Source organism: Mycobacterium paraintracellulare (assembly GCF_000276825.1).
Classification (GTDB): Bacteria; Actinomycetota; Actinomycetes; order Mycobacteriales; family Mycobacteriaceae; genus Mycobacterium; species Mycobacterium intracellulare.
In genome coordinates this window covers 2,569,466-2,681,674 of sequence record NC_016948.1, presented here as the reverse complement: position 1 = coordinate 2,681,674, position 112,209 = coordinate 2,569,466, and the positions used below count along the sequence as shown (strand labels likewise).

At 68.1% G+C, this 112,209-nt stretch carries 116 protein-coding genes and 1 pseudogene (2 of these 117 only partly in view); 51 read left to right on the top strand and 66 right to left on the bottom strand.

From position 1 onward, the window contains the following. Positions 1-600 carry the 3' portion of a zinc-binding alcohol dehydrogenase family protein gene (locus OCQ_RS12475; protein ID WP_014384746.1) on the top strand. Its footprint begins 429 nt before the window's first position, so 600 of the gene's 1,029 nt are visible here — the last part of the coding sequence; its start codon lies off the left edge, out of view; its stop codon occupies positions 598-600. 6 nt (positions 601-606) lie between these two features. On the opposite strand, the gene OCQ_RS12470 is transcribed toward OCQ_RS12475, so the two are convergent. The 4 genes from OCQ_RS12470 to OCQ_RS12455 all read right to left on the bottom strand — a co-directional run bounded on the left by OCQ_RS12470 (position 607) and on the right by OCQ_RS12455 (position 5,694). After that, positions 607-1,365, bottom strand: a complete 759-nt coding sequence (locus tag OCQ_RS12470) for a CPBP family intramembrane glutamic endopeptidase (RefSeq protein ID WP_036459070.1) — start codon at positions 1,363-1,365, stop codon at positions 607-609. Positions 1,366-1,426: 61 nt separating this feature from the next. Further along, a complete protein-coding gene (locus tag OCQ_RS12465; protein WP_036459069.1) occupies positions 1,427-3,790 on the bottom strand; it encodes a phosphoketolase family protein in 2,364 nt (787 codons plus the stop codon). 30 nt (positions 3,791-3,820) lie between these two features. Then, on the bottom strand, positions 3,821-4,669 hold the full coding sequence (locus OCQ_RS12460) for an SDR family oxidoreductase (protein ID WP_014382609.1): 849 nt from the start codon (positions 4,667-4,669) through the stop codon (positions 3,821-3,823). Between the two features lie 101 nt (positions 4,670-4,770). Next, positions 4,771-5,694, bottom strand: coding sequence for an undecaprenyl-diphosphate phosphatase (locus tag OCQ_RS12455; protein ID WP_014382608.1), 924 nt, complete (start codon positions 5,692-5,694; stop codon positions 4,771-4,773). A 206-nt stretch (positions 5,695-5,900) separates the two neighbouring features. On the opposite strand from OCQ_RS12455, the gene OCQ_RS12450 reads away from it, so the two are divergent. From OCQ_RS12450 to OCQ_RS12440, 3 genes are all read left to right on the top strand, one after another. Further along, positions 5,901-8,309 carry a CaiB/BaiF CoA-transferase family protein gene (locus OCQ_RS12450; RefSeq protein ID WP_014384743.1) on the top strand — a complete coding sequence of 803 codons (2,409 nt, stop codon included), beginning with the start codon at positions 5,901-5,903 and terminating at the stop codon, positions 8,307-8,309. Positions 8,310-8,402: 93 nt separating this feature from the next. Then, positions 8,403-9,887, top strand: coding sequence for an acetyl-CoA acetyltransferase (locus OCQ_RS12445; protein ID WP_014384742.1), 1,485 nt, complete (start codon positions 8,403-8,405; stop codon positions 9,885-9,887). Between the two features lie 112 nt (positions 9,888-9,999). Then, positions 10,000-12,159, top strand: a complete 2,160-nt coding sequence (locus OCQ_RS12440; protein ID WP_014384741.1) for an NAD-dependent epimerase/dehydratase family protein — start codon at positions 10,000-10,002, stop codon at positions 12,157-12,159. Here OCQ_RS12440 and OCQ_RS12435 read toward each other — a convergent pair. The 7 genes from OCQ_RS12435 to OCQ_RS12405 form a co-directional block, all read right to left on the bottom strand. Continuing rightward, positions 12,133-13,365, bottom strand: coding sequence for an NAD(P)/FAD-dependent oxidoreductase (locus OCQ_RS12435; protein WP_014384740.1), 1,233 nt, complete (start codon positions 13,363-13,365; stop codon positions 12,133-12,135). The two genes, OCQ_RS12440 and OCQ_RS12435, sit on opposite strands and share 27 nt — an antisense overlap. Before the next feature lie 45 nt (positions 13,366-13,410). Beyond that, positions 13,411-14,136 carry a DUF72 domain-containing protein gene (locus OCQ_RS12430; protein WP_014384739.1) on the bottom strand — a complete coding sequence of 242 codons (726 nt, stop codon included), beginning with the start codon at positions 14,134-14,136 and terminating at the stop codon, positions 13,411-13,413. A gap of 6 nt (positions 14,137-14,142) precedes the next feature. Next, positions 14,143-14,769: a hypothetical protein gene (locus OCQ_RS12425; RefSeq protein WP_014384738.1), complete on the bottom strand. Its 627-nt coding sequence runs from the start codon at positions 14,767-14,769 to the stop codon at positions 14,143-14,145. 43 nt (positions 14,770-14,812) lie between these two features. Beyond that, positions 14,813-15,145, bottom strand: a complete 333-nt coding sequence (locus tag OCQ_RS12420) for a TfoX/Sxy family protein (protein ID WP_014384737.1) — start codon at positions 15,143-15,145, stop codon at positions 14,813-14,815. An 8-nt stretch (positions 15,146-15,153) separates the two neighbouring features. Beyond that, positions 15,154-15,531 (bottom strand): nitroreductase family deazaflavin-dependent oxidoreductase, encoded by a 378-nt coding sequence (locus tag OCQ_RS12415; protein ID WP_041784976.1) that lies wholly within the window; start codon positions 15,529-15,531, stop codon positions 15,154-15,156. Positions 15,532-15,592: 61 nt separating this feature from the next. Then, the gene (gene lon / locus OCQ_RS12410; RefSeq protein WP_179293458.1) at positions 15,593-17,914 is read right to left on the bottom strand and encodes an endopeptidase La; all 2,322 of its coding nucleotides are present in this window, start codon (positions 17,912-17,914) and stop codon (positions 15,593-15,595) included. Between the two features lie 93 nt (positions 17,915-18,007). Further along, positions 18,008-19,267 carry an alpha-hydroxy acid oxidase gene (locus tag OCQ_RS12405; protein ID WP_014384735.1) on the bottom strand — a complete coding sequence of 420 codons (1,260 nt, stop codon included), beginning with the start codon at positions 19,265-19,267 and terminating at the stop codon, positions 18,008-18,010. 19 nt (positions 19,268-19,286) lie between these two features. Here OCQ_RS12405 and OCQ_RS12400 point away from each other — a divergent pair, with 19 nt between their 5' ends. Further along, positions 19,287-19,724: a DUF1810 domain-containing protein gene (locus tag OCQ_RS12400; RefSeq protein WP_041784974.1), complete on the top strand. Its 438-nt coding sequence runs from the start codon at positions 19,287-19,289 to the stop codon at positions 19,722-19,724. Here OCQ_RS12400 and OCQ_RS12395 read toward each other — a convergent pair. From OCQ_RS12395 to OCQ_RS12385, 3 genes are read right to left on the bottom strand one after another with little or no spacing between them, the layout of a single operon-like run. Continuing rightward, complete coding sequence (locus tag OCQ_RS12395) at positions 19,710-21,038, bottom strand: alpha-amylase family glycosyl hydrolase (protein ID WP_014384733.1); 1,329 nt, start codon at positions 21,036-21,038, stop codon at positions 19,710-19,712. The genes OCQ_RS12400 and OCQ_RS12395 overlap by 15 nt on opposite strands. 10 nt (positions 21,039-21,048) lie before the next feature. Beyond that, entirely contained in the window at positions 21,049-21,585 is a 537-nt protein-coding gene (locus OCQ_RS12390; RefSeq protein WP_009953017.1) for an alkyl hydroperoxide reductase, read from the bottom strand. 38 nt (positions 21,586-21,623) lie between these two features. Continuing rightward, positions 21,624-22,211: a peroxiredoxin gene (locus OCQ_RS12385; protein ID WP_008256883.1), complete on the bottom strand. Its 588-nt coding sequence runs from the start codon at positions 22,209-22,211 to the stop codon at positions 21,624-21,626. A gap of 101 nt (positions 22,212-22,312) precedes the next feature. Here OCQ_RS12385 and OCQ_RS12380 point away from each other — a divergent pair, with 101 nt between their 5' ends. The 4 genes from OCQ_RS12380 to OCQ_RS12365 are packed head-to-tail and all read left to right on the top strand — an operon-like array spanning position 22,313 to position 25,207. Continuing rightward, entirely contained in the window at positions 22,313-23,248 is a 936-nt protein-coding gene (locus OCQ_RS12380; protein ID WP_009953016.1) for a hydrogen peroxide-inducible genes activator, read from the top strand. A 36-nt stretch (positions 23,249-23,284) separates the two neighbouring features. Continuing rightward, positions 23,285-23,986 carry an EthD domain-containing protein gene (locus tag OCQ_RS12375; RefSeq protein ID WP_014384732.1) on the top strand — a complete coding sequence of 234 codons (702 nt, stop codon included), beginning with the start codon at positions 23,285-23,287 and terminating at the stop codon, positions 23,984-23,986. 9 nt (positions 23,987-23,995) lie between these two features. Continuing rightward, positions 23,996-24,439 (top strand): TIGR03618 family F420-dependent PPOX class oxidoreductase, encoded by a 444-nt coding sequence (locus OCQ_RS12370; RefSeq protein WP_014384731.1) that lies wholly within the window; start codon positions 23,996-23,998, stop codon positions 24,437-24,439. A gap of 18 nt (positions 24,440-24,457) precedes the next feature. Further along, on the top strand, positions 24,458-25,207 hold the full coding sequence (locus OCQ_RS12365) for an enoyl-CoA hydratase/isomerase family protein (protein ID WP_014384730.1): 750 nt from the start codon (positions 24,458-24,460) through the stop codon (positions 25,205-25,207). A gap of 15 nt (positions 25,208-25,222) precedes the next feature. On the opposite strand, the gene OCQ_RS12360 is transcribed toward OCQ_RS12365, so the two are convergent. Continuing rightward, positions 25,223-25,408: a (2Fe-2S)-binding protein gene (locus OCQ_RS12360; RefSeq protein ID WP_008256874.1), complete on the bottom strand. Its 186-nt coding sequence runs from the start codon at positions 25,406-25,408 to the stop codon at positions 25,223-25,225. A 339-nt stretch (positions 25,409-25,747) separates the two neighbouring features. Here OCQ_RS12360 and bfr point away from each other — a divergent pair, with 339 nt between their 5' ends. The 6 genes from bfr (at position 25,748) to OCQ_RS12330 (ending at position 32,425) form a co-directional block, all read left to right on the top strand. Then, a complete protein-coding gene (gene bfr, locus OCQ_RS12355; protein ID WP_008256872.1) occupies positions 25,748-26,227 on the top strand; it encodes a bacterioferritin in 480 nt (159 codons plus the stop codon). Between the two features lie 37 nt (positions 26,228-26,264). Further along, entirely contained in the window at positions 26,265-28,337 is a 2,073-nt protein-coding gene (locus OCQ_RS12350; RefSeq protein ID WP_176476798.1) for an MDR family MFS transporter, read from the top strand. A 65-nt stretch (positions 28,338-28,402) separates the two neighbouring features. After that, entirely contained in the window at positions 28,403-28,897 is a 495-nt protein-coding gene (locus OCQ_RS12345) for a carboxymuconolactone decarboxylase family protein (protein ID WP_009953008.1), read from the top strand. A gap of 110 nt (positions 28,898-29,007) precedes the next feature. Further along, positions 29,008-29,889 carry a TIGR03854 family LLM class F420-dependent oxidoreductase gene (locus tag OCQ_RS12340; RefSeq protein WP_014384729.1) on the top strand — a complete coding sequence of 294 codons (882 nt, stop codon included), beginning with the start codon at positions 29,008-29,010 and terminating at the stop codon, positions 29,887-29,889. A gap of 57 nt (positions 29,890-29,946) precedes the next feature. Then, entirely contained in the window at positions 29,947-31,299 is a 1,353-nt protein-coding gene (locus OCQ_RS12335; RefSeq protein ID WP_014384728.1) for a type I glutamate--ammonia ligase, read from the top strand. A 10-nt stretch (positions 31,300-31,309) separates the two neighbouring features. Next, positions 31,310-32,425: an amidohydrolase family protein gene (locus OCQ_RS12330; RefSeq protein ID WP_014384727.1), complete on the top strand. Its 1,116-nt coding sequence runs from the start codon at positions 31,310-31,312 to the stop codon at positions 32,423-32,425. 412 nt (positions 32,426-32,837) lie between these two features. On the opposite strand, the gene OCQ_RS12325 is transcribed toward OCQ_RS12330, so the two are convergent. The 8 genes from OCQ_RS12325 to ag85B all read right to left on the bottom strand — a co-directional run bounded on the left by OCQ_RS12325 (position 32,838) and on the right by ag85B (position 38,735). Continuing rightward, on the bottom strand, positions 32,838-33,281 hold the full coding sequence (locus OCQ_RS12325; RefSeq protein ID WP_014384726.1) for a nuclear transport factor 2 family protein: 444 nt from the start codon (positions 33,279-33,281) through the stop codon (positions 32,838-32,840). Between the two features lie 85 nt (positions 33,282-33,366). Next, entirely contained in the window at positions 33,367-34,689 is a 1,323-nt protein-coding gene (locus OCQ_RS12320; protein ID WP_014384725.1) for a cytochrome P450, read from the bottom strand. Positions 34,690-34,744: 55 nt separating this feature from the next. Beyond that, positions 34,745-35,167 (bottom strand): lipoprotein LpqH, encoded by a 423-nt coding sequence (locus tag OCQ_RS12315; RefSeq protein ID WP_008256850.1) that lies wholly within the window; start codon positions 35,165-35,167, stop codon positions 34,745-34,747. A 12-nt stretch (positions 35,168-35,179) separates the two neighbouring features. After that, entirely contained in the window at positions 35,180-36,013 is an 834-nt protein-coding gene (locus OCQ_RS12310) for an SDR family oxidoreductase (RefSeq protein ID WP_014384724.1), read from the bottom strand. Next, a complete protein-coding gene (locus OCQ_RS12305) occupies positions 36,010-36,489 on the bottom strand; it encodes an SRPBCC family protein (protein WP_170320593.1) in 480 nt (159 codons plus the stop codon). Before OCQ_RS12305 ends, OCQ_RS12310 begins: the two co-directional genes overlap by 4 nt. 35 nt (positions 36,490-36,524) lie before the next feature. Then, positions 36,525-36,962 (bottom strand): resuscitation-promoting factor RpfC, encoded by a 438-nt coding sequence (gene rpfC, locus OCQ_RS12300; RefSeq protein WP_014380156.1) that lies wholly within the window; start codon positions 36,960-36,962, stop codon positions 36,525-36,527. Between the two features lie 105 nt (positions 36,963-37,067). Then, positions 37,068-37,652, bottom strand: a complete 585-nt coding sequence (locus tag OCQ_RS12295; RefSeq protein WP_232065598.1) for a chorismate mutase — start codon at positions 37,650-37,652, stop codon at positions 37,068-37,070. Positions 37,653-37,742: 90 nt separating this feature from the next. After that, positions 37,743-38,735, bottom strand: a complete 993-nt coding sequence (gene ag85B, locus OCQ_RS12290) for a diacylglycerol acyltransferase/mycolyltransferase Ag85B (RefSeq protein ID WP_009952996.1) — start codon at positions 38,733-38,735, stop codon at positions 37,743-37,745. 629 nt (positions 38,736-39,364) lie between these two features. Between ag85B and OCQ_RS12285 the strand changes: the two genes are divergently transcribed. Continuing rightward, complete coding sequence (locus tag OCQ_RS12285) at positions 39,365-40,501, top strand: DUF7159 family protein (RefSeq protein WP_026071387.1); 1,137 nt, start codon at positions 39,365-39,367, stop codon at positions 40,499-40,501. Positions 40,502-40,520: 19 nt separating this feature from the next. On the opposite strand, the gene OCQ_RS12280 is transcribed toward OCQ_RS12285, so the two are convergent. The 3 genes from OCQ_RS12280 to OCQ_RS12270 are packed head-to-tail and all read right to left on the bottom strand — an operon-like array spanning position 40,521 to position 43,403. Further along, positions 40,521-41,081: a YceI family protein gene (locus tag OCQ_RS12280; RefSeq protein WP_014384722.1), complete on the bottom strand. Its 561-nt coding sequence runs from the start codon at positions 41,079-41,081 to the stop codon at positions 40,521-40,523. 12 nt (positions 41,082-41,093) lie between these two features. Continuing rightward, the gene (locus tag OCQ_RS12275; RefSeq protein ID WP_014384721.1) at positions 41,094-42,107 is read right to left on the bottom strand and encodes an alcohol dehydrogenase; all 1,014 of its coding nucleotides are present in this window, start codon (positions 42,105-42,107) and stop codon (positions 41,094-41,096) included. Between the two features lie 9 nt (positions 42,108-42,116). After that, entirely contained in the window at positions 42,117-43,403 is a 1,287-nt protein-coding gene (locus OCQ_RS12270) for a cytochrome P450 (protein ID WP_008256837.1), read from the bottom strand. 245 nt (positions 43,404-43,648) lie between these two features. On the opposite strand from OCQ_RS12270, the gene OCQ_RS12265 reads away from it, so the two are divergent. From OCQ_RS12265 to OCQ_RS12255, 3 genes are all read left to right on the top strand, one after another. Beyond that, the gene (locus OCQ_RS12265; protein ID WP_008256836.1) at positions 43,649-44,053 is read left to right on the top strand and encodes a hypothetical protein; all 405 of its coding nucleotides are present in this window, start codon (positions 43,649-43,651) and stop codon (positions 44,051-44,053) included. 11 nt (positions 44,054-44,064) lie between these two features. Then, entirely contained in the window at positions 44,065-44,355 is a 291-nt protein-coding gene (locus OCQ_RS12260) for a hypothetical protein (protein WP_014380152.1), read from the top strand. Between the two features lie 77 nt (positions 44,356-44,432). After that, on the top strand, positions 44,433-44,654 hold the full coding sequence (locus tag OCQ_RS12255; RefSeq protein WP_008256834.1) for an Rv1893 family protein: 222 nt from the start codon (positions 44,433-44,435) through the stop codon (positions 44,652-44,654). 26 nt (positions 44,655-44,680) lie between these two features. On the opposite strand, the gene OCQ_RS12250 is transcribed toward OCQ_RS12255, so the two are convergent. Further along, positions 44,681-45,811, bottom strand: a complete 1,131-nt coding sequence (locus tag OCQ_RS12250; RefSeq protein ID WP_014384719.1) for a nitronate monooxygenase — start codon at positions 45,809-45,811, stop codon at positions 44,681-44,683. Between the two features lie 252 nt (positions 45,812-46,063). Here OCQ_RS12250 and OCQ_RS12245 point away from each other — a divergent pair, with 252 nt between their 5' ends. After that, positions 46,064-48,013 carry a flavin-containing monooxygenase gene (locus OCQ_RS12245; RefSeq protein ID WP_014384718.1) on the top strand — a complete coding sequence of 650 codons (1,950 nt, stop codon included), beginning with the start codon at positions 46,064-46,066 and terminating at the stop codon, positions 48,011-48,013. 10 nt (positions 48,014-48,023) lie between these two features. After that, positions 48,024-49,049 carry an alcohol dehydrogenase catalytic domain-containing protein gene (locus OCQ_RS12240; protein WP_014384717.1) on the top strand — a complete coding sequence of 342 codons (1,026 nt, stop codon included), beginning with the start codon at positions 48,024-48,026 and terminating at the stop codon, positions 49,047-49,049. A gap of 4 nt (positions 49,050-49,053) precedes the next feature. Here the strand turns inward: OCQ_RS12240 and OCQ_RS12235 are convergent, their stop codons facing one another. Beyond that, complete coding sequence (locus OCQ_RS12235; RefSeq protein ID WP_014384716.1) at positions 49,054-49,965, bottom strand: class I SAM-dependent methyltransferase; 912 nt, start codon at positions 49,963-49,965, stop codon at positions 49,054-49,056. A gap of 16 nt (positions 49,966-49,981) precedes the next feature. Then, positions 49,982-50,413, bottom strand: coding sequence for a D-aminoacyl-tRNA deacylase (dtd, locus tag OCQ_RS12230; RefSeq protein WP_009956813.1), 432 nt, complete (start codon positions 50,411-50,413; stop codon positions 49,982-49,984). Positions 50,414-50,465: 52 nt separating this feature from the next. Here dtd and OCQ_RS12225 point away from each other — a divergent pair, with 52 nt between their 5' ends. Then, positions 50,466-50,771 (top strand): MTH1187 family thiamine-binding protein, encoded by a 306-nt coding sequence (locus tag OCQ_RS12225; RefSeq protein WP_014382583.1) that lies wholly within the window; start codon positions 50,466-50,468, stop codon positions 50,769-50,771. On the opposite strand, the gene OCQ_RS12220 is transcribed toward OCQ_RS12225, so the two are convergent. Further along, the gene (locus OCQ_RS12220; protein ID WP_026071388.1) at positions 50,768-51,262 is read right to left on the bottom strand and encodes a macro domain-containing protein; all 495 of its coding nucleotides are present in this window, start codon (positions 51,260-51,262) and stop codon (positions 50,768-50,770) included. The two genes, OCQ_RS12225 and OCQ_RS12220, sit on opposite strands and share 4 nt — an antisense overlap. Positions 51,263-51,302: 40 nt before the next feature. Here OCQ_RS12220 and OCQ_RS12215 point away from each other — a divergent pair, with 40 nt between their 5' ends. Beyond that, positions 51,303-52,592 carry a competence/damage-inducible protein A gene (locus tag OCQ_RS12215; RefSeq protein ID WP_448440085.1) on the top strand — a complete coding sequence of 430 codons (1,290 nt, stop codon included), beginning with the start codon at positions 51,303-51,305 and terminating at the stop codon, positions 52,590-52,592. A 3-nt stretch (positions 52,593-52,595) separates the two neighbouring features. Here the strand turns inward: OCQ_RS12215 and OCQ_RS12210 are convergent, their stop codons facing one another. Beyond that, positions 52,596-53,792, bottom strand: coding sequence for an MFS transporter (locus tag OCQ_RS12210; protein ID WP_407937426.1), 1,197 nt, complete (start codon positions 53,790-53,792; stop codon positions 52,596-52,598). 154 nt (positions 53,793-53,946) lie between these two features. Between OCQ_RS12210 and OCQ_RS12205 the strand changes: the two genes are divergently transcribed. Then, positions 53,947-55,014: an amidohydrolase family protein gene (locus tag OCQ_RS12205; protein WP_009956819.1), complete on the top strand. Its 1,068-nt coding sequence runs from the start codon at positions 53,947-53,949 to the stop codon at positions 55,012-55,014. Positions 55,015-55,142: 128 nt separating this feature from the next. Here OCQ_RS12205 and OCQ_RS12200 read toward each other — a convergent pair whose 3' ends face one another. Continuing rightward, positions 55,143-56,537, bottom strand: a complete 1,395-nt coding sequence (locus tag OCQ_RS12200; RefSeq protein WP_014384714.1) for an HNH endonuclease signature motif containing protein — start codon at positions 56,535-56,537, stop codon at positions 55,143-55,145. Between the two features lie 214 nt (positions 56,538-56,751). On the opposite strand from OCQ_RS12200, the gene OCQ_RS12195 reads away from it, so the two are divergent. Beyond that, positions 56,752-57,141, top strand: a complete 390-nt coding sequence (locus tag OCQ_RS12195; protein ID WP_014384713.1) for a phage holin family protein — start codon at positions 56,752-56,754, stop codon at positions 57,139-57,141. Between the two features lie 2 nt (positions 57,142-57,143). Here the strand turns inward: OCQ_RS12195 and OCQ_RS12190 are convergent, their stop codons facing one another. From OCQ_RS12190 to OCQ_RS12160, 7 genes and pseudogenes are all read right to left on the bottom strand, one after another. After that, entirely contained in the window at positions 57,144-58,106 is a 963-nt protein-coding gene (locus tag OCQ_RS12190; protein WP_014384712.1) for an FAD-dependent oxidoreductase, read from the bottom strand. Between the two features lie 136 nt (positions 58,107-58,242). Next, positions 58,243-58,764, bottom strand: a pseudogene (locus tag OCQ_RS26895) (hypothetical protein); the annotation flags it as partial. Positions 58,765-58,862: 98 nt separating this feature from the next. Next, a complete protein-coding gene (locus OCQ_RS12180; RefSeq protein ID WP_009955988.1) occupies positions 58,863-59,357 on the bottom strand; it encodes an SRPBCC family protein in 495 nt (164 codons plus the stop codon). Continuing rightward, positions 59,357-59,986 carry a nitroreductase family protein gene (locus OCQ_RS12175; protein WP_009955986.1) on the bottom strand — a complete coding sequence of 210 codons (630 nt, stop codon included), beginning with the start codon at positions 59,984-59,986 and terminating at the stop codon, positions 59,357-59,359. Before OCQ_RS12175 ends, OCQ_RS12180 begins: the two co-directional genes overlap by 1 nt. A 104-nt stretch (positions 59,987-60,090) precedes the next feature. Beyond that, entirely contained in the window at positions 60,091-61,062 is a 972-nt protein-coding gene (locus OCQ_RS12170) for an NAD(P)H-dependent flavin oxidoreductase (RefSeq protein ID WP_197748743.1), read from the bottom strand. Positions 61,063-61,070: 8 nt separating this feature from the next. Then, on the bottom strand, positions 61,071-61,463 hold the full coding sequence (locus tag OCQ_RS12165) for a tautomerase family protein (protein ID WP_009955983.1): 393 nt from the start codon (positions 61,461-61,463) through the stop codon (positions 61,071-61,073). A gap of 190 nt (positions 61,464-61,653) precedes the next feature. Then, entirely contained in the window at positions 61,654-62,253 is a 600-nt protein-coding gene (locus OCQ_RS12160) for a TetR/AcrR family transcriptional regulator (RefSeq protein ID WP_008256801.1), read from the bottom strand. Positions 62,254-62,355: 102 nt separating this feature from the next. Between OCQ_RS12160 and OCQ_RS12155 the strand changes: the two genes are divergently transcribed. Next, positions 62,356-63,924 carry a phytoene desaturase family protein gene (locus OCQ_RS12155; RefSeq protein WP_014384709.1) on the top strand — a complete coding sequence of 523 codons (1,569 nt, stop codon included), beginning with the start codon at positions 62,356-62,358 and terminating at the stop codon, positions 63,922-63,924. A gap of 10 nt (positions 63,925-63,934) precedes the next feature. Here OCQ_RS12155 and OCQ_RS12150 read toward each other — a convergent pair whose 3' ends face one another. From OCQ_RS12150 to OCQ_RS12135, 4 genes are all read right to left on the bottom strand, one after another. Beyond that, on the bottom strand, positions 63,935-64,537 hold the full coding sequence (locus tag OCQ_RS12150) for a YbhB/YbcL family Raf kinase inhibitor-like protein (RefSeq protein ID WP_043954846.1): 603 nt from the start codon (positions 64,535-64,537) through the stop codon (positions 63,935-63,937). Positions 64,538-64,599: 62 nt separating this feature from the next. Next, positions 64,600-65,046 carry an SRPBCC family protein gene (locus tag OCQ_RS12145; RefSeq protein WP_009955978.1) on the bottom strand — a complete coding sequence of 149 codons (447 nt, stop codon included), beginning with the start codon at positions 65,044-65,046 and terminating at the stop codon, positions 64,600-64,602. Between the two features lie 36 nt (positions 65,047-65,082). Further along, on the bottom strand, positions 65,083-65,499 hold the full coding sequence (locus tag OCQ_RS12140; protein ID WP_014384707.1) for an SRPBCC family protein: 417 nt from the start codon (positions 65,497-65,499) through the stop codon (positions 65,083-65,085). Further along, positions 65,496-65,822 (bottom strand): ArsR/SmtB family transcription factor, encoded by a 327-nt coding sequence (locus OCQ_RS12135; protein WP_009955976.1) that lies wholly within the window; start codon positions 65,820-65,822, stop codon positions 65,496-65,498. Before OCQ_RS12135 ends, OCQ_RS12140 begins: the two co-directional genes overlap by 4 nt. 91 nt (positions 65,823-65,913) lie before the next feature. Between OCQ_RS12135 and OCQ_RS12130 the strand changes: the two genes are divergently transcribed. The 4 genes from OCQ_RS12130 to OCQ_RS12115 all read left to right on the top strand — a co-directional run bounded on the left by OCQ_RS12130 (position 65,914) and on the right by OCQ_RS12115 (position 71,215). Further along, positions 65,914-66,627, top strand: coding sequence for an MBL fold metallo-hydrolase (locus tag OCQ_RS12130; RefSeq protein WP_014384706.1), 714 nt, complete (start codon positions 65,914-65,916; stop codon positions 66,625-66,627). Positions 66,628-66,764: 137 nt separating this feature from the next. Further along, positions 66,765-69,053, top strand: coding sequence for an isocitrate lyase ICL2 (gene aceA, locus OCQ_RS12125; protein WP_008256786.1), 2,289 nt, complete (start codon positions 66,765-66,767; stop codon positions 69,051-69,053). A gap of 419 nt (positions 69,054-69,472) precedes the next feature. Continuing rightward, positions 69,473-69,883 carry a hypothetical protein gene (locus OCQ_RS26890; RefSeq protein ID WP_038538645.1) on the top strand — a complete coding sequence of 137 codons (411 nt, stop codon included), beginning with the start codon at positions 69,473-69,475 and terminating at the stop codon, positions 69,881-69,883. Between the two features lie 168 nt (positions 69,884-70,051). Further along, a complete protein-coding gene (locus tag OCQ_RS12115) occupies positions 70,052-71,215 on the top strand; it encodes an LLM class flavin-dependent oxidoreductase (protein ID WP_009956988.1) in 1,164 nt (387 codons plus the stop codon). Positions 71,216-71,274: 59 nt separating this feature from the next. Here OCQ_RS12115 and OCQ_RS12110 read toward each other — a convergent pair whose 3' ends face one another. After that, on the bottom strand, positions 71,275-71,742 hold the full coding sequence (locus OCQ_RS12110) for an SRPBCC family protein (RefSeq protein WP_014384705.1): 468 nt from the start codon (positions 71,740-71,742) through the stop codon (positions 71,275-71,277). Positions 71,743-71,941: 199 nt separating this feature from the next. On the opposite strand from OCQ_RS12110, the gene OCQ_RS12105 reads away from it, so the two are divergent. From OCQ_RS12105 to OCQ_RS12095, 3 genes are all read left to right on the top strand, one after another. Beyond that, positions 71,942-73,786 carry a fatty acyl-AMP ligase gene (locus OCQ_RS12105; RefSeq protein ID WP_014384704.1) on the top strand — a complete coding sequence of 615 codons (1,845 nt, stop codon included), beginning with the start codon at positions 71,942-71,944 and terminating at the stop codon, positions 73,784-73,786. A gap of 64 nt (positions 73,787-73,850) precedes the next feature. After that, a complete protein-coding gene (locus OCQ_RS12100; RefSeq protein ID WP_014384703.1) occupies positions 73,851-75,083 on the top strand; it encodes an EstA family serine hydrolase in 1,233 nt (410 codons plus the stop codon). Between the two features lie 134 nt (positions 75,084-75,217). Beyond that, complete coding sequence (locus tag OCQ_RS12095) at positions 75,218-75,895, top strand: hypothetical protein (protein ID WP_014384702.1); 678 nt, start codon at positions 75,218-75,220, stop codon at positions 75,893-75,895. A gap of 7 nt (positions 75,896-75,902) precedes the next feature. Here OCQ_RS12095 and OCQ_RS12090 read toward each other — a convergent pair whose 3' ends face one another. Further along, complete coding sequence (locus OCQ_RS12090) at positions 75,903-76,673, bottom strand: SDR family oxidoreductase (RefSeq protein ID WP_014384701.1); 771 nt, start codon at positions 76,671-76,673, stop codon at positions 75,903-75,905. Positions 76,674-76,732: 59 nt separating this feature from the next. Here OCQ_RS12090 and OCQ_RS12085 point away from each other — a divergent pair, with 59 nt between their 5' ends. Continuing rightward, on the top strand, positions 76,733-77,209 hold the full coding sequence (locus OCQ_RS12085) for a nuclear transport factor 2 family protein (RefSeq protein WP_009954865.1): 477 nt from the start codon (positions 76,733-76,735) through the stop codon (positions 77,207-77,209). Between the two features lie 155 nt (positions 77,210-77,364). Here the strand turns inward: OCQ_RS12085 and OCQ_RS12080 are convergent, their stop codons facing one another. Then, positions 77,365-77,772, bottom strand: coding sequence for a tautomerase family protein (locus OCQ_RS12080; RefSeq protein WP_009954863.1), 408 nt, complete (start codon positions 77,770-77,772; stop codon positions 77,365-77,367). A gap of 149 nt (positions 77,773-77,921) precedes the next feature. Here OCQ_RS12080 and OCQ_RS12075 point away from each other — a divergent pair, with 149 nt between their 5' ends. Next, positions 77,922-78,560, top strand: coding sequence for a winged helix-turn-helix transcriptional regulator (locus OCQ_RS12075; protein WP_014384700.1), 639 nt, complete (start codon positions 77,922-77,924; stop codon positions 78,558-78,560). Positions 78,561-78,585: 25 nt separating this feature from the next. Here OCQ_RS12075 and OCQ_RS12070 read toward each other — a convergent pair whose 3' ends face one another. Beyond that, on the bottom strand, positions 78,586-79,329 hold the full coding sequence (locus tag OCQ_RS12070; protein WP_009954861.1) for a DJ-1/PfpI family protein: 744 nt from the start codon (positions 79,327-79,329) through the stop codon (positions 78,586-78,588). An 18-nt stretch (positions 79,330-79,347) separates the two neighbouring features. Beyond that, the gene (locus OCQ_RS12065) at positions 79,348-80,298 is read right to left on the bottom strand and encodes a GlxA family transcriptional regulator (protein WP_014384699.1); all 951 of its coding nucleotides are present in this window, start codon (positions 80,296-80,298) and stop codon (positions 79,348-79,350) included. A gap of 121 nt (positions 80,299-80,419) precedes the next feature. Here OCQ_RS12065 and tpx point away from each other — a divergent pair, with 121 nt between their 5' ends. After that, positions 80,420-80,914 carry a thiol peroxidase gene (gene tpx / locus OCQ_RS12060; RefSeq protein WP_009954859.1) on the top strand — a complete coding sequence of 165 codons (495 nt, stop codon included), beginning with the start codon at positions 80,420-80,422 and terminating at the stop codon, positions 80,912-80,914. Between the two features lie 12 nt (positions 80,915-80,926). Here tpx and OCQ_RS12055 read toward each other — a convergent pair whose 3' ends face one another. Together OCQ_RS12055 and OCQ_RS12050 are read right to left on the bottom strand one after the other, a co-directional pair. Further along, positions 80,927-81,898: an NAD(P)H-dependent flavin oxidoreductase gene (locus OCQ_RS12055; RefSeq protein WP_014382568.1), complete on the bottom strand. Its 972-nt coding sequence runs from the start codon at positions 81,896-81,898 to the stop codon at positions 80,927-80,929. After that, positions 81,895-82,275, bottom strand: a complete 381-nt coding sequence (locus tag OCQ_RS12050) for an NYN domain-containing protein (RefSeq protein ID WP_014384698.1) — start codon at positions 82,273-82,275, stop codon at positions 81,895-81,897. Before OCQ_RS12050 ends, OCQ_RS12055 begins: the two co-directional genes overlap by 4 nt. 77 nt (positions 82,276-82,352) lie before the next feature. Between OCQ_RS12050 and OCQ_RS12045 the strand changes: the two genes are divergently transcribed. From OCQ_RS12045 to OCQ_RS12020, 6 genes are all read left to right on the top strand, one after another. Continuing rightward, positions 82,353-83,537: an acyl-CoA dehydrogenase family protein gene (locus OCQ_RS12045; protein ID WP_014382566.1), complete on the top strand. Its 1,185-nt coding sequence runs from the start codon at positions 82,353-82,355 to the stop codon at positions 83,535-83,537. Positions 83,538-83,599: 62 nt separating this feature from the next. Then, entirely contained in the window at positions 83,600-84,502 is a 903-nt protein-coding gene (locus OCQ_RS12040; protein ID WP_014382565.1) for an NAD-dependent epimerase/dehydratase family protein, read from the top strand. Positions 84,503-84,521: 19 nt separating this feature from the next. Continuing rightward, a complete protein-coding gene (locus OCQ_RS12035; protein WP_009954852.1) occupies positions 84,522-84,974 on the top strand; it encodes a helix-turn-helix transcriptional regulator in 453 nt (150 codons plus the stop codon). 4 nt (positions 84,975-84,978) lie between these two features. Then, positions 84,979-85,389 (top strand): VOC family protein, encoded by a 411-nt coding sequence (locus OCQ_RS12030; RefSeq protein ID WP_009954851.1) that lies wholly within the window; start codon positions 84,979-84,981, stop codon positions 85,387-85,389. A 111-nt stretch (positions 85,390-85,500) separates the two neighbouring features. After that, positions 85,501-86,955, top strand: coding sequence for an aldehyde dehydrogenase family protein (locus tag OCQ_RS12025; RefSeq protein WP_014384697.1), 1,455 nt, complete (start codon positions 85,501-85,503; stop codon positions 86,953-86,955). A 154-nt stretch (positions 86,956-87,109) separates the two neighbouring features. Continuing rightward, the gene (locus tag OCQ_RS12020) at positions 87,110-87,955 is read left to right on the top strand and encodes a class I SAM-dependent methyltransferase (RefSeq protein WP_014384696.1); all 846 of its coding nucleotides are present in this window, start codon (positions 87,110-87,112) and stop codon (positions 87,953-87,955) included. A gap of 10 nt (positions 87,956-87,965) precedes the next feature. Here the strand turns inward: OCQ_RS12020 and OCQ_RS12015 are convergent, their stop codons facing one another. Further along, the gene (locus OCQ_RS12015) at positions 87,966-88,814 is read right to left on the bottom strand and encodes a glycoside hydrolase family 16 protein (RefSeq protein ID WP_014382560.1); all 849 of its coding nucleotides are present in this window, start codon (positions 88,812-88,814) and stop codon (positions 87,966-87,968) included. A 253-nt stretch (positions 88,815-89,067) separates the two neighbouring features. Here OCQ_RS12015 and OCQ_RS26560 point away from each other — a divergent pair, with 253 nt between their 5' ends. Continuing rightward, on the top strand, positions 89,068-89,274 hold the full coding sequence (locus OCQ_RS26560) for a hypothetical protein (protein ID WP_131810880.1): 207 nt from the start codon (positions 89,068-89,070) through the stop codon (positions 89,272-89,274). 340 nt (positions 89,275-89,614) lie between these two features. Here the strand turns inward: OCQ_RS26560 and OCQ_RS12010 are convergent, their stop codons facing one another. Then, on the bottom strand, positions 89,615-89,914 hold the full coding sequence (locus tag OCQ_RS12010; RefSeq protein WP_014384695.1) for a PE family protein: 300 nt from the start codon (positions 89,912-89,914) through the stop codon (positions 89,615-89,617). 517 nt (positions 89,915-90,431) lie between these two features. Between OCQ_RS12010 and OCQ_RS12000 the strand changes: the two genes are divergently transcribed. Next, positions 90,432-91,726 (top strand): IS3 family transposase gene (locus OCQ_RS12000; protein ID WP_139826619.1). Its coding sequence is split into 2 segments (ribosomal slippage): positions 90,432-90,705 and positions 90,705-91,726, totalling 1,296 coding nucleotides; the frame shifts between segments, so codons are not numbered across the junction. Between the two features lie 230 nt (positions 91,727-91,956). Further along, positions 91,957-92,145 (top strand): hypothetical protein, encoded by a 189-nt coding sequence (locus OCQ_RS11995; RefSeq protein WP_014384694.1) that lies wholly within the window; start codon positions 91,957-91,959, stop codon positions 92,143-92,145. Positions 92,146-92,181: 36 nt separating this feature from the next. Here OCQ_RS11995 and OCQ_RS11990 read toward each other — a convergent pair whose 3' ends face one another. Both OCQ_RS11990 and OCQ_RS11985 read right to left on the bottom strand, forming a co-directional pair. Beyond that, a complete protein-coding gene (locus OCQ_RS11990) occupies positions 92,182-92,823 on the bottom strand; it encodes a carboxymuconolactone decarboxylase family protein (protein ID WP_009954843.1) in 642 nt (213 codons plus the stop codon). Positions 92,824-92,981: 158 nt separating this feature from the next. Further along, positions 92,982-93,677 (bottom strand): cutinase family protein, encoded by a 696-nt coding sequence (locus tag OCQ_RS11985; protein ID WP_201358504.1) that lies wholly within the window; start codon positions 93,675-93,677, stop codon positions 92,982-92,984. A 119-nt stretch (positions 93,678-93,796) separates the two neighbouring features. On the opposite strand from OCQ_RS11985, the gene OCQ_RS11980 reads away from it, so the two are divergent. Beyond that, complete coding sequence (locus OCQ_RS11980) at positions 93,797-94,459, top strand: class I SAM-dependent methyltransferase (RefSeq protein ID WP_008256687.1); 663 nt, start codon at positions 93,797-93,799, stop codon at positions 94,457-94,459. A gap of 14 nt (positions 94,460-94,473) precedes the next feature. On the opposite strand, the gene OCQ_RS11975 is transcribed toward OCQ_RS11980, so the two are convergent. From OCQ_RS11975 to OCQ_RS11965, 3 genes are read right to left on the bottom strand one after another with little or no spacing between them, the layout of a single operon-like run. After that, positions 94,474-95,550 carry a hypothetical protein gene (locus OCQ_RS11975; RefSeq protein WP_008256686.1) on the bottom strand — a complete coding sequence of 359 codons (1,077 nt, stop codon included), beginning with the start codon at positions 95,548-95,550 and terminating at the stop codon, positions 94,474-94,476. Next, positions 95,537-96,295 (bottom strand): class I SAM-dependent methyltransferase, encoded by a 759-nt coding sequence (locus tag OCQ_RS11970; protein ID WP_008256685.1) that lies wholly within the window; start codon positions 96,293-96,295, stop codon positions 95,537-95,539. Before OCQ_RS11970 ends, OCQ_RS11975 begins: the two co-directional genes overlap by 14 nt. Beyond that, the gene (locus OCQ_RS11965; RefSeq protein ID WP_008256684.1) at positions 96,289-97,539 is read right to left on the bottom strand and encodes a glycosyltransferase family 4 protein; all 1,251 of its coding nucleotides are present in this window, start codon (positions 97,537-97,539) and stop codon (positions 96,289-96,291) included. The genes OCQ_RS11970 and OCQ_RS11965 overlap by 7 nt, the downstream gene beginning before the upstream one ends. A gap of 290 nt (positions 97,540-97,829) precedes the next feature. Here OCQ_RS11965 and OCQ_RS11960 point away from each other — a divergent pair, with 290 nt between their 5' ends. Next, the gene (locus tag OCQ_RS11960) at positions 97,830-98,627 is read left to right on the top strand and encodes a DUF1906 domain-containing protein (RefSeq protein WP_014380139.1); all 798 of its coding nucleotides are present in this window, start codon (positions 97,830-97,832) and stop codon (positions 98,625-98,627) included. Between the two features lie 60 nt (positions 98,628-98,687). Here the strand turns inward: OCQ_RS11960 and katG are convergent, their stop codons facing one another. The 3 genes from katG to OCQ_RS11945 all read right to left on the bottom strand — a co-directional run bounded on the left by katG (position 98,688) and on the right by OCQ_RS11945 (position 102,757). Next, the gene (gene katG, locus OCQ_RS11955; protein WP_008256682.1) at positions 98,688-100,928 is read right to left on the bottom strand and encodes a catalase/peroxidase HPI; all 2,241 of its coding nucleotides are present in this window, start codon (positions 100,926-100,928) and stop codon (positions 98,688-98,690) included. 50 nt (positions 100,929-100,978) lie between these two features. Then, positions 100,979-101,419, bottom strand: a complete 441-nt coding sequence (locus OCQ_RS11950; RefSeq protein ID WP_008256681.1) for a Fur family transcriptional regulator — start codon at positions 101,417-101,419, stop codon at positions 100,979-100,981. Between the two features lie 111 nt (positions 101,420-101,530). Further along, entirely contained in the window at positions 101,531-102,757 is a 1,227-nt protein-coding gene (locus tag OCQ_RS11945; RefSeq protein WP_008256680.1) for a L,D-transpeptidase, read from the bottom strand. A gap of 158 nt (positions 102,758-102,915) precedes the next feature. Here OCQ_RS11945 and OCQ_RS11940 point away from each other — a divergent pair, with 158 nt between their 5' ends. Further along, a complete protein-coding gene (locus OCQ_RS11940; RefSeq protein WP_014384692.1) occupies positions 102,916-103,668 on the top strand; it encodes a hypothetical protein in 753 nt (250 codons plus the stop codon). A 61-nt stretch (positions 103,669-103,729) separates the two neighbouring features. Further along, positions 103,730-105,217, top strand: coding sequence for an FAD-dependent oxidoreductase (locus OCQ_RS11935; protein ID WP_008256678.1), 1,488 nt, complete (start codon positions 103,730-103,732; stop codon positions 105,215-105,217). Between the two features lie 11 nt (positions 105,218-105,228). On the opposite strand, the gene OCQ_RS11930 is transcribed toward OCQ_RS11935, so the two are convergent. Both OCQ_RS11930 and OCQ_RS11925 read right to left on the bottom strand, forming a co-directional pair. Beyond that, the gene (locus tag OCQ_RS11930) at positions 105,229-106,239 is read right to left on the bottom strand and encodes a class I SAM-dependent methyltransferase (protein WP_263651982.1); all 1,011 of its coding nucleotides are present in this window, start codon (positions 106,237-106,239) and stop codon (positions 105,229-105,231) included. Between the two features lie 91 nt (positions 106,240-106,330). Further along, positions 106,331-107,512 carry a glycosyltransferase gene (locus tag OCQ_RS11925; RefSeq protein ID WP_014384691.1) on the bottom strand — a complete coding sequence of 394 codons (1,182 nt, stop codon included), beginning with the start codon at positions 107,510-107,512 and terminating at the stop codon, positions 106,331-106,333. Between the two features lie 463 nt (positions 107,513-107,975). Here OCQ_RS11925 and OCQ_RS11920 point away from each other — a divergent pair, with 463 nt between their 5' ends. Both OCQ_RS11920 and OCQ_RS11915 read left to right on the top strand, forming a co-directional pair. Then, entirely contained in the window at positions 107,976-109,373 is a 1,398-nt protein-coding gene (locus OCQ_RS11920) for a PPE family protein, SVP subgroup (protein ID WP_014380131.1), read from the top strand. An 89-nt stretch (positions 109,374-109,462) separates the two neighbouring features. Further along, a complete protein-coding gene (locus OCQ_RS11915; RefSeq protein WP_014380130.1) occupies positions 109,463-110,308 on the top strand; it encodes an MOSC domain-containing protein in 846 nt (281 codons plus the stop codon). A gap of 8 nt (positions 110,309-110,316) precedes the next feature. Here the strand turns inward: OCQ_RS11915 and OCQ_RS11910 are convergent, their stop codons facing one another. From OCQ_RS11910 to OCQ_RS11900, 4 genes are all read right to left on the bottom strand, one after another. Beyond that, the gene (locus OCQ_RS11910; protein ID WP_008256642.1) at positions 110,317-110,568 is read right to left on the bottom strand and encodes a hypothetical protein; all 252 of its coding nucleotides are present in this window, start codon (positions 110,566-110,568) and stop codon (positions 110,317-110,319) included. Between the two features lie 96 nt (positions 110,569-110,664). Further along, positions 110,665-110,913, bottom strand: a complete 249-nt coding sequence (locus OCQ_RS27060; protein ID WP_134770564.1) for a DUF6480 family protein — start codon at positions 110,911-110,913, stop codon at positions 110,665-110,667. Beyond that, complete coding sequence (locus OCQ_RS11905; protein WP_014380129.1) at positions 110,888-112,123, bottom strand: zinc-dependent alcohol dehydrogenase; 1,236 nt, start codon at positions 112,121-112,123, stop codon at positions 110,888-110,890. The genes OCQ_RS27060 and OCQ_RS11905 overlap by 26 nt, the downstream gene beginning before the upstream one ends. Positions 112,124-112,137: 14 nt before the next feature. Then, positions 112,138-112,209, bottom strand: the 3' portion of a protein-coding gene (locus OCQ_RS11900; protein ID WP_014384690.1) for an SRPBCC family protein. It continues 417 nt past the right edge of the window; the window shows 72 of its 489 coding nt (coding positions 418-489); its start codon lies beyond the right edge, outside the window — the gene reads right to left on this strand; its stop codon occupies positions 112,138-112,140.

The following is a 112,209-nucleotide window of genomic DNA, read 5'->3' as shown; positions in this document are numbered from 1 at the left end:
GCGCACCCCCTGCCCGGCGGGTACAGCGACAGCGAACTCGCCCCGTTGTTGTGCGCGGGCATCATCGGTTACCGCTCGCTGCTTCGCGCCGACCTGCCGCCCGGCGGACGGCTGGGCCTCTACGGCTTCGGCGGCAGCGCGCACATCACCGCGCAGGTCGCCCTCGCGCAGGGCGCCGAGGTGCACGTGATGACGCGCGGAGCCCGAGCCCGCGAGCTGGCGTTGGAACTCGGTGCCGCATCCGCACAAGGCGCGGCGGATCCGCCCCCGGCGCCACTGGACGCCGCGATCCTGTTCGCTCCCGTCGGTGATCTGGTGCTGCCCGCGCTGCAGGCGCTGGATCGCGGTGGCACGCTGGCGATCGCCGGGATCCACCTCTCGGATATCCCGGCGCTGAACTACCAGCGTCACCTGTTTCAGGAACGCCAGGTCCGGTCGGTCACCTCCAACACCCGGGCCGACGCGCGGGCCTTCCTCGATTTCGCGGGCGAGCACCACATCGAGGTGACCACGCCCGAATATCCTCTCGGACAAGCCGATCGGGCGTTGACGGATCTGAGCGCCGGGCGCATCGCGGGCGCGGCGGTGCTGCTGGTGTGACCGTTCTCAGGTGGACAGGTGCCACACGAACGCGGCGGCGAGCGCACCGAGCCCATTCAGGGACCAGTGCAACGCGATCGGCGCGATCAGGCTGCCGCTGCGCCGGCGCAGCCAGCTGAAGACGAACCCCGCCGCTCCCGTCGCCACCACGGCGCCGGCCACCCCCGCCACCATTCCCACGATCCCGCCGCCGAACAGCCGGGTGAACCCCACGTTGCTGCTGGTCAGTCCGAACGACGTGGCCACGTGCCACAGCCCGAACAGCAGCGAGCCCGCCAGCGCGACCCCGCGAAAACCCCACGCCCGATTGAGCGCGCCGTGCAGGACGCCCCGAAACGCCAGCTCCTCGGGGATGACGGTCTGCAGCGGGATGATGACCATCGAGGCGACCATCGCGCCCGAGATCGTGGCGTAGCGGTTGTTCAGGAACATCGGCCGGGTCGCCGGCAGCAGCACGCCGACCGCGATCACCGAGGCCACCACCGCCACGGCCGCCAGCGCGTAGCCCAGTCCCGGCTTCCAGTGCTCGCGCCCGAGGCCGAGGTCCGCCCAGCCCAAACCGCGGCACCGCATCAAGATGACCAGCCCGACGGCGGCGGCCGGGACGGTCGCGACGCTCGCCCATGGCGTGGTGAAATGCGCGATCAAATCCGTCAGGACGAGAACCACGACGACGACGGCGATGTCCAGGTGTATCCGGAACCGGTGCAGCGCCGAAGGCTGGGACGCCACAGGGTGAACGTCGACTGTGCCGGCCTCATGCATCCGGCCAGTCTACCGGCGGCCCACGGCGCGACGGGCCAATGCGATTGCCGTCATGCGAATCTCAGTCGCCCGGGCCCCAGGTCCACCCCGAAATCTTCGGGTCGTCCTCCCCGTGCTCGCGGGTGTACATCCGCGCAGCCAGGCGGGCGTCGACCATGCGCTGCCGCAGCATGGCGGCGCGGCTGGCCAATCCGTCGACCCGGTCGATGACATCCATGACCAGATGGAAGCGGTCCAAATCGTTGAGCATCACCATGTCGAAGGGCGTCGTCGTGGTGCCGCGTTCCTTGAAGCCGCGCACGTGCATATGCGCGTGGTTGGTGCGGCTGTAGGTCAGCCGGTGGATCAGCCACGGATAGCCGTGGTAGGCGAAGATCACCGGCCTGTCCGGGGTGAATAACGCGTCGAATTCGCGGTCCGGCAGGCCATGCGGGTGCTCGGTGTCGGGCTGCAGCCGCATCAGGTCGACAACGTTGACCACGCGGACGGCCAGCTCCGGCAGCTCGGAGCGCAGGATGTCGGCGGCGGCCAGCGTCTCGAGTGTCGGGATGTCCCCGGCGCACGCCAGCACGACGTCGGGGTCGTCGGTCGCGGTGCTCGCCCACTCCCAGATGCCCAGGCCGCGGGTGCAGTGCGCGACGGCCTCATCCATGTCGAGATAGGCCAGCGCGGGCTGCTTGCCGGCGACGATGACGTTGATGTAGTCGCGGCTGCGCAGGCAGTGATCGGCCACCGACAGCAGCGTGTTGCCGTCCGGCGGCAGGTACACCCGCGTGAGCTCGGGCCGCTTGTTGGCGACGAGGTCGATGAACCCCGGGTCCTGGTGGGACGCCCCGTTGTGGTCCTGCCGCCACACGTGCGAGCTCAGCAGGTAGTTCAGCGACGCGATCGGCCGCCGCCACGGCAATTCCCGGCTGGTGGCAAGCCATTTCGCGTGCTGGTTCAGCATCGAGTCGACGATGTGCACGAACGCCTCGTAGCAGTTGAACAGGCCGTGCCGCCCGGTCAGCAGGTAGCCTTCCAGCCAGCCCTGGCACAGGTGCTCGGACAGCACCTCCATGACGCGACCATCGGGCGCCAGGTGCTCGTCGTCGGGCTCGATCTCGGACAGCCACACCTTGTCGGTCGATCCGTAGACGGCGTCGAGCCGGTTGGAGGCCGTCTCGTCGGGCCCCATGAGCCGGAATCGGTCCTTGTTGCGGGCGATCACGTCGCGCAGGAACCCGCCCAGCACCCGGGTCGCCTCGTGCGTGACGGCCGCCGGTCGCTCGACGGCGACGGCGTAGTCGCGGAAGTCGGGCAGGTCGAGGTCGTGCAGCAACAGCCCGCCGTTGGCGTGGGGGTTGGCGCTCATCCGGCGATCCCCGCTGGGCGCCAGCGCCCGCAGCTCCGGCCGCAGCCGGCCGTTTTCGTCGAAAAGCTCCCCGGGCCCATAGCTGCGCAGCCACTCTTCGAGCTGGGCACGGTGTTCGGGGTTGTCGCGCGTCGCGGCCAGCGGCACCTGGTGTGAGCGCCAGGTGCCCTCAACCTTCTTGCCGTCCACCATCTTTGGCCCGGTCCAGCCCTTGGGGGTACGCAGCACGATCATCGGCCACACGGGCCGCTCGACCCCGTTGCCGCCGCGGGCCGCACTCTGGATGGCGGCGATGTCGTCGAAGGCGTCGTCGAGGGCGGCGGCAAGTTGCCGATGCACATCGGCCGGGTCGTCACCGGCGACCGTGATCGGGCGGTACCCGTAGCCGCGCAGCAGCGATTCCAGTTCGGCGTGCGGGATGCGGGCCAGCACCGCCGGGTTGGCGATCTTGTAGCCGTTGAGCGCCAGGATCGGCAGCACGGCGCCGTCGGTAACGGGGTTGAGGAACTTGTTGGAGTGCCAGCTGGCGGCCAGCGGCCCGGTTTCGGCCTCGCCGTCACCGACGACGCAGGCCACCACCAGATACGGGTTGTCCAGCGCGGCGCCGTAGGCGTGCACCAGCGCGTAGCCGAGCTCGCCGCCCTCGTGGATGGATCCCGGCGTTTGGGCCGCGACGTGGCTGGGGATGCCGCCGGGGAAGGAGAACTGCCGGAACAGCTTGCGCAGGCCCTCGGTGTCCTCCTCGATGCCCGTGTAGACCTCGCTGTAGGTGCCTTCCAGGTAGGCGTTGGCGACCAGCCCCGGTCCGCCGTGCCCCGGCCCGGTCACGTAGATGACGTCGGCGTCGCGGTGGCGGATGACCCGGTTCAGGTGCGCGTAGACGAGGTTGAGCCCGGGGGTGGTGCCCCAGTGACCCAGCAACCGCGGTTTGACATGATCGATGGTCAGCGGCTCGGTGAGCAGCGGGTTGTCCAGTAGGTAGATCTGCCCGACCGACAGATAATTGGCGGCACGCCAGTACTTGTCGATCAGGGCGAGTTCGTCGTCGGAGAGCGCGGTTGCGTGGGTCATCTCACCGATTGTTCCCACCGATCCCTCCCGCTACTCCTCGCCGCGGGCGCGGGCTTCGTACGCCTGCCGCTTTTCGACGTCGACGTCGTCGGTGAAGACGTGGTCGCCGCCGAGCATCCGGTTGAGGCCCTCGGCGATGCGGCGCGGCCAGAATTTCTGGGACACCACCATCGCCCCCGCGGCCTTGGTGATCCGCACCCGCGGCTTGGGGTGGGCCACCAGCTTGACGATGGCGTCGGCGATCTCGGCGGGCTCGGCGTTGCGGAAGCCCTTGGCCCCGTTGGTGCCCGCGGTGAGCTCGGTGTTGACGAACGTCGGCAGCACCGCGGAGAACTTCACCCCGGCCGAGCGGTACTCCAGCCGCGCCGAGTCGGTGAACGCGACCACCGCGTGCTTGCTGGCGCAGTAGGTCGCCAGGCCGACGATGTAGAGCTCCCCGGCCAGGGAGGCGACGTTGATGACGTGGCCTGTGCCGCGGGGCACCATGCGCTGGGCCGCCAGCTTGCTGCCCAGGATCACGCCGTAGACGTTGATGTCCAGAATCCGCCGCGTGACCGCGTCCGGCTCGTCGACGATGCGGCCGACCGGCATGATGCCGGCGTTGTTGATCAGCACGTCGATCGGGCCGAGCCGGCGTTCGACCTGGTCGAGGAAATCGGCGAAGGAGTGCGGGTCGGTGACGTCGAGTTTGCCGTAGACGTCCAGTCCGAGGTCGGCGCCCGACTCCTTCACCCGCACCCCGTCGACGTCGCCGATGGCGACCTTGGCGCCCAGATTGTGCAGCGCGGTCGCGGTGGCCAGCCCGATTCCCCGCGCTCCGCCGGTGATGACGATGACCTTTCCGCGGACCTTGAGGCCGAGGGAACCCGTGTCTGCCATGTGCGGTGCCTTCCAGATTCTTGACGGGTGTCAACTAGACAATCCGGTAAGCACAGCACTCGAAGTCCGGCCGCGCAACAACCGGTCGGACCGGGCGAGGTTCAGCGCACGGCCAGCCACACCAGGCTGGCGGCGCCGGCCAGGGCACAGTAGATCGCGAACGGGGTCAGCGTCCGGGTCTGGAAATAGCGGGTGAGGAAGCGCACGGCAAGGTAGGCGCAGACGAACGAAACGACGCTGCCCGCCAGCACCTGGCCGCCGATGCCGGCGCCCAGCGGCCCGAAGAGCTCCGGGATCTTGTACACCCCGGCCGCCAGGATGATCGGCGTCGCGAGCAGGAAGGAGAAGCGCGCGGCGTCCTCGTGCGACAGGCCGCGCCACAGGCCGGCGACGATCGTGATCCCCGACCGGCTGATACCGGGGAACAGGGCCAGGATCTGCGCGGCCCCGATCACCAGGCCGCGCGGCAGCGGGAGCTGCGCCAGCCGCTGATCCGAGGCCTCGTCGCCGTGTTCGAGCTCCGCATCGGACGGCGCCGGCTGTCCCGGCGCGGGCGCGGGCGCGATGCGCCGGCGCAGCACCTCGCCCACGTACAGGGCGATGCCGTTGAGCAACAGGAACGTCGCCGCCGGGATCGGTTTGCCGAGCGTGGTCCGAAACAGCTGCTCGAGCGCCAGGCCGGCCAGGCCCACCGGGATGGTGCCCACCACGATCAGCCACGCCAGCCGCTCGTCGGGCGTCTGAATGCGGCGATACCGCAGCGACGAGAAGAACCCCGACAGGATGCGCAGCCAGTCGCGCCAGAAGAACAGCAGCAGGGCGGCGGCGGTGGCGACGTGAAGGCCGACGATGAACGCGAGGTAGGGCGAGTGGGGGGCCGAGACGCTGAGGTCCTGCGCCCACCGCCCGCCGACGAGTGCCGGCACCAACACCGCGTGCCCGAGGCTCGAGACCGGGAACAGCTCGGTGACGCCCTGGAACGCGCCGACCACCACGGCCTCGACGTAGCTCAAGTGCGCGGTCATAGTGGGTGCCTCCATCGGACGACGGGTCGCGGTCGGCCTGTGACGATAGCCCACGCCGCGCCGGCGCGGGTCCGCGACCGAGCGTTGCGGCTGACCCGGACGGACGGAGACCGAATCGGCTTGCCCACCTGGCCTTTTGGCCGCCTCGTCGCTCGGCCGGGCGGCTAAACGCCCGCCGTGCAGCGCCCTGACCAGGCAGGTACGGTGTGCAGATGGTCGACGGGTTGCTGGATGCCGTGCGCGTCCTCGACTTGTCGGGCGGGGTCGCCGACGTGGTGACCCGCCTGTTCGCCGATCTGGGCGCCGACGTGTTGAAGGTGGAACCGCCGGGCGGCTGCCTGGCGCGTGACGCGCTGCCGACGCTGCGCGGCGCCAGCATCCCGTTCGCCGTGCACAACGCCAACAAGCGCAGCGCGGTGCTCGACCCGTTCGACGACGAGGACTGCGCCCGCTTCCTCGATTTGGCCGCCGACGCCGACATCGTCGTGGACACCGGCGCCGACGAGCGCGGCGCCATGTTCGGAACCTCCGGCGAGGAGCTCGCCGCCCGCTACCCGCACCTGGTGGTGCTGTCGATCACCGACTTCGGCGCGACCGGCCCGCGCTCCTCGTGGCGCGCCACGGATCCGGTGCTGTACGCGATGTGCGGCGCGCTGTCACGGTCCGGCCCCACCATCGGCACCCCGGTGCTGCCGCCGGACGGCATCGCGTCGGCCACCGCGGCCGTCCAGGCGGCGTGGGCCGCGCTCGCGGCGTACTACAACCGATTGCGTTGCGGTACCGGCGATTACATCGACTTCTCGTGGTTCGACGCGGTCGTCATGGCCCTCGACCCGGCCTTCGGCGCGCACGGGCAGGCCGCCGCCGGCGTCCGGCGCACCGGGCGGTGGCGGGGCCGCCCGAAGAACCAGGACGCCTACCCGATCTACCCCTGCCGGGACGGCTACGTCCGGCTGTGCGTGATGGCGCCCCGGCAGTGGCGCGGCCTGCGGCGCTGGCTGGGGGAGCCGGAAGACTTCCAAGATCCCAAATACGACGTGATCGGCGCGCGATTCGCGGTGTGGCCGCAGATCAGCGAGCTGCTGGAGAAGCTCTTCGCCGGACAGAGCATGAAGGATCTGGTGGCCGCCGGACAGGCGCACGGGGTGCCCATCGCCGCGGTGCTGACGCCGGCGCGGATCCTGGGTTCGGATCACTTCCAGGCGGTCGGCGCGATCGCCGAGGCCGAGCTCGTCCCCGGCGTGCGGACCGCCGTGCCGACCGGGTATTTCGTGGTCGACGGCCGGCGCGCGGGTTTCCGCACACCGGTGCCCGCCGCGGGCAACGACGAACCGTACTGGCGCGGCGATCCCTCGGTGGTGCCGTCGGCCTCCGGCCGGCTCGGCGATTATCCCTTTGCGGGACTGCGGATTTTGGATCTGGGCATCATCGTCGCCGGCGGTGAGCTGAGCCGGCTATTCGGCGACCTGGGCGCCGACGTCATCAAAATCGAGAGCGCCGATTACCCCGACGGATTGCGCCAGGCCCGCGTCGGCGAGGCCATGAGCGAGTCCTTCGCCTGGACGCACCGCAACAACCGCGGTTTCGGGCTGGACCTGCGCAGCGCCGAGGGCAAGAAGATCTTCGGCCGGCTCGTCGCCACCGCCGACGCGGTCTTCGCCAACTTCAAGCCGGGAACCCTTACCGCACTGGGGTTTTCCTACGACGAGCTGCGCGCCCTCAACCCGCGGATCGTGCTCGCCGAGAGCAGCGCGTTCGGCGACACGGGGCCGTGGAGCGCGCGGCTGGGGTACGGCCCGCTCGTGCGGGCCACGACCGGCGTCACCCGGCTCTGGACGAGCGACGTCCCGGGGGAGGGTACCGAGGCGGCGCGGCACGCGTTTTACGATGCGACGACGGTGTTCCCCGACCACGTGGTCGGCCGGGTCACCGCGATCGCCGCGCTGGCCGCGCTGATCCACCGCGACCGGACGGGCAACGGCGCCCACGTCCACATCTCGCAGGCCGAAGTCGTGGTCAACCAGCTCGACACCCTGTATGTCACGCAAGCCGCGCTGGCCGCGGGCATCGACCGGATCCGGCAGGACACCAGCCTGCACGCGGTCTATCCCTGCGCCGGTGACGACGAATGGTGCGTCATCTCGATCCGAACGGACGACGAATGGCGGCGCGCCGCTTCGGTTTTCGACCACCCCGAATGGGCGGACGACCCGCGCTTCGCCACCGGCGAAGCGCGGCTGGACAATCGGGACGAGTTGGTGGAACGGGTCTCGGCCTGGACCCGCACCCGCACCCCGCTGCGGGCCGCCGAACTGCTGCAGTCGGCGGGTGTTCCGGCCGGGCCGATGAACCGTCCGCCCGACATACTCGAGGACCCGCAGCTGATCGCGCGAAACGTCTACAGCGCCATGACTCATCCGCTGATCGAGAACCCGCTGCCCGCCGAGACGGGACCGGCGCCCTACCGCCACATTCCGGCGGCCCGGCGGGCCCCGGCACCTCAGCCCGGGCAGGACACCGTCGAGATCTGCCGAAACGTGCTGGGAATGAACACCACCGACATCCAGCGGCTGATCGACGACCGCGTGCTGTTCGGCCCGGCCACCGACGCCTGAGCCGCCCCGCGGTCGCCCGAATGTGCGGCCGGCCGCACGCTCGCGCCCGACTGTGCGGCGAACCGCACGCCCGGGGTCCGATAGGTTCGACGCATGACCGCTGACCCCAGGACCCCGGTTTTGATCGGCTATGGCCAGGTCAACCACCGCGACGAGATCGATCCGGCCACGCGGTCCGTCGAGCCGATGGACCTGATGGTGGCCGCGGTCGAGCGGGCCGCCGGCGCCGCGGTGATCGAGGCGGTCGACTCGATCCGGGTGGTCAACATCCTGTCGGCCCAGTATCGGGATCCCGGGCTGTTATTGGGCCAGCGCATCGGCGCCTCGGATTTCACCACGCTGTACAGCCCGGTCGGCGGCAATGTGCCGCAATCGCTGCTCAACCAGGCCTGCCTGGACATCCAGGGCGGCCGCGCGGGCGTCGTGCTGCTGGCCGGCGCCGAAACCTGGCGCACCAGGCGGGGTCTGCGGGCCCAGGGCGGCAAGCTGGTGTGGACCGAACAGGACCGCTCGGTCCCGATGGCCGAGGTGAGCGGCGACGACGTCCCGATGGTCGGCGACGCCGAGATCAGGATTTCCCTGGACCGCCCGGCCTACGTCTATCCGCTGTTCGAGCAGGCGCTGCGGGTGGCGCGCGGCGAGTCGATCGACGATCACCTCCAGCGCATCGGGGAGCTGTGGGCGCGGTTCAACGCGGTGGCGGTGGACAACCCGCACGCGTGGATCCGCACGCCGTCCAGTGCCGACGACATCCGCCGGGTGGGCCCGCGGAACCGGATGATCAGCTGGCCCTACACCAAGTTGATGAACTCCAACAACATGGTCGACCAGGGCGCGGCGCTCGTTCTGACCTCGGTCGAGCAGGCCAGGAGGCTGAAGATCCCCGCCGAACGCTGGGTGTACCCGCACGCGGGCACCGACGCGCACGACACACCGTCCATCGCCGAGCGCCACGAACTGCACCGGTCCACGGCCATCCGGATCGCCGGCGCGCGGACGCTCGAGCTGGCCGGCCTGGGCATCGACGACATCGATTACGTCGACCTGTACTCGTGCTTTCCCTCCGCGGTGCAAGTCGCGGCGGCCGAACTCGGGCTGAGCGTCGACGACCCCGCCCGGCCGCTGACCGTGACCGGCGGACTGACGTTCGCCGGCGGCCCGTGGAGCAACTACGTGATGCATTCGATAGCCACCATGGCGGAGTTGCTGGTGGCCAATCCGGGCCGGCGCGGTCTGATCACCGCCAACGGCGGCTACCTGACCAAACACAGCTTCGGTGTCTACGGCACCGAACCGCCGGCCGAATTCCGTTGGGAGGACACGCAACCAGAGGTCGACGCGGAGCCGACGACCGACGCGGTGGTGGAATGGGAAGGCGTGGGCACCCTCGAGGCGTGGACGACGCCGTATGACCGCGAGGGACGGCCGGAAAAGGCCTTTCTGGCGGTGCGCACCCCCGACGGGTCGCGCGCGCTGGCCGTGGTCACCGACGCCGACGCGGTGCAGGCCTCGGTGCGTGAAGATCTCGGTGGCGCCAAGGTCGCCGTCGCCGCGGACGGCAGCGCGACGCTGCGGTAGCCCCGTCACCCGTATGGCGCCAGGTCAACGGCGCCGATCCTGGGTAACGGTCGCGTAGCCTATGCCGACTTGCCTATTGTTGAGTGCTGAGGGTTGGGGGAGGTGAGCCCAGGTGCACATCCTGGTTACCGACGCCACCGGCGCACTCGGGCGCCTGGTCGCTGGGCAGCTCATCGCTGCCGGGCACACGGTCACCGGCATTGCTGAGCTCCCGCATCCCTGCCTCGACCGCAACGTCGAATTTGTTTGCGCATCGCTGCGCGACCGCGTCTTGCGGGAGCTCACCGACGAGGCCGACGCGGTCATCCACCTGGCACCCATCGACCCCACCGCGCCCGGCGGCGCCGGCATGGACGGGCTGGCGCGGGTCACCGATGCGGCCGCGCGCGCCGGCTCCCGCCTGGTGTTCGTCTCGCAGGCCGCGGGACGGCCCGAGTTGTATCGGCCGGCCGAGGACCTGGTGTCCTCGAGCTGGGGCCCCACCGCGGTCATCCGGATCGCGCCACCGGTCGGGCGCCAGCTCGACTGGATGGTGTGCCGCACCGTGGCCACGCTGTTGCGCAGCAAGGTGTCCGCGCAACCCATGCGCGTGCTGCACCTCGACGACCTGATGCGCTTTTTGGTCCTGGCGATGGATACCGACCGCACCGGTGTGGTGGACCTCGCCAGCCCGGACACCGTCAACATGGTCACCGCCTGGCGCGTGTTGCGAGCCGCCGACCCGCGCATCCGGCCGCATCGGGTGCGCAGCTGGGCCCAGCTGACGCCGGAGTTCGATGTCGCTGCGGCACAAGAGGACTGGATGTTCTCATACGGCTGGCACGCGCTGGACGCCGTCGCCGACACCGCGCGGGGACTCGTCGGGCGCCGGCTGGACACCGCCGGCGCGATCAACCAGGGGGGACAGCTCGCGCTGCCCGTCGAGGTGCTGCCGCAATCTCGGCGACCGGCCGGTGACGACGTGCGCACGGCCGCGCCGGAAGGCCTGGAGGGCGAATTCGACGATCAGATCGATTCGCGGTTCCCGGTTTTCAGCGGCGCCGCACTGGCCGAGGCGCTGCCCGGACCGCTCACCCCCATCACGCTGGACGTCCAATTGAGCGGGCTGCGCGCCGCGAGCCGGGTGCTGGGACAGGCGCTCGCCCTCGGCGGCGTCGCCGATGCCGAATGGGGCAGCAGGGCCATCGCGGTGTTCGGCCACCGCGCCTACGTCGGCGTGTCGGTCAACATGGTCGCGGCCAGCCAGCTGCCCGGCTGGGACCAGGACGCCGTCGCCCGCAACGCCCTCGTCGGCCAGCCCCAGGTCGGCGATCCGCTGCCGTTCGGCGAGCCGGCCTGGACGGCCGGGGCGCTCGGCTCGGTCGCCAAGGCCGTCGCCGCGGGGCGGTCGGTCGCGCTCCTGCGTCACCTGCGGGCCGACACCCGGGCGTATTGCGCCGCCGCGGAAGCAGAGCACCTCGACGCCGCCCAACTGGCGTTGCTGCCCGAAGCGGCCCTGGAAGTGCGGCTGCGGCTGTTGCGCGACCGCATCCACCAGGGCTGGATCCTCAACGCGCTCTGGTTGATCGACACCGGCGTCACCGCCGCGGCGCTGCCGCGCAGCCAGGCGGGGCGCAGCGTGCCCGGGATCAGCATGATCACCGACAGCGGACTCGTCGCGGCGGAGACCGCCGAGCTGGCGTCGGCGCTGCGGGCCGACCCGCCGTTGCGCGCGCTGGCCGCCGAGGGCAACCTCGCGAGCATTCGTGCGCTGTCGCCGAAGACCGCCGCCATTGTGGACGCGGTCGTCGCACGAATCGGGCACCGCGGTCCGGGCGAGGCCGAGCTGGCCAGCAAGACCTTCGCCGACGACCCGACGATGTTGCTGACCGCCGCGGCAGGGGCCCCACCCCCCGAGCCCACGCCCGCCACATTGGCCGAGCGGCTTACCGCCAACGCGCGCGGTTCGCGGGAGCTGGCCCACGACACCACGATGCGGTTCACGCACGAACTGCGGATGACGTTGCGCGCGTTGGGATCTCTGCGCGTCGAGGCGGACCTGATCGACGCCGTCGACGACATGTACTACCTGACGTGCAATGAACTGGTCACGATGCCGGGCGACGCACGGCTGCGGATCAAACGCCGCCGCACCGAACGCGAACGCCTGCAGGCGCAGTTCCCACCCGACGTTATCGACGGGGCCTGGGCGCCCGTCCCGCACAGCCCCGACGACTCCGGCGCCGGGACCACCGCCGAGGATGGCTCAGCCGAGCAGCTCGCCCAGGGGTGACTGCGGGTCGGCCAGCTTGTCGGGGTCGACGGCGGCCTTCGACCGGATCAGCGCTTTGACGTCGTCGAGCACATCCCAGATATTGACGTTCATTCCGGCCAGCACCCGGTGGTCGCCGTCGAGCCAGAACGCGACGAACTCCCGGCCGGCGACGTCACCGCGAAACACCACCCGCTCGAAGCTGGGGGCGTGTCCCACGTACTCCATCCCGAGGTCGTATTGATCGGTGAAGAAATAGGGCAGCTCCGCGTATTCGCCTGGTGTGCCCAGCATCCCGGCCGCCGCCACGGTGGGCTGCTTGAGCGCGTTGGCCCAGTGCTCGGTGCGGATGCGGGTGCCCAACAGCGGGTGTTCGGCGGCCGCGATGTCGCCGACCGCATAGATGTCGGGATCGCTGGTGCGCAACGAGGCGTCGACGAGCACCCCGCCGTCGCCCAGGGAGAGCCCGGCCTGCTCGGCGAGTTCGACGTTGGGCTTGGCGCCGACGGCCACCAGCACGGCGTCGGCGGCCACCGTCGATCCGTCCCGCATCCGCAGGCCGGTGGCCGAGCCGTCGGCCCTGGTGATCTCCGCGACCTGCGTCTCGAGGCGAAGATCCACCCCGTGCTCGCGGTGCAGGGTGGCGAACACCTCGCCGACGGTCTCGCCCAGCGCGGCCAGCAGCGGCTGCCTGGCGGTTTCCACCACGGTGACGTTGACACCTCGCTGGCGCGCACCCGCCGCCACTTCCAGCCCGATCCACCCGGCGCCCACGACCGCGAGCGAAGCGCCTTCGGACAGAACGTCATTCAATGCCACGGCGTCTTCGTAGGTGCGTAGGTAATGCACACCGGGGGAGTCCGCCCCCGGTATCGGGGGCCGGCGCGAGGCCGATCCCGTGGCCAGCAACAGCTTGTCGTAGCCGACGGTGGTGCCGTCGGGCAGCCCGACGGTGTGGCCGGCGGCGTCCAGGGAGGCCACCCGCGTGTTGAGCCGCAGGTCGACGTTGTGGTCGCGGTACCAGTCGGAGTTCTGCACGGTGAAATCGGTCAGCGACTTTTTGCCGGCCAGATACTCCTTCGACAGCGGCGGCCGCTCGTAGGGCAGATGTTCCTCGTCGGCGAACACAATGATGTGCCCATCAAAATCGTTGTCGCGCAAAGCTTCTACGGCTTTGGCGGCCGCGAGTCCGCCGCCGATGATGACGAAGCTGGTCGAGTTGGCCATGGATGGGGCTCCGTTCTGTGGAATTTTCAGCCTACTCGCGGGCGCTCAGCCCAACAGCTCGCGCAGGTCGAGAGCGTTGCGGACCGCGTGCCCGCCCAGGTCGTTGTTGAAATACATCCACACGTCCTTCCGTTCACCGTCCCAAGCGGTGAGCCGCTCGGCCCAGCGCCGCAGATCGTCGGCGGTGTAGGAACCGGCGTAATTGGCCTCGGGATCCGGCCCGTGCATCCGGATGTACACCAGATCGGTCGTCGCTCGGGGAATGCACTCGAGCCCCAGCCCACTCATCACCACATACGCGGCGCGATGGCGTTCCAGCAGCTCGAACACCGCGGGGTCATTCCACGACGGGTGCCGCAGTTCGACGGCGACGCGGATCGACGCGGGCATGAGTTGCAGGAACGAGTCCAGGCGCGCGTCATCGCGCTGCTGTTCGGGGTGCAGCTGCACCAGCAGCACGCCGTGGCGATCACCCAGCAGCTGCCAGCATCGTTCGAAACGTTCGATCCACGGTTCGGGGGAGGCCAGCCGGCGGTAGTGCGTCAAGCCGCGATGCGCCTTGACCGACATGGTGAAGCCGTCCGGCAGCTGATCGCGCCAACCCTCGAACGTCGAATCCTTGGGCCACCGGTAGAAACTCGCGTTCAGCTCGACGGTGTCGAACGCCTCGACGTAGCGGGCGAGCCGGCGCGCCGACGGCGTTCCCGGCGGATACAGCACATTGATCCAGTGGTTGTACGACCACCCCGAGGTACCGATTCGTATGGTCACCGCGGCTCAGCCGGCCACCCGCTGACGCACATCGGCGTCCAGCGACGCCCTGACCAACGCGGCGGCCAGTCGCGCATTGGCCTGCGGCGCAAGGCTTCCCAGTTTCTTCGGTTCGGCGGGTAGGCCAAACCGCTTGGCGGTGCCGGTGGCGCGGTCATCGAAATACGGCCGCACCCAGGTCCACACGTCCTGCACCTCGCGCAGGTAGATGTCGGCGCCCGTGTCGCCGATTTCCTTGAACTGCTTCAGCATCCGTTTCGCCGTGGCCACGTCATGCCCGCTGCGATCGGCCAATTCGCGCATGTCGCCGGAGTAGTCGTCGCGAAGTCGTTCGGCCATATCGGTGAGCCGGGTGGCCGAGCTCTCGTCGTAACGCACGTAGTGCGCGCGCCCAAAGGCGTCGATCATGGTTTTCCGGTCCGAGGCCAGCACGGCCTTGGGAGTCCGCAGGCCCGCCTTGAAGAGTTCGCGCGCGGCGGCCGTGGCGATGGTCGCATCGATCGGCTTGCTGGCCAGCATGCACAGCACCAAAAGCTGGAACAGCGGCATCGGCTTGTCGCTCAGCGTGATGCGCGCCTGCGCCGCGTAGGTGGTGCCGGCCACGTCGAGCAGTCGTCGCACCCGCTTGTCCATACCGCACCGCGTACCCCCACGCCGCGACGGCAAACCGCGCCCGCTATTTGGGCGGCAGGCTGCGCGCGTGGTCGACCCCGCGTTTGACCCAACTGTGAAGCTGGCGTTTGGTTTGCACCCCGGCGGCCTCGACGCGCAACCAGCCCCGGGCTTCCCGTCCGGCCATCACCATGGGGCTGACGTGCGCGCGCCCGGCGAGTTTGTCGGTGTCCTCGCGCGGCACCCGCACCAACAGTCCGCCCTGGCCGCTGACGGCCACCGACATGTTGCCGTTGACCAGGAACGCCAGGCCGCCGAACATGCGCTTCTCGTCGATGCCGGGCCCGCCCGCGAGGAGTTCGCGGATCCGGTTGGCCAGGTCTTCGTCGTAGGCCATCCGCGGGTTCAGTCCAGGTCGACCCGGACGGTGAGCAGGTCGCTGCCCATCAGGCGCACCATCGCGCTGTTCAGCCGCGGCAGGTTGCCCAGGCGCTGCACCGCGTCGTCTTCGGGCAGGAGGTGGGCGGTGCCGTGGCGCCACGTGCCGCCAACACGCACCCGCACAGCCGGATTGGCCTTGATATTGCGGATGTAATCCGAGTGCTCGCCGTGTTCGGAGACCATCCAGAACTGGTTGTCCACGACGCGCCCGCCCACCGCGGTGCGCCGCGGCTGCCCGCTCTTGCGTCCGGTGGTTTCGAGCATGGTCATCGGCAGCTGCCGGCCGACCGGGTTGACCAGCAGGCGTTGAACACGGTGGACCACTTGTCGTTTGAGAGTCACGGGTTCATTCAACGCCGGGCGTGACCGCGGGGAAAGCCCCGGGTCACGCCCGGCGCCCCGATCAGGCCGCGGCCGTGGCGGCCGAGGCCGCCGGTTCGAGCGCCTGGGCCACGATCTCGGCGACGTCGGTCATGGGCCGCACGTCCAGCGCCTCGAGCACCTCGGCGGGCACGTCATCGAGATCCGGCTCGTTGCGCTGCGGAATGAAAACCGTTGACAGCCCGGCACGTTGGGCGGCCAGCAGCTTTTGCTTCACCCCGCCGATGGGCAGCACCCGGCCGTTCAGCGTGACCTCTCCGGTCATGCCGACGTCGGAGCGGACCTGGCGTCCGGTGGCCATCGAGACCAAGGCGGTCACCATGGTGACACCGGCCGACGGGCCGTCCTTGGGCACCGCCCCCGCGGGCACGTGGACGTGGATGCGCCGGTCCAGCGTCTTGGGATCCACACCGAGCTCGGCGGCGTGCGAGCGCACGTAGGACAGCGCGATCTGCGCCGACTCCTTCATCACGTCGCCCAATTGACCCGTCAGTTGCAGGCCCGGGTCACCGTCGGTGGAGCCGGCCTCGATGTAGAGCACATCGCCACCGAGGCCGGTGACGGCCAGGCCGGTGGCCACACCGGGCACCGCCGTGCGTTCGGCCGATTCCGGCATGAACCGCGGACGGCCCAGGTAGTCAACCAGATCCGGCTCGTCGATGGTGATCGGTCGCGGATCGTCAACCAGCTTGGTGGTCGCCTTGCGCAGCGCCTTGGCCAGCAGCCGTTCGAACTGTCGCACACCGGGCTCGCGGGTGTAGTCGGCGGCGATCTTGCGCAGCGCCGCGTCGCTCACCGCCACCTCGTCCTCGGTCAGCGCCGCGCGGTCCCGCTGCCGGGGCAGCAGGTAGTCCCGCGCGATGGCGACCTTGTCGTCCTCGGTGTAGCCGTCGATGGCCACCAGCTCCATACGATCCAGCAAGGCCGACGGGATGTTCTCGATCACGTTGGCCGTCGCCAAAAACACCACATCGGACAGGTCCAGGTCCAGATCCAGGTAGTGGTCGCGGAAGGTGTGGTTCTGCGCCGGGTCGAGCACCTCGAGCAGCGCCGCGCTCGGATCGCCGCGGTAGTCGGAACCGACCTTGTCGATTTCGTCCAGCAGCACAACGGGATTCATCGATCCCGCCTCACCGATCGCGCGCACGATCCGGCCCGGCAACGCGCCCACGTAGGTACGACGGTGCCCGCGGATCTCGGCCTCGTCGCGCACACCGCCCAGGGCGACGCGCACGAACTTGCGGCCCAACGCCCGGGCCACGCTCTCGCCCAGCGACGTCTTGCCGACGCCGGGGGGACCGGCCAGCACCATCACCGCACCGGAGCCGCGCCCGCCGACCACCTGCAGCCCGCGTTGGGCGCGGCGCGCCCGCACGGCCAGGTACTCGACGATGCGATCCTTGACGTCATCCAGCCCGTGGTGATCGGCGTCAAGGACTTCCCGCGCCGCCTTGAGGTCGGTGGAGTCCTCGGTCTTGACGTTCCACGGCAGGTCGAGCACGGTGTCCAGCCAGGTGCGAATCCAGCCGCTCTCCGGGCTCTGGTCGCTCGAGCGTTCCAGCTTGCCGACCTCGCGCAGCGCGGCCTCGCGCACCTTCTCGGGCAGCTCGGCGGCCTCGACGCGGGCCCGGTAGTCGTCCGAACCATCGGGTTCGCCCTCGCCCAATTCCTTGCGGATGGCGGCCAGCTGCTGACGCAGCAGGAACTCCTTCTGCGTCTTCTCCATGCCCTCGCGCACGTCCTCTGCGATCTTGTCGCTGACCTCGACCTCGGCGAGGTGGTCGCTGGTCCAGTCGATCAGCACGCGCAGCCGCTCGGCGACGTCGACCGTCTCCAGCAGCTGGCGCTTCTGCGCGTTGCTCAGGTAGGACGCGTACCCCGAGGTGTCGGCCAGCGCCGACGGATCGGACAGCCGGTTGACGTAATCGATGATCTCCCAGGCCTCGCGTCTTTGCAGCATGGCCAGCAGCAGCTTCTTGTACTCCGCGGTCAGTGCCTTGACCTCGTCGGTCGCCTCGGCCTCGGGGACCTCGGTCACCTCGACCCACAGCGCCGCCCCGGGGCCGGATGCGCCCGCCCCGATCTGTGCCCGGCGCTCGCCGCGCACCACCGCGGCGGTGCCGCCACCGGCGATGCGCCCGACCTGCAGGATCTTCGCGATCACGCCGTGGGAGGGATACCGGTCCTCGAGCCGGGGGGCGATCAGCAGCTGTCCCGACTCGCTGGCCTGGGCGGCGTCGATCGCCGCGCGGGCCGCGTCGTCCAGCGCGATCGGCACCACCATTCCGGGCAGCACGATGGTGTCGGTGACAAACAGCACCGGCACCGACTTGGCTTCAGCCATCAAATCCTCCAAAAGTTGAGTCTGATGCGCTTAACCCAGCCCGGCGCCGGTTTGTTCCCGCGCGCCCCGGCCATCGCGGGGGTGCGGCCGGCCTCACACCGGCGGCACGGGCCCCAGGCGCCGCAACTGCGTAACGTGCCGGGGCGAGAGCTCCTCGAGGCACGTGACGCCGAGCAGGCGCATCGTGCGGATCACTCCCTCGGCGAGGATGTCGATGGCGCGGCTCACCCCGGCCGCACCGCCGGCCATCAGGCCGTAGAGGTAGGCCCGACCGACCAGCGTGCACCGGGCGCCCAGCGCGATCGCCGCGACGATGTCGGCGCCCGACATGATGCCGGTGTCCACCAGGATCTCGGTGTGCTCACCCAGGTCGCGCGCCACCGTCGGCAGCAGGTGAAACGGCACCGGGGCCCGATCCAGTTGGCGCCCACCGTGATTGGACAACACGATCCCGTCGACACCGCGGTCGACGACCGCGCGGGCATCGTCAAGCGTCTGAATCCCTTTGACGACGAGCTTGCCCGGCCACTGCTCCTTGATCCACTCCAGGTCATCGAAGGTCAGGCTGGGATCGAACATCGTGCTCAGGTATTCGGCGACCGTGCCGGGCCAGCGGTCCAGCGACGCGAACGCCAAAGGTTCGGTGGTCAACAGGTCGAACCACCACTTCGGGTGGGGCACCGCGTCCAACACGGTGCGCAGCGTCAGCGTGGGCGGGATCGTCATGCCGTTGCGGTTGTCGCGCAGCCGTGCGCCGGAGACCGGGACGTCGACGGTGGCCAGCAGGGTGTCGAAGCCGGCCTCGGCGGCGCGTCTGACCAGCTCCATCGAGCGTTCGCGGTCCCGCCACATGTAGAGCTGAAACCACTTTCGGCCTTGGGGCACGGCCGTGACGAGGTCCTCGATCGCGCAGGTGCCCAACGTGGACAGCGAAAACGGGATCCCCGCCCTGGCCGCCGCCTGCGCGCCGGCGATCTCGCCCTCGGTGTGCATGAGCCTGGTGAATCCGGTCGGTGCGATCCCGAACGGCAGCACGACCGGCTGGCCGAGGACATCCCACCCCGCGGTCACTTGGGAGACGTCGCGCAGGATCGCCGGATGAAATTCGATGTCGCGGAAGGCTTGTCGGGCGCGTTCGATGGACAGCTCGTCTTCGGCCGCGCCATCGGTGTAGTCGAACGCCGCCTTCGGGGTGCGCCGCTTGGCGATGCGCCGCAGGTCTTCGATGGTGTAGGCGGCGTCGAGCCGCCGCTTGGTCGCGTTCAGCTCGGGCCGCTTGAACTGCATGAGCGGGGCGAGATCGCGCACTTTGGGTACTCGTCGGCGAACGGCCTTCCGTCTTTCGAGTTCCATAATGTGCAACCGTAGTCAGGTGACATCTGCAGGCGACCCGTTCGATCTCCAGCGTTTCGTGGACGCGCAAGAGCCGGTGTACGGCGACGTCCTCGACGAGCTGCGGGCCGGACGAAAGCGCAGCCACTGGATGTGGTTCGTCTTCCCCCAACTGCGCGGCCTGGGCGGCAGCCCGACCGCGCTCCATTACGGCATCTCCTCGCTGGACGAGGCTCGGGCGTACCTGCGTCATGAGCTGCTGGGGCCGCGGTTGCGGGAGTGCGCCCGACTGGTCACCGCGGTGCAGGGGCGCTCGATCGGGCAGATCTTCGGCTCGCCGGACGACCTCAAACTGTGCTCGTCGATGACCCTGTTCGCCCACGCCACCGAGGACGACGAGGACTTCGTCGCGGTGCTCGACAAGTATTACGACGGCCGCCAGGACGCGCTGACGTGCGAGCGCCTAGACCGAGCTTAGGATCCGCCACCCGTGCGGCTCGACGGCGACAGCGTCCACGACCTCCGGCGGCGGGGCCGCCGATCCGCCGATGACCTGCGCGCGCCCCGGGCCCAGCTCCGGCAGCGACACGTGCAGGGGTTCGTCGTCGATGTTGAGCACCACCAGCAGGGCGTCGTCGCCGTTGCGCGCCTCGTAGACGTAGTGCCGGTTTTTCAGCCGTAACGCGGTGGTGGACGCCGCGTGCAGCCAGGGGTGGCGCCGTCGCAGCCCGACCAGGTACTGGTGCAGCCCCCAGGTCTGGACGCCGAAGTCATCCAGTTGCAGTGGGGGAGAGCCGAATTCGGGGCGCACGGCGTCGTCGCCGCCGAACCGTTCTTCCTTGACGCCGCGGAACCCGAGCTCGTCGCCGGCGTAGACGCTGGGCACCCCGCCGATGGTGAGCAGCAGCACCAGCGCGTGGGCCACATGCGCGGGGTTGTCCAGCTGGCTGGCGATGCGGGTGACGTCGTGATTGCCGATGAAGGTCAGGGGCGCGAAGCGGCTCAGAAAGTCGTTGTGGCGCTGCAGCGCCCAGTCCAGCTCGAAGAAGTTGCCGTCGTTGAGGCTGCTCCAGATCGCCTTCCACAGCTCGTATTGGGTGGCCGAGTCGAAGGTGGCGGCGTCGACGACCGCGGCGTAGTCGCCGTGGATGAGTTCGCCGACGAACCAGGCATCCGGATAGCGCTCGCGCACCCGGGGCAGGGTCGAGGCCCAGAAGTGTTGTGGCACTGCATAAGCCGCGTCGAGGCGCCAGCCGTCGGCGCCGCGGCCCAACCAGTGCGCCATCACCTCGACGGTGTAGTCGACGACGGCGGGGTTGTCGTGGTTGAGGGTGATCAGCCCGTCGTGGCCTTCGAACGTGTGAAAGCGCCCGGGACGTCCGCGGAACCAGCGCGCGGCGGCGTCGTCCTCGGCGGCCTCGCGGTGGCGCGGAAAATCCACCCCGACGTGGTTGAACACGCCGTCGAGCAGGACGCGCAGGCCGCGTCGGTGCGCCTCGGCGACGAGGTGGTCGAAATCGGCGTCGTCGCCGAGCCGGGGATCGATGCGGTAGTGGTCGGTGGTGTCGTAACCGTGTGTGCGCGAGGCGAAGATCGGGCCCAGCGCGATGCCGGACGCCCCGAGTTCGATGGCGTGGTCCAACCAGTCGACGAGCCGCCGCAACCGGTGTTGATGCGGTTGCGGCGGCTCGTTTGACTGCGGTACGGGGAACGCGCCCACGAACCCCAGCGGGTAGACCTGCCACCAGATGGCGTGCTGGACCCAGTCGGGTCCGGACACGGCGCTGGTCACGACGGCGCGATCAGCCGACGGTCGCCAGCGTCTGGGAAGCGACGATCGCTTGGGCCACGCCGGAAACGATCGCCGCGGCCTTCAGCGCCTCCTGGATGGTTTCGCGGCTGACACCGGCCTCGCGCAGCGTGTGCTCGTGGGCGGCCACGCAATCCGGGCATCCGTTGATCGAGGACACTGCGAAGCACCACAGCTCGAAGTTCGCCTTCTCCACACCGGGATTGGCGATGATGTTCATCCGCAATCCCGCGCGCAGGTCGTCGTACTTGCCGTCGAGGAAACCCCGGCCACGGTAGAACACGTTGTTCATCGCCATGACCGATGCGGCTCCCAGCGCCGCGTTGTACGCCTCGGCGGACAGAATGTCGGCCGCCTCCGCGCCAATCTCGCTGAGCACCTGCGTGTTCCGGGTCGCCGCGGCGCTCGCCAACAGCGTGCCCCACAGCTGCTCCTCGTCGAGCTCGGTCGTACGGGTGATCGAACCCAGGTTGAGCTTGAGGTCCTTGGCGTACTCCGGCAGCGCTTCCTTGAGGTTCTCTACGCTCATCTCGCCTCCTCTTCAGACCCTACGGGATCAGCCCCGGATCAGGCCGACTGCTTGAGCAGCTCGGTGGCGTCGAGCGTCGGGTCGCCCTTGCGCCAGTTGCACGCGCACAGCTCGTCGGACTGCAGCGCGTCCAGCACGCGCAGCACTTCCTCGACGTTGCGGCCCACCGAACCCGCGGTGACCGAGACGAACTGGATCTCGTTGTTGGGGTCGACGAGGAAGGTCGCCCGGTCGGCCACACCGTCGGCGTTGAGCACACCGGTGGCCAGGCTCAGCTCCCGCTTGATGTCCGAGAGCATCGGGAAGGGCAGCTTTTTGAGGTCCTCGTGCTGCGCACGCCAATTGAAGTGGACGAACTCGCTGTCGATCGACACACCCAGAACCTGCGCGTCGCGGTCGGCGAATTCGTCGTTGAGCTTGCCGAAGGCGGCAATCTCGGTCGGGCACACGAAGGTGAAGTCCTTCGGCCAGAAGAACACCACGCGCCATTTGCCGGCGTGGTCCTCGTTGGTGATGGTGGTGAAGTAGTCGCCGGGCTGCTTGGCGTCGACCTTGGACAGATCGCCGGCGATCAACGCGGTGAGCTCGTAGGCGGGGAACTGGTCGCCGATGGTCAGCAGAGGCATATCGCTCCTTATCTGGATTTACTCAAGATTAGCTTTCTTCCACCATGTTGCCGCGTACCCTGGTTGAAGTAAAGGTGATATTTCCCACTACACTTATAGGTATGACCGATAAGAGTTATCAGCCGACGATCGCCGGCCTGCGCGCGTTCGTGGCGGTGGCCGAGAAGCATCAATTCAGCGGTGCCGCAACGGCTCTCGGCGTCAGCCAGTCGACGTTGTCGCAGGCGCTCTCGGCGCTGGAGGCGGGCTTGGGCACCCGCCTCGTCGAGCGCTCGACCCGGCGTGTCTTCTTGACACCCCAGGGTACGGAGCTGTTGCCGCGCGCCCAGGCCGTCGTCGAGGCGACCGACGCCTTCACCGCCGCGGCGGCGGGCGCCTCGGATCCGTTGCGGGCCGGCATGAGGCTGGGCCTGATTCCCACGGTTGCGCCCTACGTGCTGCCGACCGTACTGGCCGGGGTGGCCGAGCAGCTTCCGGGGCTGGCGCTGCGGGTGACCGAAGACCAGACCGAGCGGTTGTTGGCGGTCTTGCGCGAAGGGGCATTGGATGCGGCATTGATCGCCTTGCCCGCCGAGGGCGCCGGGGTCAGCGCGATCCCCATCTACGACGAGGATTTCGTCCTCGCCCTGCCACCCGGCCATCCGCTGGCGGGCAAGCGCCGGGTTCCGGCGACGGCGCTGGCCGACCTGCCGCTGCTACTGCTGGACGAGGGGCACTGCCTGCGCGATCAGGCGCTGGATGTCTGCCACAAGGCCGGGGTCCGGGCGGAGCTGGCCAACACGCGGGCGGCCTCACTGGCGACCGCGGTGCAATGCGTGACGGGCGGTTTGGGCGTCACGCTGATTCCGCAGAGCGCGGTGCCCGTCGAGGCCTCGAGAAGCCGCCTGGGCCTGGCGCAGTTCGCGGCGCCGCGCCCGGGCCGGCGAATCGGCTTGGTCTACCGCTCGTCGAGCGGGCGCGACGAGTCCTACCGTCAGCTGGCCGGGCTCATCGGGAAGCTGATCAGCGGCCAGCATCAGGTGCGCCCGGTGAAGTAGGCCTATCCGGCGGGCCCGCACCGGTAGGTTCGGCCTATGGAAAAGGTAATCGCGGTGCTCATGCGCGCCGACTCCGACGACGATTGGTGCGCCCGGCAGCGGGGGGCGGTCGCGGATGCGCTGCTGGAGCTGGGTGTGCCCGGATTGTCGGTCAACGTCCGCGACGACGCCGTGCGCCAGTCGTTGATGACGCTCACGACGCTGGACCCACCGGTCGCCGCGGTGGTGAGCATGTGGACGCAGCAGTGCTACGGCGAGCAGATGACGTCCGCGCTCGAGCTGCTGGCAAAGGAGTGTGAGCAGCTCGCCGCGTACCTGGTGACGGAATCGGTCCCGCTGAGCGCGCCCGCCGTCGAGTCCGGTTCCCGCACACCGGGTTTGGCCAACATCGCGTTGCTGCGTCGGCCCGCGGGCATGGACCAGGCGACGTGGCTGACCCGTTGGCAACGCGACCATACACCGGTAGCCATCGAGACACAGTCGACGTTCGGCTACACCCAGAATTGGGTGGTGCGCGCGCTCACCGAAGACGCGCCGGGAATCGCCGGCATCGTCGAGGAGTTGTTTCCCGCGGAGGCGATCACCGATCTTCGGGCATTTTTCGGAGCCGCCGACGACAACGATCTCCAACACCGGTTAGGACGAATGGTGGCCAGCACGACGGCCTTTGGCGCCAACGAGAACATCGACACCGTGCCGACGAGCCGCTACGTCATCAGCACGCCGTTCACGGACTGAGGACACCGGATGACGACACTGCGCGACGCCGTGGCATTGGCCGCGGCGGAGAACGGACTGGCGGTGGTATCGACCGTCCGGGCTGACGGGACCGTGCAGGCGTCACTGGTCAACGTGGGCCTGTTGTCGCACCCGGCGAATGGTCAACCGGTGCTGGGGTTTACCACCTACGGACGAGTCAAACTGGCCAACCTGCGGGCCCGGCCGCAGTTGGCCATCACCTTCCGTAACGGGTGGCAGTGGGCGACGGTCGAGGGCCGCGCGGAGCTGGTCGGCCCCGACGACACCCGGCCGTGGCTGACCGATCCCGATCGGTTGCGAGTCCTGCTGCGCGATGTGTTCGTTGCGGCGGGCGGTACCCACGACAACTGGGACGAGTACGACCGGGTGATGGCTTCCGAGGGGCGCGCCGTGGTGCTGATCGCCCCGACCCGCGTCTACAGCAACGGCTAGCCTCGCTACGCTGCGGGGGTGACGCTGCAGATCGACGACGACAAGCGGGTGCGCACCCTCACGCTGAACCGCCCGGAGGCGCTCAACGCCTTCAACGAAGCCCTCTATGACGCCACCGCCGAGGCGCTGCTGGCCGCCGCCGACGATCCCGAGGTGGCCGTGGTCCTGCTGACCGGAGCGGGTCGCGGGTTCAGCGCCGGTACCGACCTGGGTGAGATGCAGGCGCGCATCACCGACCCCGGCTTCACCCCGGGCGAGCATGGCTTCATCGGACTCATCAACGCGCTCAGCGCCTTTCCCAAGCCGCTGATCTGCGCGGTGAACGGTGTCGGCGTGGGGATCGGCGCCACGATTCTGGGCTATGCCGATCTGGCGTTCATGTCGTCGACGGCCCGGTTGAAGTGCCCGTTCACCAGCCTGGGCGTAGCCCCGGAAGCGGCGTCGTCCTATCTGTTGCCGCAGCTGGTGGGCCGGCAGAACGCCGCGTGGTTGTTGATGTCGTCGGAATGGGTCGACGCCGACGAGGCGCTGCGGATGGGCCTCGTCTGGCGGGTGTGCCAACCGGACGAGCTGCTCCCGCAGGCCCGCCACCACGCCGAAATCCTCGCCTCCCGGCCGATCTCGAGCTTGATGGCCGTCAAACACACGATGATGGAGCCGGTCCGCCCCGAGATCACGGCGGCCACCGCGCGGGAACACGCGCACTTCGCCGAGCTCATGGGCGCGCAGGCCAACGCCGCGGCGCTGGCTGATTTCAACAAGGGCTGAAACGGCGTTCCGGCGTCAGGCCGACGGCGCTGTCTCTAACTTCGCCGCGTCGGCGAGGATCGCGCGCAGGGTGCGCCGGCAGCGACCGCAGTCACCGCCCGCCCCGCACGCCGCGGCGATTTCCTTGGAGGTCGACGCGCCCTGCGCGACGACGTCGCACACGGTCTGGCTGGTCGCCCCGACGCACAGGCACACGTACATCAGCGCACCTCCCGCATGTGGGCGTCCCCTTCGTCGACGGGTCGTTCGAGCGACCCGATGCCGCTCCCGCGCCTGGCCTCCCGGGGACTCGGGGCCCCGGCCGGAGGTGCGAAACGAACAAGCCGCATATTAGTGGAGTCTAACCTAACCTGCTTAGTGCAGTCTAACCTAACAACCGGGTGCTTAGACTAGCTCGACAACGCACTGAGTGCAGCCAAACCTTGCTAGAACATTTGCGGCGGCCGTGGCAAAGTGCTGCTACAGGCCGGGTTTGTGCGCTCCAGCCCAGCGCACGGATCGCGGTCGAACATGCCAGCCGCAGACACCGTAGGAGTGAAAATGCAAGGGGATCCGGAAGTTTTGCGTCTGCTCAACGAGCAGTTGACCAGCGAGCTCACCGCGATCAACCAATACTTCCTGCACTCCAAGATGCAGGACAACTGGGGTTTCACCGAGTTAGCTGAGCACACCCGCGCGGAGTCCTTCGACGAGATGCGACACGCCGAGGCGATCACCGACCGCATCCTGTTGCTCGACGGGTTGCCGAACTACCAGCGCCTCTTCTCGCTGCGCATCGGCCAGACCTTGCGCGAGCAATTCGAGGCCGACCTCGCCATCGAATACGAGGTGATGGACCGCCTCAAGCCGGCCATCGTCTTATGCCGGGACAAGCAGGATTCCACCACCGCCACCCTGTTCGAGGACATCGTCGCCGACGAGGAAAAGCACATCGACTACCTCGAGACGCAGCTGGAGTTGATGGACAAGCTGGGCGTGGAGCTGTACTCGGCGCAGTGCGTCTCGCGGCCACCCAGCTGACGCGGGCGGCGGGCAAGGTAGGTAACGTCGGGCCGGCATGACGAGCCCGAGAGCAGCGGTGACCCAGGCGACCCCGGCGGCGAATTCCGCGCCCAGCGGCGAGCTGATCAGCCCGCAACGGCGCAACCTGATCTTCGTCGCGATCGTCCTGGGGATGCTGCTCGCGGCGTTGGACCAGACCATCGTCGCCACCGCGCTGCCGACGATCGTCGCCAACCTGGGCGACGCCGGCCATCAGTCCTGGGTCGTCACCAGCTATCTGCTCGCATCGACCGTCGTCACCGCGCTGGCCGGCAAGCTCGGGGACTCCTACGGGCGCAAGCGGGTGTTCCAGGCGGCGATCGTCTTCTTCGTCGTCGGATCGGCGTTGTGCGGGCTGTCCCAGTCGATGGCCATGCTGGTGGGAGCGCGTGCGCTGCAAGGGATCGGCGGCGGCGCCATCACCGTCACCGCCAGCGCGCTGATCGGCGAGGTCGTCCCGCTGCGGGAGCGGGGCCGGTACCAGGGCATCCTCGGGGCGGTCTTCGGCGTCACGACGGTGATCGGGCCGTTGCTGGGCGGCTACTTCACCGATTACCTGACCTGGCGGTGGGCGTTCTGGGTCAACGTGCCGATCTCCGTGGTCGTCATTTTCGTTGCCGCCGCGGCGATTCCAGCGCTGGGCGCGTCCGCCAAGCCGATCATCGACTACTCCGGAATCGTGTTCGTCGGCCTGGGCGCGGCGGGCCTGACGCTCGCCACCAGCTGGGGCGGGACGCTGTACGCGTGGGGGTCGCCGACGATCATCGGCTTGTTCGTCGGCGCCGCGGTGGCGCTGGGCGTTTTCGTGGTGGTGGAACGTCGCGCCGCCGAGCCGATCCTGCCCATCCGGTTGTTCGCCAGTCCGGTGTTCGCCGTGTGCTGCGTGCTGTCCTTCGTCGTGGGTTTTGCGATGCTGGGCGCGCTGACGTTCCTGCCGACCTATATGCAGTACGTCAACGGGGTCTCGGCGACGACCTCGGGTCTGCGCACGCTGCCCATGGTGGTCGGGATGCTGATCACCTCCACCGGCAGCGGAACCCTGGTCGGCCGCACCGGCCGCTACAAGGTTTTCCCGGTGACCGGCACCGCGCTGATGGCGCTGGCGTTTTTGCTGATGTCGCGGATGGAGCCGTCGACGTCCGCCCTGATCCAGTCGCTGTACCTGGTCATCCTGGGCGCCGGGATCGGATTGTCCATGCAGGTGCTGGTTCTGATCGTGCAGAACACGTCGAATTTCGAAGACCTCGGCGTCGCCACCTCGGGGGTGACGTTCTTTCGCACCATCGGAAGTTCTTTCGGGGCGGCGATATTCGGCTCGCTGTTCGTGAACTTCCTCGACCGCCGCATCGGCCCGGCCCTGGCGGCCAGCGGCGCGCCGCCCGACGCGGTCAGCTCGCCCGGGGCCCTGCACCGGCAGCCACACGATGTGGCCGCGCCCATCGTGGCGGCCTACGCCGATTCGCTGACCGAGGTTTTCTTGTGGGCGGCGCCGGTGGCCGTGGTCGGTTTCGTGCTGGCCCTGTTCCTGCGCGAGGTCCCGCTGCGGGATATCCACGACAGCACAGTCGATCTCGGCGACGCGTTCGGCATGCCGACCTCCGAGACGCCGGACCAGATGCTGGAGAACGCGATCGCACGGATGTTGCGCGGCGAAACCGGCATGCGGTTGCGCAGCATCGCCATGCGGCCCGATTGCCGGCTCGACGTGGCCGGGCTGTGGGGGGTCCTGCGCATCAATCGCTACACGCAGATGTACGGGACCGCCCGTCTCACCGACATGGCCGACTATCACCGAATACCGTTCGAGGTTCTCGAGCCCACTTTCGCGCGCCTGGCCGCCGGCGGTTACGCGCGAAGCGACGGCGACCAACTGTCGCTCACCCCGGCCGGGGCCCAGCAAGTCGGCTACGTGCACTCGCTGCTGGTGGCCTGGCTCGTGGACAAGCTCGCCCGCTCGCCGGGCTTCGAGGGCCGCCCGGACCGCCGCGCGGTGCAGGCCGCGCTCGAACGCGTCGCGCATCGGGTTCTCGCCCAACGTGATTGGCATGAGGAAACGCCAACCGCGGCGATCGGTCCGGCCGCTCGCTAGCAGGTGGCTCCACCCGTTTCGCGACAACCGCGACCCAGGTCCTTAGGCGGGCGTACCATCACGCCATGAGCCGAATCGGAACATTTGCTGACGACGACCTGGCCGGCTGGTTTGTGAAGTCTCCGGACATCGGCGGCGCGCTCGGTGCCTTCAGCCAGGCGGTCTACACCAAGAACCGGTTGCCGTTACGCACGCGCGAATTGGCGCGCGCCGTGATCGCTCACCGCAACGAATGCGTCGTCTGCGTCAACACCCGCGACGAGGACGGACCCGCCGCGGGTGTCGACGAGGAGCTGTACGACCACGTCCACGAATGGCGCACCTGGCCCGGCTACAGCGACCAGGAGCGGCTGGCGGCCGAGTTCGCCGACCGCTTCGCCACCGACCACACCGGCCTGCGCGACGACGAAGACTTCTGGACGCGCTGCGCCGAACACTTCTCCGACGAGCTGCTGGCCGACCTGGCGCTGTCCTGCGCGCTGTGGGTGGGCATGGGCCGGGTGTTGCGGACCCTCGACATCGGCCAGGCCTGCAAGCTCACCATTCCCAGCCGCGCATAGCCGTTTGCGCCCTCCGAACTCCGGGCAGCAGGCGATGACGCGCGCCGCGGGCACAAAACGGGGCGCCGCGGCGTTGCGCGACGGGTGAGACCACGCAGGAGGAGGCTCGGGTGAAGGTTCGCTTCGGCGTCGGGCTGGGCGCGGACACCGCCCCACATCAGCTGGCCGCCATCGTCGACCACCTCGAGGCCAACGGCGTGGATTCGCTGTGGTTTTCCGAGCTGGTGTACTCGCCGGCCGTCGACCCCACGGTCGGGATGGCGTACGCGCTCGCCCGGACGAGCCGGCTGAAGGTGGGCACCTCGGTGGCGGTGCTGCCGGGCCGGCATCCGGTGCTGGTGGCCAAGCAGCTCGCGTCGCTGGCGGCCGTCGCCCCGAAGCGGGTCCTTCCGGTGTTCGGCTTGCGATCGGCGATACCGGCCGAGCGCGAGGTGTTCGTGGTTCCCGACGGTCGGCGGGCGGCGGTCTTCGACGAGTCGCTACGGGTGCTGCGCGCGGCCCTGGAACGGGATTCGGCCACGTTCACGGGCCAATACTTCACCGTCACCGGCGCGGCGATCGCCCCGAAACCGGTGCCGCCGCTGGACATCTGGTTGGGCGGTTCGGCGCCCGCCGCGTTTCGGCGTATCGGAGCGCTCGGCGACGGCTGGCTGGGCAGCTTCCTCACCCCGGCGGAGGCCAGGACCGGGCGCGAGGCGATCGAACGGGCCGCGGAGCGGGCCGGCCGGCACATCGAACCCGACCACTTCGGGATCTCGCTGGCCGTCACCGAGGGCGAGCTGCCCGCGGAATTGGCCGCGGCGGTCCGCAAGCGCCGACCGGACCTCGACCCCGGCGAGCTGATCGCCGCCGGGTGGGCTCAGCTGCACCGCCAACTGGACGCGTACCTGGAGGCCGGGTTGACGAAATTCGTCATCCGGCCGGCCGGTCGGGCCCCCGTGGACGGATTCCTCGATCGCTTCGTCTCCGAACTCGTCGGCCGCCAGAACTGACCGGCCACGCGGGACGATTACCCGACCGCACCACCACGAGGCTGCAGAATGACTGCCATGACCGGCACACCGCTTGCCGCCGCGGCGATTGCCCAGCTGGAGGGCGAGGGCGTCGACACGGTCATCGGCACCGTCGTCAATTCCGCCGGGCTCACCCTGGCCAAGGCCGTTCCGATCCGCCAGACGAACACCTTCGCCGATCCCGGCCTAGGCGCCAGCCCCTCCTGGCACGCGTTCGCCATCGACCAGACCGGCATCGCCTTCACCGCCGACGTCGGCGTGGTGGGGGACCAGCGGCTCCGGATCGACCTGTCCGCGTTGCGCATCGTGGGCGACGGCCTGGCGTGGGCGCCCGCCGCGTTTTTCTCCCAGGACGGCACGCCGGTCCCCACGTGCGGCCGGGGAACGCTGCGGCGCATAGAAACGGCGCTCGACGACGCCGGCATCGAGGCGGCCGTCGGGCACGAAATCGAATTCCTGTTGGTCGCGCCGGACGGCGGCCGGTTGCCGTCGGCGGTGTGGGCCCCGTACGGCCTCGCCGGCGTGCTGGAGCGTGAAGCGTTCATCCGGGAGGTGATCGGGTCGGCGACGGGAGCCGGCGTCGCGATCGAACAATTCCACCCCGAGTATGGCGCCAACCAGTTCGAGATCTCGCTGCCGCCGCAACCGCCGGTCGCCGCCGCCGATCAGCTGATACTGATGCGGCTCATCATCGGCCGCGCGGCGCGCCGCCACGGCCTGCGCATCAGCTTGTCACCCGCGCCCTTCGCCGGTGCCGTCGGATCCGGTGCGCACCAACATTTTTCGCTGACGACGCCGGAAGGTCCGCTGTTCTGCGGCGGCGCGGGCGCCGCGGGCATGACGCCGGCGGGGGAGAGCGCGGTGGCGGGCGTGGTTGGTGGCCTGCCGGAAGCCCAGGGCGTGCTGTGCGGATCGGTCGTCTCGGGTCTGCGGATGCGGCCCGGCAATTGGGCCGGCGCCTACGCGTGCTGGGGCACCGAAAACCGCGAGGCCGCAGTGCGATTCGTCACCGGCGGACCCGCCAGCCCGCGCGGCGGAAACGTCGAGGTCAAGATCGTCGACCCGTCGGCCAATCCGTACCTGGCGTCGGCGGCCATCCTGGGGCTCGCGCTGGACGGCATCAAATCCGGGGCCCCGCTGCCGCCGGAGGTCACGGTCGACCCGGCGGCCCGCTCCGATGCCGACCGCGCGCGTGACGGCGTGGTGCGCCTGACCGATTCGCAGGCCGAGGCGATCGCGGCGCTGGACGCTTCGGAGCGCATGCGGTGCATCCTGGGCGATCCGGCGGTCGACATGGTGGTCGCGGTTCGCCGACTGGAACACGAACGCTACGGCGATCTGGACCCCGAGCAGCTGGCGGACCGATTCCGCATGGCCTGGAGCCTGTGACGGGCCGTTGATGAGCGCCGAGACCCGCGACCTGGCCGAGCACATCGGCGCGGTGTCGCTGATCGATCAGCACGTCCACGGTTGTTGGTTGGCGGCCGGCGACCGACGGCGATTCGAGAACGCACTCAACGAGGCCAACACCGAGCCCATCGCCGACTCGGGTTTCGACTCCCAACTCGGGTTCGCCGTGCGCGCGCACTGCGCCCCCGCCCTCGGCCTGCCCGAGCACGTCGACCCGCAGGCCTATTGGGACCGTCGTCGCCAGTTCGCCGAAGACGAACTGGCGCGGGTGTTCCTATCGGCCGCCGGCGTCGGGGACTGGCTGGTGGACACCGGGATCGGCGGGGGCGGGGTCGCCGGCGTCGGGCAGATCGCCCGGATGTCGGGCGGCCGTGCGCACGAAATCGTGCGTCTCGAGGAGGTGGCCGAACAGGCCGCCCAAGCCGCGGGTGACTATGCGGCGGCGTTCGAGGAGATCCTGCATCGGCGCGCGGCCGACGCCGTGGGCACCAAATCGATCCTGGCCTACCGGGGCGGTTTCGAGGGTGACCTCAGCGAGCCGTCGACGGCGGAGGTCGCCGAGGCCGCCGACCGGTGGCGCGCGCGCGGCGGGACGCGATTGCGGGACCGGATCCTGCTGCGGTTCGGGTTGCATCAGGCGTTGCGACTCGGCAAGCCATTGCAATTCCACGTCGGGTTCGGCGATCGGGACTGCGACCTGCACAAGGCCAATCCGTCCCTGCTGCTTGACTTTCTGCGCCGGTCGGCCGACGTCCCGATCGTGCTGTTGCACTGTTATCCCTACGAGCGTGAGGCCGGTTATCTGGCGCAGGCGTTCAACAACGTCTACCTCGATGGCGGACTGAGCGTGAACCACCTGGGGGCGCGGTCGCCGGCGTTCCTCGGGCGGCTGCTGGAGCTGGCACCCTTTTCCAAGATCCTCTACTCGTCAGACGGTTTCGGTCCCGCGGAACTGCACTTTCTCGGGGCGGTCCTGTGGCGCCGGGGCCTACATCGGGTGCTACGCGAATTCGTCGACCGCGGCGACTGGAGCGAGGCCGACGCCATCCGGGTGGTCGATCTCATCGCCCGCGAGAACGCCCGCAGGATCTACGACCTCGGGTAGCCCGGTCTTCGGCCGCGAAAGCGCGGCCACGACATTTTTCACAAATTCCGCTGTAACCCGCCGCGGGGGCGCATAGGCTTCGGGAGACGAATCGGGCAACGTCACCAAACTGAGGCAACAAGGAGGTTTGGGCACATGTTGTCCCGCGCTGCGTTCGTCGACGCAGCCATCGTTACCGTCGCCGCTTCGGCGCCTCCGCCCTACGCGTCACGCAGTGGGGGTCGCCACGCCACCAGTTCTGGTGACTACGTGTCATATCCGCACCAGGGCGGGTTGTAGCCAAGCCCTATCGCCGTTGTGCCGAGGGAGTGCCGGAATGGTCTATGAGGGGTGGCCATGCCGGCATTCCACGGCAGCGCGTGCCAAGCCGGCGCATTACGTTGCGCGGCGGCGCAATTCGCGAACGTGTGATTCAGACCAATGCTGACGCGTCAAACACCCAGCTCACATCGCCGTTCGCCAAGCCCTCGAAGTGGTTCGGGGGAGCGAACGCGACGAGGCTGTTCATGTCCCAATAGTCTTTCCAGACGGTGATCTTGCCGTCGACGACTTTGTGGACGGTCACGAACCGCAACACGCCCTGTTCGCCGGTCGCGAATGTCCATGTCTCCGAGTGCTCGTAGAGCACGTCGGAACCGTTGGACACCAGCACGCCGGTGTGGTTCTCGTAGCCCGCCAGGTGTTCCAGACCCATCTTGAGTCGTTTGACGATGCCCTCGGGGCCGCGGGCCGACAAGGCCGGAACCGGCATGTCGACGTAGAGGCAGTCGTCGGACAAGAATGTCGGGATCGCCTCCCAGTCGCGGCGCGAAAGGGCCTGCCACAGCCCACGGACGACATCCTCGACCGCGATCATAGATACCTCTGTCATACCGGCAAATAAACTCGGTTGCCGCGCCGGTGTCAACTACTGCGGCCGTTCGCGCCGCAATCGCGATCGGTCAGCTTTCGGCGGCGGCCATCGACCGGGCCGGCCCGAGCGCCACCGGCAGCGACGACCATCCCCGCAGCACGCGGGTCTCGCGCCGGCTGCCGGCGCCTGCCGCGCGCACCTCGGGGAAGCGGTCGAAGAACGTCCGCAGCCCGACTTCGCCCTCGGCGCGTGCCAACGCCGCCCCGAGACAGAAGTGCCGGCCACCGGAAAAGGCGAGATGCCGCCCGGCGTTTGGTCTTTCGATGTCGAAGCGGTGTGGGTCGCTGAACACCGCCGGATCCCGGTTGGCGGCGGCCAGGTACACCAGCACCAGGTCGCCTCGGGCGACCTGGTGCCCCGCGATCTCGACATCGCCCCGCGCCATCCGGGCGGTCAGCTGCACCGGCGATTCCAGCCGCAGGATCTCCTCGACGGCGTTGGGCCACAGCTCCGGTCGTCGCCGTAGCGCGTCGAGGTGCTCGGGCGCGTCCAACAGCGTGCGAATCCCGTTGCCGAGCAGGTTCACGGTGGTCTCAAAGCCCGCCGCCAACACCAGTCCGGCGATCGCCTGAAGCTCGTTTTCGTTGAGATAGGTCTCCGCGGAGCCACTTTCGGCGGTCTGGATCAGCTGGCTCATCACGTTGTCGCTGGGTTCCCGGCGCAGCCGCTGCAGGTGTTCGGCGAGCCAGGAACTGAAGCCAGCGATCCCGTCCTGCACGCTGCGGTACTGCCGCCACGGCAACCCGATATCCAGGCTCGGCGCGGCCAGCTCACCGAATTCCAGGACCCGCGGCCGGTCCGACTCGGGAACGCCGAGGATCTCGCTGATGATCGAGACCGGAAGTTGCGCGCAGTAGCGCCCGACGATGTCGACGACGCCGGACTCACCGGTCAACTGCTCCAGCAAGTCGGCGGCCGTCCGCTCGACGCGCTCACGCAGGGCGGCGACCGCCCTGGGCGTGAACACCGCCGACACGGTCTTGCGGTAGCGGGTGTGGTCGGGGGGCTCGACGGCCAGCAAGGAAGGGGCACGCAGGGGGTGCAGGAGGTCGTCGCGGGTGCGGCGCTCGAGCCATCGCAAGGGCGCGGGCAGATTCGATCCGAAGATCACCACCCGGAAGTCGTCGGACCGCAACAGCTCGTGGGCCAGCGCGTGATCGGCGGTCAGGTAGGCGACGCGACCCTTCACCAGTTTGCCCCGGGCCCGGACCTCGTCGTAGAAGCGCACCGGATCGGCCGCCACCGCCGGATCGGCGATCAACCGGGCCTGGACGTCACCCCGGCGCGCGCCGTACGCCGCGGCGCCGCGGATGAAGCCGTGCATCGCGAACCAGTGCAGTCGTTCCTTCACCGGCCCTCCCTCGCTCAGGTGTCGCTACGAGCGTAGGCCGCGCGCATCGGGGGAGTCAGCACTCCGCGACGATTTTGAATTCGGTGGTCACCACCTTGTTGGGATTGCTGCTGTTGATGCCGTACGCGCTGCCGGTGATGGTGTACGCGTCATGGGCGAGGTCGACATGCGCGTCTCCCACGCCGCCTTGCCAAAAGCTGCCGGTGAAGCCGTCGACGTTGCGGATCTTCACCCACTGCGGCATGACCCGGTAGCCACTGAGCAGCATCACCGCCTCGACGCCGCCGTCGTGGTCCGGAATCTTGATGGTCCGGTACATCTGGTCTTGCCGGCACGCGGGGGGACGTGTCGTATGTGTGGCGCCGTCGATGGTCAGGCGGGCGGCGCGGCGGGGCGTCGTCTGCGCCGCGCTGCACCCCGCCACGCCGACGACGACCGCCGCCAGGATCAAAGCGACTGTGGGCAAGCGGTTTTGCACCAGCCGACCTCCTTACTGCCGCTTCGGCGCTAGCGCGGGTAGGGCCTTGACGATACTGCGTCGCACGAGTTCGGGGCTCAGGCCCTTGAAGAAGTCAATCAGGCGAATGCTTTTGGGCACATACCAATGCAGCCGCTTCTGATGGTGGTAGGCCTGCCACGCGGTTTCGGCGACGCTGCTGGCCGGCATCAGCCGCAGCGGGCCTCTTTTGGGGGCGGTGGCGCGCAACTCCTCGGCGGTTCTCGGCGCGGCGGCGTCGCCGGAGTGGTTGGTCGTCGTGGTGAGGATGGCGGTGTCGATCAGACCGGGCAGCACGTCGGCGACGCGCACCCCGTGCCGCTGCCATTCCACGCTGAGCGCCTCGGTCAGGCCCTTGACCGCGTGCTTGGTCGACGAGTAGACCGCGAGGCGGGGCATGCCGTAAGTCGCGGACGAGGACGACGTCGAAAACATCAGGCTGCCGGGGGTTTTCTTCAGGTAAGGCAGCGCGCCGTAGGCGCCGGTCAGCACCGCTTTGTAGTTCACATCGACGAGGCGCATCGCGGCGTCATACGGCACGTCCTCGAACCACCCGGATTCGCCGACGCCGGCGTTGTTCCACATCATGTCGAGGCCGCCGCCGGCGTTGCCGGAGCAGAAGTCGGCCAGGGCGCCGTCCAGGGCCGCCTTGTCCGTCACGTCGACGGCGCGGGTCCACAGCCGGTCGCCGCCCAATTCTTGCTGCAGCGTGGTCAGGCCGTCGTCGTTGCGGTCCACCGCGCCCACCCGCCAGCCCTTGGCGTGGAACAGCTTTGCGCCTTCGCGGCCCATGCCGCTGCCGGCGCCGGTAATGAAGACCGATTTCACGACGCGTCGGCCTCGACCACGTCTTTGATGCGGTTCAGCGTCTTGGTCATGTCGCGGATGTTGCGGCGCTTGCGCAGAAATCCGCCGAACAACCAGTACACGCCCAGCCAGGGCGCGGGGTTGAGCCGAAACGACTCGGTGACGTCGGTCCCGCCGCCGCTGGGCGCCAAGCGGTAGTGCCAGTTGTTGACCTCCCGATCACCGAGCAGCACGGTGAAGCCGAATTCGCGGCCCGGATCGCACGCGGTGACCTTGCAGGTCGTCCAATACACGGGTCCCATTTCATTGCGCCGGACGTGGCCGCGGAATTTCGCGCCAAGGGCCGGGCCGGTCGCATCGCCCAGCCACTCGGCCTCGAAAACTTCCGGGGAAAACCGTCCGGTGTTGCGCACGTCCGCGATGAGATCCCAGATCTTGGCCGCGGGCGCCGCCATGTGAACAGTCGCCGAACCTTCCATGGGCTGATCCAAACACAGCTTCGTGCCGGGTCATAGACCACGCGGGCGTGTCATCAGTGCGGGACGGCCGCCTGGATCAACCCGTTGATGATCTGCTTGATGCCCTGCGCCGGGTGCGAGTACCAACCGATCGGCAGGCCGGACTGCGCGCCGCACTTCGGCCAGGGCTCCACGCCCTCTTCCGCGAAAACCCGGTTGGCCACGGCGATTTGCTGCTCCCTGGAGGCGGCCGCCGGGTTGCCGACGCCGCCGTAACGCGCCCAGGTGGCCGGCTTGAATTGCAGTCCACCGTAATTGCCGTTTCCGGTGTTGGCGTGCCAGTTGCCGCCGGATTCGCATTGAGCGATCGCGTCCCAGTTGGGAGCGGCGTCCGCGCTCACCACACCCGTGGACGAAGCCATCGATGCTGCAACGAACCCGCCGACCGCTATGGACTTGACGAGAAGCTTGCAGAGATTCTTCATGTCAAGGTTTTCGGCGCGTGTGGCCAAAGCGTTACCTATTCGAAAATGGTGCGAGATATGCCTTCTATCTGCGGAAATCGCGTTATCGCCAGGCCAAATTCGACGGTTAGGAAATGGTGAGGAAAAATTAAATTATTGCTGGCAATACGATTGCGTCGCTGACCAGAGGGCGCGTCGGTAGAGGCCGTCAAGCCGACGACTCGCGACGACGGCGCCCCTGGCGGCGTCGAGCTGGCCCGCGCACGCCGGCGAGTGCAGCACGTCCCAGTTGGCCGATATCTGCGCCAGCATCGCCTGGTTGAGGCCGTCGATCGTCGACCGCGAGGCCGCGAGGTCCGGGGAGTCGGCCGGGGCGTCACCCGGATTGAGTTTCCAATCCGCGAACCGGCCGTATTCGATGGCCTCGGTCGCGCCGATCTGGTCACCGAAGACCCGGGTGATGTAGTCGCGGTCGATGCGTGCGGCGACGGCGTCGTCGCCGAGCTTTGCCAATTCCTGCCGGACGCGAACGGGGTCCTCAATTGCCCCGTGGGTTTTCCATTTATAGGCGGCCACCGGGTCGGCAACCTGTAGCCGTTGCGCGGCGGCGTCGACCAACGGGGTCAGGGGATTCGCGTCGTCGGCGCGGGCCGGCGCCGCCCACACCGCCAGGCCGCCGACCACGGCGACACACAGGGGAACGAGACGGACGCGGTGCGGGCGCGCGCTGCGGGGCATAGCGACGATTCTGGCGTGAATCGCCGCCCCTTAACGCACTACTGCGCCTGACGTGTCGTCAAGCGCAGTAGTGGCGTCAGGTGAATAGGGTTATCCGCCGCCGCCCGAGGAAGCGCCCAGCGCGCTCTGCAGGTCGGGCTTCATGGCGTTGAGCTGGGCTCCCCAGTACTCCCAGCTGTGTGTTCCGTTGGCGTTGAAGTTGAACACGGCGTTGTGGCCGCCGGCCGCGTTGTACGCGTCCTGGAACTTCAGGTTGCTGCTGCGCACGAAGTTCTCCAGGAACTCGGCAGGCATGTTCGCCCCGCCCAGCTCCGACGGTGTCCCGTTACCGCAGTACACCCAGAGCCGGGTGTTGTTACCGACCAGCGCCGGGATTTGCAGGCTGGGGTCGTTGCGCTGCCAGGCCGGGTCGCTCGACGGGCCCCACATGGCGTCCGCCTTGTAACCGCCGGCATCTCCCATCGCCAAGCCGATCAGCGAGGGGCCCATGCCCTGGGACGGGTCCAGCAGCGCGGAGAGCGATCCGGCGTAGACGAACTGGTTGGGGTGGTTCACGGCCAGGATCATCGCCGAGGAGCCGGACATCGAGATGCCGACCGCGGCGCTGCCGGTGGACTTGACGCCCTTGTTCGAGGCCAGGTACTGCGGCAGTTCGCTGGTCAGGAAGGTCTCCCACTTATAGGTCGAGCAGCCGGCCTTCCCGCACGCGGGCTGGTACCAGTCGGCGTAGAAGCTGGACTGACCGCCGACCGGCATGATGACCGACAGACCCGACTGGTAGTACCACTCGAACGCCGGGGTGTTGATGTCCCAGCCGTTGTAGTCGTCTTGAGCCCGCAGCCCGTCCAGCAGATAGACCGCGGGGGAGCCGTTGCCACCGCTTTGGAACTGGACCTTGATGTCGCGACCCATTCCCGCGGACGGCACTTGCAGGTACTCGACGGGCAGGCCCGGACGCGAAAACGCATTCGCGGTCGCCGCGCCGCCGGCAATACCGATCAGGCCCGGCAGCGTTGCAGCCGCGGCTGCACCGACCACAAGTCGGCGCCCCCAGGCCCGGACCTTCTCGCTCAGATCTGTCATACCTGCCCCTTGTCGGATGTGATCGAATGTGATCGCGGTCTCACAGGAATTTACCGTGTAAGTCCGTCAAATGTCGATTGGGACGCGGACGCGTCTCGGTTTCGTATCGCTTTTACCTCGCAATTTCGCCACCCGGGGACCCGGGCGGCGACCATCGGCGAGTACCCGCTCGGCGTCCGCTTAACCGAGCCGCCGCAAAAGTCGCCGGCCGGCGGCGGCCTCCGGTGTGCGCGGCGCCGAAAGCCCTTGAGACCGCGCGATAGACACAGCGCGCGCCCGATCGACCCAGATGCGCTTTCGGCGGACGGTCAGCGGGAGTGCGTGTCGCGCCGTCGACCGTCTGAATCGGGCATCGGGTGCACAGGGACACCGGAATTGTGTGCATATCCGATGAGAACGGCGCGGCGTCCCCATCCGATCAACCCAATTGGGATTATCGGCGTGTCGCGAGGCGATGTGGACCGGCGCCGCCCGGTTTGCGCCGACCGCGTAGGCTCTGTCGAAGCAAGCCGATGAAGACCACGCTATCCCGTGTCTGTTCCGGCCCTCACGAACCTCCGCACCAGCGGTTTGATGGTGCGCGTCGGTGCGTCTGGGAGCCGAGGCGCGGGACCGATTGGGGCATAGATTTGGACACGGTACTTGGCCTGTCAGTGACGCCGACCGCCGTCGGCTGGGTCCTCGCTGAGGGACACGGCGCAGACGGCACCATCCTGGATCACCAGGAGTTGGCGCTGCGCGCCGGCCGAGGTGTCCGCGCCGTGAACACCGCGGAGCAAGTCGTCGACGAGGTCTTGCGGGTCGACACGGCGGCGGCCGCGAGCGATCAACGACTGCGCGTCATCGGGGTGACCTGGAACGACGACGCAGCCGCTCAGGCGGCACTGGTGCTGGAGGCGTTGACCGACGCGGGTTTCGACAACGTCGTGCCGGTCCGGTTCCTCGAGGCCATCGAGACCCTGGCGCAGGCCATCGCACCCGTCATCGGTTACGAACAGACCGCGGTCTGCATTCTCGACCATGACGCCACGACCGTCGTCATGGTCGACACTCAGGACGGCGAGACCCAGACGGCGACCAAGCAGGTGCGCGGCGGCCTCGACGGCCTGACCCGGTGGCTGACCGGCATGTTCGACCGCGACGGATGGCAACCCGGCGGGGTTGTCGTCGTCGGCGCACACCGCGACATCGACGGTTTCTCATGGCAACTCGAAAAGGCCTTGCCGGTACCGGTTTTCGTGCAATCGATGGCCCAGGTGACGATCGCACGGGGCGCGGCGCTGTCCGCGGCCCGCAGCACCGAGTTCACCGACGACCAGCTGGTGGCGCACCACAGCGAACCCATTTCCTCAGCGCCGGCACGACAGCGGCACCTGTCGTACGCCGGGGCCCTCACGGCGTTGGCCGCCGGTGCGGTCACGTTCGTCGGCTCGGTGTCGCTGGCGGTGGGGATCCACGTGGGCCCGGCCAGCGCGCCCGCGTCCAAGCACACCACCCACCCGTCCACGCCCCAGGCCGCCGAGGCGGCCCCGGCCGTCGCGCCGCTTCCGGCGCCCCCACCGGTCAAGCGACCCACCCAGCCGCCCGCCGCCGGCGAGTCCGCTGCCGAGCCGGCCGCGCCGGAAGAGCAGCCGGGCGTCGGTGGCGATCGGCAGCCGGATCCGGGTAACGGGCAGCCCTACTTGACCCGCGTGCTCGAGCACATCCCCGGGGACGCGGGCGACGCGGCCGATTCGGCGCCGCGCGCGGCGGGCGGGCAGCCCTGATTTCGCCCGGAAGTTTTGTTCACCCGTCCTTGGCGTGAACCGCGGTAAACGTCAATGACACGTCGTCGGCGACCTGGACCGAGCCCATCAGCAGCGAGTAGGGCTTGACGCCGTAATCGGTTTGCCGGACGGCGGTTTCACCCGATATGCGCCACGCGTTTCCGAGATCTTCGGTGCGCACGTCGACGACGTGGTCTCGCGAGGTGCCATGGATCTCGAGCGTGCCGGTGAGCCGGTACCCGTCGCCGGCCCGCTCGATGACATCCGCACTGTAGCGAGTCTCGGGAAATCGCTTGGCGTCCAACGACTTCAATGCATTCGAGCGCACCTGGGCCTTCTCGGTCGCGGACAGCCCTTTGATGCCGCCCTCGGCGTTCACCACGGCGAAGGAACCGACGTCGACCGCAAGTTCGGCGCTGACGGGTCGCGAACCCGCCCAATTCACGGTGGCACGCCAGCGCGACATCACGATGGTGAGGCGGTGGCCCATCCGCGCCGCTCGCCCGGCAACACCGGTGTGGAGCAACAGTTCACCGTCGGGCGGGCCGATCGTCCACGTCGCGCCCTTCTCAGAAGTCACGGACCGACGCTGTCACATGGTCAAGACGGTGCGGTAATGCGCTCGCCCCTGCTCCAGCGCCGCATAGCCGTCGGCCGCCTGCGCCAGCGGTAACTCCTCGATCCACGCCCGAACGCCGGACAGGACCGCGAAATGCATGGTGTCCTCGACGTCTTTGGCCGTACCGGAGGGATGCCCGACGATGCTGACGCCGGGGGTGATCAGCTGTACGGGGCTGATCGGCAGCGGCTCGGGCGTGACGCCGATGGTGACCAGTTCACCTTGCGGGACGATGCCGCCGACGGTGGCGGCCATCGCCTTCGAATTGCCCGCGGTGGCCAGGACGACGGTCGCGCCGCCCAAGTCCTTCAGCGCTTCGGCGGGATCGTTGGCGGTGGAATCGATGTAGTGATGGGCGCCCAGTTTCCGGGCGTCATCGGCCTTGCCGCTGCCGCGGTTGATCGCGATGGTCTCGAAGCCCATCGCCCGGGCGAACTGCACGCCGAGGTGGCCCAGGCCACCGACGCCCAGTATCGCCACGCGATCGCCGGGCAAGGCTTTCGTGTGACGCAACGCGTTGTAGGTGGTGACGCCGGCACACCCCATGGGGGCGGCTTCGGCGTCGGAGAGCTCGGCCGGTATCCGGGCCAGGGCGCTCACCGGGACGGTCACCGATTCCGCGTATCCGCCGGGATACTGCCAGCTCGGCACCTTCCCGTTCGCGCAGTGAATGAAGAGGCCCTTGCGGCATTGATCGCAGTGGTAGCAGCACCCGCCGAACCAACCGACCGCGACGCGATCGCCGATCGCGAAATCCTGCACGCCGTCACCGACTTCGGCGACCTTGCCCGCGATCTCATGTCCGGGCGTCAGGGGCCACGAGATGCCCGGGAACCCCCCGTTGACGAAGTGCGCGTCGGTGCCACAGATCCCGCACGCGCCGACCGTCAGTCGTACCTCGTCGCGGCCGGGTGGTTGGGTTTCGACTTCGGCCAGCTCTAGGGGGCCGCCTGCGGACTGGATCCGGACAGCTTGATGTTTGGGCATCGGCTTAGCTTAGTGCGCGGCAGGGGCTTTCGCTTTGCCATCGGTGTGGTAGTCCACCTGCCAGTGCTTGATCCCGTTGAGCCAGCCCGACCGCAGGCGTTCGGGCTTGCCGATGGATTCGAGGTCGGGGATGCCGTCGGCGATCGCGTTGAACATCAGGTCGATCGTCATGCGCGCCAGGTTCGCCCCGATGCAGTAGTGGGCGCCGGTTCCGCCGAACCCGACGTGCGGGTTGGGATCGCGCAGGATGTTGAAAGTGAACGGATCGTCGAAGACGTCCTCGTCGAAATTGGCTGAGCGGTAGACCATTACGACCCGCTGACCCTTTTTGATCTGCACACCGGACAGTTCGTAGTCCTCGAGCGCGGTGCGCTGAAACGAGGTGACCGGGGTGGCCCACCGGACGATCTCGTCGGCGGCGGTGCCGGGGCGCTCCTTCTTGAACAGCTCCCATTGGTCGGGAAAGTCGGTGAAGGCCATCATGCCCTGGGTGATGGAGTTGCGGGTGGTCTCGTTTCCGGCCACCGCCAACAGGATCACGAAAAAGCCGAATTCATCGTCGGAAAGCTTGTGTCCGTCGATGTCGGCCTGGACCAGCTTGGTGACGAGGTCTTCCCCCGGATTCTTCGTCCGCTCGGCCGCCATCTGCATGCCGTACATGATGAGTTCGACCGAGGCGGTGATGGCGTCGTTGTTGGCGAATTCGGGGTCCTGGTCGCCGACCATCTCGTTGGACCAGTGGAACAGTTTCTTGCGTTCTTCCTGCGGCACACCCATCAACCCGGCGATGGCCTGCAGCGGCAGTTCACACGACACCTGCTCGACGAAGTCGCCGCGGCCCTCGGCGGCCGCTTGCTCGACGATGTGGCGGGCCCGCTCGGCGAGGTCTTCGCGCAGGCGCTCGATGGCCCGGGGCGTGAACGCCCGCGAAATGATCTTGCGCAGCCGGGTGTGCTGCGGGGCATCCATGTTGAGCAGGACGAACTTGCCGCGCTCGATCTGCTCGCCGACCGTGCCGTCCTTGTAGCGCGGCAGCGCGGTCTTCTGCAGGCTGGAGAACACGTCACTGCGCAGCGAGACCTCTTTGACGTCCTTGTGCTTGGACACCACCCAGAAGCCGCCGTCGTCGAACCCGCCGGCACCGATCGGTTGTTCGTTCCACCAGATCGGCGCCGTGCGGCGCAGCTCGGCCAGTTCTTCCACCGGCAATCGCTCGGCGTGGATGTCCGGATCGGTGAAGTCGAAGCCTGGAGGCAGATTGGGGACCGGCTTGGTGCTGGGCTCGACGGTTGACATGGCGCACTCCTCGATACGAAGTCGTCTAGGCGTCCTTGTGCAAGGAAACCATTGCCGGACCACGGTTGGGAAGCATTGACGCAAGATCGTCGGGGGCAAATTGGAACGTGTTCCGCGGGTGCGCTTTGTCGGCCACGGTCGTGCGCCGGCGGGGATCGCGGCCGCGCGCCGAAACCGTCTTGTGGCCCGCGGCCCGACCGATATGCTTTGGTGCAGGTCACCGGCGACGACAGGCGGGGTGGAACATGATTCGGGAATTGCTGAGCGCCGCTTCGATAGCGGGCATCACGATCGGCATGGCGCCGTGCGCGGCCGCCGACCCGCATTACGACGGCGACGTCCCGGGCATGAATTATCAAGCTTCGCTGGGCGCGCCGTGCGACAACTACGAGCGCTTCATCTTCGGACGAGGGCCCAGCGGCCAGGCCGAGGCCTGTCACTTCCCGCCGCCGAACCAGTTCCCGGCGGCCACCACCGGGTACTGGGTCGCTTCCTATCCGCTCTACGGGGTCCAGCAGACCGGCGCGAAATGCCCGGGCTCGCAGGCGGCGGCGCAGACTCCGGACGGGCTTCCCATGCTGTGCCTGGGGGAGCAGGGATGGCAGCCCGGATGGTTTACCGGCGCAGGGTTTTTCCCGCCCTCCGACTGATCGGTACGACGATGAAGCGTGGTGTGCAAGGCGCGTCGCCCGTGCCCCGCTGGCTGCGTTTCGTCCTGGCCTCGGATCGCGCCGGGTCGGCGTGGTACATCGGCACCGGATTCTTCTTCGCGCCCGTGCTGGCCGTGTTTTCGCCGTGGCCCGCGGTCACCGCCGTGTTGTGGGGCGTCATCGCGGTGGCAGGGCTGTGGTTGGGGCTGCTGGGCATCGCGATGGCCATCGGTCTGGCCCGAATACTGCGCTCGGGGGCCGAAATTCCCGAAGACTACTGGCGCACCCTCGTGCACTACTGAAGCCCACCGCCGCCGAGAAATGGGGCCTCGTCCCGTCTAGAGTTCAGGGCAACGAACCTGCGACAAAGGAGACTCGAGTGGCCTTCAATCCCAAAGATGCGGTCGACGCGGCGAGGGACATCGCGACCAACGCCGTCGAGAAAGCCTCCGACATCGTCGAGCACGCCAGCGACATCATCCGGGGTGACCTTGCCGGCGGTGCCAGCGGAATCGTTCAGAATTCCATCGACATCGGCACGTACGCCCTGGACCGGACGAAGGAAGTGTTCACCGGCCGGCAGGACGTTGACGACGTCTAGCCCCGCCGGCCGGGCAAGCCCCGCCGTCAGACGGAGGCGGCCTCGTTGAGCTCGTCGAGCCTGTTGGTCGCTTCCAGGTACTCCTGCACCCAGCGCTCGATGACCGTCGACGTCTTCTCCACCTTGGTGAACTGCCCGACGACCTGACCGACCGGGTTGAACGCGACATCGACGGATTCGTTCGGGTACCTGTTCGTGGCACGAACCGCCATGCCGGACACCATGTATTGCAACGGCATTCCGAGGGGCTTCGGGTTCTCCGGGGCCTCCCACGCCTCGGTCCAGTCGTTGCGCAGCATGCGGGCCGGCTTGCCGGTGAACGACCGGCTGCGGACGGTGTCGCGGCTGCCCGCCTTGACGTAGGCCTCCTGCTGGACCGGGGTGTTCGAGGATTCCTCGACCATCAGCCACTGCGATCCGGTCCACGCGCCCTGTGCGCCCAGCGCCAGCGCGGCCGCGATCTGCTCGCCGCTGCCGATGCCGCCGGCGGCCAGCACCGGAACCGGAGCGACCTCCTTGACGACCTGCGGCCACAGCACGATTGAGCCCACCTCGCCGCAGTGCCCGCCGGCCTCGCCGCCCTGCGCGATGATGATGTCGACGCCCGCGTCCGCGTGCTTGCGGGCCTGCGAGGGGGAGCCGCACAGCGCGGCCACCTTGAGTCCGGCCTCGTGGATGTGCTTGATCATGTCGGCCGGCGGGGTGCCCAGCGCGTTGGCGATCATCTTCACCTTCGGGTGCTTGAGCGCCACCTCGACCTGGGGTGTGGCCGTCGCCTCGGTCCAGCCGAGCAGCTGCAGGGTGTCGCCGTCGCTGTCCTCGACCGGCACGCCGTGGTCGGCGAGGATCTTCTTCCCGAAGTCAAGGTGCTCCTGGGGCACCATCTTGCGCAGCGTCTCGGCCAGCTCCTCCGCGGACAGGTGCGAGTCCATGCCCTCGTACTTGTTGGGGATGACGATGTCGACGCCGTAGGGGTGGTCGCCGATGTTCTCGTCGATCCATTTGAGCTCGATCTCGAGCTGCTCAGGCGTGAAGCCGACGGCCCCGAGCACGCCGAACCCCCCGGCCTTGCTGACCGCCACGACGACGTCGCGGCAGTGGGTAAAGGCGAAGATCGGGAACTCGATGCCGAGTTCGTCGCAAATAGGGGTGTGCATTACAACTCCTGGGATGCTCGCCGAATTGGAACGTGTTCTAGTTTAGTACGGACGTCACTGACGTGGCCAGCGGGTCCTGAGCTGCGCCCCATCACTACGGGCCGTCGCCGCCGAGCGGGCCGCGACGCCGTTCGGCCTGCCACCGCCTTTGATCCCTTGATCCCGCACCGAGCGACCGGGTAGCGTAGTGCTGCCAATTACGAAACTACGCGTAGCGTAATTGGCTTCCAAACCACCGAGAGGATCGGCTTGATGCGCAGCCGCTACGCCGGCGATCCCTTCACCACGTCCACGCCCGAGATCGCCGCCGCCCTAGAGGATGTCAGCATCCCGACGCTGCTGCTCTCCCTCGTCCACATCACCGGCGACCCCCGATTCATCCGCGACTACAAGCAGATGGGCATCTTCCTCAACGAGGTCCAGGGGTTCATGTCGGAGGAGGACAAGGCGCGGGCCCGCGCCGAGGCGCTGACGGTGATCACCGAGTATCGGGATCGCGGCTGCCCCGAACCGGCGCCGCTGAGCCCGGAGCTCATCAGGGAAATGATGGATTGGGCGGCGTGTGAGCACGTTCCCGACGACTATCTGTCCCTGGTTTCCGAAGAACTGGACCTCGACGGGGTCGACCCCCGGCGGCCGGCCGCGTTGCCGGCAGAGCGCGCGGCGCAGCTTCCGGTTCTGGTCGTCGGGTGCGGCGAATCCGGCATCCTTGCCGGCGTGCGCCTCAAGCAGGCCAACATTCCGTTCACCATCGTCGAGAAGAACGCCGGCCCGGGCGGAACATGGTGGGAGAACCGCTATCCCGGCGCCCGTGTCGACGTCGCGAACCATTTCTATTGCTACAGCTTCGAACCCAACAACGACTGGACCCATTTCTTCGCCGAGCAAAACGAGCTGCAGGACTATTTCACCAAGGTCATCGACGAACACGACCTGGCCGACCGGATACGTTGGCAGACCGAGGTTCTCGCGGCCGAATGGGACGACGACGACGGCACCTGGACCGTGTCGCTGCGATCGGCCGACGGCCGCAGGTCGACCCTGCGCGCACGCGCGCTCATCACGGCGGTGGGCCAGCTGAACAGGCCCAACATTCCCGAATTCGCCGGAGCACAGACTTTCCGGGGCCCGTCGTTTCACTCGGCGGCCTGGGATCACTCGGTGGACCTCAAAGGCAAGCGGGTCGCGCTCGTCGGCGCAGGCGCCAGCGGGTTCCAGATCGCGCCCGCCATCGCCGAGGAGGTCGAGCGCCTGACGGTGTTCCAGCGGACCGCGCAGTGGATGTTCCCGAACCCGATGTATCACGACGAGGTCGGCGACGGTGTGCGCTGGGCGATGCGCCACCTGCCGTTCTACGGCCGGTGGTATCGCTTCCTGGTGCTATGGCCCGGCTCGGACAAGGGCCTCGACGCCGCCGAGGGCGACCCGAACTACGCCGATCAGGACCACGCCGTCAGCGACATCAACGCCGGCGCGCACATGATGTTCTCCCAGTGGATCACCAGCCAGGTCGGCGAAGACTCGCCGTTGTTGGCCAAGGTGTTGCCGGACTATCCCGCCTGCGGCAAGCGCACGCTGCAGGACAACGGCAGCTGGCTGAAAACGCTGCAGCGCGACAACGTCGAGTTGGTGCGCACACCGATCGACCGGATCACGCCGCAGGGCATCGTCACCGAAGACGGAGTGGCGCACGACGTCGACGTCATCGTCTACGCAACGGGGTTCCGGCACACCGACGTGCTGTGGCCGCTGAAGATCACCGGCCGCAACGGCGTCGACCTGCACAAGATGTGGGGGAGCAGGCCGTATGCCTACCTCGGGATCACCGTCCCGCAGTTCCCGAACTTCTTCATCGTCTACGGGCCCGGAACCCACCTGGCCCACGGGGGCAGCCTGATCTTCCAGTCCGAACTGCAGATGCGCTACATCGACCAATGCCTGGCGCGCCTGGCCGAGGCCGATGTGCATTCGGTCGAGCCGAAACTTGACGCCGCTACGGACTGGCACCGGCGGACGCAGACCCAGATCAAGAAGATGGTGTGGTCACACCCGGCGGTCAAGCACTCGTATTTCAAGAACGCCGACGGCGAGATTCACACCGTCAGCCCGTGGCGCCTCAACGAGTACTGGTCGGCGGTGCGTGAACCAGACTGGTCACAATTTGTAGTGCGCCAGAAAGATCAAGCGCGACAAGGGAAGTGAGCACACCGATATGCGCACGGTAGTCGTCGATGGGCCCCGCAGCATCCGGGTCGACACCCGCCCCGACCCAACGCTGCCGGGCCCGGACGGAGCGATCGTCGAGGTGACCGCCGCCGGAATCTGCGGCTCGGATCTGCACTTCTACGAGGCCGACTTCCCGATGCCCGATCCCATCGCCCTCGGCCACGAAGCCATCGGCACGGTGGTGGACGCCGGGCCGCAGGTGCGCAACGTCAAGGTCGGCGATCAGGTCATGGTGTCGTCGGTCGCCGGCTGCGGCGCGTGCGCGGGGTGCGCCAGCCGCGATCCGGTCATGTGCCACTCCGGCTTTCAGATCTTCGGCGGCGGAGTGCTCGGTGGCGCGCAGGCCGATCTGCTCGCGGTGCCCGCCGCCGATTTCCAGCTCCTGAAGATGCCCGAGGGCATCAGCACCGAGCAGGCGCTGCTACTCACCGACAATCTCGCCACCGGCTGGGCCGCGGCGCAGCGCGCCGACATTCCGTTCGGCGGGACCGTGGCGGTGATCGGCCTCGGAGCGGTCGGCCTGTGCTCGCTGCGCAGCGCGCTTTTTCAGGGCGCGGCAACGGTTTTCGCCGTCGATCAGGTCGACGGCCGGTTACAGCGCGCCACGCGGTGGGGGGCGACACCCGTCAAGGCGCCGGCGCTCGAGGAGATCCTTGCCGCCACCGGCGGCCGCGGCGTCGATGCGGTGATCGACGCCGTCGCCACCGACGCATCCCTGACCGAGGCGCTCAACGCCGTCCGGGCGGGCGGAACCGTCTCGGTCGTCGGTGTGCACGACATGAATCCGTTCCCGCTCAACGCGCTGGGCTGCCTGATCCGCAGCATCACGTTGCGGATGACCACCGCGCCGGTGCAGCGAACCTGGCCGGAATTGATCCCGCTGCTGCAGTCCGGCCGCCTCGATGTCGACGGCATCTTCACCACGACAATGCCTTTGGACGACGCGGCCAAGGGCTATGCGACCGCGGAATCGCGCTCCGGCGACGATGTGAAGATCCTGCTGCAGCCCTAGGCCTTCACCGGGTGGCGGTGATGTATTGGGACCGCATGAAACTGTCGATCTTGACGTCGACCTCCGGTGGGGTCATGCCGTAACCGGCCTGCAAATCGAGCGTGTTGCGGACGGGTTCGACGGCCCACCCGTGCGCGGTCAGCCACTCCGCGGGATCGGACTGCGGTTCATACGTCAGAGCCGAAAAGTCAACGTTGCCAGACACGTTGACCCCCGGGTGATCCGCCTCCAAGGCGTGGAGCTGGTCGTGGTCCAGCCGCGACCCCAGCGCGCCGATCGCGATCCGGCTACCCGGCGCGCTGAGCCCGCTGATCCGGGTGAACAGCGCGTGTTGCGCCTCGTCGGTCAGGTAGGGCAGCAACCCCTCCACCGACCAGGCGCTCGGGCTCTCGACGTCGAACCCGGCCGCCTCCAAGGGCCGCGACCAGTCGGTGCGCAGATCGGCGGCGACCTCGATCCGGTTCGCCTTCGGCGCGGCACCCTGCTCGTCGAGCACACGCGCCTTGAACTCGAGGACCTTCGGCAAGTCGACCTCGAAGACCCTTGTGCCGTTGGGCCATTCAAGGCGGAACGCCCGCGAATCCAGGCCGGCGGCGACGATCACCGCCTGGCGTATGCCCGCCTGGCCGGCGCCGACGAAGAAGTCGTCGAAGAACCGGGTCTGCACGCCATACAGCCGCGGAAAGGCCGTCTCGTCCTCGGTGCTGCCCGGGTTCGCAAGCACCCCCGCCAGATACGGGTCCCGCGAGGCGGCGATGAAGACCTTCGCGTATTCGTCGCGCACCAGCGGCTGCGGGCCCACGGCGTGCAAGGCACGCCATCCCGCCACGAGCAGCGCGGTGTAGCCGACGCTGCTGACGATGTCCCAGTTGTCGTCGTCGGAGCGGAGCGATCCGAATTCAGGTGTCGTGCCCACGGGGCCAACGTACCCTTCAGAGTTCGAGCAGCACCGTGACCGGGCCGTCGTTGACCAACTCGACCTGCATGTTCGCTCCGAATACCCCGGTCTGTACCTCGGCGCCCAGCCGCTGCAGCGTCGCGGCGAACTCCGCCACCAGCGGCTCGGCCACCGGCCCGGGGGCGGCCGCATTCCACGACGGGCGGCGGCCCTTGGCGGTGTCGGCGTACAGGGTGAACTGACTGATGACCAGGATGGGGGCTCTTGCGTCGGCCGCGGACCGCTCCTCGGCGAGAATCCTTAGGTTCCAGAGCTTTTCGGCGAGCCGGCGGGCCTTGTCGCGATCGTCGGTGTGGGTGACGCCGACGAATGCCAACAGCCCCTGGCCATCCGGCCGGATCGCTCCCACCACCGCGCCGTCGACCGTCACCGTCGCCGACGAGACCCGTTGCACCAACACCCGCATGGGCCTCGATGGTGCCAGACCGGCCGGGGCGGGGGTGGGTACGCTCGACAGGGTGTCCGTGCTCGTCGCGTTTTCCGTCACCCCGATGGGGGTGGGCGAGGGTGTCGGCGAGATCGTCGCCGAGGCGGTTCGGGTGGTTCGCGAGTCCGGCCTGCCCAACAAGACCGACTCGATGTTCACGGTGATCGAGGGCGACACGTGGGAGCAGGTCATGGCGGTGGTGCAGCGCGCCGTCGAGGCCGTGGCGGCCCGGGCGCCGCGGGTGAGCACGGTGATCAAGGCCGATTGGCGCACCGGGGCCAGCGACGCGATGACGCAGAAGGTTGCCTCCGTCGAGCGCTACCTTTCCGAGAGCTAGGCCCGCAGCGCGGCCCGAAACGCTTGCTCCGCCGCGTCGCCGTGCACGGCGAACACCACCTTGCGCAGCGAGTCCGGCTGGTGCCGCCGGACGGTGTCGACCATCAGCCGGGCGGCCTGGTCGAGCGGGAACCCGCCGACACCGGTGCCGAAGGCCACCAGCCCCAGCGTGCGGCAGCCGAGCTCGTCGGCCTTGCGCAATGTCGAAGCCGTGGCGGCGCCGATGATCTCGGCCGAGGTCGGCCCACCGAGTTCCATGGTCGCCGCGTGGATGACGTAGCGCGCGGGCATGTCGCCGGCGGTGGTCTCGATCGCTTCGCCGAGCCCGATCGGCGCCTTCTCGGTCGATTCGCGGTGCACGTCGGGCCCGCCCGCGCGCGAGATGGCCGCGGCGACGCCGCCACCGTGCCGCAGCTGCGTGTTGGCGGCGTTGGCGATCGCGTCCACGTCGAGCTTGGTCACGTCGGCCGCAAGCACCTCTAACTCGATCATCGGCTCATTGTCCCGCAGGCCCATGCGTAGGCTCATGGCGGTGAGCGCACGTGCAGGCATCGTTGTCACCGGAACCGAGGTCCTCACCGGACGCGTCCAAGACGCCAACGGCCCCTGGATCGCCGATCGCCTCCTGGAGCTGGGCGTCGAGCTCGCGCACATCACGATCTGCGGCGACCGGCCCGCCGACATCGAAGCCCAGCTGCGGTTTCTCGCCGATCAAGGCGTGGACCTGATCGTCACCAGCGGCGGCCTGGGGCCCACGGCCGACGACATGACCGTCGAGGTGGTGGCGCGCTTCTGCGGGCGCGAGCTGGTGTTGGATGCCGAGGTCGAAGAGAAGATCGCGAACATCCTCAAGAAGCTGATGGGGCGCAATCCCGCGTTCCAATCCGCCTTGGACCCCGGCACTTTCGAGTCGCTGCGCGCCGCCAACCGCAAGCAGGCCATGGTCCCGGCCGGGGCGCAGGTGCTCGATCCGGTCGGCACCGCACCGGGTGTCGTGGTGCCGGGCAAGCCCGCGGTGATCGTGCTCCCGGGACCCCCGCGCGAGCTGCAGCCGATGTGGCACACGGCCATCCAGACACCGGCGGCGCAGGACGCGATCGCCGGCCGGACCATTTATCGGCAGGAGATGTTGCGGATGTTCGGGCTGCCCGAGTCGGGGCTGGCCGAGACGCTGCGCGACGCCGAAAAGACCGTGCCCGGCTTCGACCGCCTCGAGATCACCACCTGCCTGCGGCGCGGGGAGATCGAAATGGTCACCCGCTACGAGCCGGACTCCGCCGACGCGTACACGCAACTGACGAAGCTGCTGCGCGAGAGGCACGGGCATCAGCTGTACTCCGAAGACGGCTCGCGTGTCGACGATCTGGTCGCGCAGCTTCTCACCGGGCACCGGATCGCGACGGCGGAGTCGTGCACCGCGGGACTGCTGGCGGCGCGGCTGACCGATCGGCCCGGATCGTCGGACTACGTGGCCGGCGGGGTGGTGTCCTATTCGAACGAGGCGAAAGCGGAGGTGCTCGGCGTCGACCCGGCGCTGATCGAGGTGCACGGCGCGGTATCGGAGCCGGTGGCCGAGGCCATGGCCGCGGGCGCGCTGCAACGCTTCGGCGCCGACACCGCGGTCGCGATCACCGGGATCGCCGGACCGGGCGGGGGCACGGAAGACAAGCCGGTCGGGACGGTCTGCTTCAGCGTGAAGGTGGCGGGCGGTCGCACGGACACTCGCACCCTGCGCCTTCCGGGCAACCGGTCCGATATCCGGGAACGCTCGACGACGGTGGCCATGCACCTGCTGCGGCGCCTGCTGGCCGACGCCGACTAGCTTTTACGTCGCTTCCGTTGCGAGAAAAGAACTTTCCGTCGTGCCGAAGCGGATTCCCGTCGCGTCCTTTCCGATCAGCGTCAGGACCACCACCGCGGCCAGCACCGGCACGATCGTGGCCGCCAAGGCGAACGGGTAGCCATGGGATTCGGCGAGACGTTCCTGAATCGGTAAGTTGAACGCCGCCAACAGGTTTCCGAGTTGGTAGGTCACACCGGGGTAGAGGCCGCGGATGGCGTCCGGCGACATCTCCGTGAGGTGGGCGGGAATCACGCCCCACGCGCCCTGCACGAAGAGCTGCATCAAGAACGAGCCCAGGCACAGCATGGCCGCGCCGCGTGAGTATGCGAACAGCGGCACGATCGGCAGCGCCAGAACCGCACAGAAGACGACCGTGTAGCGCCTGCTCAGTCGTTGCGACAGCGTTCCGAAGACGAGCCCTCCGATGATGGCGCCGACGTTGTAGGCCACCACGATCCACCTGACCGTCGTGCTCGACAACCCGGCCCCCTGGTTGGCGTGCGCGCCGAGGAAGGTTGGGTAGACGTCCTGCGTGCCGTGGCTCATCCAGTTGAAGGCCGTCATCAGCAACGCCAGGTAGATGAAGCGCCGGATGATCGCGCCGCTGCGCAGCACGTCGCGGATTCTGGTGCTGGTGAGCCTCATCCGGTCTTGGGCGGCCTCCCACACCTCGGATTCCTCCACCCGGTAACGAATGATCAAGCTGATCAGTGCGGGAACGATGCTCAGGCCGAACAACCAGCGCCACGAGAGCTCGAGCCAATCCATCACCACCAGGGCGGCCACGCTGGCCAGCAGGTAGCCGAACGCGTAACCCTCCTGCAGCAGCCCGGAGAAAAACCCGCGTCGCTGGACCGGAACCTTCTCCATGGCCAGCGCGGCACCGAGCCCCCATTCCCCGCCCATGCCGATGCCGTACAGCAGGCGCAGGATCACCAGCACCGTGAAGTTGGGTGCGAACGCGCACAGGAACCCGACCACGGAGTAGAACATGACGTCGACCATCAGGGGGAGTCGCCGGCCGACGCGGTCGGCCCACAGCCCGAACAGCAACGCGCCGACGGGACGCATGATCAGGGTGGCGGTGGTGACGAACGCGACCTCGGCCTTGCTGTGGTGGAACGTCTTTGCGATGTCGGCGTAGACGAGCACCACGATGAAGTAGTCGAAGGCATCCATCGTCCAGCCCAACAGAGCGGCGATGAAGGAGTTTCGCTGGTCGGCGGTCAACTTCTGTCGAGGGCTCTGTGTGGTCACGTCAGCATCGTGGCGTACCGAGCGCGTCGGCGCGACCTGTTTCGCCGCCCGTCGTGCGGGAGTAAGTTCCGGATGCATGCGGATCATCGATGCCGACGGCCATGTCGCCGAAAATTCGTCACTGGCAGTCGAAGCGATCAAGCGGTGGCCGGAGCACGTCAGACCCGGCAGGCATGGGCGGCTCGGGTTGACCCTCGAAGGACGCAACTACCCCGAGGACCGCGGTCCGGGCGCGGGCTGCCCGCCCGAACACGGGATCAGTAGCGCGGCCGATATCAACTGCCGGTCGGCCGAAGGCGTGCTGGGTGACGCCGACCGCGATCACATCGACACGATGGTGCTCTATCCCAGCCTTGGCCTGTGCGCGCCGAGTCTCGAGGATCCCGAATTCGCGGCCGGATTCGCTCGCCTCTACAACGAGTGGATCGCCGATTACTGCGCCGCTTCGGGCGGGCGGCTCCGCGGCGTCGCGGTGACTCCGATAGAACATGGCCGGCTGGCGATCGATGTCATGACCGAAGCCAAAGACCTTGGGCTGGTGGCGACTTTGGTGCCGCCGGCGCTCAAGACACGCAACCTCGACCACCCCGACCTCGACCCGTTCTATGCCGCCGCCGTCGAACTCGGGATGCCGCTGGGGGTGCATGGGGCGCCCGGCATTCATCTGCCCAAGATCGGGGTAGACCGTTTCACGAATTACATTCAGGTGCACTGCATCAGCTTTCCGTTTGACCAGATGACGGCGATGACCGCGATGGTTTCCGGCGGCGTCTTCGAGCGCCATCCGGAGTTGCGGGTGGCCTTCCTCGAGGCGGGTGCGGGCTGGGTTCCGTTTTTTATCGATCGGCTGCACGAGCATTACGAGAAGCGTGGCGACTGGGTGGAGCGCGGCTGGCGTCGCGATCCGCACGAGTATCTGGCCGCCGGAAACATCTGGGTGACGTGTGAACCGGAGGAGCCGATTCTGCCCGGGGTGATCGACGTGCTGGGCGCCGATTTCATCATGTTCGCCAGCGACTATCCGCACTGGGACGGCGAGTGGCCAGAAAGCACCAAGCACCTGCGCACTCGCGCCGATATCAGCGAGGAGGCCCGCGAGAAGATCGGTGGGCGCAACGCGCAGCGCTTCTACAACCTGAACTAGCGGCGATCGCGAGCACGGCGCAGCCGGGCGACGCGGGTCGGCGCCATTGCACCTAGCGGCGATCGCGAGCGCGGCGCAGCCGGGCGAGGCGGGTCGGCGCCATCTGAGCTAGCGGCGATCGCGAAGTGTTATGCCGCGCCGGGATTGTCGGCTTCGTCGTCGTCGTGTTCGTGGTGGAGGAGTTTTTCGGGGTGGTGGTAGGTGTTGGTGCGGGGTTGGCCGCGCTCGAGGTGGGGTGGGGGTTTCCATTCGGTCTCGCCCTTGGCGTTTTTGCGGGTGCTCCAGCCGCCGGGGTCGAGCATGCGGTGATGCGGGCCGCAGGCGAAGGTGAGCTGGTTGATGTCGGTGCTGTGGCAGGTGCTGTAGTCGGTGGTGTGGTGGACTTCGCAGTAGTAACCCGACACGGTGCAGCCCGGGGCGGTGCAGCCGCGGTCCTTGGCGTACAACACGATTCGCTGCCCCGGGGAGGCCAGCCGCTTGGTGTGATACAGCGCCAGGGCCTTGCCCTTATCGAAAATCGCCAAGTAATGGTGGGCGTGGCGGGCCAGGCGGATCACCTCACTCATCGGCAGGATGGTGCCCCCGCCGGTCAGGGCTCGCCCGGCGGCGGCCTCCAACTCGGCCAGGGTGGTGGTGACGATGATGGAGGCCGGTAACCCGTTGTGCTGACCCAACTCCCCGGAGGCCAACAGCCCACGCAGCCCGGCCAGCAGGGCATCGTGGCCGCGCTGAGCAGCCGAGCGGGTATCACGATCGATGGCCTCTTGGCTGGGCGCGCCCTCCACGCACGGGGTGTCGTCGAGCGGGTTGCACATGCCCGGGGCACCGAGTTTGGCTTCCACGGCTTCCAGCGTGGCGCGTAGTTCGGGGGTGATCAGGCCCCGCAACTCCGACATGCCGTCGGGTTGTTGGCGGCCCAGGGTCACCCCGCGGCTACGGGCGCGGTCCTCATCGGTGAAAAGGCCGTCGGGATTGAGGCAATCTTCCAGGACGTGGGCCAGGCCGTCGAGTTCGTCGGGCCGGTGATACGCGGCGTGACCGGCCAGGTCGGCCTCGACGCGCTCGCGGGTCACCGGGTCGATCCAGCCCGGCAGGCGACGAAAGAATCGGCGGATCACCGCAACATGGGCGGCGCCGAGTTCACCGCGGGCCTGGGCGGCGGCGGTGGCGGCCAACACCGGGGGCAAGGGTTCACCGGTCAGGCCGTGGCGCGGGCCCAGATCGGCGGCGTCTTTGACCCGCCGGCCGGCCTCGGTGTGGCTGATCCGCAGCCGGTCGGCGATCGCCTGATCCAGCGGGCCGCCGAGTTCTTCGATGCCGGCTTGGCGGGCCAGGTGATTGATCAACGCATGCTCAGCCACCGGCAACCGGCGGCGCGTCTTTTCGCAGCGCTCCAACAACGCCAGGCACTCCCGAGGAGCCAGCGCATCAAAACTCAGCCCCGCCACGCCCTCGATCGCGGCATCAAGCGCATCGAAGGCCGCGCTGATCGCGTCCCGATCGATGACGCCGCCCGAACCCATACCGTCAAACTATCGAGGCCCACCGACACAAAACCCCGCATTGTGACCACAGAAACCACAGTGACACAAGGGAATTCAATATCCGTTTCCGATATCCGAAACCGCGCCCGCGTGTATGCGCGAGAGCCGACGGACGAAGCCGGTCACCCGGTCAGAACTCACCCGCGCCGATTTGCTTACCTTCCCGGCCGACCGGATGGCAGGATCTAGGCGCATGGGCCCATTTTTGGTGCGCGCCGCGCTGACCGGCTTTGCGTTGTGGATCGTCACCCTTTTCGTGCACGGCCTGAGTTTCGTGGGTGGTAGCACGAGGCTGGAACGGGTCGGCATCATCTTCGTCGTCGCCGTGATCTTCGGTCTGGTCAACGCATTCATCAAGCCGATCGTCCAGATGCTGTCGATCCCGCTCTACATCGTGACGCTCGGTCTGTTCCATGTCGTCATCAATGCGCTGATGCTCTGGATCACGGCGTGGATCACCGAGCACACCACGCACTGGGGGCTGCAGATCGACCACTTTTGGTGGACCGCCATCTGGGCGGCGATCGTCTTGTCGATCGTCAGTTGGTTGCTGTCCTTGATAATTCGCCGCACCGGCGCCTGAGATCAGCGGCCGCCGGCCAGGGCCACCACGTCGCGCGCGCAGCCCCAGGACAGGGTGACGCCGTTGCTGCTGTGACCGTAGTTGTGGATGCAACGCGCCCGCCCGAGCGGTTCGGCCTCCACGCGCACCGACGGACGGTCGGGGCGCAGTCCGGTGATGACCTCGATCACCTCGGCGTCACCGAGTCGCGGCTCGATTCGTCGGCAGCGCTGCAGGATGCGTTCGGTCACGTCGGGTTCCGCGGTCGTGTCCCAGCGACCGGGGATGCTGATTCCGCCGCACACCACCCGTTGTGGATGCGGGAAGAAACAGGTCCACTCGGGGCCGTCGTTCAATTCCAGAAACAGTTGCTGCAGACCGGGATTGGTCAGCACCACGTGCTGGCCGAAGAGCGGCCGCACGGTGTGGTCGTCGATGAGCGCGCCCGCGGCGAGACCAGTGCAGTTGACGACGATGTCAGCGGTGTCGGCGGCCTCGGCCAGGGATCGAACGGGGTGTTCTTCGATCTCGCAGCCGGCCGCCGCGAGCCGCCGGGTCAGATAGTCGAGGTAGTGCGGCATGTCGATCATCGGCACGGTGGCGCGAAATCCGGTGCCGAAACCCGGCGGAACGTCGGCCGGGTCGGCGGGCCGCAGGTCGGGGATCAGCGCGGCCGCCGATGACATCGCCTCGGTCGCGATCAACTCGCCGACGGCCAGCGCCGGCGCCAGCAACACACCCGAGTCGGGATCGCGGGCGAGATCACGGAACACCTCTAGAGAGTGCTCGGTCCAGCGCAGCGTATCGCCGGCGCGTTCCGCGGGCCGCGGGGGCGCCCACACGGCGCCCGCCACCGCCGAAGTCGTTCGCTTGGGCATCGTGTCCGCCCAGACCCGCACCGGCCAGCCCGCCTCGGCCAGGCAGATGGCCGACGTCAACCCGCTGACGCCAGCCCCTACCACGACGATCTGGTGCGTACTGGCCACGGCGCCGGCGGGCCGATCAGGAATGCGCGGCTTGTGGGGCTACCGGAGTTGCGGGCGCGGCCGCCGGGGCTTGCGGGGCCGCCGGCGCTTGCGAGGCCGGCGCCGGTGCAGGTGCGGGCGCTTGCGGAGCGGGCGACGGTTGCGGGGGCCGCTGTGCGTTTCCGCCCAACAGACCGTTGAGGATGCCGAGCGTGCCCTGCACGCCCGCGGGCGGCGTTTGTGACGGCGGAACGGCGTCCGGGGTCAGCTGCCAGGGTTGGCAGCCCGAGGTCTTGAAGGCTTTGTCACCCGGGTCGATCTGCACGACCTGCGCCTTCTTGGTCATGGCGTTGTCGATGAGCGCGCCGTCGGGGTTTCCGGTCCGTTTCCAGTAGCACGTGCCGTTGCCGACGGGACCACCGGAGCTGTAGATACCCGGGACGATGTCGGTCCCCACGGCGTAAATGCCGTCCTTGTCGATGCTGGTCTTCGGCCCCGGCGGGGCGGGTGCCGGCGAAGCTCCGGGCGACGCCGCCGGTGCGGGTGCTGCCGAAGGCGCTGGTGCCGGTGCCGGCGACGCGGCCGGGCCCGGGGCGGGCCCCCGTGTCTCGTCCGGATCGGCGCTGGCAACGACCGTCGAAGTGGCCAACCCCGCGACCATCAAACCCGCGGCGGCCAGTCGCGCCGCAGTAGCTACTCCACCCATAGAAATCGAGGGTACCGGGGCCAAGTACCTAATTCATGTCGTTGTGAAATGAACCCGGCAGCAAAGAACGGCTAGACGAGACGCCGGACCCGGCCCGCGCGGGCGAGCGCATGCTCGTACGTCTCGAGGTTGTCACGGGAGATCTTCGCGTAGACCGGGCGTTCGAGGAGGAAGCGCAGCACGGGATTGTAGGCGCGATACGTCTCGTGGAACGTCAGCACGGTGGTGCCGTCGGGCTGCTCCTCGAGCTGGTGATACCCCTCGGCGCGCGACCACAGCGGCGCGCCGACGGCCACGTAACGCGACAGCTTGTCGATCTCGGCTTCGGTCACGGTTTCCCAGGAACGCGCCCGGCCGCCGGTGAGCAGGTATTTGGGCACTTCGAAGACACACGTGCGGACCAGGCCCTCACCGGCCTCGTTGCCCTCGTTGAGGATTTCCATGCTGCCGGTCGGCCATTCGAGCACCCGGGGGCGCGGGGCGTTCGGCGGGGCCGGCGGATGCAGCGCCCGCCAGACCTTCCGCGGCGGAGCGTCGATGTGGAATCGCACGGTGTAGGACTGCATCAGCCTTCCCCCCAGCCATCCCAGAACGTGATGGTCGCCGCCGGCGGGCGTGCGGCCGGCCGGAAGTCGGTGCCGATCGTGTACGCGACGGGGAACAGCGCGGCCTGCGTGACGGTGGGTGGGATGCCCAGCAGCTCGGCCACCTCGCGCTCCTTGAACAGGTGCATCGTCGTCCACACCGATCCCAGCCCGCGCGAGCGGAGCGCCAGCAGAAAGCTCCAGCCGGCCGGGATGATCGACGCCCACGCCGCGGCAGCGATGCCCGGTTCCGCGGTGTCGATGCGCTGGTTAAGGCAGGGGATGACGTGCACCGGGACTTGCCCGAGCGTTTCGGTCAAGCTCATCGCGCTCCGGTACACCCGCTGCGTCTGCGGATCCGTCGCGTTGTCGGCCGCGTACGCCAGGTACTGCGCGCCGATGCTGCGGTAGATCTCGGCGATGGCCGCGCGTTTGTCGGGGTCCGTGATCACCAGCCAGCGCCAGTCCTGCGTGTTGCTCGCCGTGGGCGCCTGCATCGCCAGCTGGATGCACTCCAGGATCACGTCGCGGCCGACCGGCCGGGTGAGGTCGAGCCGTTTGCGCACCGACCGGGTGGTGCTCAGCAGTTCGTCGACGGTGGCGATGTCCATGGGATCCTTAGATGTGTCGGCGGGGGTGGTTAAAGGTGCGGCCCATCATCGCGACGTGAAATTGAGGTGTCGAGCTGAGCAAACCAGACCCCGAGCTCGGCTGTCTAGGCCCTCGCCCGCCGATTGAGGATGTGTGCGGCCTCGGCGACCATGTCGGCGACGATGTCAGCGGCGGGACGGACGTCGCGAACGCGTCCCACGCCTTCGCCGGTCAGGATCGCCGCGGTATCGAAATCCTCTGCGGCAACGGCTTTTTCGTAGTCGGCGACCGCTTGGGGTAGCTGGGCCGTCAGCTCGGGTTCGCGACCGTGCCAGGTGGCGAGGAACGCGTTGCCCAGCGCCCGCGCGTCGTATCCGGCGGGCCAATCGAGGCGGCGCACAACGTCATAGACCCGGGTGCGCACGGTGTCGTCGCCACAGGCCGCGACGGCCCGCCGCTGCGCACGCGGTGACACCAATGCCTCCGGCGACGCCCACAACCTGCTACCCACGACCGCGCCGTCGGCGCCCAGCGCCAGCGCGGCCGCCAATCCGCGGCCGTCGACGACGCCGCCGGCGGCCGCCACCAGCGTGTCGGGTGAGCGTTCGGCCACGAAATCGACCACCTCGGGCACCAATGTGAACGTCGTCCGCCCGCTCATTCCATGTCCGCCGGCTTCGCTGCCCTGCGCGACGATGACCTCCGCCCCGGCGTCCACGGCCCGGCGCGCCTGGTCGAGGTTTTGCACCTGAGCGATGAGCGGGACGCCGGCCGCGTGGATGCGATCGGCGAACGGCCGTAAGTCGCCGAAGGACAACATGATCGCCGCGGGTTGGTGGGCGAGCGCGATGTCGAGCGCCCGCGGGTTGCCCGCCAGGCTCCAGGTGATGAACCCGCAACCGATCCGGGCGCTGTCGGCGTTGTCGAATTCGCGCTGCAGCCATTCGGGATCGCCGTAGCCCCCGCCGAGCAGGCCCAGGCCGCCCGCCCCGGTCACCGCCGCCGCGAGCCGACCCCCGGAGACCAGGGCCATCGGCGCGAGCAGGACGGGCTGCTCGATACCGAAGAATTCCGTCAGGCGGGTCCGCAACGGCACGGTGTCGCTCACTTCAGCTCACCGGTGAGGAACTGTGCGCGGCCGTGGCCGAAAGACCAGTCCTCATCGTTGTTTTCGGTGACCGAGACGATCAAGTCCGCCGGGTCGAGTCCGCACCGGTCGGCGAGGCGGGACGCCAGCAGTTCGTAGAACTTCTGCTTGAGTTCGCGCGGACGTCGCCTGCTGACCACGTGCAGGATGACCTGCCGCGCCGAGCGGTCGATGCCGAGACCGGTGTCCAGCGCGATGACCTCGTGGGCCGGATGAGTGCGGACCACCTGATAGCGATCACGCTCGGGAACACCGAACGCTTCGACCACCGTCTCGTGGATCGCGTCCAGCAGCGCCCGAACCTCCGACGGAGAGCGGCCCCCGATCAGGTCGATGTACAACAGCGGCATGTGTCCTCCATCGCCGGAGTGGATCGTGGATCTCGACGTCTACTCCAACAGACGGTAGGCCCGCGGAAATCCCTCGTGAGATGCGTGCTGCGACACATCGCTCATGAACTCGCGTCTTCGAAGCGGTCGCTACGCCGTGCCGCGCCGCTTTGTCGAGGCGGGGAATAGCGCGCGGGAACTGCAGGGTCGCTCAGGCGAGCCGCGCCAGACCGGAGCGCACCAGATCCAGGCTTGCGGCCACGTCTGCGCCGAGGTCGCCCGCACAACCCTTGCGGCCCCAATTCTCCACTGCCGCAACCAAGGCCGCGGCCAGCGCAGAACCCGCGACCTCGGCCGCCAGGTCGATGTCCGCCGTATCCGGATTGCGCTTCCTGACGAAGTCGGCGAGCACGCCGGCGAACGAGGACTGCACCACTCGCAGGTGGCCCGCGATCCGCTCGGCGCTGATCAGCTCCGCGCGCGCCGTCGCCGCCTGCCGAACCACCTCGAGGTCGTGCGGGAACGCCGAAACACTCGCCAGCACCGCATCGAACAACGACTCCGACGACGGGCGTTGCGCGAGCGCCTCGGCCAGCCATTCCAGCTGCGTCTCGTAATCCTGGAAAAGGACGGCTTCCTTGGTGGGGAAGTGCCGGAAGAAGGTGCGCTCGGTGACGCCGGCCTCGCGCGCCAACTCGGTGACGGTGACATTCGCAAAGCCCTTGCGCGCGAAGCTCTTCAACGCCGCGCGACGTAGGGCCTCATGCGTCGATCGTCGTCGTTGTTCGTGACGGTTGCCCGGGGCGGTCATCTCAGGGGAGATGGTATCCCAGCCGAAGTGGTCACTACTGACATCTTCCAATTATGTCAGTACTGACATATTCTGCACGGGTACCCGACGGAGGCGAGAACCATGAGCACAAATCATTACGACGCGATCGTGGTGGGGGCGGGACACAACGGGCTGACCGCGGCGGCGATCCTGCAACGCGCGGGACTGCGCACCGTGTGCCTGGAGGCCAACACTTATGCGGGCGGCATGGCCGCGACGGTCGAATTGATCGACGGCTTCCGATACGAGATCGCCGGGTCGGTGCAGTTCCCGATGGCAAGCCAGCTCACCAAAGACCTCGGCCTCGACACGCTGCCGGCGGTGGAGCCCGAGGTGATGTCGACAAACATCGGCGACCACGGCGAAGAGCCGATGATCTTCTATCGCGACCCGATGCGACTGATGACGCATCTGGGCGAGAAACACGGAGTCGAGGCCGTCACGGGCATGGCCGAACTGATCGGGTGGAGCCAGGCACCGGCGAAGGCGCTCGGCCGCTTCGACGTCCGCCAACGGCCGAAGACCCTGGACGAAATGTATGCCTGCGCGACCAACGACGCCGAACGCCGTGCCATTCACGACATGCTCTTCGGCTCGGCGATGGACGTGATCGACCGCTATCTGCCCGACCGGGAAAAGCACGCGGTCATGCGCGGGATGCTGGCGTTCCTGGCCGTCAACTCGACCTACCGCGGTCCGTATACACCGGGCAGCGCAACATGTTTGGCGTTCGCGCTGGCGGTGCCCGACGGCAGCACCGCGATGATGACCAAGCTCAAGGGCGGCATCGGCGCCCTCACCGAGCACCTACGCGAGCTCTTCGTCTCCCACGGCGGCGAGATCCGCTTCCGCACCAAGGCCGAGCAGATCCTCGTCGACCGGCAGAAGGTGACCGGCGTGCGGCTGCGCGACGGGTCGACGATTTCGGCGCCGATCGTGGTGTCCAACCTGTCACCCGATGTCACCCTCACCGACCTCATCGCACCAGAACACGTTCCCGCGGAGCTCGTCTCGCGGGTATCCGGCCGCGACCACCGCGCCTCGTTCGTGCAGATCCACTTCGCCCTGGACGGGCTGCCCGAATTCGCCCCACCGTACGAGTTTCTCAACGACGACGGCATGCAACAGTCCATCGGCATCTTCGGGTCGCCCGAATCCCAACAGCTGCACTGGGAGAACTGCCGGCGGGGCATCGTCCCGGACGATCCGTCGATGGGCATGCAGATCCCGTCGGTCCACGACCCCGCCATGGCGCCGCCGGGCAAGCACGCGGCGAGCGCGTTCGCCTACGCGTTTCCGGTCGAATCCGACCGCGGTCAGCACGGGCGCCTCAAAAATGAGATGGCGCAACGGGTTATCGACAAGATCACCAGGTTGGCACCGAACTTCAAGGACATCGTGATACGCCACATCACGTTCGCGCCTTACCACATGAACACTATGTTCGGTGCGCCCGACGGCGACTTCTGCCACGGGCTTTTGCACCCAGACCTGATGGGGCCCAACCGACCCGGACCGCGCGGCTTCCTCGATCTACCCATTCCGATCGACGGTCTCTACCTCGCCGGCGCCGGCTGCCATGGCGGACCGGGCATCACCTTCACCCCGGGGTACAACGCCGGCTACCAGGTGCTCGACGACGCGTCCTGAGGCGAGCCGATCAGCCGCCGAACGCCCCGACGAGCTGCGCCTGCGCGGTCGCGGCGCCGGCGATCGTCTGCGCGGCCTGCACGCCCGCCAGGCCGCCGGGCAGCTGGTAGTCATTGGGAAGCTGATAGAGGGTGAACCGGTAACGATGCGTGCCTGTTCCGTTCGGGGGACAGGGACCCTGATACGCCGACTGGCCGGCCGTGTTCGGCAGAGTGGTTGCGCCGGCTGGGGTTTGGCCCTCGGCCGTGCTGCCGGGCCCGGGGGCGATTCCGATCACCACCCAGTGGACGTACAACCCGGCCGGGGCGTCGGGATCGTCGACGACGAGGGCCGCACCCAGCGGCGCCGACCACACCAACGGCGGTGCGACGTCGGCGCCCTTGCAGGTGTACTGCACCGGAATCGGCGCACCGTCGGCGAAGGCCGGGCTGCTGATCGTCAATGAGCCTCCGGCGGGCGCCTTCGGCGCCGTCTTGCCCAGCGTCGTGACCTTCGGCGCCGGAGACGACGTCGGGTGGCTATCCCCAGTTCCGCCGCAGCCGGTCAGCGGCCCCAGCAGCACCGCTGCTCCGATGAGCGCTGCGGTTCGGCGAAACACGTGCGACGAGTCCATGAAAACAGTCTGACCCGCGCGGGCGCGCCGCGAAAGCACCCGTTTCGGGGTGAGGGCCGCGGCTACTTGGCGCGCTTCTCGACTTCCAGTACCCGCTTGCGCAATCCCTCGGTGGCCGTGTCCATGAGGGTTTTGGCACCCCTCTTGACCAGGAATCCGGGAACGGGCGCCACCAGGTCGACGGTGAGGTCGAAGCGGACCCGGGTGGAGTCCCCCTCGGGAGTCAACGTGTACCGGCCCTCCTGAGCGCGTTGCTGTTTGGAGCTGATCAGGGTCCAGCCGACGCCATCGTCGTGAACGGTGTAGGCGAGCTCCTGTTCGTCGCTGACGCCGACGAGTTTGACCACCTGTCTGGATCGGGTCGGATGGTTTTGGTCGTCCCGCTCGAGCACCTCGACCTTTTTGTGCGCCGACGACCATTCGGTCAACGACTCGAGGTCGAACAGCACATCCAGGATTTCGTCGGGCGTCGCTTCGATGACGACTTCGCGGGAATCGGTGATAGCCATCTCGGGGAGATAGCCGGTGCGACGTCGCTCGAAACCCTAGGGGCTCACGTGAGCGACAACCCGCGTGAGCCGGGGGAGGACCACGTCGCGCCAGCCGGGTCCCATGCGTTCGAAGGCCTGCGCCATGCGGCCGTCGTCGAGGTCAAAGCCGCTGTGCTCCAAGAACACTCGCGTGCCGTCGCCTTCGGCTTCCAGCCGCCAAGTCAGCGTCCAGGCCGCGGTGAACGTGTAGACGAAGCGGTGCGGCGCGTCGACCTCGAGCACCGTGCACGGCTGCTGGCCATAGCCCGGCATGTCGAGCGTGAACGTGTGTCCCACCACCGCGGCCACCTGCCCCTCGGCCCACCAGAGTTTCATCAGGGCGGGTTCGGTGAGCAACCGCCACACCTTCTCCGGTGGCGCCGCGACGAATTGATCCACCCGGATCGTCGCGAACCGTGACGTTGCGGTCATTCCAGCTCCTCTGCCACCTCGGCGAGCCGGGCAAGCCGGGCACGCCAGAACTTCTCGAACGGATGAAGCCACTCACCCAGCTCCGCCAGGGGCTCCGCGGTCAGGTGATAGATCCGATGGCGCCCACGCGGCTCGTCGGCCACCAGCCTCGCGTCACGCAACACCTTGAGATGCTCGGCGACCGCGGGCCGGCTGAGTTCGAACCGCTCGCTGAGCTCCCCGGCCGACAATGGTTGCCGGAACAGGATCTCCAGCAGTTCACGCCGCACCGGGTTGGCCAAGGCGAGAAAGACGCGATCGACGCCAGTCACGGTCGACAACATATGTCGGACAATCCCGACATGTCAACTATTTCCGACACATCGTCCCGGCGCACCGCCGGCGCAGCCCACGCGTGGCCGCTACGTTGCTGGTGTGCATTTCGGCTGGGAAACGCTGTCCGGCGGCGTGCACCGCTGCCGGCTCCCGTTCTGCGATGTCACGATCGGCCTGGTGCGCGGCCGCACCGGAACGCTGCTCGTCGACTCGGGTACCACGCTGGCCGAGGCCGCCGCCATCGACGCCGACGTCCGACGGCTTGCCGGGCGGCCGGTGAGCCATATCGTGTTGACGCACAAGCACTTCGACCACGTCCTGGGCTCATCGTTCTTCGGCCGCGCGAAGATCTACTGCGCGCCCGAGGTCGTCGGGCACCTCCGATCGGCGACCGACCAGATCCGCGCCGAGGCGCTGCGGTACGGCGCCGACGCCACTGAGGTGGACGCGGCGATCGCCGCGCTACGCCCTCCGCGCCGTGGGGTCTACGACGCCAGCGTCGATCTGGGGGATCGGACGGTGACGATCACGCACCTCGGGCGCGGCCACACCGCCTCCGACCTGGTGGTGATCGCGCCCGCGACCAACGCCGGCGACAGGATGGTGGTGTTCACAGGTGACCTGGTCGAGGAGTCCGCCGACCCGGCGATCGACGCCGATTCCGACGTGGCGGCCTGGCCGGCCACCCTCGGGCGACTGCTCGCCGTCGGCGGACCCGACGCCATCTACGTCCCGGGCCACGGCAAGGTCGTCGACGCCGCATTCGTGGCCCGTCAGCGGGACTGGCTTGCCCGGCGCGGAGGCGTCCCGTGATCGGTGGACCATCGAAATGCGCTGTGCCCCAGTAGTTTTGCAACCGTTTCAGCCGAGTCTTTCGACTCCTGATTGAACCGCCCTTCGCGGGGATAGACTCACGTTCAGTGGAGTCGTGCCGGAGAGGGGCGTAAGACATGGCGATCATCGACAAGGACACACAAGTCCGGCCATCGTTCGACGACGAGGTCGCTGCCACGCAGCAATACTTCGACGATCCGCGCTTTTCCCGGATCACCCGCCTGTACACGGCCCGCCAGGTAGCCGAGCAGCGCGGCACCATCCCGACCGACTACACCGTGGCACGAAACGCGGCGGCGGCCTTCTACGAGCGGTTGCGCGAGCTGTTCGCCCAGAAGAAGAGCATCACGACGTTCGGCCCGTACTCGCCCGGCCAGGCGGTCGCGATGAAGCGGATGGGCATCGAGGGGATCTATCTGGGCGGCTGGGCCACCTCGGCCAAGGGGTCCACCACCGAAGATCCCGGACCCGACCTCGCCAGCTACCCGCTAAGCCAGGTGCCCGACGACGCCGCGGTGCTGGTGCGCGCCCTGCTGACCGCCGACCGCAACCAGCAATACCAGCGCCTGCAGATGAGCGAAAAGCAGCGCGCCGCGGCCCCGGTCTACGACTACCGGCCGTTCATCATCGCCGACGCTGATACCGGCCACGGCGGTGACCCGCACGTGCGCAACCTGATCCGCCGGTTCGTCGAGGTCGGCGTGCCCGGCTACCACATCGAGGACCAGCGCCCCGGCACCAAGAAGTGCGGCCATCAGGGCGGCAAGGTGTTAGTGCCGTCCGACGAACAGATCAAACGGCTCAACACCGCGCGCTTCCAGCTCGACATCATGAAGGTGCCGGGCATCATCGTCGCGCGCACCGACGCCGAGGCCGCCAACCTGCTGGACAGCCGGGCCGACGAGCGTGACCAGCCGTTCCTGCTCGGAGCCACCAACCTCAAGATCCCGTCGTACAAGTCGTGCTTCCTGGCGTTGGTGCGTCGCTTCTACGAGCTGGGCGTCAAAGACCTCAACGGCCACCTGCTGTACGCGCTGCCCGAAGGGGAGTACGCCGAGGCCACAGCTTGGCTTGAGCGCCAAGGGATCCAGGGCCTGGTCTCCGACGCCGTCAACGCCTGGCGCGAGGACGGTCAACAGTCGATCGACGACCTGTTCGACCAAGTCGAGTCGCGGTTCGTGGCGGCCTGGGAGGACGACGCCGGCCTGATGACCTACGGCGAGGCCGTCGCCGATGTGCTCGCGTTCGCCGCCAGCGAGGGCGAACCGGCCGATATGAGCGCCGAGGAGTGGCGAGAGTTCGCCGCGACCGCCTCGCTCTACTCGGCCAGGGCCAAGGCGAAGGAGTTGGGCGTCGACCCCGGTTGGGACTGCGAACTCTCGAAGACGCCCGAGGGCTACTACCAGATCCGCGGCGGCATCCCGTACGCCATCGCCAAATCGCTGGCGGCCGCGCCGTTCGCCGACCTCTTGTGGATGGAGACCAAGACCGCCGACCTGGACGACGCCCGGCAGTTCGCCGACGCCATCCACGCCAAGTTCCCCGACCAGATGCTGGCCTACAACCTGTCCCCGTCGTTCAACTGGGACACCACCGGCATGACCGACGAGCAGATGAAGCAGTTCCCCGAGGAACTGGGCAAGATGGGTTTCGTCTTCAACTTCATCACCTACGGCGGACACCAGATCGACGGCGTCGCCGCCGAGGAGTTCGCCACCTCGCTGCAACAGGACGGCATGCTGGCGCTGGCCCGCCTGCAGCGCAAGATGCGCCTGGTCGAATCTCCTTACCGCACACCGCAAACCCTCGTCGGGGGACCGCGCAGTGACGCCGCGCTCACGGCCTCCTCGGGCCGCACCGCCACCACCAAGTCGATGGGCGAAGGCTCGACCCAGCACCAGCACCTGGTGCAGACCGAGGTGCCGAAGAAGCTGCTCGAGGAGTGGCTGGCGATGTGGAGCGAGAACTACGACCTCGGCGAGAAACTGCGGGTGCAACTGCGGCCCCGCCGGGCCGGCTCGGACGTGCTCGAACTCGGCATCTACGGGAACGACGACGAGCAGCTGGCCAACGTGGTCGTCGACCCGATCAAGGACCGGCACGGCCGCAGCATCCTTCAGGTGCGCGACCAGAACACCTTCGCGGAGAAGCTCCGGCAGAAGCGGCTGATGACCTTGATCCACCTCTGGCTGGTGCACCGCTTCAAGGCCGACGGGGTGATCTATGTGACGCCGACCGAGGACAACCTGTATCAGACCTCGAAGATGAAATCCCACGGCATCTTCAGCGAGGTCTACCAGGAGGTCGGCGAGATCATCGTCGCCGAGGTGAATCAGCCCCGCATCGCCGAACTGCTTAAGCCCGACCGCGTGGCGCTGCGCAAGCTGATCACCAAGGAGGGGTAGCCGCGGTTTCGGCTGCGGCCCTGGTCACAGGCTTGCGCGCGGCCCACGCCCGATCGGAAGACGGTCTACTTAGTGAATATAAGGAATTTTCTAATTTACGAGTCAGACATTTCGCCCACGGGAAGGCCCGCACCCGGATACGATTTGTTTCGCCGATGGTCCATAGGCCCGAGATGGGCCATCGGCTTTTAAAAGCCTCGATGGTCATGTTCCCGCGTTCGCCAGATTCCCTTGTGCCGCTGCGGCTCCGCTCCACGGGATCGCGCACGCTCCACTTTCCCGGCCGGCCACGCCCACCCGCGTGACGGCCATCCTTTTCCCGTCGCAATCTCGGCGCCGGAAGTAGTTTGCGCGCCGACGCCCCTGGGTAACAAACAGTGGGCGCCGCGGTGTGGCGCAAGTGGAGATTGGGGGATCTGATGGGATCTGGACCGAGGACAACGGTCGCCCTTTTCGGCGGCGCGGCCATGCTCGTACTGGCGGTCGGCTGCGGCGGCGGTCATAAAGAGGGCCCGAGCAGCACCACCACCCCGACGACCACGCCCTCGTCGAGCGTCGCGCCCTCCACTGCGCCCGGTGAAGGCGGCGGCGGCAACGTGCCCGGCGGCCCGACCGGGGGCGGTGGCCCCGGTGGCGGCGGCGGCAGCGTGCCCGGCGGCCCGACCGGCGGCGGCGGTCCCGGTGGCGGCGGCGGCAGCGTCCCCGGCGGCCCGACCGGCGGCGGCGGTCCCGGTGGCGGCGGCGGCAGCATCCCCGGCGTCGGCGGTGGCGGCGGTGGCCCGGGCGGTGGCGGCGGGTGCGTCGGCAACGTCTGCGGCGGCTACCCGTGATCAGCCACTGGCGTTGAGCCCGTTCTAGTTCGAAGTCCCAGACTTGTTTCGCTAGCCGGTGGGGCCATGGTTACCTGGCCCCACCGGCTGATAACTCTCGGGTTTTTTCTGGCTTCCCGCAGCGCCCGTTGAGCTATGGTTCGGGGGACTCGACTGCAAAGGGATCCCATGGGCAAGCTCAGGTTTGGATACTTCATCGCCCCCTTTCATCGCGCGGGCACCAATCCGACGCTGGCCCTGCAGCGTGATCTCGCGTTCATCGAGCATCTCGACGCCCTTGGCTTTGACGAAGTCTGGTTAGGCGAGCACCATTCCGCCGGAAGCGAAATCATCAGCTCCCCGGAGATTTTCATCGCCGCCGCCGCCGAACGTGCAAAGCGAATCCGGTTCGGCACCGGGGTGATTTCGCTCTCGTATCACAATCCGCTGTGGGTCGCGGATCGGCTGATGCTGCTGGACCATCTCACCCACGGCCGCATCATCGGCGGTGTCGGGCCGGGCTCGCTGCCCAGCGACTCGTCGATGATCGGACTCACCCCCACCGACACGCGCGAGTTGCTGGAAACGAACCTCGACATCGTCGTGCGGCTGCTGGCGGGGGAGACGGTCAGCGCCAAAACGGCAACCCATCAGCTGTTCGACGCCAGGTTGCAGCTCGCCCCGTACTCCGATGGCGGGATCCCGCTGTCGGTCGCCGCGGTCGCGTCGCCGACGGGGGCGCGGCTGGCCGGCAAGCACGGCATCGGGCTGCTGTCCATCGGGGCGACGCTGACCGTCGAGGGCTTCAACGCGCTGTCGTACCACTGGGACATCGTCGAGGAGCGCGCGGCGACCTTCGGCGCGCAGGTCGATCGCCGCAACTGGAGCCTGGTCGGCCTGTTCCATCTCGCCGAGACAGAAAAGCAGGCCCGCGAAGAGGTCAAGTTCGGCATCGAGCCGTGGTTCCGGTACTTCCAGAAGGTGGCCGCGTTCCCGCAGATGACGATGCCGGGAGAACAGCTCGACGAGATGATCGACGTCATCAACGACAACGGCGCGGGCGTGATCGGCACGCCCGAGCGGGCGCGCGAGCAGGTGCAAAGGCTGTGGGATCAGTCCGGCGGGTTCGGTTGCATGCTGCAGATGGGTCACGAGTGGGCGAATCCGGCCGCCACCAGGCGATCCGCCGAATTGTTCGCCGCCGAAGTGATGCCGCACTTTCAGGGCCAGGCTCAGCCGACGCTGGACGCGGCGGCGCGCGCCGGGCAGGCGCGGGAGAGCCTCGCGCAGTCGCAGCTCGATGCGGTCGCGCACATGACCAAGAAGTATCAGGACGAGGTCGAGTCCAAGTAACGGCTTACCGACCCAACCGCCGCGCGAGTGTGCTTCGCGGACCGCATATTTCGCGCTGACTAACGCCCGGCGTTCGACTCGCGCTCGGCCGCCTTCACCAAGCGGCCGGAGAAGAACCGCACCGCCCCGCCCATCGCGGCGCGCATCACCGGGCCGGTTCCGCGAACGCCCTCGGTGAATGAGCCGGTCCGGCGGATGTTAGTGCCGCCGGCCGCATTCGGCGTGAAGACCACCTCGCCGGCGTAGTCCTTGGCCGGGGTAGGCGGCCCCACCAGCTTGTAGGCGTGGCGGCGGTCCGGTTTGTACGCGACGGTCTCCTCCTGCACGAAGACGGGCCACATGCCCACCTTGCGGATGGCCCCGACCCCGCCCGGTGCGGGATCGCCCTCGCGGGCCCAACTCGAGCGCAACACGATTGGCTTGGCCCACTGCGACCAGTTGGCGCCATCAGCGACGAGCCGAAACAGCGTCTCGGCGGGTGCGCTGCTGGTACGGGTGATTTCGAAGGAGAACTTCCGGCCCGACATGACAACTCCTGGTGATAGCAAACCCTACGGCCTTCGATGGCCCTGGACGCCGCTCGCCGGTAGGCTACCGCCCGCCCGACCAGGACCCGGCCACGGGGCCACCTACACCTCACGGAATGAGCGAATGCGGCCGCCGCTCTTGGCGTTTCCCCATTCGTCGGCGTAGGGCCCGCCTGATCGGCTTGCCTAGACTGGCGGCATGGATCACGGTTCCCGGCGCGACGCCGGTGTCCCCGGGCTGCTCCGAATCGAGGACTGCCTGGACGGCGACGGGGGTATCGCGCTGCCACCCGGCGTCAACCTGATATCCCTGATCGACCGCAACATCGCCAACGTCGGTGACGCCGTCGCCTATCGCTACCTCGATTACAGCGGCCCGGGGGATGGCAAGGCCGACGAGGTGACCTGGACCCAGTTCGGTGTCCGGCTGGAAGCCATCGGCGCGCGCATCCAGCAAGTCGCGAGCCGTGGCGAGCGCGTCGCGGTCCTCGCGCCGCAGGGCATCGACTACGTCGCCGGGTTCTACGCGGCCGTCAAGGCCGGAGCCATCGCGGTCCCGCTGTTCGCCCCGGAATTGCCCGGGCACGCCGAGCGCCTGGATACCGCGTTGCGCGACTCGGAGCCCACGGCCCTGCTCACGACCACCGCCGCGCACGGCGCGGTCGCGAAATTCCTGGCCGACCACCCCCACCTGGGCCGGGCGGAAGTGATCGCCATCGACCAGATCCCCGATTCGGCCGGCGAGTCGTTCGAGGCGACCGAGCTCGGCATGGACGACGTGTCGCACCTGCAGTACACGTCGGGATCCACCCGGCCGCCGGTCGGCGTGGAGATCAGCCACCGCGCCGTCGGCACCAACCTGGTGCAGATGATCCTGTCGATCGACCTCTTGGACCGAAACACCCACGGCGTCAGCTGGTTACCGCTCTACCACGACATGGGTTTGTCGATGATCGGCTTTCCCGCCGTCTACGGCGGCCATTCCACGCTGATGTCTCCGGCCGCGTTCGTGCGCCGGCCATTGCGGTGGATCCAGGCGCTGTCCGACGGCTCGCGGCAGGGCAACGTCGTCACCGCCGCGCCGAACTTCGCCTACGAGTGGGCGGCACAGCGCGGCCTGCCCACCGGCGGCGAGGACATCGATCTGCGCAACGTGGTGATGATCATCGGCTCCGAACCGGTCAGCATCGACGCGATCAGGACCTTCAACAAGGCGTTCGCGCCATACGGGTTGCCCCGCACCGCGTTCAAACCGTCCTACGGCATCGCCGAGGGGACGCTGCTCGTCGCGACCATCGCCCCAACGGCGGAAGCGACGGCGGTGTACTTCGACCGCGAACAACTGGGCGCCGGGCACGCGGTCCGCGTTCCCGCGGACGCTCCCAACGCCGTCGCTCAGGTGTCCTGTGGCCAGGTGGCACGCAGCGAATGGGCCGTGATCGTCGACCCCGGCAAAGCAGCCGAATTGCCCGACGGTCAGGTGGGCGAAATCTGGTTGCAGGGCAACAACATTGGTCGCGGATACTGGGGCCTGCCCGAGGCGACTCGGCTGGCGTTCGGCGCCGAACTGCGATCGCGACTGACCGACGGCAGCCATGCTCACAGCGCCGATCTCCAACGCTCGTGGTTGCGCACCGGCGATCTGGGCGTGTACCTCGACGGCGAGCTGTACGTGACGGGGCGGATGGCGGACCTCATCACGATCGAGGGCCGCAACCACTATCCGCACGACATCGAGGCCACCGTCGCCGAAGCGTCCCCGATGATTCGGCGCGGATACGTGACGGCGTTTTCCGTACCGGCCGAAAACAACCCGGGTGCCGACCGGCTCGTCGTCGTCGCCGAACGTGCCGCCGGCACCAGCCGTCAGGACCCACAGCCGGCGATCGAGGCGATCCACGAGGCGGTCTCGCGGCGACACGGCCTGACGGTCTCGGACGTGCGCCTGCTGCCGGCCGGCGCCATCCCGCGGACCACCAGCGGCAAACTGGCCCGTCGGGCATGCCGCGCCGAATACCTCGGCGGCGGCCTAAGCGCCCACTGACCGGGGCGCCCAAACCGGCCCCGCGTGCGCACCCGGCTGGCTAATCTCCACTCGGAGGCGCCAGATGGTTCTCAAGATGACGGTGTCGCCGGACTTGATCGGCGGCGACGTGGATGCCGGCTACGGCAAGGTGGCCGACGCTTTCCGCGCGACTCTTCGCGGCGGCGCGGAAGTCGGCGCGGCCGTCGCCGTCTACCGCGACGGCGCCAAGGTGGTCGACCTGTGGGGCGGGTACCGGAACGGACTGACCAAGGATCCGTGGCGGCCCGACACGATGGTGAACATGTTCTCCACGACCAAAGGGGTGGCCGCCCTCGTCGTGGCGGTGGCGGTGTCCCGCGGACTCATCTCCTATGACGCCAAGGTCGCCGATTACTGGCCGGAATTCGCCCAATCGGGAAAGGCGGATGTCACGGTCCGCCAACTGCTGGGACATCAGGCCGGACTGTGTGCGCTCAAACCGAAGCCGACGCTGGCCGACGTGGCCGACCCGGAGCGGCTGTCGCCGATCCTGGCCGCCCAGACGCCGGCGTGGCGACCGGGCACCCGGCACGGATACCACGCGATCACGCTGGGCTGGTACGAATCCGAGTTGATCCGCCGCACCGACCCCGCCGGCCGCACCCTGGGCCGATTCCTGGCCGACGAGATCGTCACGCCGTCAGGACTCGACCTGCACATCGGCCTGCCGGACTCGGTCGACCGCACGCGAGTCGCCCACGTCCACAATTGGGTGCGGGCGGAAACACTTCTGCACCTGGGCGTGATGCCCCCCGGGTTCGTCGGCGCCTCGCTCAATCCCGTCGGCCTGACGGCACGCACCGTCGGGGTCCCACGAGGGGTCAACGCGTTCAACGGCGACTACAACCGCGACGACGTCCGGGCGGTCGAGATCCCGTCGGTCAACGGCATCGGAACCGCCAGATCGGTCGCGCGCATGTACGGCAGCGCCGCCGCCGGCGGCGCCGAGGTGGGGCTGAGCGCCGCCACGCTCGAGTCCCTGGCGGCGCCGGCGATCTCGCCGAGTCAGGGCGTGCGCGACAAGGTGATGCACGTAGACGCGGCGTATTCGCTCGGCTTCTGTAAGCCGGTGCCGCACTTCACATTCGGTTCATCGGACAAGGCCTTCGGCACCCCCGGCTTCGGAGGCTCCTTCGGATGTGCGGACCCCGACACCGGCATCGGCTTCGCCTACGTCATGAACCGGCTCGGGTTTCACCTGTGGAGCGACCCCCGTGAACTCGCGTTGCGGCAGGCGTTGTTTCGCGATGTGCTCGGGGCGCGCCCACAGAGTTGACCGGATTCGTGCGGCGTCGAGTGTGGGCCCCAGGGACGCGAACCGCACCGGATTCGTCCGTAGTCCCCACGCTCGGCGGCGGGTGCGCCCGCAGAGTGACCGAACACCGACCGTCCTGATGGCATCCTGGCCATGTGGGCTTGCTATTCCGGTTGGCGGAGCTGCTGATCGTGATCCTGCCGCTGACGGGCGCGATCGTGGCCGCGGCGCGCGCGTTCGGCGCCTATCGGCGGCGCGCCGGCGAGCAGCCGCGGGAAGCCGACCGGGCGCCACTGCCCGACGCGCCCGCCGGCGGCGCCTCCGCCAACAACCACGCGGCCCAGTGGCGCGCGATCCGGCGCGTCCTCGACGAGCACAACCGCACCGATGATCGTTGGCTCGAGTACGAACTCGACGTCGCCAAGCTGCTGGACTTTCCGCTCATGACCGACATGCGCGATGCGCTGACGGTCGCGTTCCACAAGGCTAAACTCCGCGCCGACTTCCTGCGGCCCGCCAAGGCCGAAGACCTGCTCGACGATCGGGACGCCGCCGCCCAATACATGGCCGCCGTCGAGGATTACGCGACCGCGTTCAACGCCGCGGAGGCCGAAGCGATGCGCCGACGCCGCAACGATTTTTCCCAAGCGGATCAGCAACGGATTGCCCGCGCCCAGAGCCTGCTTCGGGTGGCCGCCGACCCCGCGGCGGCGGCGCACGAACGTCAGCGCGCCTACGAGGTTGCCCGCAGCGAACTCGACGGCATTTTGGTGCTGCCGTCCACTGCGCAGGCGAAGATCGAACGCGGGATCTCCGGCGAGATCGAGCGGTGACGAAGCGCTACGGGCAGCTGTATCCGCCGTCGATCACGAGGTCCGAACCGGTCATGTAGCTGGACGCCTCGCTGGCCAGGTACAGGTAGAGGCCGGTGAGTTCCTCGGGCCGGCCGATGCGGCCGAGCGGAATCTTCGGCTCCCACAGGCGGTGATACTCCTCGAGGGGCTCGACGAGCTCGGTGAGGATGTAGCCGGGGCTGACGCTGTTGAGCCGAATGTTGTGGGGCGCGAATTCGACTGCCATCGCCTTGGTCAGGTGGATGACCGCCGCCTTGGAGGCGCAGTAGTGGCCGACCTGCTGCGGGACGTTGATGATGTGGCCGGACATCGAGGCGGTGGTGATGATGGCGCCACCGTGTCCCTGGCGGACCATCGCCCGGGCCGCCGCCTGGGCGGTGAGAAAGACTCCGGTCACGTTGGTGTCCTGGATGCGCTGGAACTCCTCCGGCGACATCTCCAGCATCGGGGTGACGGCGATGATCCCGGCGTTGCACACGGCGACGTCGATGCCGCCCAACTCCGCGGTCACCCGGTCCACCATGGTGCCCACCTGGTCCGGTTGGGTCACGTCGCAACGGATCGGCACCACGTTGCCCTCCCCGTCCGCGGCCAGCTCGGCGGCGACGCGTTGTAAGGCTTCGAAATTCCGTGCCGCAAGGGCCACCTGGGCGCCGGCTTGCAGATACGCCTGGGCCACCTTCTTGCCGATGCCGCTTGACGCCCCGGTCACCAACGCGCGCTTGCCGCGCAAGTCGAACAGGTCCCACACGTTCATTCGATAACCCTATTCGCAACGGGCAACCCGAAACCGAAACACGTTCTAGTGTGTCCGCTATGGGCAAATTCACCAGGGCAGAAATCGACAAAGCCGTCGAGAACTACACCAAGGTCGTCGAGGGGTGCAGCGCGTCGGGCGACTGGCGTCCCTTCGCGGATCTGTTCACCGAAGACGTCGTCTACACCGAGCATCACTACGGCGTCTTCCACGGGCGCGAGGCGGTCCGGGACTGGATCGTCGCGGTGATGGCGCCGTTTCCGCACATGCGCTTTCCCAACGACTGGATCGCCCACGATGAGGACAACGACGCCGTCGTCGTCATGATCAAGAACCTGCTGGACCATCCCACCGATCCGGACGGCGAACCGTTCTGGTTCCCCAACTGGACCCGGCTGGTCTATGCCGGGAACGGCCTGTTCTCCAGCGAGGAGGACATCTACAACCCCGACCGTGATGCGCCCGGTGTCGTCGCGGCGTGGATGCAGGCCGGCGGGCAGCTCGCCACGACCGAGATCCTGCAGCCCAACGCTTAACGTCTGCCGTCCTAAGCTCCAACCATACTGCGCGCCAAAGCATTTCGAAAAGCTGACGCCGACCGGCGTCCCCGCGCACCGTACCGGCTTGGACCAGAGCACCGCGTCTGCACCCCGGTCCAAGCCGATCGGCGAGTCCGCTGTTGTGCGGGATCTCAGCGGTTCAGCGCGGCGACCGCTTCAACGATTTCCGGCTTGTCGGATTGAAGGCTGCCCCGCCAGCCGACGTCGCGTAACGGGTAGTGATTGATCAACACGAGAACTTCGTCGATGTTGGCGATCCCGTCGTAGGCCGCGCCGACGGCCGACTCGATCTTTTGCACCAACTTCCTCTTGGCGTCGAGGTTCGCCAGTTCGGGCGCTTCCAAGGAAACCACCGGTCGGATCGGCTCGGCTCGCACGCGACCATCTTGGGACACGTTGTCAGCCGAGTACTCCCGCAGCCATCCGCGGGTATCGGGGATGGGATAGGCCTCATCGAGCGCATCGGTGATCTCCTTCAGCATTTTTTGCTTGGCGTTCGGTGGCGCACCGATCGGTGCGTCAACGGTGAATACGGGCATGACTCTCTCTCCTTGATGGTCGTCCGGGTGGACGCGTTCGATGCTAACCCGACTACTTGGAATTTCCAAGTATGAACTTGGCTAATCCAATTAGCACTGGTAGACTGCCGTTCATGGCAGGGAAACGCAGGTACGACACCGGGTGCGCGGTGGCCCACGCGCTGGATTTGGTCGGTGAGCGTTGGGCGTTGTTGGTGGTTCGCGAGCTGCTGCTCGGCCCAAAACGTTTCACGGATCTGCTGGCCGGCTTGCCCGGCGCCAGTCCGGACATGCTTACCCAGCGATTGCGCGAGCTCACCGACGCGCAGGTCGTGCTCCGGCGTCGGCTCAACCCGCCCAGCGCGTCCTGGGTCTACGAATTGACGCCGTGGGGGGCCGAATTGGCGCCGACCGTGCTCGGGCTGGCCCGCTGGGCCAGCCGCTCACCGTCCATGCCTTACGACGCTCCGCTGAGCGTCGACTCCCTGATGCTTTCCCTGACAGCCCTTTTCGACCGACGAGCCGCAGCCGGATTGGACGCGACAATCGCAATCCATCTGAGCGGTCAACCCTTTCGGCTCCGCATCACCGGCGGCGAGCTCAGCCTCACGCGCGGCGAGGACGATCACCCGGACGCCACCCTGGTAACCGATCAGGCCACGCTCCTGTCGCTGCTCCGCACCGACAATGGGCTCGACGCGATGGTCGAGGACGGGTCGCTACGCATCGTCGGCGACCGCGCCGTCGTGGAGAGGTTCCGGCGCCTGTTTCCCTTGCCGGCTCCTGCCGAACCTGCGCCTGACGCGTGAAGCTCAGGGCGCGCAGTCGGCGGTGCTAGGCGGGGAAACGAACCGGCTGGCGCCTGCGCCGCCGCGACCGGACCCTACCCAGCGCCTGCTCCCAGGCCAGCAACGTCGTGGCCTTGACGTTGGCGGGCTTCACGCTGTCCTTGGACAGCAGCGCCGTCGCCGCGGCCTTCGTGGTCGCCGACGCCTTCGACATGTGGCCCGAGTCGAACGGCGGCTGCGGGTCGTATTCGAGCGCGAGTTGGATTGCCTTGGCGCGGTTTTCGCCACCGATCTGTCCGGCCAGCCACAGCGCGAGGTCGAGGCCGGCGGACACACCCGCGCTGGTGACGATGTCGTCCTGGTGCACGATCCGTTCGTCGGCCACGGGGATGGCGCCGAAGGCCTTCAGCGCGGGAATCGTCAGCCAGTGCGACGTCGCCCGCCGCCCGTCGAGCAGGCCCGCGGCGGCCAGGATGACCGAGCCCGAGCACACCGACGCCGTCCAGCGCGCGGTGCGGTGCGCGCGGCGCAGCCAGTCGAGCAGCGCGTCATCGCGGGCATGGACCGGGGTCGAGGGACCTCCGGGGACGAGAATCACGTCGGGAGAGGGTGTTTCGGCCAGGGTGTGCGTGGCGCCGATGACCAGCACGCCGGAGTCGGCGGTGATCGGTCCGGCCTCGTGCCAGACGAACCGCACCTGCGCGCCCGGCAGGTTGCGCAGCACCTCGTAGGGGCCGATCATGTCCAGCGCGGTGAATCCTGGGTAGGCCACGAAGGCGATTTGGGTCATGAGTGTCGTCCTTTCCGGCTAAGCGAAGGCCTTGCGGTACTGGTCGGGCGAAATGCCCACGCGGCGAAGGAAATTGCGGCGCATCGTCTCTGCGGTTCCGAAGCCGCATCGGGCGGCGATCGCGACGACGGTGTCGTCGGTCTCCTCCAACTGCCGGCGCGCGGCCTCGGTGCGGATGCGCTCGACGTACTGGCCGGGCGCCTCGCCGATTTCGGCGGTGAACACCCGGGTGAAGTGGCGCGGGCTCATCGCCGCCCGGCGGGCCAGGTCGTCGACGCTGTGCGAACCGCCCGGCTCGGCCTCGATGGTCTCCTGCACCTCGCGGATCGAGTCCCGGCGGGCCCGCGGCATCCACACCGGCGCCGCGAACTGCGTCTGCCCGCCGGGGCGGCGCAGATGCAGCACGAGCCAACGAGCCACCGTCTGCGCGACCTCGGTGCCGTGGTCCTCCTCGATCAGCGCGAGCGCAACGTCGATGCCCGCCGTGACCCCCGCCGCGGTCCACACGGTCTCGGAGCTCCGGACGAAGATCGGGTCGGCGTCGACCTCGATGGCGGGGAACTCGCTCGCCAACCGCTCGGCGAAGGCCCAGTGGGTGGTCACCCGCTGCCCGTCCAGCAGCCCCGCCTGGGCGGCCAGGAACGCGCCGGTGCACACCGTCACCATGCGCCGGGCATGTCCGGCGACGGCCTTGACCCAGGCGACGAGCTCGGCATCGGCGCGCGCCGCGTCGATGCCGCCGCCTCCGGGCAGCACGACCGTGTCGATCGAGTCGCCCGGGTCCGGCAACGGCGCCGCGACGAAGGCCAGCCCGGTAGCCGTCGACACCGGTTGGCCGTCGACCGAGGCGACGGTGACGTCGTAGCTGCCGCCCGTCAACAGCGACGCGGTCGTGAAGACGTCATGAGGCCCGATCACATCGAGCGCCTGCACGCCGGGATAACCGGCGATCACCACCTTGCGAGGCATGAACCCAGTGTTGGACACGCGACGGCCTGGCGTCTACGCCATGCACCCCACCAATTAGGACACGCGGGCCTGCGCCCACCCTGCCCCATCGCGCTCGCAGCAGTGTTGGCAGACTGTGCGCATGGCACAGATAACGTTGCGTGGAAACCCGATCAACACAGTCGGCGAGCTGCCCCCCGTCGGATCCAAAGCCCCGGGCTTCAGCCTGACGGGCGGCGATCTGGCCCCGGTCAGCAGCGAGCAGTTCGGCGGTAAGCCCGTGGTGCTCAACATCTTTCCGTCCGTGGACACCCCGGTCTGCGCGACCAGTGTGCGGACATTCAACGAGCGCGCCGCCGGGGGCGGGGCGACCGTCGTGAACGTCTCGAAGGATCTGCCGTTCGCGCAGGCGCGATTCTGTGGCGCCGAGGGCATCGAGAACGTCAAGACCGCGTCGGCGTTCCGGGACAGCTTCGGCGAGGACTACGGCGTCACCATCGCCGACGGCCCGATGGCGGGGCTGCTCGCGCGGGCCATCGTGGTGATCGGCGCCGACGGCAACGTCGCCTACACCGAACTGGTGCCCGAGATCGCGCAGGAGCCCAACTACGACGCGGCGCTGGCCGCGGCGGGCTGATCTCGCGGCACGCTAGGCGCGCGCCTCGCCGCCGACCGTCCCGAGGCGGTCGGCGGTGGCGGCGAGCACCTCGCGGCAGCCTTTCCACATCTGATCGATGATGTCGGCGGCCGGGGGCAGGTCGTCGATACGACCCGCCACCTGGCCGGTATTGGCGACGCTGGCGTCCAGGTCGCCGTCGAAATAGAGCCGCTGCACGCGTTGCAGCGCCGCGGCGCCCTCGCCGGCAGACGTCGCGGCGTCCAGCCGCTCGGCCGCGGGCGTGCGGATGACGCGCATCATCCGTTTGCCGTCGAGGGGGAGCATTACCGTGCCCGTCTCGTCGGCGTCGACGACCGCTTGCTTGAGATTGCCGTGCACCGGCGAATCCGCCGAGGCGAGTAACCGCGTGCCCATCTGCACCGCTTCGGCGCCCAGGACGAAAGCGGCCGCCATCGATCGGGCGTCGCAGATCCCGCCGGCGGCCACGATCGGAACGTCGACGTGGGCCGCCACCAAGGGCAGCAGCACCATGGTGGAGGCGCCGAAGCGGTTCTTGAAGCCGCCGCCCTCGACGCCTTCGACCACGAGCCCGTCCACGCCGGCGTCGACGGCCTTGCGGGCCGCGGCCAACGTGCCCACCACGTGGAAGACCGTGATGCCCGCGTCGTGCAGCCGATCGGTGAACAGCGCGGGGTCCCCGGCCGAGGTGGTCACGAACCGAATGTCGTTGGCGACAAGTAAATCCAGCATGGCGGGATCACGGTTGAACAGCAGCGCGATGTTGGCGCCCACGGCACCGTCGGTCAGGTCGCGCACCCGCCGCAGGTCGGCTCGGCCTTGATCCGAGGTGGTCTCGATGATGCCGAGGCCCCCGGCGTTCGACACCGCCGCGGCCAGCTGGGCGCCGGCGATGTAGGTCATCGGGGCCTGCATGATCGGGATGTCGATGCGCGCGAGCGCGCAGACCCGGTTGGGTACGGGACCCGGCGCGCCGGCGGTCATCGGTCCCGCGGATCGACAAGGTCGCGAAAGCTTTCCGACCGATGGACGGACACCCCCAGGCTTCGCACCCGCTCGGTCAGCGCGCGGTCGGATGTCACCACCCGAATGTCGCGCGGCGCGGCGTCGGCCGCGACCAGCCGGACGATCTCGTCGTCGGCCGAGTTCGCGGCCGCCCTGGGGGCGTAGGCAATCTCGACCGCCGACGACGCGATCACCCTCGACGGCGGTCGCTCAAAAACCACTGTCACCGTTTCTCCTTGACTCGAGGCCCATCGATCCAGGTGCTCCACCAATGCGACCATCGCACCCTCGCGGTCCTTCCACCAACCGTCGGGGCGACTTCCGATCACATTCATGCCGTCGACGATCCAGCGCACAACCCACACCGTAAACGACGTGCCGCGACGGCCGATTTTCGTTCTCAAAGCCATGGCCGGTTGATACGGTCACCCCCATGACGTCGATCGCCGACACCGAAGACCGGGTCGTCTCGCTCGCGCGCGGCATGCGCGAGCTGGTGGCTGCCCAGGCCCCCGAATCCGAACGCATGCGCACCCTGACTCCGGCGATCGTCGACGAGATGTGGGCCAGCGGGCTGATGTCGGCGTTCAACCCCGTCGCCGCCGGCGGCGTCGAGCCGTCCTTCACCGAGATGATCGAGACCTGGATCGAAATGGCTTGGCAGGACGGTTCGTTCGGCTGGGTGGGGATCGCCAATCTGCCGTCGTCCTTCGCCGCCGCCGCATACCTGCCGGACGAGGGCTTCGCCGAGGTGTTCACCGCCCACGACAACCGCGTCACCATGGGCGGTCAATTCTTTCCCAACGGACAGGGAGCCGCCGTCGACGGCGGCTACGTCGTCACCGGGGCGTGGAACTTCGGTTCGGGAATCGGGCACTCGCACTACGTTGCCGCCGGGTTCCTGCCGATGGACAACGGCGAGATGCGCTGGATCAGTGAAGGTTTCCCCGAGATGCGGGTCGCTGTCATTCCCCGCTCCGAGATCAGCTTCGACGACGGCTGGTATGTCCAGGGGCTCAAGGGAACCGGGTCCTACGACTACAGCGCCACCGACGTGTTCGTCCCGGCAGGCCGCACGTTCGAACTGTTCACCCGGCAGCCGCACCGGGGATCGTCGCCGGCCACCCGGATGGGCCTGATGCCCGTCACCGCGGCCGGGCACGCGTCGTGGGCCCTGGGCGTCGCCAAGAGCATGCTCGACGACGTTCAGGAGCTGGCCGCGACGAAATTCCGGATGAGTGACATGGCGTCGCTGGCCAGCCGCCCGACCTTCCAGAAGGGGCTGGCGCATCACCGGGCGGCGTGGCGTGCGGCCCGGCTGCTGGTGCTCGACGCGTTCACCACCGCCGAGGCGGCGGTGGCCTCGGGGGAGGAGCTGACACCGGCCCTGCGCGCCGACATGCGGGTGGCCGCCGTCTTCGCCACCGACACCGCCCGAAGCTGCGCCGAGTGGGCCCATCTCGTCGCCGGGACCACCTCGATCCGGGAGGGCAGCCGGCTCGAGCGCGCCTTCCGTGACATCTACACCGGAACCCAGCACGCCTTCATCAGCGAGAAGGTGGCCATCGACGCCGCGCAGATATGGCTGGGCATCATCGACGACCAGCCCGGGCTGTGATCCGCCGGCGAACGTTGACGGATCCACTGACGGCCCAACGGCTCCTCGCTAGCATTGCCCCCATGCGCGGCTCGAAGATCCTGATCACCGGTCCAACCGGTCAAATCGCGACCCCCATCGCCCGGGCGCTCGCGGCCGACAACGAAGTGTGGGGGATCGCCCGCTTCACCGATCCCGCCGCGCGACAAGGCCTCGAGGCGGCCGGAATTCGATGCGAGACAGTGAATTTGGCCGCCGGCGACTTCAACGGTATCCCAAAGGATTTCGATTACGTGCTCAACTTGGCGGTGGCCAAGAGCGGCAGCTGGGACAAGGACCTGGCGGCCAACGCGGAGTCGGTGGGCCTGCTCATGGCCCACTGCCGCGAGGCGAAGGCCTTCCTGCATTGTTCGTCGGCCGCCGTCTACGACCCCCCGGACGACGACCCCCGCAGCGAGCGCTCCGCCCTGGGGGACAACCACAAGCCGCTGTTTCCCACCTATTCCATCTCCAAAATCGCCGGGGAGGTGGTCGCCCGTTCGGTGGCCCGTGTCATCGGACTGCCCACCACGATCGCCCGGCTCAACGTCCCCTACGGCGACAACGGCGGGTGGCCGTTCTACCACATGGAGATGATGCTGGCCGGCATCCCGATCCCCGTGCCGCCCGGCGAACCCGCCCGCTACAACCCGATTCACGAGGACGACATCATCGCCACCATCCCCAAGCTGCTTCAGGTCGCGTCGGTCCCGGCCACCACCGTCAACTGGTGCGGTGACCAGACCGTCAGCCTGCAGGAGTGGTGTGACTACCTCGGCTCGCTGGTCGGCAAAGCGCCGATCTTCGAGCCCAGCGACCAAGCGCTGCGCGGCAACCCCACCACCGTCGACAGGATGCACGAGCTCATCGGCAGCACCACGGTCGACTGGCGCGAGGGAATTCGCCGCATGGCGGCCAAGTTCCACCCGGAACTTGTCGGCGTCTAACCGATTGCGGTAGCCCGGAGTGACCGGCAGAGCGGACGCGACGGCGCAGCGGCTGCGGACCCTTGTTCTGTTGCGCCGCGTCCGGGACCGAATCGACCGCGACTACACGCAGCCGTTGAACGTCGAAGCGCTGGCCCGTGACGCGCACATGTCCGCCGGCCACCTCAGCCGCGAATTCCGTTCTGCCTACGGCGAATCGCCGTACTCCTACTTGATGACGCGACGCATCGAGCGCGCGATGGCACTGCTTCGCCGCGGCGACCTGAGCGTCACCGAGGTCTGCTTCGCGGTCGGCTGCTCGTCATTGGGCACCTTCAGTAGCCGGTTCACCGAATTGGTGGGTGTACCACCCAGCACTTATCGCCGGCAGTCAACCGATGCGCTGGCCGGCATACCGCCATGCGTGGCCAAACAGGTGTCGAGACCGATCAGGAATCGAGAAGCAGCCGCCGGCGGACCGGACCTAGCCTGACCGCATGAACATCACCATTCACTCGAGCTTCCTTCCCCATGACGATCCGGAAGCGTCACTCGCCTTCTATCGCGACGTTCTCGGCTTCGAAGTCCGCCTCGACGTCGGCAAGGGCGCGATGCGCTGGATCACGGTCGGCCCGCCGAACCAGCCGGACACCTCCATCGTCTTGAACCCCCCGGCCGCCAACCCGGGCCTCACCGACGACGAGCGCCGCACCATCGCCGAGATGATGGCCAAGGGCAGCTACGCCACACTGTTGCTGGCCACCAAGGATTTGGACGGCACCTTCGAACAGCTCCAGGGCAATGACGTCGAGATCGTCCAGGAGCCCACCGACCAGCCGTACGGCCTTCGCGACTGCGCCGTGCGCGATCCCGCGGGCAACCTCATTCGTATCCAAGAACTGCGCTGAGCCCATCCGCCTGCGAATGCTTGACCAGCCGTGTGCAGAATGCTAAGCAAGTGCTCAGCACTGAGCGCATTCGGCGCTGGTTGCGACGACTGGCAAGACGAAAGGGATCAGATGACGGTGCAGGCGGTACTGGACGACCTTCGAAAGCGACCCGGAACGGGTGACGTCATCACGGTCATCGATCCCGCGACCGAGGAGACGATCACCGAGTTCACCGACTGCGGGCAGGAAGCGGTCAACGAGGCCGCCGCGCGGGCGAAGGCGTCGTTCGAGTCCGGCGTCTGGTCCGAGCTTCCCGGCCGCGAGCGGGCCAAGATCTTGTGGCGGATTGGGGATTTGATCGACGAACACGCCGAAGAGTTCGCCCAACTCGACTCCCTGAACACGGGAATGCCCTTGATGCAGGCCCAGTTACAGATGTCCACCTGTTCGGAGTTCTTCCGCTACTACGCCGGTTGGTGTTCGAAGATCAACGGCGTCGCCTACGACGTCAAGACCGACGGCATCGCGACCGACAACTACGTCAACATGCACGCCTACACGCTCAAAGAGCCGTACAGCGTGGTGGGGCTGATCTTCCCGTGGAACGGCCCGATCTTCAACGCCAGCGCGAAACTCGCGCCGGCCCTGGCCGCGGGCGGCAGCCTGCTCGTCAAGCCCGCCGAGGAGACGCCGCTGTCGGCGCTGTTGTTGGACAGGCTCATCCACGAGGCCGGCGTTCCCGAGGGCGTCGTCAACCTGCTGACCGGTTACGGCCACACCGCGGGCGCCGCGATCACCGCGCACCCCGACGTCGAGAAGGTCGCCTTCACCGGTTCGACCGAGGTCGGTAAGGAGATCGTGCGTGCCTCGGCGGACAACCTGAAGAAGGTCACGCTCGAACTCGGCGGGAAATCGCCGGTGCTGATCTTCGACGACGCCAACCTGGACAACGCCATCATGATGGCGTCGCTGGGCATCTTCGTGCACTCCGGCCAGGGCTGCGTGTGCGGGTCGCGCATCTTCGCCCAGCGCGGGGTCTACGACCGGGTCGTGGAAGGCATTGCGATGATGGCGAATTCGTTCAAGCTGGGCGCCCCGAGCGAAGAGGGCTGCGTCAGTGGCCCGCTGATCAGTCAGAAGCAGCTGAACCGGGTGATGGGATTCATCGACGAAGGCAAGAAGGACGGCGTGGAAGTGGTCACCGGGGGCCACCGCCTGGACCGCAAGGGCTACTTCGTCCACCCGACGGTGCTGACCAACGTGGACCCAGGCATGCGCCTGTACCAGCAGGAGATCTTCGGGCCGGTGGTCACCATCCTGCCGTTCGACGACGAGGACGAGGCCGTGGCCCTGGCCAACGACACCACCTACGGCCTGGCGGCCACCGCGTGGACGGAGAACCTCGGCCGGGCCCACCGCATCATGAGGCGGCTGCAGGCCGGCAGCGTTCAGGTCAATTGCCAGTTGGTCTTCGACCACGATGTGCCCTTCGGCGGCTACAAGCAGTCCGGCTGGGGCCACGAGTTCGGCAAAGAGGGCCTTGAGATCTACCTGAAGACGAAGTCGGTCTGGGCGCAGCTGTAGATCCCGGTCGGACCCCGCCGCGGGCAATCCGACGCGCGAGAGTGCAACTGCCGACACGCTTTCCGAGAGAGACCGTCGGAGTCGCACTCTCGCGCGAAAGCCGCGCGGGCGGGGCCGGTCAGTAGGGCGGCGACGAGGTGCTATAACGCAACGTATGTCTGGCCCCGCGCACGCGATCACCCATGTTTCGGACACGGCCCGGTGGACGGCATTGCACCGGGCGACCGAATCGGCGCGCCCCGACGCGTTGTTCAGCGACCCGCTCGCCGGACTCCTGGCCGGTGACCACGGCCGCGCGATCGTCGACAACGTGCCCCGCATGACCCGCAATGGCTGGTGGCTGGTCGCGCGGACCAAGATCATCGACGACGCCATCGCCGACGCGATCGCCGACGGATGCGACCGGGTGCTGAATCTGGCCGCCGGGCTGGACACCAGGCCGTACCGGCTGGACCTTCCCCCCGACTTCGTCTGGGTGGAAGCGGATCTGCCGAAGCTGCTCGCCGAAAAGACGCAGGTGCTCGCCGAGCAGGTGCCGCGCTGCCGGTTGACGCGAACCGCCGTCGATCTCGCCGACCCTCAGGCCCGCGACGCCTTCCTGAACGAGGCGCTCGACGGCGCAACCAAGGCGCTGGTGCTGACCGAGGGCCTGCTGATGTATCTGGACGACGCTGACGTGACCGCCCTTTCCGCGGCGATCACGCGGTCCGAGGTCCACTGGTGGATGCTCGACTTCGCCGGGCCCGGTTTGAAGAAGATGATGAACAAGACGATGGCGGGCATGTTGCAGAACGCGCCGTTCAAGTTCGCACCCGAGAACGGGCTGGCCTACTTCGAAAACCTCGGCTGGCGCACCGTCGACGTGCAAGCGCTGTATCTGGCCGCCCACCGCATGCGTCGCCTACCGCTGGTGATGCGCCCGCTCGCGTGGCTGCCGCAGCCGGATCCCCGCCGTCCGGGTGGCCGGGCCTGGAGCGCGACCGCCCTGCTGACGCACTGAGCGCGCCCGTCTACCAGACGCGGATCCAGTCGATGAGCATGTCGGCGGGGTAGGTGCCGGGGCCGGGGTCACCGCCACCCGAGCCGGCCACCGCCAGGTTGAACACCGGATAGGCCGTGTAACCCGCCCCGTTGAACGGCCAATCGGGCAGGGCACTGGCCGGCACGTCGAAGTAGGGTTGCGCGCCGTCGGCGTAGTCCTTCCAGAACCGGATGCCGGCCTCGTCCCACTGGCATCGCCAGGTGTGCCATGCGCTGTCCACCGCGATGTTGTGGGTCTTCCACTCGCCCCCGTTGGCCTTGGCGTGGACGGTGGTGGCCGAGGGCCAGTTGCCGTTGCCGTACCACTCCATGACATCGATCTCGCCCTGGTCGTCGTTGCCCAGCCAGTAGGCGGGCCAGGCGCCCGCGGTCAGGCAGTTCAGCTTGATCCGGGCTTCCCAGGTGTGGCCGACCCCGCCGCGCCAGGTGCTCTGAACCTTGCCGCTGTAGTAGGTGGGTCCGTCCTTGGCGGCGCGCAGGACCAGATTGGACTTGCCGTCCAGGAACACGTTCCGGCGATCATCGCGGTACTGGCCGATGTTCTCGGGTCGCTCCCAATAGGTCGGGTCCTTGATCGTCTCGCGGGCTTTCGCCACCACCCACTTGGACGCATCGGGTGCAGAACCGGCAGGGCCGTCGAATTCGTCGGCGAATATGTAGGTCCCGGACTGGCCGCTGGGCGCGGCGGGCGCCGGTATCCGACCGGCGGGTTCATCCCGTCCGGCCGGGGAGGCCCAGGTTTTCGGGGCCGGCAGCGCGGCTGCCAGCACGCCGATTCCGGTTGTCAAAATCATGCGGCGGCGATCGATCTCCGGCATAAGCAAGGGACCCTAGCAGCCGGCCGTGCACGACGGTAAACGGGAATTGTCGGAGCCTGCCGCTACGGTTCGAATCACGGTCGGCCGAGCGCGGGCCGGCGGCACGGCAGGGGCACCCGGATGAGATTTGGGAATTCACGGTCAATTCTCATCTAGGGGGATGGTTTGGTCTCAGGATTCGGCGGGCATTCTGGGATCACGATCCAATAACCACTGTCCTAGCTTTGCGGGTGGTCTGAGAGGAGTGACGATCGTGGCGAATACCCAAGAAGGCACGGTTATTTTCCTTCAGTCCCACCCGGTATGGGCCGCCGCCCAACGTCGTGAACGCGAACGTAGCGAGGCGATGCGTCGCCATCCTTCGTTTCGGACCCGTCAGCGCGCAGCGGTCTCGGGCAATGCGGTTATTCCCTTGATCCGCAATTTCAAGGCCTACTCGAGCACAAACACCCCGGCCTGATCTCTTTCGGGTTCGCTGGGTGCCTGGCCATCACGCGCACCCCACGCGGCTGCCCATGGCCCGGCGCAGATACGTCCGTGGGCGGCGACGACGGAGTCCAGCGCATCACACTCTTATCCTCGACCGCTTGGTCGCCGCGGCCGCGGGCACCAAACCTTTCACGAATGTCGTCACGTGAACAATGGCGTTGTCGATCATCGTGTATTGCGAGATATAGTCCTCGATTGATTTGAGCGTAGTTTGGCGCTCGCCAATGCGTTTTGCGCGCCCCTGTTACCGAATTCTCTTGGCCGCCGCGACGGCAGCAGTCCGCTGTTCTGATCCCCGGACGCCCGAACGCTCACTCCGCCGACGACGTGTTGGTCGCCTCGGTCGCCGCATAAGAGCCGGCGCTGGCGGCCAGCATCACCACGATCAGGTCTTGGATCGCGGCCGCGCGCGCACTCAGTTCCTGAAACCGTTGAGCATGAGCCGCAAATCGCACCGCGGTCAACATTGAAACCTCATCTGCCGCGGCCGGAACGACCGCGACCGTCGGGGCCGCCGCGGCGGTGTTCTCAGCTTTGAGTGCCGCGCCGATCGATTGCAGGTTTGCGGCCGCGGCCGACAGCTTGTCTGGAGCAGAAGATGCGGACGACATCTGACTTCCCTTCAGTGGACTGGACCCCCGGACCAACACACCGACGTGTCCGGTTGCCCCGAGACGGTATTTATCGCGAAGCGACACGTTCAACGCGTCCGCTGCCGTGAAAAAGGGCTGAACTTTGCCTTTCGTACACGCTCTCATTGATTTTAATTGGCCCGACTATGGTTCGATAAACTCAACTACGGGAGCTCTGAATTTGCTATGGAAATATATGTTCACGACGCGAAAACATATACTGTCGCTGAACATATGTGTCCTATTTGAATAGTTGTTCAGACATTGACGCCGCGCGACTTGGAGGGTTCGTCGACCTAAGCGGGGCGGCGGCCACACCCCGCGGTCGCGGTATTTACACGCATCCCCAGAGCTACTACCGTTTGTAGTAGTCGCTAGTTGGGAGAAGCCGATGTCCGGCAACTGGGATGCGGTGACAACACAGCGTCCGATACCAACGGCGACGTGAACCGTCCCGCGTTTGATGCGCACCTCTCTTCTTGGGAAGGTGCATGTCGTGGCGAGCAAGTACGACCCGGAGACCCGGGCCAGGGCTGTGCGTTTGGTGCTGGATCATCGTGATGACTATCCAAGCGAGTGGGCGGCGATCACTGCGGTGTCTCAGCGGCTGGGGATGACCGCCGAGACGCTGCGAAGTTGGATCCGTCGGCATCAGGTCGACGAGGGTGAGCGCGACGGTGTGTCCAGTGACGCTGCGGCGCAGATCCGCGCGCTCAAGCGCCGTAACGCCGAGCTGGAGCAGACCATCGAAATCCTCAAAGCGGCAACGAGTTTCTTCGTGCGGGAGAGCGACCCGCGCAACCGCCGCTGACAGCCACGGTCTGCGAGTTCATCGCCGAGAACAGGGACCGTTTCGGGGTCGCTCCGATCTGCCGCGTGCTCTCCGAGCACGGGATGCCGATCGCCCCGAGAACGTTTCACGCCTGGGCTACGCGGGCGCCCTCGAAACGGGCCCTGTGGGATGCCACGATCACGCAGATCCTGGCCGGCTGCTACGAGCCCGACGAGCAGGGCCGCCGCAAACCGGAGTCGCTGTACGGGTCGCTGAAGATGTGGGCCCATCTGCAGCGCGAGGGCATCCCGGTGGCCAAGTCCACGGTGGAACGGCTGATGCGTAAAAACGGCTGGCAGGGCGTGCGACGCTGCAAGAAGGTGCGCACCACGATCCCGGACCCGGCCGCGGTGCGGCCACCGGATCTGGTGGACCGCCAGTTCGCCGTGCCCGCTCCCAACCTGCTGCTCGTGGCTGACTTCACCTACGTGAAGTTGGTGACCGGGATCTTCGTCTATGTCGCGTTTGTCATCGACGCTTATGCCGGAGCCATCTTGGGGTGGGAGGCGTCGGCCTCCAAGCACACCCGCTTCGTCGAATCAGCCATCCGTCAGGCCGCCGCACTACGCCGCCGCCAGGGGCATCCGATCGACGGTGCGATCCACCACAGCGATGCCGGGTCGCAATATACGAGCGTGAGATTCGGTGAGACACTGAGTCTTTCGGGGATCCGACCGTCGGTCGGTAGTGTCGGTGACGCCTACGATAACGCGTTGGCCGAGACCACGATCGGGCTCTACAAAAACGAGTGCGTCCGAGCCGACTCCCCGTTCCGCCGCGGCAAGCTCAACACCGTGGGCGACGTCGAGTACATCACCGCCGACTACGTCGCCTGGTACAACCAGCAGCGCCTCATGCACCGCCTCGGACGCATCCCACCCGCCGAAGCCGAGACCCGCTACTATTCCCAACTCGTGACCGACCAATCGGCCGGCTCACAGAACCCCGAGGGTGCATGAAACTCGGGATGGTTCAACGATCGGGTTCGTCGCCGCCTTTGCAGTGCACGCGATCGACCATTTCCGGCGCGGGATGTCGGCATCGCCGCCGGCGGTCATGGTCGGCGGAACGCTCCAGGGCCTGATCGTGGTAATCGCCCTCGCGCTGATATTGCGCGGCCACCCCCTGGGCGTCCCGGGTCGCGATCGTCGTCGGATTCGGCAGCGCGACCCTGTTCGTCTACGCGGGCGTGCTGCCCACGTTTCTTCCCGGCTACCAGGACAGCTTCACCGCGGGACCGCGGATCAATGTCACCTGGTTCTCCTCGCTGTCCGCCGTCGGTGAGATCGGGGCCGGGCTGATCCTCGGCGTCGTGGGTCTGCGAGCGCGGCGCCGGGCGGCCGTCGAGCCGCCCGACCACCCCCGCGCAATCGCCTAGGCCCGCAAGCGGCGACCGGGTCTCCCACCGCGATAGTCAGTCATCCGGCGACGTGGCGGCACCGATGTCGAGCACACCGCCGCCTTCCGGATCGACTACCTCGACCGTCGGGTCCTCGACGTCGTCAAATTCCAGCCGCAAGGCCCGAGACATGATCGCGTGCATCACGTACATGGTTGTGGTGTAGGTGAACTCGAGGATCTCGGTGTCGCTGAAGATTTCCCGCAGTTGGGTCATCAGCCGCTCCGGAACCCGGCCATGCTGTCCCGCAAGGCAATCCGTGTAGGCCAGGAGCAGCCGCTCGGTCTGGTCGAAGCAGTCGGCGGTCTGCCAGGACGGTATGGCAGCGATCTTCTCCTCGGATAAACCCGCCGATCGGCACGCTTTGCAGTGTTGCGAGAAGACGAACTGGCTCCCGACCACCCAGCCCGCGCGGATCTGGCCCAGTTCGCGGTGGTCGGCGCGGATGGAAACCTCTTCGCGGTACAGGCGGAAGCCACGCACGGCGTGGCGCAGGGCGGCGGGGGATTGCGCCATCACCGTCCACCAGTTGCCGGGAGTGCCACCGATGGTGCCCGGCTCGGCCACCGGGTCGCGATCGCCGAACATGAAGTCATACATCTTCAGCGTGAATTCGTCGCTGACTTCGTCCCGTGGGATCGGCTTCAGACGCGGCATCGCGTCTCCTCTCAGCTGGCGGCACGAATCGGGCATACGCAGTCGGATCGATCTTAGGTTCCGCGCGGCGTCAACGTAGTTGGCAGCAACGACAGACGGCAAGAGCGGTCTGGCGTCTGGTCGGCGCGCCGAATCGGGTACCGCCCGGCGCGCCTGGCTCAGAGCTTGCCGGCGACGAAGTCGGCGGCCTGGTTGGCCATGCCCGCGTCGATGTACGCGCCGGCGAGATGCTGGGGCCAGTTCTGCTTCCACGTGTTCGGGTCGGCCGGGTTGCAGATCGGGTCGGCGCCGTGGCACAGCTCGATGGTCCGGTCGTTATAGGTCGGGTTGAAGTTGGTGATCGGACCCACCCACTGACTTCCGTTGCCGAACAACGCGACCGCGGCGATGTGCTGGTCGACGCCGGGCGGCAGGGGGCTGTCGAAACCGAACGCGCCGATGGGCGCCGCGAGCACGACGTCGGTGACCGCCGCGCCCAGCGAGTAGCCGCCCAGCACCAGCCGGGTGTCGGGGCAACTGTTGACCATGTCCTGGATGTGGTGGCTCATGTCGTTGGCGCCCTGCGCGACCTCGGTGTCGGCGGGGTATCGCACGGCATAGGCGTCGACGGTCCTGTTCACCTTGGATCGCAGCGCGCTGATGAACGCGTTGCCCAGCACGCCCGGTCCCGGCGATTCGTTGCGGCCGCGGGCGAACACGACCTGCACCGGCGCGCAGGCCGCGGCGGCCGATGGCGCCGCGAGCGGCGACGCGGGCGGAAGGGCCGCGGTGGCCAGCACCAGGGTGGCCGCGGTGGTCACCGCGGCAAGGCCGACGGCAGCGAATTTACGGATAGGCAAGGCGCGCACGCCCATGATGGTAAAGCGATCCCGCCGGGCCCGCTGGCCGGCCTGCACGCAGACCTCGCGTGATCGCTCAGCGCGAACATCGACCACGGTAACGGTGGCGCCGATCCAGGCGATAGGTTCAGCTGATGGATCACGTCGACGCGGGTGCGCCCGAGCGCTTGTTCGCCCTGGCCGAACGGGTACAGGGTTTCATGCCGGCCGACGAGGGGCGCGCGCTGTACGACGCCGCGCTGCGCTATCTCGGCGGCGGCACCGGCGTCGAGATCGGCACGTACTGCGGCAAATCCACCCTGTTGCTGGGCGCGGCGGCGCAGCAAACCGCGAGCGTGCTCTACACGATCGACCACCACCACGGCTCCGAGGAACATCAGGCGGGCTGGGAATTCCACGACGCCTCGCTGGTCGACGAGGTCACGGGCTTGTTCGACACCCTGCCGACGTTTCGCCGCACCCTCGACACCGCCCAGCTGGACGACCACGTCGTCACGATTGTCGGCAAGTCGCCACTGGTGGCGCGGGCATGGCGGGCGCCGCTGCAGTTCCTGTTCATCGACGGCGGCCACAGCGAGGACGCCGCCAACCAGGACTTCGACGGATGGGCCAAGTGGGTGGCCGCCGGTGGGGCGCTGGCCATCCACGACGTCTTTCCCGACCCCAAGGACGGTGGGCGGCCTCCGTACTACATCTACTGTCGCGCAATCGATTCCGGGAAGTTTCGGGAGGTGTCGGCCACCGGGTCGCTACGCGTGCTCGAACGCGTCAGAGGCCAGCCCGGGGAACCCATTTAGCGGACAGTCTCCGGCTACCGGCCGGGCCCGGCTGCGACGCATTCGCAGTCGAAGTCGGTCTGCAGGCCCATCGGCAGCGCGTCGCCGCGGAAGATGCCCGCGCCGGCGGTCGCATTCGACAGGGCGTCCGCCGCCAGGATCATCGCGGCGCCGGTCCAGGTGGTGCGCTCCTCGGGCCACCGTTTCCCGTCCGCGAAAACCAGGCCCGTCCAATAGGATCCGTCGCTTTCGCGAAGGTGCTGCATGGCGGCGAACTGGCGGTGAGCCTCGGAGCGCTGGCCGAGGGCATCCAGCGCCATCACGAGCTCGCAGGTCTCGGCCCCGGTCACCCAGGGGCGATCGCCGACGCATCGGATGCCCAGACCGTCGACGACGAAGTCGTCCCAGCGCTGCTTGATGCGCGCGTCCGCCGCCGGCCCCCGCAAGGCACTGCCGAGGATGGGGTAGTACCAGTCCATCGAGTAGCGCTCTTTTTCGGTGAACGCCTCCGGATGGTCGGTGATGGCGTGGCCCAATCTGCCCACCGCCAATTCCCACTCGGGCTGCGGGTCCTCGACGAAGGCCGCCAGCGCGAGCGCGCAGCGGATGCTGTGATACACGCTGGAGCACCCGGTCAGCAAGGCTTCCGGTAGCAGACCGGCCTCGCTTCGCGCCCAAGCGATTTCACCGTTGCCGACCTGCATGTCGATGACGAAATCAATAGCCTTGCGCACCGCCGGCCACATGTCGGCCGCGAACGAGGCGTCGCCCGTGACCAGTACGTGGTGCCAGACACCGGCGGCGATGTAGGCGCAGAAGTTGCTGTCGCTGTTGGCGTCTTCGATCACGCCCGCCCGAAACTGGATGGGCCAGGAGCCGTCGGACCGCTGGGTGCGGCGGCTCCAGTCGAAGGCCGCCCGCGCGGGCTCCAGCAGTCCGGCGGTGGTGAGCGCCATCGCGCACTCCACGTGATCCCACGGGTCGGTGTGGCCGCCCTCGAACCAGGGGATGGCGCCCGAGGATTCCTGTGCGGCGGCAATCGACAGCGCGGTCTGTCGGCATTGTTCGGGAGTGAGCACCCCCGCGACCGCGGGCAGGTTAGACCGTTGCAACTGAATATCCCGCGCTCGGTTGGCTATCGGCGTCCTGCTGTTTGACGAAGTACATCGCCACGCTCTTGCCGACCAGCGGATTGAGCAGTGACTCGGCAAGCTGGGTGATCTTGGGTCGCTGCATCAGATCCCACACCAGAAGTTTGTGGTAGGCGGTCACGGCCCGGTGGTCGGTGTTCGAGACGCCCACAGCGCATTTCAGCCACCAGAAGGGCGAGTGCAGCGCATGCGCGTGATGGGTATGTGTCAGTTCCATTCCGCCATCGAGGATCTTGCCGCGCAATTCGTTGGCCCGGTAGATGCGCACGTGGCCGCCCTCGTTGGCGTGGTATTCGTCGGACAGCAACCAGCACAGGCGTTCGGGCAGCCAGCGCGGCACACTGACCGCCAGCGTGCCGCCGACTTTGAGCACCCTGATCAGTTCGGCGATGGCGATGTCGTCTTGCGGTATGTGCTCCAGAATCTCCGAGGCGATGACACAGTCGAATGTCTGATCGGCGTACGGCAACGTGAGCGCATCACCGACCACCACCTTCGCCGACGCTCCGGCGGGCGCCTCGCCGTTGTCGGCCATCGCGCGCAAAATGGTGTCGACCGACCGTAATTCGTCCTCGTCGCGATCGAAGGCGACGACGTCGGCGCCGCGTCGATACGCTTCGAACGCGTGCCGGCCCGCGCCGCAACCCACGTCGATGACCTTGCTCGACGGCCCGATCCCGAGCCGGTCGAAATCGACTGTCAGCATGTCGCCTCGCCCCGCGCGGTACGGGCGATCGCCCGCTCGTAGACCCGGACGGTCTGGGCGGCGACGGCTTCCCAGCTGAACACGTCGACTGCGCGTGTTCGTCCCGCCCTGCCGAGGTTGCGGCGCTTTTCCGGAGAATCCAGGAGTTCGGCGAGCGCGTGGGTCAGTGCGTCCACGTCGGCGGGCGGCACCAGCTCGGCGCAAGCGCCGTCCGTCCCAAGGACTTCCGGCAGCGCGCCCACCCGGCTGGCGACGATCGGGGTGCCGCTGGCCATGGCTTCCACGGCCGGCAGCGAAAACCCTTCGTAGAGCGACGGAATGCACGCCACCTCCGCGGACGCGAACAACGCCGCGAGCTCGGCATCCGAGAGCCCGCTGGTGATGTGCACGATGTCGGAGATCCCGAGTTCGGCGATGAGCTTGTGGGTCGGGCCGTTGGGTTCGACCTTGGCGACGAGCCGTAACTCGAGATCACGGACGGTGCGCAGCCTGGCCACCGCCTGCAGCAGGGTACGGACGCCCTTGAGCGGGGTGTCGGCGCTGGCGATCGCGATGATGCGACCCGGTTCCCGCGGGCCGGAGCCCGGTTTGAACAGCTCGGTATTCACCCCGAGCGGCACCACGTGCAGCTGGTCCGGCGAGACGCCGAAGTCGCTGATGATGTCGGCGGCCGAGGACGACGAGACAGTCAACAGGTCGGGGATGTGGCGGGCGACCTCCTGCTGCATGTCCAAAAACCCATACCAGCGGCGCACCAACGGTTTTCGCCACCATCGCGCCGCGGCCAGATCCAGCACCCGATCGCGGGTGATCGGGTGGTGCACGGTGGCCACCACCGGCAGTCCCGCGCCCGCAATGGTGAGCAGCCCGGTGCCCAGGCTCTGGTTGTCGTGCACGACGTCGAAATCGGCTGCCCGCTCGGCCAATAACCGCGCGGCCCGCATCGTGAACGTCCGCGGTTCGGGAAAGCCCGCGGTCCACGTGGTCAGCAATTCCAAAAGGTCGATGGAGTCGCGAATTTCGCTCGGCCGCGGCACCCGGAAAGGGTCGGGTTCCCGATACAGATCAAGGCTCGGAACCTCGGTGAGCCGGACCCGAGGGTCGAGCAGGTCGGGATACGGCTGCCCGGAAAACACCTCGACGTCGTGACCGAGTTCCACCAGACCGTGGCTGAGATGGCGCACGTAGACGCCCTGTCCGCCGCAATGGGTCTTACTACGGTAGGACAGCAGGGCAATTCGCATACTCAACTCTTCTTTGCTGGAAAATGACCGCGGAAAGGCGCCGAATCCATCGCGGTCAACGGGCTCCCGAACTCCGTGACAGCAAACTGGACATGTGTCCAGACTATAGTTCGATCACCTAAGCGAGCGCAACGAGCCCGAAATCCTCCGTCTCGCGCGGAGACGGCCCCCGGGATGTCCGACACGCAAAGATCATGCCACTGGCGGAGGGCCGCCGGCTTTCCGGCCGGGGACCTGCCGGTGCTGACCGGCGAAAATGAGCGGCCCGCGGCCTTTGTTACCATCGCGCGGTGCGGGATTCGGCTGCACCGGCGGGACACGCGCCGCGATCTGTCTCCAGACGCGACGTCCTGAGGTACGCGTTCGCCCCGACCATCCTCGGCCTGGCGGCCGCGATGGCCGAGGGACCGACGGCGGCGGCCGCCGGACTGACGCTGATCGATTTCGCCGAGAAGAGGATCGCGCCGGACGAAATCAAGGCCGCGGGATACGGCGGCGTGGTCAATTACGTGTCGGAGTCGCGGCCTGGCGCGAACTTCGAGGCGAAGCCCATCACCCGCCCGTACGCGGACTCGCTGCGCGCGGCGGGCCTGCAGATCGTCAGCAACTTCCAGTACGGCAAGCCGGGTTGGCCCGACCCGTCGGACTGCACCCGCGGGCACGAGGGAGGCGTCGCCGACGCTCAAGCGGCGATGCGGCTGCACACCGCGGCCGGGGGACCGGACTCGGCGCCGATCTTCTTCAGCATCGACGACGACATCGACGAGAACACCTGGAATGGCGTTGCCGTCGACTGGTTTCGAGGGATCAACTCGGTGCTGGGCGTCGGCCGCACCGGCATCTACGGGCACGCCAGGGCGTGCGGCTGGGCGATCCGCGACGGCGTCATCGGGAACTCCAGCACGCCGGGGCACCGGTGGGCGTGGCAGACGCGGTCGTGGTCGCACGGGGAGCGCGAACCGGCGGCGGTGCTCTACCAGGCCGTCGTCAACAGCCCGTCGAACCCGGGCCCGCTGCTCGGCGGGATCAACGTGGACGTCGACGACGTCCTCGCGCCCGACTACGGACAATGGGATCTGGCGCGCTGATCCGAACGCACGACACCCCGCGAACCGGTGGCCCGCGGGGTGTCGCTCGCTATCCGACTGTTATTTAAGGTCGAACCGGTCGCTGTTCATGACCTTCACCCACGCCGCGACGAAGTCCTCCACGAACTTCCCGTGGGCGTCATCCTGGGCGTAGACCTCGACGAGGCCACGCAGCACCGAGTTGGAGCCGAAGACGAGGTCGTTCGCGGTCGCGGTCCACTTGAGCGCGCCGGAAGCCCGGTCGCGTCCCTCGTAGACGTTCTCGGCGGTCTCCGACGCCTTCCACTCGGTGCCCATGTCGAGCAGGTTGACGAAGAAGTCGTTGGTCAACGCGCCCGGCCTGTCGGTGAAGACCCCGTGCTTGCTGCTGCCGTGGTTGGCACCGAGGGCACGCAGACCGCCGACGAGCACCGTCATCTCCGGACCGGTCACGCCGAGCAGGTACGCCCGCTCGATCAGTAGCTGCTCGAGCGGCGCCTTCTCACCCGGCCGGATGTAGTTGCGGAATCCGTCGGCCCGCGGTTCGAGCACCGCGAACGACTCCACGTCGGTGCTCTCCTGCAAGGCGTCGGTGCGGCCCGGCGCGAAGTGCACCGAGATCTCGTAGCCGGCGTCCTTGGCCGCCTTCTCGACGGCCGCCGAGCCCGCCAGCACGATCAGGTCGGCCAGCGAGATCTTCTTGCCACCGGATGCCGAGGCGTTGAAGTCCTGCTGGATCTTTTCCAGCACCGGCAGCACCTTGTCGAGCTCGGAGGGCTCGTTGACCTCCCAGCTGCGCTGCGGCTGCAGGCGCAGCCGGCCACCGTTCGCTCCGCCGCGCTTGTCGGTGTTGCGATAGCTCGCCGCCGCCGACCAGGCCGTCTTGACCAACTGCGGGATGGACAACCCGGATTCGAGCACCTTCTTCTTCAGCGCCGCGACGTCGTTGTCGTCGACCAGCTCGTGGTCGACGGCAGGGACGGGGTCCTGCCACAGCTGCGGCTCGGCGACCCACGGGCCCAGGTAGCGGCTGATCGGGCCCATGTCGCGGTGCAACAGCTTGTACCACGCCTTGGCGAACGCGTCGGCCAGCTCCTCGGGGTGGTCCAACCAGCGCCGCGTGATGTCGGCGTAGATCGGGGACTCCCGCAACGAGATGTCGGTCACCAGCATCGTCGGGGCCCGCCCGGCACCGCCGAACGGGTCGGGGATCGTGCCCGCACCCGCGCCGTCCTTGGCGGTGAACTGCCACGCCCCGGCGGGGCTCTTGGTCAGCTCCCATTCGTAGCCGTACAGCGTCTCCAGGAAGCTGTTGTCCCACTTCGTCGGGGTGGGCGTCCAGACCACCTCGAGGCCGCTGGTGATCGCATCCTTGCCCGAACCGGTGCCGTACGAGCTCTTCCAGCCCAGCCCCTGCTGTTCGATCGGGGCGGCCTCCGGCTCGGGGCCCACCAGGTCGGCGTCACCGGCGCCGTGGGTCTTGCCGAAGCTGTGCCCGCCGACGATCAGCGCGGCGGTCTCCTCGTCGTTCATCGCCATCCGGCCGAACGTCTCGCGGATGTCGATCGCCGCGGCGATCGGGTCGGGCTTGCCCTCCGGGCCTTCGGGGTTGACGTAGATCAGGCCCATGGTCGTCGCGCCGTAGGGCTGCGCGAGCTCGCGCTCACCCGAGTAGCGCTTGTCGGTGCCCAGCCATTCCTCCTCTTCTCCCCAGAGGATCTCTTCGGGCTCCCAGACGTCCTCGCGGCCGAAGCCGAAGCCAAAGGTCTTGAAGCCCATCGACTCCAGGGCCACGTTGCCCGCGTAGGTGATCAGGTCGGCCCAGGAGATCTTGTTGCCGTACTTCTTCTTGATCGGCCACAGCAGCCGCCGGGCCTTGTCCAGGCTCGCGTTGTCCGGCCAGCTGTTCAGCGGGGCGAAGCGCTGCATGCCCTGGCCGGCGCCGCCGCGGCCGTCGTGGATGCGGTAGGTGCCCGCGGCGTGCCAGCTCATCCGGATGAACAGGCCGCCGTAGTGGCCATAGTCGGCCGGCCACCAGTCCTGCGACGTGGTCATCAGCGAGATCATGTCGGCCTTGAGCGCCTCGACGTCGAGCTTGGCGAACTCCGCGGCGTAATCGAAGTCGTCGCCGAGCGGGTTGGACAGCGGCGAGTGCGGGTGCAGCGACGAGACGTCGACCTGGTCGGGCCACCAGTCCCGGTTGGTCAGCGGGGCATGCGCCTTCGGCTTGGGTGAAGGGATTGCTGGGTTTTCGCTTTCGCTCTTGCTAGCCGTCCCGCTGTCTGGTTGGGGTGGGCGGCTACTGGTTGTATCAGATGACACAGCATTCCTTTCGAGGGTGGGTGAATCGGGCTGCGATCACGGGCTGTGATCTAGGAGCCTGCAGTCGAGCAATCGGCGCACAGGCCCCAGTAGATGACTTCGGCCTCGTCGAGAACGAAGCCATCAAGAACGTTGTCGTCGTCCGACGGTGTCAGGCACGGTGCCTCGCCGACGGCGCAGTCGACGTCGCCGATGGTCCCGCAGGACCGGCAGACGACGTGGTGGTGGTTGTCGCCGACCCGCGACTCGTAGCGCGCGACCATGCCCAACGGCTGGATGCGCCGGACCAGGCCGACCGCGGTCAGCGCGTTGAGGACGTCGTACACCGCCTGTCGGGACACATCCGGCAGGCCCACCCGGACCGCCGAGAAGATCGTCTCGGTGTCGGCGTGCGGATTCGCGTCTACGACCTCCAGCACGGCAACCCTGGGGCGGGTGACCCGCAGATCGGCCATCCGCAACCTGTCCGCGTAATCGGCCGTCGATGACACCGCACCAATATGACGCACTTATCTGGAACGAGTCAAGAGTTTCCTGTGAAGTGGGGCACAATTCCGGGTAACGAATGGGCTGCGTCACGTCTGGATCACGTCGCGCGAATGTCAGGTGGGCTTGAGCGCGCTGCCTTCGCGCCACTGGTCCCAGCTCAGCGTCCAGTCGCCGTTCTGCTCCAGCGCCAGCGGCGGCCCGCCACTGTTGCGGACCTCGACCACGTCGCCGGGCACCGAAAAGTCGTAGAACCATTTCGCGTTGTCGGCGTTGAGGTTCAAGCACCCGTGCGAGGTGTCGCGGTGCCCCTGGGCCCACACCGTCGCTTCGAGCTCGTGCAGGTAGATGCCGTCGGTGCTGATCTTGGTGGCGTAGTTGATGGTTTCGCGATACCCGAGCCGGGAGTTCTTGGGCAACCCGAAGGTCGAGGAGTCCATGACGACCGGATTGCCCTTGTCGAGCACGGTGTACACGCCCGGCGGGGTCCACAGCGAGATCTTGCGGCCGCCGACATCTTCGGTGCCGCCCATTCCCATGCTGGTGGGCATCGTGCGCACGAGCGCTCCGTTGTTGAAGACGCTGATCTGTTTGGTGGCGTCGTCGGCGATGGAGACGTGCGCATCCCCGATCCGGAACGAGACCCGACTGTCGTCCTGCCCGAATAGCCCGTCGCCCAAAGCGATTCCGTAGATTTGCGCCTCGGCCGTGATCTGCGTGCCCGGGGCGTAGTAGTGCTCCGGGCGCCAGTGCGCGTTCTGGCCGTCGACCCAGAACCATGAGCCCTCGACCTTCGGGGTGGTGGTCACGGCCAGGTGTCGCTCGGCGGCCGCCCGGTCGGCGATCTGCTCGTCGAAGTGCGCGACGATGACCGTTCCGACGCCGTAGGTGCCGCCGTCGCGCAGCGGCGCCTCCGCGGTGGTGGTGAACGACACCTTGGTCTGGTTGGACGGTCGCAACGTCGTGAACGTCGAGACTTGTTTGGCCGCAACACCGTTGGTGCCGCGACTGGTGACCGTCAGTGTGTAGGTGCGCCCGTAGCCCAACGGGACGGTGGGCTTCCACACCAGGTTGTCCGGGGTCATAACGCCCTGGACCGACGTACCGGCCTCGTTGACCATGTCGACCCCGGCCAGGGTGCCCACCTCGGCCTTGACCATCACGGGAGCGACGGGGTCGACGTCGTGTGCGTCGGGGGCGGGGGTGAACGTCACGTGCGCGGGCCCGGGCGTCGTCGCCGCGGTTTCGGAGTGATGATCCCGCGATGCGATCTGGATCGCGCCGACCACGCCGACAACGACGAACACGACCAGCAGGAGCCGGCGGGGCCAAGGGAATGTCATGGTGTGCACCTGATAACCCGCGACGCCCTGCCCGTAAACGTGCAGGTGTCCTGGGCCGAACGCGCATTGCGGGCGAGAAGATCGCCGGACCTCGCCGTGGGTACACGCCCGGCGCAAAGAATCATGCCGACGCCCGGCCCGCGAGAGATCATGGCTTCATGGCCGACGAGGAACTCGACGATCTTTATGGCGTGCCGCCCAAGGAGTTCACCGCCGAACGCGCCCGGCTGACGGCCGCGGCCAGGAAGCGCGGTGACGACGCCGCCGCCGAACGCATTTCGGCGGCCACCAAGCCGACGACGGCGGCGTGGATCGTCAACCGGCTGGCCCTGCGGCGCAAGGACACCCGCGAGCGCCTGGCCGACCTCGGTGAGCGGTTGCGGGCGGCGCACGCCGCGATGGACGGCGCGCGCATCCGCGACCTGTCGGTCGAGCAACACAAGCTCATCGACGAACTCACGCGCGACGCGCTGCGGGCCGCCGAGGTGAAGCAGCCGTCGGCGTCCGTGCGCGAGGATCTGACCAGTACCCTGCAAGCCGCCGTCGCCGACCCGCAGGTGAGGGCGCGGCTGGGCCGACTGACGCGGCCCGAACAGTGGTCGGGTTTCGGCGCCCTCGGGCAGGCGGCGCCGGAATCGGCGCCCGAGAAACCCCATCGCGGGCGCGTCGAGAAGCTCCGCGCGGCGGTCGCCGAAGCCGAGCGGGCCAAAGCCGAAGCCGACGACAGGTTGTCCGAGCGGGAAGCCCAGCGCGACGAGGCCCGGCGCCGCCGTGACGAGGCGGCGCGGGCGCTGCGGGCGGCCGAGCGCGAACTCGGTAGCGCCGAACACAATTACGAGCGGGCCGAGGAAGCCAGCCGAACCGCCGCCGACTCGCTCACGGAGGCGAAAGCCCGGCTGAAGCGGGGGTGAACGCGCGCGGCGTTTCTTCGTGCCGGGTTGGGGTATCAGCACAGCCGTGACTTCTTTGTGGATGACCGACCGAACCGAACGCCCGTGGGCGGCAAGCCCGCTTGACCGGGGCCCCGCATCCGCCGATGTCATCGTCGTGGGCGCCGGTATCACCGGGCTGATGACGGCGGTTCTGCTGGCCCGCGCGGGCAAGGACGTGCTGGTGCTGGAGGCGCGCACGGTGGGTGCCTGCGCGACCGGGAACACGACCGCCAAAATCAGCCTGCTGCAAGGCAGTCAGCTCTCGAAGGTGCTGCCGCGGCACGGCAGGGAAGTGGCCCGGGCCTACGTCGACGGCAATCGCGAGGGACAGGAATGGGTGCTGGGCCACTGCGAGGCGCACGGGGTGGCGGTGCAGCGCGAGGACGCCTACACCTACGCCCAGTCGGCCCGCGGCGTGCCGTCGGCGCGCGCCGAACTCAAGGCGTGTCAGGCGGCCGGCCTGCCGGCGGTGTGGGAAGACGATGCCGACGTGCCGTTCGACTACCACGGCGGCGTGCGGCTGCCCGACCAGGCCCAGTTCGATCCGATGCCCTTCCTCGACTCGTTGGCCGTCGAGTTGCTCAACCGGGGTGGGCGGCTGGTCGAGGGCACCCGGGTGCGACGAGTCTCCACGCGCGGCAAGGGCGTGCGCGTGCACGTCAACGACGCCGCCCAGCAGGACGTCGAACTTCAGGCCGGCCAGCTGGTGCTCGCCACCGGGATCCCGATCCTGGATCGCGGCGGCTACTTCGCGCGGGTCAAGCCCAGCCGGTCGTACTGCCTGGCCTTCAAGGTTCCCGGCAACATCACCCGGCCGATGATGATCACCACCGATTCGCCGACACGTTCGGTGCGCTACGCGCCCGTCGCGGATGGGGAAAGGCTGATCGTCGGTGGGGCGGGCCACACCGTCGGCCGCGAGAAGAGCCCGTCCGAAGCGCTCGATGAGCTGGCGACGTGGACGCGCAAGCACTTTCCGGGGGCCGTGCAGACCCATTTCTGGTCCGCGCAGGACTACACGCCGATCGACCACCTGCCGTATGTGGGCCCCATCCTGCCGAACAATGAAAACATCTTTGTTGCAACGGGTTTCAACAAGTGGGGCATGACCAATGGCGCCGCGGCGGCCTTGGCGCTGTCGAGCCGGATGCTGGGTGGGCGGATGGATTGGGCGCGCGCGTTCGCCAGCTGGAGTCCGCACGAGCTGACCGGCCTGGCGACGGCGCTGCAGGCCAACCTCGAGGTCGGCTTCAATTTGACCAAGGGCTGGATCACCCCGGCGGCACGCATCGGCCGCCGCAGCCCCGACGGGGAGGGCGGCGTGGTGAGCGGCCCGCCGTGGCAGCTCGAGGCCCGCTGCCGCGTCGACGGCACCGAGCACCGCGTCTCACCGGTGTGCCCGCACCTCGGCGGGATCGTGAATTGGAACGACGCCGACAAGGCGTGGGAATGCCCGCTGCACGGGTCGCGCTTCGCGCCCGACGGCACCTTGTTGGAGGGGCCGGCGACGCGCGATCTGACCGCGTAGACCGCCTGAGCTCAGCCCGCCTTCTCAAAGACGAGCCAGCGCAGCTCGATCGGGCAGTCGTCTCGCTCGACGTCGAACACGTCGATGCCGGTGGCCCACCCCTCGAACCACGCCGTGGGCGGCCACGCCTCGGCGGGCAACCGCGCCTTCTCGTACTCGTAGGCGGAGTCGTCGGCGACGGGCTCGAGCGGCAGGCCCACCGCCGCGCCCTTCACCTCTTCCCGGGTGAAGATCATGCTGTTGCACTGTTGGCCGAGTTGCACCGCGGCGTCGTCGGGCACGTAGCCGTCGCGGGCCAGGAAGGTGTTGAAGACCAGGCGCCCGCCGGGGGCCAGACATTCGGCGGCGAGTTCGAACATCCCGCGCAACTCGTGCGGAGTCCGGAAATCGGGCACCACCTCCGAGAGCACCATCAGGTGGTACCGGGCGTGCGCACCCTCCATGGCGGTGAACACGTCGCTTTGGATGACGTTCACGCGCAGCGCTTCGCGGCCGGCTTCCGCGCGGATGACGTCGGCGAACTTCGCCGTCATCTCCACCGCATCGACCTGGTGGCCGCGGCGGGCCAGGGCCAGGGCGTTGCGTCCGGTTCCCGCGCCGACGTCGAGCACCCGAAAGGCGGCGGGATCGGCCGCCTGCGCGGCGAGGTCCAGCACGCGCGCGTCCGGTTCGGTGCCGAATAGCGGCGGCGGGCGCACGGCGACCCACTGCTCGTAGTCGGCCTCGATCGTCCGCGCGTCGGCCTGGACGCGGAAGTCCACACCGGCCGACCCGAACGGGGAGTGGTACGAGATGACCACGTCGGACCGCGGGGATGCCTTGAACGCCTTCGCCAACTCGGTTTCCAGCGCGGCCCGCAGCTGCGCGGACTGTTCGGGGGTGTACCAGACACCCAGCGTGGCGCACACGTTGGCGCACAATTGCACGTACTCGTCGATCAGGCCCGGCACCGCCGGCACCCGGAGCTGGCCCTCGGCCGACGATCGCCGATACATCCGCCGGATGAGCGCCTCGCGCAGCATCGACGGGTCGAATGATCCCTCCGGCGGTTCGTGCACCAGAACCTTCTACACGACCGATCGGCTTTGCACCACCGCCAAGCCGGTGCGCCTATCAGTCCCGCCGCGCCGTGCGGGCAGCGTCTTCGAGGAGATCGGCGGCGCGGGCGACGCTCTGGGCGGGCTCGGTCACTTGGGTGGCGACCTCGCGCGCCCGTTTGAGGTAGCGGGCATCCAGGACCGAGCGCAGGTCTGCGACCAGTGAGTCCAACGTGGACGCCGAGAACGCCCGCGCCACGCCGACTTCCAACGCGCTGACGGCCTCGGCCCACATCGGCTGATCGAGCCAGAGCCACAGAATCAGCATGGGCACTCCGGCCCGCAGGCCCGCGGCGGTGGTGCCGGCCCCGCCGTGGTGCGCGATCGCGCGGCAGGCCGGAAACACGGCGGCGTGATTCACCTCCGTCACGATCTTGACGTGATCTTCCGGCGGGAGGCCGGTGAAATCGTTTGGGCCGCTACAGATCAACGCCCGCTCGCCCAACCGGGCGCAGGCCGCGCTGATGACGGCGACCGTCTCGGCGGGAAAGGTGACGGGGGTGCTGCCGAACCCGAAGTAGATGGGCGGCGTCCCCGTGGCGATCCAGGACAACACTTCGTCGTCGGCCTCGCCCGGCATGCCCAGCGTCAGCGAACCGACGAAGGGCCGTCGGTACTGCGGGGTTGCCCATTGCTTTGCCAGCTCGGGCACGCACAACGCGTCATAGGCCTGAATCTCCAGCGTCGGCCCCGTGGACGCCACGGCCTGCGCGGGCAAACCGAGCGCTTGGCGTTGCGCGTTCTCGGCCGCGCTGGTGACCTGGGACTGCAACCAGCCGAGTTCCAGGGCGGCCGCCGGGAAGAAGTGCAGCGCGGCCAGCGGAATGCCGAAGCGCTCGGCGACGTTGGCGGCGAGCCTTTGCTCGTTCATCCCGGCCACCAGCAGGCCGGCATCGGTCGCCAGGCGGGCCAGCGTCTCGCTCTTTGCGGCCCAGATGTTGGTGACGCGCTCCATGAGGTGCGGCAAGGCGCTGATCGGATCCTGCACGTTGCGGATGAAGTCGGTGGCGGTGTCGAGCTGCTCGCGGCTGTCGGGCCCGTAGGCGACCGCGGCAAGCCCGGCCGATTCGGCCAAGGCGAGCTTGTCGGGCGGCACCCGCATCACGACGTCGTGGCCCCGGCGTTGCAGCTCCCGCGCGACGGCGGCACAGGGTTCGACGTCGCCGCGGCTGCCGTAGGCGGCCAGCACACATTTCATTAACGGACCTCACTCGCGGTGGTGCCACAAATCCAAGCAGAGCCGGCGGCGCCCAACCTTCTGGGCGCGAGAAGCCCAACCTGACCACGCCTTTTGTTGGTGCCCGGCGGACGCCCCCGTGCCCGAATCGATGCGGCGACGCCCTTGCAGCCCCACCGACCACGCGCCGAAACGATTTGCGCGGCGCGCGCCAAACCCTTGTGAGTTTCCTGTGTCATGTGCCGGTAACCTATCGTTAACCCATCGCAACAATTTCGCTGTATTCGTTAACGTTGGGCCACACTTGCGAAGGTGTGAGACCGATCCCTCAGCAGTCGGGACGGTCTCGTTAGGTCGCCTTCCTTCGCGGTACCGGCGCTGCCCGAAGGAATGCGATTTGTTTGCTGTTCGGCTGGCTACCCCCATACGACGCGCACCGGAGCCGTCGGCGCCCTCGCGGCCATGAAAGCGATCGGAGGAGAACGTGGACTTCGCAGTACTACCGCCGGAGGTCAACTCCGCGCGGATGTACGCCGGTCCGGGGTCGGGACCCATGCTGGCCGCCGCCATGGCCTGGGACGAATTGGCCGCCGCGCTGCAGTCGACGGCGGACTCGTACCAGGCGGAGATCACTGCCCTCACCTCCGGCCCGTGGGTCGGCCCGTCGGCTGCCGCCATGACCGCGGCGATCACCCCTTATCTCGAGTGGATGCGGACCACCGGCGCCCAGGCCGAAGAAGCCGCCACCCAGGCCCGGGCCGCGGCCTTCGCCTACGAGACGGCCTTCGCCGAGACGGTGCCGCCCCCGGTGATCACTGCGAACCGCACCCTGCTGGCGTCCCTCGTCGCGACGAACTTCCTCGGCCAGAACACGCCGGCGATCGCCACGACCGAGACCGAGTATGCGGAGATGTGGGCGCGCGATACCGCGGCGATGTTCGGCTACGCGGGTTCCACGGCGTCGGCGACCAGGCTGACACCGTTTGCCGAGCCCGATCAGACCACCAACTCCGGCGCCGACCAATCCGGAGCCGTGGCCCAGGCCACCGGCACGGCCGCCGGGAGCACACGCAATGCCGTTACGCAGCAATCACTCTCGGCGGTGCCCAACATGCTGAGCCGAGCGTCCCTGGCACCGAACGCCTTGGCCGCCGACCCGTCGCCGGTGGAAGCCCTGGACGTGGGTGCCGATCTCATCACGTATTTTCTGGACGCACCCGGCAGCTTGGTCACGTTTTTCGTCGACGCACCCGCGGCTACGATTGCCCTTCCCTACGACATCGCCGGTGCCCTGACCGGTTTCCACACCGATGACATCGTCAGCGGCTGGGCCGGGGTGCAGTCGTTCCCGGGGACGGGCGCGGTGCCGCCATCGCCATTCCCCGTCATCACTAACCCGGCCGGTGGATTCGGAACTCTCGCGTCAGCGGGGCTGGGGGAGGCCAACACCGTCGGCGGCCTATCGGTACCGCCCGGGTGGACAGCCGCCGCCCCGGCGATCAGACCGGCCGCGCTGGCGCTGCCGGCGACCAGCGTCGGCGCCGCCGCGGAAGCCGCGGCCGCAGCCGCCCCCAGCGGCACCGGGAGCCTGTTCGGCGAGATGGCGGTGGCGAGCATGGCCGGGCGCGCGATGGCCGGCACGAGCGCGTTGGGTCGCGAGCGAAGCCGGGCCGAGACGGCGAAATCCCCGCGCGACCCGAACAAGCGCGACCCGAACAAGAAGGACAAGGCGGACGAGTCCGCAACGACCCCGCAGGTGTCGGCGGGCGGACCGATCACGAGCATCGCCGCCGAGCTGCGCGAGCTGGCATCGCTGCGCGACGCCGGAATCCTCACGCAGCAGGAATTCGAGGAGCAGAAGAAGCGGCTGCTCCCCGGCTGACCCAGCGGTTCCGTTGCCGCCGTTGTGAGAAGTGGTGACGCCCTGCGATTTGGGGCACAGTGGGCAGTGACGCTCGAGTGAAGGTGCCTATGGACACGTCGTCGACCGGCAACGGCCCCGGTGCCGTGCAGATGCGCGTGGAGGCGCTGCTTCGCTACCCGGTGAAGTCGATGCTCGGCGAAACGGTGGATGCCCTGGCGGTCGACGAGCGCGGCGCCGAGGGCGACCGGCGGCTCGCACTCGTGGACGGCGAGACCGGCCATGTGGCCAGCGCCAAGAATCCGCGGCTCTGGCGGGACCTCTTGACGTGCACCGCCCACGCGGGCGCCGACGGCGTGAGCATCAGGCTGCCCGACGGGACGGACGTGGCCTTCGACGACCCCGGTGTCGACGAGCTGATCTCCCGATTGACCGGACGACGGGTCCAACTCGTGGCCCAGCGGCCCGAGGGGGCCACGCTGGTTCGCCCCGATCCGGAGCAACTGCTCGAACTCGGTCTCGACGCCGAGGTCGACGGCCGTATTCTGCGGATCGCCCAGGCCACCCCGGGGGACTCGTTCACCGACGAAGCCCCGCTGCACGCCATCACCACGGCGACCCTCGAGCACATCGGGGTGGAGGCCCTGCGGTACCGGCCGAATCTGGTGATCGCGACACCACCGGACTATCCGCCGTACGTCGAAAACGATTGGGTCGGAAGCGATATCACCGTCGGTGAGGCGCGGCTGCGGGTGCTGACCGCCACGTCACGGTGCGTGGTTCCCACGCTCGAACACGGCCCCCTGCCGCGTGCCCCGCAAGCGCTTCGCATCCCCGCGAAGGAAAACCGGTTGAACACGGGCGGTCACGGGGCGCAGGCCTGCGCGGGGGCCTACCTCTCCGTGGTGACCAAAGGCGTTATCCGCGTGGGTGATCCGGTCGACATCCGGCCGTAGCCGTGGCATCAGCCGCCCAGATTGCGCACCGCCGTGTCGAGGTCTTCGGCCTGCTCGGCCAGCTCACGGTCGGATAGCTCCGCGCGCCCGATGCGCTGCACCAATTCCTGGCGGGTGGCGACCTGCAGGGCGCCTCGATATTCGGCAGAGTTCAGGTCCTCCGGCGTGACGACCGCGGCGCGCCCCTCGACAACCACGAGTGCGGCGTCCTGCTCTTGGCTGGCGAGTAGCCGCCGAACGTCGTCGGCCCCGATGGTCATGAGCCGTCCAGCTGTGACAAACCGTCGATCATGCATGTGGCTATGCCCACTCCGGGGCCGAGGTAATCAGAAAATGTCGTCATCGTTTCCGACCCGCTAGCCTGTCGCCCCAACCATTTTCATCACCAGCAGCACCGCTACCGCGATGAACGCCACGACGAAGATGCCGACGGCGATCACTGTGAGCACCGAGCTGGGCGTGAATCGCCGGGTGTTCGGCGGTTGCGGCTCGGACACACCGGATGTTTGGGGCGCGGCCGGGGGAGTAGCGCCCGGTGCGGTTCCTCCTCCCGGCTCGAGTCCGGGGGTTCGTGCGGGGTCAGGATCGGGAGGTTGCGCGGTCATGGTGGACAGCGCCCCTTTCGCCGCCGGTGATGGTCGATACGCCCGGCCGCATCGCGACCCGGATGCACTTGTCTTTTTTGTTTTTGAACAAGTCGTAGGCCCGCACGCCCTCCTCGAGCGGCACGTCGTGGGTGATCAGTTTCGCCGGGTCCAGGTCGCCCTGCTCGACGTAATCGAAAAGCCGGGTTATGTAGCGTTGTCCGTGTTGCTGCGCCGTCTTCAGCGTCAGGCCTTTGTTGGTCAGGACACCCGTCGGGAATTTGTCGGTCAGCCCGTACACCCCGAGCACCGACACGACTCCGCCCTTGCGGCAGGCCAGGATCGCCTGGCGCAGCGCGGTGGCGCGGTCGGTCTCCATGCGCAGCAGTTGCTTGGCCCGGTCGTAGAGTTGCTGCACGCCGGTGCCGTGACCTTCCATGCCGACGGCGTCGATGCACGCATCGGGGCCGCGGCCGCCGGTCATCTCCCGAAGCGTCTCGTGCACGCTGTCGACCGCGGTATAGTCGATCGTTTCCAAGCCAAAGGCGTTGCGCGCCAGGGCCAGCCGCTCCGGTATGCGGTCGATGACGATGGCCCGCTCGGCGCCCAACAGCAGCGCGCTCCGGGCCGCCATCAAGCCCACCCCGCCGGCTCCCCAGACCGCGACCGTGTCGCCACCGGCGATGTCACAGAAATCGGCGCCCATGAAACCCGTCGGCACCGCGTCGGACAAGAACAGCGCCTGCTCGTCGGCGATGTCACCGGGAATCACGAAGCAATTCGCGTCGGCGAACGGCACCCGGACGTATTGGGCGTGGGATCCGGCGTAGCCCCCGAACGGATGGGTGTATCCGTAGATGCCGCCGGAGGGATAGCCCAGCAACGGCTGCTGCAGCTCGGCGTTGGGATTGGTGGTGTCGCAACACGAATACAACTCGTGATCGCAATACCAGCAGCGGTTGCAGGCGATGAACGACGGGACCACCACACGGTCGCCCACCTTGGTGTCGCGCACCTCGCGGCCCGTTTCCGCCACCATGCCCATGAATTCGTGGCCGAAGATGTCGCCGGCCCGCATGCCCGGCAGGTAGCCGTCGATGAAGTGCAGATCCGATCCGCAGGTCGTGGTGAGGCGGACTTCGACGATCGCGTCGTGCGGATTCAGGATCTTCGGGTCATCGACCGTCTCCACCGAGAGATCGTTGACCCCGTTCCAGCACAGTGCTCGCATGTTGGGCCTTTCGCTTAGCGCGCGGACTCGCGTGCGCTGGGGTTGGACTGGATGGTCGGCACCTCGCCGGTCTGCATCAAGGCGCG

Bases quoted from the DNA above. Each gene is read 5' to 3' on its own strand.
- OCQ_RS12470 (WP_036459070.1), bottom strand. From the start codon at position 1,365: ATGCATGAGGCCGGCACAGTCGACGTTCACCCTGTGGCGTCCCAGCCT.
- OCQ_RS12465 (WP_036459069.1), bottom strand. From the start codon at position 3,790: ATGACCCACGCAACCGCGCTCTCCGACGACGAACTCGCCCTGATCGAC.
- OCQ_RS12460 (WP_014382609.1), bottom strand. From the start codon at position 4,669: ATGGCAGACACGGGTTCCCTCGGCCTCAAGGTCCGCGGAAAGGTCATC.
- OCQ_RS12455 (WP_014382608.1), bottom strand. From the start codon at position 5,694: ATGACCGCGCACTTGAGCTACGTCGAGGCCGTGGTGGTCGGCGCGTTC.
- OCQ_RS12445 (WP_014384742.1), top strand. From the start codon at position 8,403: ATGACCGCTGACCCCAGGACCCCGGTTTTGATCGGCTATGGCCAGGTC.
- OCQ_RS12435 (WP_014384740.1), bottom strand. From the start codon at position 13,365: ATGGCCAACTCGACCAGCTTCGTCATCATCGGCGGCGGACTCGCGGCC.
- OCQ_RS12425 (WP_014384738.1), bottom strand. From the start codon at position 14,769: ATGGACAAGCGGGTGCGACGACTGCTCGACGTGGCCGGCACCACCTAC.
- OCQ_RS12420 (WP_014384737.1), bottom strand. From the start codon at position 15,145: ATGGCCTACGACGAAGACCTGGCCAACCGGATCCGCGAACTCCTCGCG.
- lon (WP_179293458.1), bottom strand. From the start codon at position 17,914: ATGGCTGAAGCCAAGTCGGTGCCGGTGCTGTTTGTCACCGACACCATC.
- OCQ_RS12405 (WP_014384735.1), bottom strand. From the start codon at position 19,267: ATGGAACTCGAAAGACGGAAGGCCGTTCGCCGACGAGTACCCAAAGTG.
- OCQ_RS12390 (WP_009953017.1), bottom strand. From the start codon at position 21,585: ATGAGCGTAGAGAACCTCAAGGAAGCGCTGCCGGAGTACGCCAAGGAC.
- OCQ_RS12385 (WP_008256883.1), bottom strand. From the start codon at position 22,211: ATGCCTCTGCTGACCATCGGCGACCAGTTCCCCGCCTACGAGCTCACC.
- OCQ_RS12380 (WP_009953016.1), top strand. From the start codon at position 22,313: ATGACCGATAAGAGTTATCAGCCGACGATCGCCGGCCTGCGCGCGTTC.
- OCQ_RS12375 (WP_014384732.1), top strand. From the start codon at position 23,285: ATGGAAAAGGTAATCGCGGTGCTCATGCGCGCCGACTCCGACGACGAT.
- OCQ_RS12370 (WP_014384731.1), top strand. From the start codon at position 23,996: ATGACGACACTGCGCGACGCCGTGGCATTGGCCGCGGCGGAGAACGGA.
- OCQ_RS12360 (WP_008256874.1), bottom strand. From the start codon at position 25,408: ATGTACGTGTGCCTGTGCGTCGGGGCGACCAGCCAGACCGTGTGCGAC.
- bfr (WP_008256872.1), top strand. From the start codon at position 25,748: ATGCAAGGGGATCCGGAAGTTTTGCGTCTGCTCAACGAGCAGTTGACC.
- OCQ_RS12350 (WP_176476798.1), top strand. From the start codon at position 26,265: ATGACGAGCCCGAGAGCAGCGGTGACCCAGGCGACCCCGGCGGCGAAT.
- OCQ_RS12345 (WP_009953008.1), top strand. From the start codon at position 28,403: ATGAGCCGAATCGGAACATTTGCTGACGACGACCTGGCCGGCTGGTTT.
- OCQ_RS12335 (WP_014384728.1), top strand. From the start codon at position 29,947: ATGACCGGCACACCGCTTGCCGCCGCGGCGATTGCCCAGCTGGAGGGC.
- OCQ_RS12330 (WP_014384727.1), top strand. From the start codon at position 31,310: ATGAGCGCCGAGACCCGCGACCTGGCCGAGCACATCGGCGCGGTGTCG.
- OCQ_RS12325 (WP_014384726.1), bottom strand. From the start codon at position 33,281: ATGATCGCGGTCGAGGATGTCGTCCGTGGGCTGTGGCAGGCCCTTTCG.
- OCQ_RS12295 (WP_232065598.1), bottom strand. From the start codon at position 37,652: ATGCCCCGCAGCGCGCGCCCGCACCGCGTCCGTCTCGTTCCCCTGTGT.
- ag85B (WP_009952996.1), bottom strand. From the start codon at position 38,735: ATGACAGATCTGAGCGAGAAGGTCCGGGCCTGGGGGCGCCGACTTGTG.
- OCQ_RS12275 (WP_014384721.1), bottom strand. From the start codon at position 42,107: ATGCCCAAACATCAAGCTGTCCGGATCCAGTCCGCAGGCGGCCCCCTA.
- OCQ_RS12270 (WP_008256837.1), bottom strand. From the start codon at position 43,403: ATGTCAACCGTCGAGCCCAGCACCAAGCCGGTCCCCAATCTGCCTCCA.
- OCQ_RS12265 (WP_008256836.1), top strand. From the start codon at position 43,649: ATGATTCGGGAATTGCTGAGCGCCGCTTCGATAGCGGGCATCACGATC.
- OCQ_RS12260 (WP_014380152.1), top strand. From the start codon at position 44,065: ATGAAGCGTGGTGTGCAAGGCGCGTCGCCCGTGCCCCGCTGGCTGCGT.
- OCQ_RS12250 (WP_014384719.1), bottom strand. From the start codon at position 45,811: ATGCACACCCCTATTTGCGACGAACTCGGCATCGAGTTCCCGATCTTC.
- OCQ_RS12245 (WP_014384718.1), top strand. From the start codon at position 46,064: ATGCGCAGCCGCTACGCCGGCGATCCCTTCACCACGTCCACGCCCGAG.
- OCQ_RS12240 (WP_014384717.1), top strand. From the start codon at position 48,024: ATGCGCACGGTAGTCGTCGATGGGCCCCGCAGCATCCGGGTCGACACC.
- dtd (WP_009956813.1), bottom strand. From the start codon at position 50,413: ATGCGGGTGTTGGTGCAACGGGTCTCGTCGGCGACGGTGACGGTCGAC.
- OCQ_RS12220 (WP_026071388.1), bottom strand. From the start codon at position 51,262: ATGATCGAGTTAGAGGTGCTTGCGGCCGACGTGACCAAGCTCGACGTG.
- OCQ_RS12210 (WP_407937426.1), bottom strand. From the start codon at position 53,792: ATGGATGCCTTCGACTACTTCATCGTGGTGCTCGTCTACGCCGACATC.
- OCQ_RS12205 (WP_009956819.1), top strand. From the start codon at position 53,947: ATGCGGATCATCGATGCCGACGGCCATGTCGCCGAAAATTCGTCACTG.
- OCQ_RS12200 (WP_014384714.1), bottom strand. From the start codon at position 56,537: ATGGGTTCGGGCGGCGTCATCGATCGGGACGCGATCAGCGCGGCCTTC.
- OCQ_RS12195 (WP_014384713.1), top strand. From the start codon at position 56,752: ATGGGCCCATTTTTGGTGCGCGCCGCGCTGACCGGCTTTGCGTTGTGG.
- OCQ_RS12180 (WP_009955988.1), bottom strand. From the start codon at position 59,357: ATGCAGTCCTACACCGTGCGATTCCACATCGACGCTCCGCCGCGGAAG.
- OCQ_RS12175 (WP_009955986.1), bottom strand. From the start codon at position 59,986: ATGGACATCGCCACCGTCGACGAACTGCTGAGCACCACCCGGTCGGTG.
- OCQ_RS12165 (WP_009955983.1), bottom strand. From the start codon at position 61,463: ATGCCGCTGTTGTACATCGACCTGATCGGGGGCCGCTCTCCGTCGGAG.
- OCQ_RS12160 (WP_008256801.1), bottom strand. From the start codon at position 62,253: ATGACCGCCCCGGGCAACCGTCACGAACAACGACGACGATCGACGCAT.
- OCQ_RS12155 (WP_014384709.1), top strand. From the start codon at position 62,356: ATGAGCACAAATCATTACGACGCGATCGTGGTGGGGGCGGGACACAAC.
- OCQ_RS12150 (WP_043954846.1), bottom strand. From the start codon at position 64,537: ATGGACTCGTCGCACGTGTTTCGCCGAACCGCAGCGCTCATCGGAGCA.
- OCQ_RS12145 (WP_009955978.1), bottom strand. From the start codon at position 65,046: ATGGCTATCACCGATTCCCGCGAAGTCGTCATCGAAGCGACGCCCGAC.
- OCQ_RS12140 (WP_014384707.1), bottom strand. From the start codon at position 65,499: ATGACCGCAACGTCACGGTTCGCGACGATCCGGGTGGATCAATTCGTC.
- OCQ_RS12135 (WP_009955976.1), bottom strand. From the start codon at position 65,822: ATGTTGTCGACCGTGACTGGCGTCGATCGCGTCTTTCTCGCCTTGGCC.
- aceA (WP_008256786.1), top strand. From the start codon at position 66,765: ATGGCGATCATCGACAAGGACACACAAGTCCGGCCATCGTTCGACGAC.
- OCQ_RS26890 (WP_038538645.1), top strand. From the start codon at position 69,473: ATGGGATCTGGACCGAGGACAACGGTCGCCCTTTTCGGCGGCGCGGCC.
- OCQ_RS12115 (WP_009956988.1), top strand. From the start codon at position 70,052: ATGGGCAAGCTCAGGTTTGGATACTTCATCGCCCCCTTTCATCGCGCG.
- OCQ_RS12110 (WP_014384705.1), bottom strand. From the start codon at position 71,742: ATGTCGGGCCGGAAGTTCTCCTTCGAAATCACCCGTACCAGCAGCGCA.
- OCQ_RS12105 (WP_014384704.1), top strand. From the start codon at position 71,942: ATGGATCACGGTTCCCGGCGCGACGCCGGTGTCCCCGGGCTGCTCCGA.
- OCQ_RS12100 (WP_014384703.1), top strand. From the start codon at position 73,851: ATGGTTCTCAAGATGACGGTGTCGCCGGACTTGATCGGCGGCGACGTG.
- OCQ_RS12090 (WP_014384701.1), bottom strand. From the start codon at position 76,673: ATGAACGTGTGGGACCTGTTCGACTTGCGCGGCAAGCGCGCGTTGGTG.
- OCQ_RS12085 (WP_009954865.1), top strand. From the start codon at position 76,733: ATGGGCAAATTCACCAGGGCAGAAATCGACAAAGCCGTCGAGAACTAC.
- OCQ_RS12080 (WP_009954863.1), bottom strand. From the start codon at position 77,772: ATGCCCGTATTCACCGTTGACGCACCGATCGGTGCGCCACCGAACGCC.
- OCQ_RS12070 (WP_009954861.1), bottom strand. From the start codon at position 79,329: ATGACCCAAATCGCCTTCGTGGCCTACCCAGGATTCACCGCGCTGGAC.
- OCQ_RS12065 (WP_014384699.1), bottom strand. From the start codon at position 80,298: ATGCCTCGCAAGGTGGTGATCGCCGGTTATCCCGGCGTGCAGGCGCTC.
- tpx (WP_009954859.1), top strand. From the start codon at position 80,420: ATGGCACAGATAACGTTGCGTGGAAACCCGATCAACACAGTCGGCGAG.
- OCQ_RS12055 (WP_014382568.1), bottom strand. From the start codon at position 81,898: ATGACCGCCGGCGCGCCGGGTCCCGTACCCAACCGGGTCTGCGCGCTC.
- OCQ_RS12045 (WP_014382566.1), top strand. From the start codon at position 82,353: ATGACGTCGATCGCCGACACCGAAGACCGGGTCGTCTCGCTCGCGCGC.
- OCQ_RS12040 (WP_014382565.1), top strand. From the start codon at position 83,600: ATGCGCGGCTCGAAGATCCTGATCACCGGTCCAACCGGTCAAATCGCG.
- OCQ_RS12030 (WP_009954851.1), top strand. From the start codon at position 84,979: ATGAACATCACCATTCACTCGAGCTTCCTTCCCCATGACGATCCGGAA.
- OCQ_RS12025 (WP_014384697.1), top strand. From the start codon at position 85,501: ATGACGGTGCAGGCGGTACTGGACGACCTTCGAAAGCGACCCGGAACG.
- OCQ_RS12020 (WP_014384696.1), top strand. From the start codon at position 87,110: ATGTCTGGCCCCGCGCACGCGATCACCCATGTTTCGGACACGGCCCGG.
- OCQ_RS12015 (WP_014382560.1), bottom strand. From the start codon at position 88,814: ATGCCGGAGATCGATCGCCGCCGCATGATTTTGACAACCGGAATCGGC.
- OCQ_RS12010 (WP_014384695.1), bottom strand. From the start codon at position 89,914: ATGTCGTCCGCATCTTCTGCTCCAGACAAGCTGTCGGCCGCGGCCGCA.
- OCQ_RS11990 (WP_009954843.1), bottom strand. From the start codon at position 92,823: ATGCCGCGTCTGAAGCCGATCCCACGGGACGAAGTCAGCGACGAATTC.
- OCQ_RS11985 (WP_201358504.1), bottom strand. From the start codon at position 93,677: ATGGGCGTGCGCGCCTTGCCTATCCGTAAATTCGCTGCCGTCGGCCTT.
- OCQ_RS11980 (WP_008256687.1), top strand. From the start codon at position 93,797: ATGGATCACGTCGACGCGGGTGCGCCCGAGCGCTTGTTCGCCCTGGCC.
- OCQ_RS11970 (WP_008256685.1), bottom strand. From the start codon at position 96,295: ATGCTGACAGTCGATTTCGACCGGCTCGGGATCGGGCCGTCGAGCAAG.
- OCQ_RS11965 (WP_008256684.1), bottom strand. From the start codon at position 97,539: ATGCGAATTGCCCTGCTGTCCTACCGTAGTAAGACCCATTGCGGCGGA.
- OCQ_RS11945 (WP_008256680.1), bottom strand. From the start codon at position 102,757: ATGACATTCCCTTGGCCCCGCCGGCTCCTGCTGGTCGTGTTCGTCGTT.
- OCQ_RS11940 (WP_014384692.1), top strand. From the start codon at position 102,916: ATGGCCGACGAGGAACTCGACGATCTTTATGGCGTGCCGCCCAAGGAG.
- OCQ_RS11935 (WP_008256678.1), top strand. From the start codon at position 103,730: ATGACCGACCGAACCGAACGCCCGTGGGCGGCAAGCCCGCTTGACCGG.
- OCQ_RS11930 (WP_263651982.1), bottom strand. From the start codon at position 106,239: ATGCTGCGCGAGGCGCTCATCCGGCGGATGTATCGGCGATCGTCGGCC.
- OCQ_RS11925 (WP_014384691.1), bottom strand. From the start codon at position 107,512: ATGAAATGTGTGCTGGCCGCCTACGGCAGCCGCGGCGACGTCGAACCC.
- OCQ_RS11915 (WP_014380130.1), top strand. From the start codon at position 109,463: ATGGACACGTCGTCGACCGGCAACGGCCCCGGTGCCGTGCAGATGCGC.
- OCQ_RS11910 (WP_008256642.1), bottom strand. From the start codon at position 110,568: ATGACCATCGGGGCCGACGACGTTCGGCGGCTACTCGCCAGCCAAGAG.
- OCQ_RS27060 (WP_134770564.1), bottom strand. From the start codon at position 110,913: ATGACCGCGCAACCTCCCGATCCTGACCCCGCACGAACCCCCGGACTC.
- OCQ_RS11905 (WP_014380129.1), bottom strand. From the start codon at position 112,123: ATGCGAGCACTGTGCTGGAACGGGGTCAACGATCTCTCGGTGGAGACG.